107 protein-coding genes, 4 tRNA genes and 1 rRNA gene (1 of these 112 only partly in view) are annotated in these 113,733 nt (G+C 65.2%); 28 read left to right on the top strand and 84 right to left on the bottom strand.

What is annotated here, in order from left to right:
• Positions 1 to 1,653 carry the 3' portion of an insulinase family protein gene (locus I6E04_RS07980; protein WP_235422656.1) on the top strand. It extends 1,416 nt beyond the left edge of the window, so the window shows 1,653 of its 3,069 coding nt (coding positions 1,417-3,069); the start codon falls outside the window, past its left edge; the stop codon is at positions 1,651 to 1,653.
• A gap of 100 nt (positions 1,654 to 1,753) precedes the next feature.
• Positions 1,754 to 2,872 carry a 5-formyltetrahydrofolate cyclo-ligase gene (locus tag I6E04_RS09900; protein ID WP_328225617.1) on the top strand — a complete coding sequence of 373 codons (1,119 nt, stop codon included), beginning with the start codon at positions 1,754 to 1,756 and terminating at the stop codon, positions 2,870 to 2,872.
• A gap of 309 nt (positions 2,873 to 3,181) precedes the next feature.
• On the opposite strand, the gene metA is transcribed toward I6E04_RS09900, so the two are convergent.
• Complete coding sequence (gene metA / locus I6E04_RS07965; protein WP_235422655.1) at positions 3,182 to 4,108, bottom strand: homoserine O-acetyltransferase MetA; 927 nt, start codon at positions 4,106 to 4,108, stop codon at positions 3,182 to 3,184.
• A gap of 127 nt (positions 4,109 to 4,235) precedes the next feature.
• On the opposite strand from metA, the gene I6E04_RS07960 reads away from it, so the two are divergent.
• On the top strand, positions 4,236 to 5,192 hold the full coding sequence (locus I6E04_RS07960) for an L-lactate dehydrogenase (RefSeq protein WP_235422654.1): 957 nt from the start codon (positions 4,236 to 4,238) through the stop codon (positions 5,190 to 5,192).
• A 139-nt stretch (positions 5,193 to 5,331) separates the two neighbouring features.
• Here I6E04_RS07960 and I6E04_RS07955 read toward each other — a convergent pair whose 3' ends face one another.
• Positions 5,332 to 6,669, bottom strand: a complete 1,338-nt coding sequence (locus tag I6E04_RS07955; RefSeq protein WP_235422653.1) for a zinc ribbon domain-containing protein — start codon at positions 6,667 to 6,669, stop codon at positions 5,332 to 5,334.
• A 132-nt stretch (positions 6,670 to 6,801) separates the two neighbouring features.
• Complete coding sequence (locus I6E04_RS07950; RefSeq protein ID WP_235422652.1) at positions 6,802 to 8,838, bottom strand: RecQ family ATP-dependent DNA helicase; 2,037 nt, start codon at positions 8,836 to 8,838, stop codon at positions 6,802 to 6,804.
• 272 nt (positions 8,839 to 9,110) lie between these two features.
• Here I6E04_RS07950 and I6E04_RS09895 point away from each other — a divergent pair, with 272 nt between their 5' ends.
• Positions 9,111 to 10,106 (top strand): YitT family protein, encoded by a 996-nt coding sequence (locus I6E04_RS09895; protein ID WP_235422651.1) that lies wholly within the window; start codon positions 9,111 to 9,113, stop codon positions 10,104 to 10,106.
• 282 nt (positions 10,107 to 10,388) lie between these two features.
• Positions 10,389 to 11,621: a Fic family protein gene (locus I6E04_RS07940; protein ID WP_235422650.1), complete on the top strand. Its 1,233-nt coding sequence runs from the start codon at positions 10,389 to 10,391 to the stop codon at positions 11,619 to 11,621.
• Between the two features lie 22 nt (positions 11,622 to 11,643).
• Here I6E04_RS07940 and I6E04_RS07935 read toward each other — a convergent pair whose 3' ends face one another.
• The 6 genes from I6E04_RS07935 to I6E04_RS07910 form a co-directional block, all read right to left on the bottom strand.
• On the bottom strand, positions 11,644 to 12,726 hold the full coding sequence (locus I6E04_RS07935) for a YitT family protein (protein ID WP_235422649.1): 1,083 nt from the start codon (positions 12,724 to 12,726) through the stop codon (positions 11,644 to 11,646).
• 134 nt (positions 12,727 to 12,860) lie between these two features.
• Positions 12,861 to 16,445, bottom strand: a complete 3,585-nt coding sequence (mfd, locus tag I6E04_RS07930; RefSeq protein WP_235422648.1) for a transcription-repair coupling factor — start codon at positions 16,443 to 16,445, stop codon at positions 12,861 to 12,863.
• Between the two features lie 415 nt (positions 16,446 to 16,860).
• Entirely contained in the window at positions 16,861 to 18,036 is a 1,176-nt protein-coding gene (locus I6E04_RS07925; RefSeq protein WP_235422647.1) for an MFS transporter, read from the bottom strand.
• 198 nt (positions 18,037 to 18,234) lie between these two features.
• Entirely contained in the window at positions 18,235 to 18,834 is a 600-nt protein-coding gene (locus I6E04_RS07920) for a hypothetical protein (protein WP_235422646.1), read from the bottom strand.
• Positions 18,835 to 19,255: 421 nt separating this feature from the next.
• Positions 19,256 to 20,599, bottom strand: a complete 1,344-nt coding sequence (locus I6E04_RS07915) for a 6-phospho-alpha-glucosidase (RefSeq protein ID WP_235422645.1) — start codon at positions 20,597 to 20,599, stop codon at positions 19,256 to 19,258.
• A gap of 153 nt (positions 20,600 to 20,752) precedes the next feature.
• Positions 20,753 to 22,354: an alpha-glucoside-specific PTS transporter subunit IIBC gene (locus I6E04_RS07910; protein WP_235422644.1), complete on the bottom strand. Its 1,602-nt coding sequence runs from the start codon at positions 22,352 to 22,354 to the stop codon at positions 20,753 to 20,755.
• Between the two features lie 337 nt (positions 22,355 to 22,691).
• Here I6E04_RS07910 and I6E04_RS07905 point away from each other — a divergent pair, with 337 nt between their 5' ends.
• Positions 22,692 to 23,030, top strand: a complete 339-nt coding sequence (locus tag I6E04_RS07905; RefSeq protein ID WP_235422685.1) for a GntR family transcriptional regulator — start codon at positions 22,692 to 22,694, stop codon at positions 23,028 to 23,030.
• On the top strand, positions 22,955 to 23,416 hold the full coding sequence (locus tag I6E04_RS07900) for a UTRA domain-containing protein (protein WP_235422684.1): 462 nt from the start codon (positions 22,955 to 22,957) through the stop codon (positions 23,414 to 23,416). The genes I6E04_RS07905 and I6E04_RS07900 overlap by 76 nt, the downstream gene beginning before the upstream one ends.
• A 293-nt stretch (positions 23,417 to 23,709) precedes the next feature.
• On the opposite strand, the gene nth is transcribed toward I6E04_RS07900, so the two are convergent.
• The 15 genes from nth to I6E04_RS07825 form a co-directional block, all read right to left on the bottom strand.
• Positions 23,710 to 24,378 carry an endonuclease III gene (gene nth / locus I6E04_RS07895; protein ID WP_235422683.1) on the bottom strand — a complete coding sequence of 223 codons (669 nt, stop codon included), beginning with the start codon at positions 24,376 to 24,378 and terminating at the stop codon, positions 23,710 to 23,712.
• Positions 24,378 to 25,751 (bottom strand): DNA recombination protein RmuC, encoded by a 1,374-nt coding sequence (locus I6E04_RS07890; protein WP_235422643.1) that lies wholly within the window; start codon positions 25,749 to 25,751, stop codon positions 24,378 to 24,380. The genes nth and I6E04_RS07890 overlap by 1 nt, the downstream gene beginning before the upstream one ends.
• A 141-nt stretch (positions 25,752 to 25,892) precedes the next feature.
• Positions 25,893 to 26,192, bottom strand: coding sequence for a hypothetical protein (locus tag I6E04_RS07885; RefSeq protein WP_235422642.1), 300 nt, complete (start codon positions 26,190 to 26,192; stop codon positions 25,893 to 25,895).
• Positions 26,193 to 26,452: 260 nt separating this feature from the next.
• Positions 26,453 to 27,124 (bottom strand): hydrogenase maturation protease, encoded by a 672-nt coding sequence (locus I6E04_RS07880; RefSeq protein ID WP_235422641.1) that lies wholly within the window; start codon positions 27,122 to 27,124, stop codon positions 26,453 to 26,455.
• A gap of 266 nt (positions 27,125 to 27,390) precedes the next feature.
• Complete coding sequence (rbr, locus tag I6E04_RS07875) at positions 27,391 to 27,930, bottom strand: rubrerythrin (protein ID WP_235422640.1); 540 nt, start codon at positions 27,928 to 27,930, stop codon at positions 27,391 to 27,393.
• A gap of 332 nt (positions 27,931 to 28,262) precedes the next feature.
• Positions 28,263 to 29,186 (bottom strand): adenine glycosylase, encoded by a 924-nt coding sequence (locus tag I6E04_RS07870; RefSeq protein WP_419179994.1) that lies wholly within the window; start codon positions 29,184 to 29,186, stop codon positions 28,263 to 28,265.
• A 29-nt stretch (positions 29,187 to 29,215) separates the two neighbouring features.
• Positions 29,216 to 29,701: an RrF2 family transcriptional regulator gene (locus I6E04_RS07865; protein ID WP_235422638.1), complete on the bottom strand. Its 486-nt coding sequence runs from the start codon at positions 29,699 to 29,701 to the stop codon at positions 29,216 to 29,218.
• Between the two features lie 346 nt (positions 29,702 to 30,047).
• Positions 30,048 to 30,125, bottom strand: a tRNA-Asp gene (locus I6E04_RS07860).
• Positions 30,126 to 30,237: 112 nt separating this feature from the next.
• Entirely contained in the window at positions 30,238 to 30,708 is a 471-nt protein-coding gene (locus I6E04_RS07855) for a metallophosphoesterase family protein (RefSeq protein WP_235422637.1), read from the bottom strand.
• A 24-nt stretch (positions 30,709 to 30,732) separates the two neighbouring features.
• Complete coding sequence (locus tag I6E04_RS07850) at positions 30,733 to 31,449, bottom strand: LytR/AlgR family response regulator transcription factor (protein WP_235422636.1); 717 nt, start codon at positions 31,447 to 31,449, stop codon at positions 30,733 to 30,735.
• 71 nt (positions 31,450 to 31,520) lie between these two features.
• Complete coding sequence (locus I6E04_RS07845) at positions 31,521 to 32,891, bottom strand: histidine kinase (RefSeq protein ID WP_235422635.1); 1,371 nt, start codon at positions 32,889 to 32,891, stop codon at positions 31,521 to 31,523.
• Positions 32,867 to 34,075: a glycosyltransferase gene (locus I6E04_RS07840; RefSeq protein WP_235422634.1), complete on the bottom strand. Its 1,209-nt coding sequence runs from the start codon at positions 34,073 to 34,075 to the stop codon at positions 32,867 to 32,869. Before I6E04_RS07840 ends, I6E04_RS07845 begins: the two co-directional genes overlap by 25 nt.
• Before the next feature lie 69 nt (positions 34,076 to 34,144).
• Positions 34,145 to 34,726 (bottom strand): QueT transporter family protein, encoded by a 582-nt coding sequence (locus tag I6E04_RS07835; RefSeq protein WP_235422633.1) that lies wholly within the window; start codon positions 34,724 to 34,726, stop codon positions 34,145 to 34,147.
• A 115-nt stretch (positions 34,727 to 34,841) separates the two neighbouring features.
• Positions 34,842 to 36,092: an MFS transporter gene (locus I6E04_RS07830; RefSeq protein WP_235422632.1), complete on the bottom strand. Its 1,251-nt coding sequence runs from the start codon at positions 36,090 to 36,092 to the stop codon at positions 34,842 to 34,844.
• A gap of 249 nt (positions 36,093 to 36,341) precedes the next feature.
• Complete coding sequence (locus I6E04_RS07825) at positions 36,342 to 37,286, bottom strand: zinc dependent phospholipase C family protein (protein WP_235422631.1); 945 nt, start codon at positions 37,284 to 37,286, stop codon at positions 36,342 to 36,344.
• A 287-nt stretch (positions 37,287 to 37,573) separates the two neighbouring features.
• Here I6E04_RS07825 and I6E04_RS07820 point away from each other — a divergent pair, with 287 nt between their 5' ends.
• Positions 37,574 to 38,851, top strand: a complete 1,278-nt coding sequence (locus tag I6E04_RS07820; RefSeq protein WP_235422630.1) for a C39 family peptidase — start codon at positions 37,574 to 37,576, stop codon at positions 38,849 to 38,851.
• Between the two features lie 180 nt (positions 38,852 to 39,031).
• On the opposite strand, the gene arcC is transcribed toward I6E04_RS07820, so the two are convergent.
• The 8 genes from arcC to I6E04_RS07780 form a co-directional block, all read right to left on the bottom strand.
• Positions 39,032 to 39,994: a carbamate kinase gene (arcC, locus tag I6E04_RS07815; RefSeq protein ID WP_235422629.1), complete on the bottom strand. Its 963-nt coding sequence runs from the start codon at positions 39,992 to 39,994 to the stop codon at positions 39,032 to 39,034.
• Between the two features lie 530 nt (positions 39,995 to 40,524).
• Positions 40,525 to 41,265 (bottom strand): hypothetical protein, encoded by a 741-nt coding sequence (locus tag I6E04_RS07810; protein ID WP_235422628.1) that lies wholly within the window; start codon positions 41,263 to 41,265, stop codon positions 40,525 to 40,527.
• Positions 41,266 to 42,687: a Mur ligase family protein gene (locus I6E04_RS07805; protein ID WP_235422627.1), complete on the bottom strand. Its 1,422-nt coding sequence runs from the start codon at positions 42,685 to 42,687 to the stop codon at positions 41,266 to 41,268. It abuts the gene before it with no gap.
• A gap of 260 nt (positions 42,688 to 42,947) precedes the next feature.
• Positions 42,948 to 43,979, bottom strand: coding sequence for a CorA family divalent cation transporter (locus I6E04_RS07800; protein WP_235422626.1), 1,032 nt, complete (start codon positions 43,977 to 43,979; stop codon positions 42,948 to 42,950).
• 70 nt (positions 43,980 to 44,049) lie between these two features.
• On the bottom strand, positions 44,050 to 44,817 hold the full coding sequence (locus tag I6E04_RS07795; protein ID WP_235422625.1) for a biosynthetic peptidoglycan transglycosylase: 768 nt from the start codon (positions 44,815 to 44,817) through the stop codon (positions 44,050 to 44,052).
• 103 nt (positions 44,818 to 44,920) lie between these two features.
• On the bottom strand, positions 44,921 to 46,078 hold the full coding sequence (locus tag I6E04_RS07790; RefSeq protein ID WP_235422624.1) for an Mbeg1-like protein: 1,158 nt from the start codon (positions 46,076 to 46,078) through the stop codon (positions 44,921 to 44,923).
• A 676-nt stretch (positions 46,079 to 46,754) separates the two neighbouring features.
• Positions 46,755 to 46,841: transfer RNA gene (locus I6E04_RS07785), tRNA-Leu, on the bottom strand.
• Between the two features lie 89 nt (positions 46,842 to 46,930).
• Entirely contained in the window at positions 46,931 to 47,308 is a 378-nt protein-coding gene (locus I6E04_RS07780) for a VOC family protein (RefSeq protein ID WP_235422623.1), read from the bottom strand.
• Between the two features lie 309 nt (positions 47,309 to 47,617).
• Between I6E04_RS07780 and I6E04_RS07775 the strand changes: the two genes are divergently transcribed.
• Positions 47,618 to 48,241 carry a tetratricopeptide repeat protein gene (locus tag I6E04_RS07775; RefSeq protein WP_235422622.1) on the top strand — a complete coding sequence of 208 codons (624 nt, stop codon included), beginning with the start codon at positions 47,618 to 47,620 and terminating at the stop codon, positions 48,239 to 48,241.
• A gap of 42 nt (positions 48,242 to 48,283) precedes the next feature.
• On the opposite strand, the gene I6E04_RS07770 is transcribed toward I6E04_RS07775, so the two are convergent.
• The 10 genes from I6E04_RS07770 to larB all read right to left on the bottom strand — a co-directional run bounded on the left by I6E04_RS07770 (position 48,284) and on the right by larB (position 57,871).
• Entirely contained in the window at positions 48,284 to 49,474 is a 1,191-nt protein-coding gene (locus tag I6E04_RS07770) for an MFS transporter (RefSeq protein ID WP_235422621.1), read from the bottom strand.
• A 481-nt stretch (positions 49,475 to 49,955) separates the two neighbouring features.
• Positions 49,956 to 50,040 (bottom strand) — tRNA-Leu (locus I6E04_RS07765).
• 50 nt (positions 50,041 to 50,090) lie between these two features.
• On the bottom strand, positions 50,091 to 51,059 hold the full coding sequence (locus I6E04_RS07760; RefSeq protein WP_235422620.1) for a Ppx/GppA phosphatase family protein: 969 nt from the start codon (positions 51,057 to 51,059) through the stop codon (positions 50,091 to 50,093).
• A gap of 10 nt (positions 51,060 to 51,069) precedes the next feature.
• On the bottom strand, positions 51,070 to 51,570 hold the full coding sequence (locus I6E04_RS07755; protein WP_235422619.1) for a hypothetical protein: 501 nt from the start codon (positions 51,568 to 51,570) through the stop codon (positions 51,070 to 51,072).
• Between the two features lie 600 nt (positions 51,571 to 52,170).
• Positions 52,171 to 53,460 (bottom strand): phosphopyruvate hydratase, encoded by a 1,290-nt coding sequence (gene eno, locus I6E04_RS07750; RefSeq protein ID WP_235422618.1) that lies wholly within the window; start codon positions 53,458 to 53,460, stop codon positions 52,171 to 52,173.
• Positions 53,461 to 53,661: 201 nt separating this feature from the next.
• Positions 53,662 to 54,507, bottom strand: a complete 846-nt coding sequence (mazG, locus tag I6E04_RS07745; protein ID WP_235422617.1) for a nucleoside triphosphate pyrophosphohydrolase — start codon at positions 54,505 to 54,507, stop codon at positions 53,662 to 53,664.
• Positions 54,508 to 54,509: 2 nt separating this feature from the next.
• Positions 54,510 to 55,079 carry a phosphodiesterase gene (yfcE, locus tag I6E04_RS07740; protein WP_235422616.1) on the bottom strand — a complete coding sequence of 190 codons (570 nt, stop codon included), beginning with the start codon at positions 55,077 to 55,079 and terminating at the stop codon, positions 54,510 to 54,512.
• 78 nt (positions 55,080 to 55,157) lie between these two features.
• Positions 55,158 to 55,490, bottom strand: a complete 333-nt coding sequence (locus I6E04_RS07735) for a hypothetical protein (protein WP_235422615.1) — start codon at positions 55,488 to 55,490, stop codon at positions 55,158 to 55,160.
• Between the two features lie 164 nt (positions 55,491 to 55,654).
• Positions 55,655 to 57,100, bottom strand: coding sequence for a LarC family nickel insertion protein (locus I6E04_RS07730; RefSeq protein WP_235422614.1), 1,446 nt, complete (start codon positions 57,098 to 57,100; stop codon positions 55,655 to 55,657).
• Positions 57,101 to 57,106: 6 nt separating this feature from the next.
• The gene (gene larB / locus I6E04_RS07725) at positions 57,107 to 57,871 is read right to left on the bottom strand and encodes a nickel pincer cofactor biosynthesis protein LarB (RefSeq protein ID WP_235422613.1); all 765 of its coding nucleotides are present in this window, start codon (positions 57,869 to 57,871) and stop codon (positions 57,107 to 57,109) included.
• A gap of 212 nt (positions 57,872 to 58,083) precedes the next feature.
• Between larB and I6E04_RS07720 the strand changes: the two genes are divergently transcribed.
• Positions 58,084 to 58,512, top strand: coding sequence for a hypothetical protein (locus I6E04_RS07720; RefSeq protein ID WP_235422612.1), 429 nt, complete (start codon positions 58,084 to 58,086; stop codon positions 58,510 to 58,512).
• A 231-nt stretch (positions 58,513 to 58,743) separates the two neighbouring features.
• Here the strand turns inward: I6E04_RS07720 and I6E04_RS07715 are convergent, their stop codons facing one another.
• From I6E04_RS07715 to I6E04_RS07655, 13 genes are all read right to left on the bottom strand, one after another.
• The gene (locus I6E04_RS07715) at positions 58,744 to 59,124 is read right to left on the bottom strand and encodes an arsenate reductase family protein (protein ID WP_235422611.1); all 381 of its coding nucleotides are present in this window, start codon (positions 59,122 to 59,124) and stop codon (positions 58,744 to 58,746) included.
• Positions 59,125 to 59,187: 63 nt separating this feature from the next.
• A complete protein-coding gene (locus I6E04_RS09890) occupies positions 59,188 to 59,622 on the bottom strand; it encodes a helix-turn-helix transcriptional regulator (RefSeq protein ID WP_235422610.1) in 435 nt (144 codons plus the stop codon).
• 154 nt (positions 59,623 to 59,776) lie between these two features.
• Positions 59,777 to 60,094: a phosphoribosyl-ATP diphosphatase gene (gene hisE / locus I6E04_RS07705; RefSeq protein WP_235422609.1), complete on the bottom strand. Its 318-nt coding sequence runs from the start codon at positions 60,092 to 60,094 to the stop codon at positions 59,777 to 59,779.
• 66 nt (positions 60,095 to 60,160) lie between these two features.
• A complete protein-coding gene (gene hisI, locus I6E04_RS07700; RefSeq protein WP_328225607.1) occupies positions 60,161 to 60,484 on the bottom strand; it encodes a phosphoribosyl-AMP cyclohydrolase in 324 nt (107 codons plus the stop codon).
• A gap of 56 nt (positions 60,485 to 60,540) precedes the next feature.
• Positions 60,541 to 61,323: an imidazole glycerol phosphate synthase subunit HisF gene (gene hisF, locus I6E04_RS07695; protein WP_235422608.1), complete on the bottom strand. Its 783-nt coding sequence runs from the start codon at positions 61,321 to 61,323 to the stop codon at positions 60,541 to 60,543.
• Complete coding sequence (locus I6E04_RS07690) at positions 61,317 to 62,069, bottom strand: 1-(5-phosphoribosyl)-5-[(5-phosphoribosylamino)methylideneamino]imidazole-4-carboxamide isomerase (RefSeq protein WP_235422607.1); 753 nt, start codon at positions 62,067 to 62,069, stop codon at positions 61,317 to 61,319. The genes hisF and I6E04_RS07690 overlap by 7 nt, the downstream gene beginning before the upstream one ends.
• Entirely contained in the window at positions 62,066 to 62,809 is a 744-nt protein-coding gene (locus I6E04_RS07685) for a glutamine amidotransferase-related protein (RefSeq protein ID WP_235422606.1), read from the bottom strand. Before I6E04_RS07685 ends, I6E04_RS07690 begins: the two co-directional genes overlap by 4 nt.
• Positions 62,810 to 62,936: 127 nt before the next feature.
• Positions 62,937 to 63,524 carry an imidazoleglycerol-phosphate dehydratase HisB gene (hisB, locus tag I6E04_RS07680; RefSeq protein WP_235422605.1) on the bottom strand — a complete coding sequence of 196 codons (588 nt, stop codon included), beginning with the start codon at positions 63,522 to 63,524 and terminating at the stop codon, positions 62,937 to 62,939.
• A 64-nt stretch (positions 63,525 to 63,588) separates the two neighbouring features.
• Entirely contained in the window at positions 63,589 to 64,671 is a 1,083-nt protein-coding gene (gene hisC, locus I6E04_RS07675; protein WP_235422604.1) for a histidinol-phosphate transaminase, read from the bottom strand.
• Positions 64,672 to 64,673: 2 nt separating this feature from the next.
• Entirely contained in the window at positions 64,674 to 66,095 is a 1,422-nt protein-coding gene (hisD, locus tag I6E04_RS07670) for a histidinol dehydrogenase (RefSeq protein WP_235422603.1), read from the bottom strand.
• 162 nt (positions 66,096 to 66,257) lie between these two features.
• The gene (gene hisG / locus I6E04_RS07665; RefSeq protein ID WP_235422602.1) at positions 66,258 to 67,970 is read right to left on the bottom strand and encodes an ATP phosphoribosyltransferase; all 1,713 of its coding nucleotides are present in this window, start codon (positions 67,968 to 67,970) and stop codon (positions 66,258 to 66,260) included.
• Positions 67,971 to 68,181: 211 nt separating this feature from the next.
• Positions 68,182 to 70,689, bottom strand: a complete 2,508-nt coding sequence (locus I6E04_RS07660; RefSeq protein WP_235422601.1) for a phosphoketolase family protein — start codon at positions 70,687 to 70,689, stop codon at positions 68,182 to 68,184.
• A 519-nt stretch (positions 70,690 to 71,208) separates the two neighbouring features.
• Positions 71,209 to 72,249: a LacI family DNA-binding transcriptional regulator gene (locus I6E04_RS07655; RefSeq protein ID WP_235422600.1), complete on the bottom strand. Its 1,041-nt coding sequence runs from the start codon at positions 72,247 to 72,249 to the stop codon at positions 71,209 to 71,211.
• Positions 72,250 to 72,483: 234 nt separating this feature from the next.
• On the opposite strand from I6E04_RS07655, the gene I6E04_RS07650 reads away from it, so the two are divergent.
• A complete protein-coding gene (locus I6E04_RS07650; protein WP_235422599.1) occupies positions 72,484 to 73,065 on the top strand; it encodes a helix-turn-helix domain-containing protein in 582 nt (193 codons plus the stop codon).
• A 672-nt stretch (positions 73,066 to 73,737) separates the two neighbouring features.
• Here I6E04_RS07650 and I6E04_RS07645 read toward each other — a convergent pair.
• From I6E04_RS07645 to clpB, 4 genes are all read right to left on the bottom strand, one after another.
• Positions 73,738 to 73,813, bottom strand: a tRNA-Arg gene (locus I6E04_RS07645).
• Positions 73,814 to 73,875: 62 nt separating this feature from the next.
• Positions 73,876 to 74,283 carry a tetraspanin family protein gene (locus I6E04_RS07640; RefSeq protein WP_235422598.1) on the bottom strand — a complete coding sequence of 136 codons (408 nt, stop codon included), beginning with the start codon at positions 74,281 to 74,283 and terminating at the stop codon, positions 73,876 to 73,878.
• Between the two features lie 112 nt (positions 74,284 to 74,395).
• On the bottom strand, positions 74,396 to 74,560 hold the full coding sequence (locus I6E04_RS07635) for a hypothetical protein (protein WP_235422597.1): 165 nt from the start codon (positions 74,558 to 74,560) through the stop codon (positions 74,396 to 74,398).
• 96 nt (positions 74,561 to 74,656) lie between these two features.
• On the bottom strand, positions 74,657 to 77,275 hold the full coding sequence (clpB, locus tag I6E04_RS07630; protein ID WP_235422596.1) for an ATP-dependent chaperone ClpB: 2,619 nt from the start codon (positions 77,273 to 77,275) through the stop codon (positions 74,657 to 74,659).
• A 257-nt stretch (positions 77,276 to 77,532) separates the two neighbouring features.
• Here clpB and I6E04_RS07625 point away from each other — a divergent pair, with 257 nt between their 5' ends.
• Positions 77,533 to 77,997 carry a type II toxin-antitoxin system RelB/DinJ family antitoxin gene (locus I6E04_RS07625; RefSeq protein WP_235422595.1) on the top strand — a complete coding sequence of 155 codons (465 nt, stop codon included), beginning with the start codon at positions 77,533 to 77,535 and terminating at the stop codon, positions 77,995 to 77,997.
• Positions 77,987 to 78,331, top strand: a complete 345-nt coding sequence (locus I6E04_RS07620) for a HepT-like ribonuclease domain-containing protein (protein WP_235422594.1) — start codon at positions 77,987 to 77,989, stop codon at positions 78,329 to 78,331. The genes I6E04_RS07625 and I6E04_RS07620 overlap by 11 nt, the downstream gene beginning before the upstream one ends.
• Positions 78,332 to 78,438: 107 nt before the next feature.
• Here I6E04_RS07620 and I6E04_RS07615 read toward each other — a convergent pair whose 3' ends face one another.
• Together I6E04_RS07615 and I6E04_RS07610 are read right to left on the bottom strand one after the other, a co-directional pair.
• Positions 78,439 to 78,786 carry a cyclophilin-like fold protein gene (locus I6E04_RS07615; protein WP_235422593.1) on the bottom strand — a complete coding sequence of 116 codons (348 nt, stop codon included), beginning with the start codon at positions 78,784 to 78,786 and terminating at the stop codon, positions 78,439 to 78,441.
• A 243-nt stretch (positions 78,787 to 79,029) separates the two neighbouring features.
• Entirely contained in the window at positions 79,030 to 80,019 is a 990-nt protein-coding gene (locus I6E04_RS07610; RefSeq protein ID WP_235422592.1) for an alpha/beta hydrolase, read from the bottom strand.
• A 347-nt stretch (positions 80,020 to 80,366) separates the two neighbouring features.
• On the opposite strand from I6E04_RS07610, the gene I6E04_RS07605 reads away from it, so the two are divergent.
• From I6E04_RS07605 to I6E04_RS07595, 3 genes are all read left to right on the top strand, one after another.
• Positions 80,367 to 80,873: a hypothetical protein gene (locus I6E04_RS07605; protein ID WP_235422591.1), complete on the top strand. Its 507-nt coding sequence runs from the start codon at positions 80,367 to 80,369 to the stop codon at positions 80,871 to 80,873.
• A gap of 83 nt (positions 80,874 to 80,956) precedes the next feature.
• The gene (locus tag I6E04_RS07600; RefSeq protein WP_235422590.1) at positions 80,957 to 81,445 is read left to right on the top strand and encodes an RNA polymerase sigma factor; all 489 of its coding nucleotides are present in this window, start codon (positions 80,957 to 80,959) and stop codon (positions 81,443 to 81,445) included.
• On the top strand, positions 81,442 to 82,266 hold the full coding sequence (locus I6E04_RS07595) for an anti-sigma-I factor RsgI family protein (protein ID WP_235422589.1): 825 nt from the start codon (positions 81,442 to 81,444) through the stop codon (positions 82,264 to 82,266). The genes I6E04_RS07600 and I6E04_RS07595 overlap by 4 nt, the downstream gene beginning before the upstream one ends.
• A gap of 81 nt (positions 82,267 to 82,347) precedes the next feature.
• Here the strand turns inward: I6E04_RS07595 and I6E04_RS07590 are convergent, their stop codons facing one another.
• The 4 genes from I6E04_RS07590 to I6E04_RS07575 form a co-directional block, all read right to left on the bottom strand.
• Positions 82,348 to 83,181, bottom strand: coding sequence for a transporter substrate-binding domain-containing protein (locus I6E04_RS07590; protein ID WP_235422588.1), 834 nt, complete (start codon positions 83,179 to 83,181; stop codon positions 82,348 to 82,350).
• A 180-nt stretch (positions 83,182 to 83,361) separates the two neighbouring features.
• Positions 83,362 to 84,123 carry an amino acid ABC transporter ATP-binding protein gene (locus I6E04_RS07585; RefSeq protein WP_328225604.1) on the bottom strand — a complete coding sequence of 254 codons (762 nt, stop codon included), beginning with the start codon at positions 84,121 to 84,123 and terminating at the stop codon, positions 83,362 to 83,364.
• A 3-nt stretch (positions 84,124 to 84,126) separates the two neighbouring features.
• The gene (locus I6E04_RS07580; protein ID WP_235422587.1) at positions 84,127 to 84,801 is read right to left on the bottom strand and encodes an amino acid ABC transporter permease; all 675 of its coding nucleotides are present in this window, start codon (positions 84,799 to 84,801) and stop codon (positions 84,127 to 84,129) included.
• Positions 84,794 to 85,063 carry a hypothetical protein gene (locus I6E04_RS07575; protein ID WP_235422586.1) on the bottom strand — a complete coding sequence of 90 codons (270 nt, stop codon included), beginning with the start codon at positions 85,061 to 85,063 and terminating at the stop codon, positions 84,794 to 84,796. The genes I6E04_RS07580 and I6E04_RS07575 overlap by 8 nt, the downstream gene beginning before the upstream one ends.
• 222 nt (positions 85,064 to 85,285) lie before the next feature.
• On the opposite strand from I6E04_RS07575, the gene I6E04_RS07570 reads away from it, so the two are divergent.
• The gene (locus I6E04_RS07570) at positions 85,286 to 86,359 is read left to right on the top strand and encodes a M42 family metallopeptidase (RefSeq protein ID WP_235422585.1); all 1,074 of its coding nucleotides are present in this window, start codon (positions 85,286 to 85,288) and stop codon (positions 86,357 to 86,359) included.
• 69 nt (positions 86,360 to 86,428) lie between these two features.
• Here I6E04_RS07570 and I6E04_RS07565 read toward each other — a convergent pair whose 3' ends face one another.
• The 5 genes from I6E04_RS07565 to I6E04_RS07545 form a co-directional block, all read right to left on the bottom strand.
• Positions 86,429 to 86,710, bottom strand: a complete 282-nt coding sequence (locus I6E04_RS07565) for a cysteine-rich small domain-containing protein (protein WP_235422584.1) — start codon at positions 86,708 to 86,710, stop codon at positions 86,429 to 86,431.
• A 66-nt stretch (positions 86,711 to 86,776) separates the two neighbouring features.
• Positions 86,777 to 87,193 (bottom strand): cupin domain-containing protein, encoded by a 417-nt coding sequence (locus I6E04_RS07560; protein WP_235422583.1) that lies wholly within the window; start codon positions 87,191 to 87,193, stop codon positions 86,777 to 86,779.
• Between the two features lie 27 nt (positions 87,194 to 87,220).
• On the bottom strand, positions 87,221 to 87,931 hold the full coding sequence (locus I6E04_RS07555; protein WP_235422582.1) for a carboxymuconolactone decarboxylase family protein: 711 nt from the start codon (positions 87,929 to 87,931) through the stop codon (positions 87,221 to 87,223).
• 90 nt (positions 87,932 to 88,021) lie between these two features.
• Positions 88,022 to 89,047 (bottom strand): aldo/keto reductase, encoded by a 1,026-nt coding sequence (locus I6E04_RS07550; protein ID WP_235422581.1) that lies wholly within the window; start codon positions 89,045 to 89,047, stop codon positions 88,022 to 88,024.
• 27 nt (positions 89,048 to 89,074) lie between these two features.
• Positions 89,075 to 89,440 carry a cyclophilin-like fold protein gene (locus tag I6E04_RS07545; RefSeq protein WP_235422580.1) on the bottom strand — a complete coding sequence of 122 codons (366 nt, stop codon included), beginning with the start codon at positions 89,438 to 89,440 and terminating at the stop codon, positions 89,075 to 89,077.
• Positions 89,441 to 89,557: 117 nt separating this feature from the next.
• Here I6E04_RS07545 and I6E04_RS07540 point away from each other — a divergent pair, with 117 nt between their 5' ends.
• Positions 89,558 to 90,439, top strand: a complete 882-nt coding sequence (locus I6E04_RS07540; RefSeq protein WP_235422579.1) for a LysR family transcriptional regulator — start codon at positions 89,558 to 89,560, stop codon at positions 90,437 to 90,439.
• 75 nt (positions 90,440 to 90,514) lie between these two features.
• On the opposite strand, the gene I6E04_RS07535 is transcribed toward I6E04_RS07540, so the two are convergent.
• Positions 90,515 to 91,228, bottom strand: coding sequence for a YczE/YyaS/YitT family protein (locus I6E04_RS07535; protein ID WP_235422578.1), 714 nt, complete (start codon positions 91,226 to 91,228; stop codon positions 90,515 to 90,517).
• A 1-nt stretch (position 91,229) separates the two neighbouring features.
• A complete protein-coding gene (locus tag I6E04_RS07530; protein WP_235422577.1) occupies positions 91,230 to 91,691 on the bottom strand; it encodes a MarR family winged helix-turn-helix transcriptional regulator in 462 nt (153 codons plus the stop codon).
• An 849-nt stretch (positions 91,692 to 92,540) separates the two neighbouring features.
• Here I6E04_RS07530 and I6E04_RS07525 point away from each other — a divergent pair.
• Positions 92,541 to 93,416: a LysR family transcriptional regulator gene (locus I6E04_RS07525; protein WP_235422576.1), complete on the top strand. Its 876-nt coding sequence runs from the start codon at positions 92,541 to 92,543 to the stop codon at positions 93,414 to 93,416.
• A gap of 128 nt (positions 93,417 to 93,544) precedes the next feature.
• Here the strand turns inward: I6E04_RS07525 and I6E04_RS07520 are convergent, their stop codons facing one another.
• From I6E04_RS07520 to dnaK, 4 genes are all read right to left on the bottom strand, one after another.
• Positions 93,545 to 93,958 (bottom strand): heat shock protein transcriptional repressor HspR, encoded by a 414-nt coding sequence (locus tag I6E04_RS07520; RefSeq protein WP_235422575.1) that lies wholly within the window; start codon positions 93,956 to 93,958, stop codon positions 93,545 to 93,547.
• A 232-nt stretch (positions 93,959 to 94,190) separates the two neighbouring features.
• Positions 94,191 to 95,153, bottom strand: coding sequence for a DnaJ C-terminal domain-containing protein (locus I6E04_RS07515; RefSeq protein ID WP_235422574.1), 963 nt, complete (start codon positions 95,151 to 95,153; stop codon positions 94,191 to 94,193).
• Between the two features lie 141 nt (positions 95,154 to 95,294).
• The gene (locus I6E04_RS07510; RefSeq protein ID WP_235422573.1) at positions 95,295 to 96,128 is read right to left on the bottom strand and encodes a nucleotide exchange factor GrpE; all 834 of its coding nucleotides are present in this window, start codon (positions 96,126 to 96,128) and stop codon (positions 95,295 to 95,297) included.
• Between the two features lie 2 nt (positions 96,129 to 96,130).
• Positions 96,131 to 98,029, bottom strand: a complete 1,899-nt coding sequence (gene dnaK / locus I6E04_RS07505) for a molecular chaperone DnaK (RefSeq protein WP_235422572.1) — start codon at positions 98,027 to 98,029, stop codon at positions 96,131 to 96,133.
• A gap of 347 nt (positions 98,030 to 98,376) precedes the next feature.
• On the opposite strand from dnaK, the gene I6E04_RS07500 reads away from it, so the two are divergent.
• A complete protein-coding gene (locus I6E04_RS07500; protein WP_204618010.1) occupies positions 98,377 to 98,559 on the top strand; it encodes a DUF362 domain-containing protein in 183 nt (60 codons plus the stop codon).
• Between the two features lie 163 nt (positions 98,560 to 98,722).
• On the opposite strand, the gene I6E04_RS07495 is transcribed toward I6E04_RS07500, so the two are convergent.
• A complete protein-coding gene (locus I6E04_RS07495; RefSeq protein ID WP_235422571.1) occupies positions 98,723 to 99,307 on the bottom strand; it encodes a hypothetical protein in 585 nt (194 codons plus the stop codon).
• Between the two features lie 235 nt (positions 99,308 to 99,542).
• Between I6E04_RS07495 and trxA the strand changes: the two genes are divergently transcribed.
• The 8 genes from trxA (at position 99,543) to I6E04_RS07455 (ending at position 106,402) form a co-directional block, all read left to right on the top strand.
• Positions 99,543 to 99,863: a thioredoxin gene (gene trxA / locus I6E04_RS07490; RefSeq protein WP_235422570.1), complete on the top strand. Its 321-nt coding sequence runs from the start codon at positions 99,543 to 99,545 to the stop codon at positions 99,861 to 99,863.
• Between the two features lie 143 nt (positions 99,864 to 100,006).
• Positions 100,007 to 100,255 (top strand): hypothetical protein, encoded by a 249-nt coding sequence (locus I6E04_RS07485; RefSeq protein WP_235422569.1) that lies wholly within the window; start codon positions 100,007 to 100,009, stop codon positions 100,253 to 100,255.
• A gap of 1 nt (position 100,256) precedes the next feature.
• A complete protein-coding gene (gene nikR / locus I6E04_RS07480) occupies positions 100,257 to 100,700 on the top strand; it encodes a nickel-responsive transcriptional regulator NikR (RefSeq protein ID WP_235422568.1) in 444 nt (147 codons plus the stop codon).
• Between the two features lie 11 nt (positions 100,701 to 100,711).
• The gene (gene hypF / locus I6E04_RS07475; protein ID WP_235422567.1) at positions 100,712 to 103,162 is read left to right on the top strand and encodes a carbamoyltransferase HypF; all 2,451 of its coding nucleotides are present in this window, start codon (positions 100,712 to 100,714) and stop codon (positions 103,160 to 103,162) included.
• A gap of 112 nt (positions 103,163 to 103,274) precedes the next feature.
• Positions 103,275 to 103,532, top strand: coding sequence for a HypC/HybG/HupF family hydrogenase formation chaperone (locus I6E04_RS07470; protein WP_235422566.1), 258 nt, complete (start codon positions 103,275 to 103,277; stop codon positions 103,530 to 103,532).
• Positions 103,529 to 104,644: a hydrogenase formation protein HypD gene (hypD, locus tag I6E04_RS07465; protein ID WP_235422565.1), complete on the top strand. Its 1,116-nt coding sequence runs from the start codon at positions 103,529 to 103,531 to the stop codon at positions 104,642 to 104,644. Before I6E04_RS07470 ends, hypD begins: the two co-directional genes overlap by 4 nt.
• A gap of 39 nt (positions 104,645 to 104,683) precedes the next feature.
• Complete coding sequence (gene hypE / locus I6E04_RS07460; protein WP_235422564.1) at positions 104,684 to 105,706, top strand: hydrogenase expression/formation protein HypE; 1,023 nt, start codon at positions 104,684 to 104,686, stop codon at positions 105,704 to 105,706.
• 27 nt (positions 105,707 to 105,733) lie between these two features.
• The gene (locus I6E04_RS07455; RefSeq protein WP_235422563.1) at positions 105,734 to 106,402 is read left to right on the top strand and encodes an HAD family hydrolase; all 669 of its coding nucleotides are present in this window, start codon (positions 105,734 to 105,736) and stop codon (positions 106,400 to 106,402) included.
• Positions 106,403 to 106,425: 23 nt separating this feature from the next.
• On the opposite strand, the gene tsaD is transcribed toward I6E04_RS07455, so the two are convergent.
• The 7 genes from tsaD to rrf all read right to left on the bottom strand — a co-directional run.
• Positions 106,426 to 108,861 (bottom strand): tRNA (adenosine(37)-N6)-threonylcarbamoyltransferase complex transferase subunit TsaD, encoded by a 2,436-nt coding sequence (tsaD, locus tag I6E04_RS07450; protein ID WP_235422562.1) that lies wholly within the window; start codon positions 108,859 to 108,861, stop codon positions 106,426 to 106,428.
• A gap of 103 nt (positions 108,862 to 108,964) precedes the next feature.
• A complete protein-coding gene (gene tsaE, locus I6E04_RS07445) occupies positions 108,965 to 109,474 on the bottom strand; it encodes a tRNA (adenosine(37)-N6)-threonylcarbamoyltransferase complex ATPase subunit type 1 TsaE (RefSeq protein WP_235422561.1) in 510 nt (169 codons plus the stop codon).
• Between the two features lie 2 nt (positions 109,475 to 109,476).
• Positions 109,477 to 110,136 (bottom strand): uracil-DNA glycosylase, encoded by a 660-nt coding sequence (locus I6E04_RS07440; protein ID WP_235422560.1) that lies wholly within the window; start codon positions 110,134 to 110,136, stop codon positions 109,477 to 109,479.
• Positions 110,137 to 110,145: 9 nt separating this feature from the next.
• Positions 110,146 to 111,297: an alanine racemase gene (gene alr / locus I6E04_RS07435; protein WP_235422559.1), complete on the bottom strand. Its 1,152-nt coding sequence runs from the start codon at positions 111,295 to 111,297 to the stop codon at positions 110,146 to 110,148.
• Positions 111,298 to 111,299: 2 nt separating this feature from the next.
• A complete protein-coding gene (locus I6E04_RS07430; RefSeq protein WP_235422558.1) occupies positions 111,300 to 112,916 on the bottom strand; it encodes an NAD(P)H-hydrate dehydratase in 1,617 nt (538 codons plus the stop codon).
• Positions 112,894 to 113,457 carry a holo-ACP synthase gene (gene acpS / locus I6E04_RS07425; RefSeq protein WP_235422557.1) on the bottom strand — a complete coding sequence of 188 codons (564 nt, stop codon included), beginning with the start codon at positions 113,455 to 113,457 and terminating at the stop codon, positions 112,894 to 112,896. The genes I6E04_RS07430 and acpS overlap by 23 nt, the downstream gene beginning before the upstream one ends.
• A 174-nt stretch (positions 113,458 to 113,631) precedes the next feature.
• A 5S ribosomal RNA gene (gene rrf / locus I6E04_RS07420) occupies positions 113,632 to 113,733 on the bottom strand; the annotation flags it as partial.

The raw sequence follows: 113,733 nt of genomic DNA, 5'->3' as shown, positions 1-113,733 counted from the left end.
CTGTACGACGACGATGCCGCCACGCTCGCGCTCAAGTACGGCCCGGTCTACGCCGAGCTGCGCGAGGAGCTTGCCGGTTCCTACTTTGAGGACCTGCTGCGCGAGCTCGTGCTCGAAAGCGAGCATTGCGCGCTCGTGGACCTGGCCCCGCGCGAGGCGGCCTCCGATGACGACCCGAGCATCGTGCGGCTGCCGGCCGACGAGCTGCCCTCCCGCGACGAGGTGGCCGCCAACGTAGCCACCCTGCGCACCGTGCAGGAGACCCCCGACACGCCCGAGGCGAAGGCGACGCTGCCGCGCCTGCATGTGTCGGACATCGGCCCGGCACGCCCCGAGCCCGCGCTCACGGTGGATACACTCACCCCGCTGCCGTGCCTGAAGCACGACATCCCCACACACCGGCTCGCCTACCTCATGATGTACTTCGACCTGACGCATGTGAGCTACGCCGAGCTGCCCTACGTGTCGGTGCTCGCCCGCCTGATGAAGCAGCTGGGCACGAGCCGCCGCTCCGCCGCGGAGCTCGACAGCTACATCGGGTCCAACCTGGGTTTCTTGGCCTTCGCCCCCGAGGTGATGGCGCAGCCCAACTGGAAGCTCGCGCGCCCGGTGCTCACCGTGGCGGCCGGCGCCCTGTCCGAGAAGATCGACATGCTGGCGAGCATCCCCGCCGAGGTGTGGGGCGAGACCGTCTTCGACGATACCGACCGCATCCGCGACGTGCTCACCCAGATGCGCATCGGCATGGAGCAGAGCTTCCTGAACGCCGGCCATCAGGCGGCACTCGCCCGCTCCTGGTCGTACGTGTCACCTGCCGGCGTGGTGCAGGAAAAGCTCGGCGGCGTGGACTTCTACCGCTTCTTGCGCGAGCTGCTCGAGCACTTCGACGAGCGCGTGGACGATCTGCGCGACCAGCTGCGCGAGCTGCAGCAGCGGATCTTCACCTCGACCGGCACCGTGGCGAGCTTCACCGGGTCCGACGAGGACTACGAACGCTTTTGGACGGTTGCCGGCACGATGGACCTTGTCGAGCGCACGGCGGCGGCCAAGGAGCTGTACGTTCCCGTGCCCGAACCCAAGCGCGAGGCGTTCATCATCCCGAGCGACATCTGCTTTGTGGCCAAGGCGGCCGATCCGCGCGCGATGGGTATCGCGATGGACGGCACCTGGGGCGTCGCCGCGACGGTGCTGTCCTACGACTATCTGTGGAACGAGATCCGCGTGAAGGGCGGCGCCTACGGCTGCGGGTTCCGCGCCATCGCCGACCGCCAGCTGAGCTTTTACACCTACCGCGATCCGGCGATCGACCCCTCGATCGAGCGGATCGCCGAGGCGGGCAGCTGGCTCGGCAACTTTGAGCCCGATGCGCAGGACTTCGAGGGCTTTATCGTGTCGTGCGTGGCGGGCCACGACGCACCGCTCAAGCCGTATGCGCTCACGCGCCGGCAGAACGCCGAGTTCTTCACCAAGCGTCCCGTGCACTGGCGCGAGGAACTGCGTGCCGATATGCTCGCCGCCACGCCCGAAAAGCTGCGGGCGCTTGGCGACGACATCTCGCGCGTGGCGCAGGAGGCGCCGATCTGCGTCTTCGGCGGCCGCGATGTCATCGAGCGCAGTCGCGCCGGCCTTGTGCCCGTCGACCTGCTGGCGTAGCGACAAGATGGTGCCAGGTACAAACTTGTCGCCCTGACAAGATGGGGCCGGGTTCAAACTTGTCGCCCGGCCCCATCTGCGTTTTCCTGAAAGGTGCCCCATGAGCGAGGTTGTCACCCATACCATCGAGCCGGTGTTCGACGGACGGTCGCGCGTGCTCGTGCTGGGTACGATGCCCTCGCCCGCCTCGCGCGAGGTCGGGTTTTACTACGGGCATCCGCAAAACCGCTTTTGGCGCGTGATGGAGCGGCTGTTCGGACTGGCCGATCACGCGCTGGTGGATAACGACGTGCGCACGGCGTTTTTGCTGGAGCACCGCATTGCCGTGTGGGATGTGCTGGCAGCCTGCTCCATCGAGGGCGCATCGGACGCGAGCATCTCCGACCCCGTACCCAACGACCTGACGCGCATCCTGGATGCAGCACCGATCGAGTGTGTTATCTGCACCGGCGGCACTGCGGCGCGCCTGTGCCGCCGCTTTGACGGTGAGCTGCTACGGGAGCGCGGCATCGAGCTGATCGGCCTGCCATCGACGAGCCCCGCGAACGCGCGCATGCGCCTGGACGACCTGGTCGCCGCCTACGCCCCGGCATTCGCGCTGGTGCGAAAAGTGCAACAGGCTGACGCGAAGCGCGTCATGCGAACGACGGCGCTAGCTGCCCGCGATGCCATCGATGCCGACGAGCGCGCGCAGCGCTCACGGGCAATCTGCGATCGGCTACTTGACGAGCTGGATAGCTTGCCCACGGCAGGACCTGCAACCGTCGCCGTCTATGCCGCCATGCGCTCCGAGGTCGACCTTGACCCTTTTATACGCGCTGCCTATGGACACGGTGCGAGGGTAGCGTTTCCTGCTATGGAGCGCGAGGATGGGGTGCCGCTTATGCGGATGCGAGCGGTAGATGAACGCGACTACGTGGCGCGACCCGCACCCTTTATCGCTCGGCCCGTGGCGGTTTTCGATCCCTGCGAAGGCGCGGATGCCACTTCTTCCTTTCCACTTGTCGCGGCGGATGAAATCGACCTGATCGCCGTGCCGCTCGTCACCTTCGACGTGCGGGGCAACCGGCTTGGATACGGCGGCGGGAACTACGACCGCTACCTGCCACAGCTACGCCAGGATTGTAGGGTTATCGGCGTGGCGTTTGCCGAGCAGCAGGTTGCCGCAGTGCCCACGGACCCGCACGACCGGCCGCTGCCGCGCATCATCAGTGCGTAAGCCCCCCTCTGAAGCTGTCTCGACTAGCGCTCCGCTACCAAGGTGGGCAATTTGTTCAGATATGAAGGTTTGGGAGGCGGAAAATGGGCCGTTAAAGCCTGATGAGCCATCGACAAAGCGACGGGGTCCAGACAGCTGGACGCCTTTATATTGCCAACACAGCACAGAACGCTAAGCAACTTGAAACGACAGCTTTCGTCTGCCACACTCCGGCCGGATTTTGGCCTCTCAAACCTTCATATCTGAACAAATTGCCCACCTGGGGCCGCAGCGGCGAGAAAAACGCACTCGCGGCGCCGTCCGGCGCCGCTACTGCGCGCCTCCGGCCTGGCGGATGTCGTAGGGCGTGGTCTGGTAGACGTAGTAGTTGAGCCAGTTGGTGTAGAGCAACTGCGCGTGGGATCGCCAGACATTGAGCGGCGGCTGGCTGGGATCGTCGTCGGGGAAGTAGTTGACCGGGATCTCGGGATCGATGCCGCGCTTGACGTCGCGCTCGTACTCGAGCCGCAGCGTATCGGCGTCGTACTCGGGATGGCCGAAGATAAAGAACCGCCGACTGTCCGTGGACTTGACGATATACAGCCCGACCTCGTCGGACACCGCGATGACCTCGAGTTCGGGCACGGCCTCCACGTCCTCGCGACGCACACCGGTGTTGCGCGAGTGCACCGCCCAAAAGCGGTCGTCCAGGCCGCGCACGAGCGGGCTCGACGGCTTGACCAGCCGGTGTCCGAATACGCCGGACGCCTTGGCCGGCAGGTCGTACTTGTCGATCCCGTAGTGGTAGTACAGCCCCGCCTGCGCTCCCCAGCAGATGTGCAGCGTGGAGTGCACGTTGGTCGTCGACCATGCCATGATGTCGCAGAGCTCCGGCCAGTAGTCGACCTGCTCGAACGGCATCTGCTCCACCGGCGCACCGGTGATGATGAGGCCGTCGTAGTGGCGGTCGCGTACCTCGTCGAAGGTGCGGTAGAACGTCTCGAGGTGGCTTGCCGCCACGTGCGTCGCCTCGTGGCTCTTGGTGCGCATGAGCTCGACCTCGATCTGCAGCGGCGTGTTGGACAGCTTGCGCATGATCTGGGTCTCGGTGGCGATCTTGGTGGGCATGAGGTTCAAGATCAGCACATGCAGCGGACGGATATCCTGATGGATGGCCCGATACTCGGTCATGACGAAGATGTTCTCGCCTTTGAGCGTCTCGGTGGCGGGCAGCGCGTCGGGAATGCGAATCGGCATGGGACTGATCTCCTTGTGCCCGGCGGGATGGCGCTTGCCGGGCGGGTCGGACGGACGATGCGTTCGGTTCGTCCATTGTACCGCGCTACAATGGGGAGCAGGTAGAGCTCGAAAGAAAGGCGGCACTATGAGCGGCACGCGGACGGTCGGTATCATCGGATTGGGACACGTGGGGGCGCATGTCGCCAACACCTTGCTGCTGCAGGGGCTCGTCGACGAGCTGCGCCTGTGCGACATCGATGCGCAAAAGCTTGCCTCCGAGGTCCAGGACCTGCGCGACTCGTTGGCGTTTTGCCCTTACAACGCCGCGATCGTGAACTGCGGCGACGCCTATGAGGAGCTCGCCGACTGCGGCATCATCGTCAACGCCGCGGGCGACGTCTCGCTGTCGTCCACCAACCGTGACGGCGAGCTGTTCTACACCACCGACGCGTGTCGAACCTTCGCCAACCGTGTGGTCGATGCCGGGTTCGCGGGCATCTGGCTTACCATCGCCAACCCCTGCGACGTCGTGGCGACCGAGATCTGGCACCTGACCGGCTACGATCCCGCGCGCATCATCGGCAGCGGCACGGGTCTTGACTCGGCGCGCCTGCGCTCGCAGATCTCGCTTGCCTGTGGCGGGCTGGACCCCAAGTCGATCGATGCCTACATGATCGGCGAGCACGGGTTCTCGCAAATCGCCGCCTGGAAGTCCGCGAGCATCTCCGGCGTGCCGCTGTCCGAGCTCGAGACCGCCGACCCCGAGCGTTTCGGCTTTGATCTTGCTGAGATCGAGGAGCTCGCACGACGCGGCGGCTACGTGACCATGGCGGGCAAGCACTGCACCGAGTACGCGGTCGCCGGCGCCGCCGTGCGACTCGTCGGGGCGATCTTCCACGACGAGCACGCCGTGCTCGCCGCATCCACGCTGCTCACCGGCCAATACGGCGAGGAGGGGATCTTCTCGTCGCTGCCGTGCATCATCGGGCGCAACGGCGTGGAGCGGGTGCTCGAGCTCGACCTGTCCGACGGCGAGCGCGAGGGCTTCCACGCCAGCTGCGAGCACATTCGCGACAACATCGCGCGCCTGACCTGGTGGTAGGGCGGAACACGCAGCGAGCGGGCGCGGTCCGCGATAGTACGACGAAGCAAGGCGGCCGGCGATAGCACAACGCCGCATACAGCACGCGGCGCGGGCGACTTCATGCGCCCGCGCTGCTTTTCGGTTCGATCCTCGGCAGCTAGTCGATGTCGATGGTCTTGAGCGTCTGCGCGATAAGCTCCATGCTGTTGTAGGCGACGGTCCCGTTGCCGCGCACGGCGATGACCGCGTTGCCGTCGCTTGTCACCCCGAGCTTTTCCATGCCGCCCGCATCGGTGATAGTGCCGGAAACGTCCTCGTCGCCCATCATGACGTCGATCGTCAGGATGGTCTCGCCCTCGAGCTTGATGGAATGACGCGCAAGCACGTCCCCGCCACCGCTGGCGACATTGATCTCCCATGCTGCGGGCAAGTCGATCTCGAAGAAGTCGCCGTCGTAGGTCTTCGTGTTGAGACCCGAGGAGCTCGTGGATGAGGAGGGCGTGCGGTCGTCATCGTCGTCATCGTCGTCGAAATAGCGCTCGTACGCCTTGTCCGCCAGCTCATCGGCCTCGTCGTAGCCGCCGTTCAGCGCGATCTCGCGCGCCCGCTCGATACCGTCTTCCGTGAGGTTGTCGGGATAGGTGAGCTCGATCTGAATCTCATCCGACAGGTCGATCAGGGTCTTTTCCTCGAGGTCGTCATCGACCTCGACCGTGAACGGGTCGACCGTGTAATCGTACATGCGCCCGTATTCCGCAAAGGGCGATGCAGCGACGTCGATCGTGTAGGTTCCCGGCAAAAGCGAGATGCCGTCGCCGGCGCCGTCGACGAATTGGATCTCCTCGTAGGTGTCGCCGGCGTCGGTCATCCCCTCGACATGCACCGGCAGCGGCGCGCTGCCGTCATCGGTATCCCATCCGTTTGCGGAAACACCGATTCTCACATCGTGGGCGATCGAAAGCCGTTCGAGGCGCTCCTCCTGTTCCCGCTCGCGCTCCGCACGCTCCTGCTGGGCGATGCGCTCGGCCTCGGCGCGCTGTTGCACGAACACACCGACACCGATGGCGGCGATGACCACGACCGCCACCGCGATGGCGATGGGTATCCAGCGCTTCGTCGATGCGACGTTGGCATGGGACGCGCTCGGCGCATGCGACGCAGCGGGGGCATCCGAGGTAAAGCCGGCTGGGGGCGCGGCGGCGTCGGCGTGCGCGGCGTCATCGGAGGCGGATGCGGTGTCTGTCGCGGCACCGGCGTTCGCGGCGTCATCGCGACCGACCGCGGCGTCCGTCGCGGCGAGCCCATCGTTCAACGGCTCGGCGACCGACGCGCCATCGTCCGCAGGCTCCCGAGCGTCGGAGGTCGTGCCGTCATCGACGGTCGCCGCGTCGCCCCCGACCTGAGCCGCATCGTCGTCCACCTCGACGTTCTTGCCGCAGTACGTGCAAAAATGCGAGTCGTCCGGCAACTTCTTCCCACAGTGCCTACAGAACATGATGACCCCCGATCAGGACGGCGTGCGTGGGTCGATTATCTCACGGGGTCCGGTTCAATCTCTGATTGAGCAGGTAGGCGGCACGTTTCGACCCGTCGATGCCGCCACCCTTCCCCAGTAGACGGCGAATCCTTACAGCTGTTCGTCCTCGAACTGCTGGATGGCCGACAGGAACGCGTCGCCGAAGTCGTCGGCCTTCTTCTCGCCGATACCGGGGACCTCGAGCAGTTCGACGCGCGTGAGCGGACGGCGACGGCACATACCGCGTAGCGCCTTGTCCGAGCAGATCATATACGGCGCCCACTGGCGCTCGGCGGCAAAATCGCGCCGCAGCTCGCGCAGCCGCTCGAACAACTCGGCGTCGTCGCCCACATGGGGACGCGTGGGCGCGCACGCGGCATCCTGCTCGGCCTCGATCTGGCTGCGGACCCGGTCGACCGCGCGCTGCACGCGCGTCTTGGCTCGCGTGTACGCCGCCCGCCGCTTCATCGTGAACGAGAACGGCTGCTCGGGACTATCGACGAGCACCTCGACGGCGCGCGGGCCCAGGCCGACCACCGGATACTGGCCCTGCGACTGCTCCAGGTATCCGCGTCCGATGAGCTGGCCGAGCACGTCTTTGATGCGGGCGGTTTTCTCGGCGCGAAGCGATCCGTATCCCGACGTGGCGTCCAAACGGTACCCGCGGATCTTCTCGTTGTTGGCACCGTGGAGCGCATCGGCGATGGTCGCGCGGCCGAACCGCCCGTTGACCTCGCGTACGAGCTGGACCGCGGCGCGCGCGATGTCGGTCACGTCCTCGGTCTCGTAGGGCGTGGTGCAGTTTGAACAGGTGCCGCAACCTGCGGAGGTCACCCCCGCTGTGAAGGCCGGTGCTCCGTCGGGCACGGAATCGCCCGCATCGGCACCCGCACCCACGTGCCCGTGCACGCCGAGCGCCCCCTCGTCGCCGAAGTAGCGCAGGATGTACTCGTGCAGACAACCTGTCGTCTGGCAGTAGCCCTCCATGGCGTTGAGCAGGCGGTATCGGTTCTGCCGCGCGAACTCGCGCGCCTCGGTCTCGACCTCGTCGCCCTCATACTCGCGGTCGATCAGGTAGCGGCGCAGGCGGAAGTCGTTGCCGTTCCACAGCAAATAGCAGCTCGCCGGATCGCCGTCGCGACCGGCACGGCCAGCCTCCTGATAGTAGGCCTCGATGCTCTCGGGCACGTTGTTGTGGATCACGTAGCGCACGTTGGGCTTGTCGATACCCATGCCGAAGGCGTTGGTGGCCACGATCACCGGCGCGGTGTCGTTGATGAAGGCGACCTGGCTTTCCGTGCGATCGGCGTTGGACATGCCCGCGTGATAGCGCACCACATGGACGCCCTGCGGCTCGAGCGCGTGGGCGAGCTTGAGATACAGCTCGTCGACGGCCTTGCGGGTCGAGCAGTACACGATGCCGCTCTCGTCGGCGTGGGCGAGCGCGTAATCGCGGATCCACACCGTCTTGGCCTTGTCGCCCATCTCCTCCACGCCGAAGAAGAGGTTCGCGCGATCAAAGCCGGTCACCACGGTCTCAGGGCGGTGCAACCCGAGCATCGAGACGATATCGGCGCGGACGCGCTCGGTCGCCGTCGCGGTAAAGGCCGCCACGACCGGACGTGCGGGCAGCGCGTCGACGAATTGCGCGATCTGCAGGTACGACGGGCGGAAATCCTGGCCCCACTGCGAGATGCAGTGCGCCTCGTCGACCGCCACGAGCGGCACGCCGATGCCATCGGATGCGGCCGCAGCCTGGGCGAACGCGAGGAAGCGCGGCTCGAGCAGGCGCTCGGGCGCCACGTACATGATCTGGTACCAACCCTCGCGGGCGCGCTTGAGCACCGTGTTTTGCTGCGCGGGCGAAAGCGACGAGTTGAGGAAGCTCGGACGGGCGCCGGTGGCCTTGAGGGCGCGAACTTGATCGCCCATGAGCGAGACGAGCGGGCTCACCACGAACGTGATACCGGGCAGCATGAGCGCGGGAACCTGGTAGCAGATGGATTTGCCGGCACCGGTGGGCATGACGCCGAGGGCGTCGCGACCGGCGAGAATCGCCTGGACCAGCCGGTCCTGACCGGGACGGAAGCTCTCGTAGCCGAAGTAGCGCGAAAGCGTCTGCCTCGCCTCGTCCATGATGTCGGTCATACCGCTTGCCACCTCCGCCCTTCTCGCCTCACATGCGCCCGCGCCCGCGGCGCGGCAAAATCCAGCGCTGTGTCCGTGTCAGTGGATTATACGACAGGGACGCTCCACCGGCCGGGGGCGATTGCGCGCCGTGCGCTGCCCGAGCGGCGGAATAAAACCCCAGTATGTGGACGTCGTGGCGGAAGCGTATCGCCTATCGGAAGCCTTGCCTTTTGCGCAGCTACACAGGTAGAATCGGCGCGATATCCAGCTAGATCCATAAGGAGGAACCCGTGGCAGCCGCCGACACCCTTTCCGACCGCGCGCTCGAACTCGCACGTCTCACCGTCGTCCGCCGCATCATCACCGCGGTGGCCGTCACGGCGTCGGCCCTGCTCCAGGCGTTCCTCATCCAGGCGTTCGTGAACCCCGCCGACTTGCTGCCGAGCGGATTCACCGGCATCGCCGTACTGCTCGACCGCATCACCTCGCTTGGCGGCGTGCGCATCGACACCTCGCTCGGCATGCTCGCGCTCAACATCCCCGTGGCCATCATGTGCTGGAAGAGCATCAGCCATCGCTTCGTGCTGTTCTCCATGATGCAGGTTGCGCTGTCCTCCCTGTTTCTGCAGGTGTTCCACTTCGAACCGCTGCTCGATGACAAGATGCTGCTCGTGGTGTTCGGCGGCTTCCTGTCGGGCATCTCCATCGCGCTCGCGCTCAAGGCGGGTGCGTCCACGGGCGGCACCGATTTCATCGCACTGCTCGTGTCCAACCGGACCGGCAAGACCATCTGGGGTTTCGTGTTCGCGGGCAACTGCATCGTGCTCGTGATCTTCGGCGCGCTGTTCGGCTGGGACAACGCTGCGTACGCCATCGTCTTCCAGTTCATCTCGACCAAATCGATCGACAGCTTCTACCACCGCTACGACCGTGTCACCCTGCAGGTGACCACCAAGTACGCCGACGAGATCATGACCGCCTACATCGAGCGCTTCCAGCACGGCATCAGCTGCGCCGAGATCATCGGCGGGTATAGCCGCGAAAAGATGTATCTGCTGCACGCGGTAGTTTCCACCTATGAGTCGGAGGACATCGTCAAGCTCATGCGCGACATCGACCCCGGCGTGGTGATCAACATCCTGCGCACCGACAACTTCATCGGCGGCTGGTGGCACGGTCACGTGGACGAACCGGTGCCGACCGCCGTACCCGACCCCAACAAGCTGCCGCCGCGCTCGTCGACCACCCGCAAGCGCAGCGCCCTGCTGCAGGACGACGGCAGGTAGCGCTGAGCACGAACGGCGCTGCCGACGCGGGCTGTGATCCCAAGCCGGTTGCGCACGACAGGCGATCGGCTCTCCGCGGATCACGGCAACCCCCCTTATCGGAAAGAAACGGCTTCCGGTTGCCGATGGGCTCCCCTATTCCATAGCTATCGGAAAGAATCGTCGGATTTTTTCCGATAGACGCGGGCAATCCAACGCTATCGGAAAGAATTCGCGATTTCTTTCCGATAGCACGGGAATAAGCTAGACTATCGGAAAGAAAGCTTGATTTGAGGAGGGAATATGGCATACGCAACGCTTGAAAAGCTCTTCTATGCTGACAGCTCCTCCGATAGATACAAAAAACATGAGCTCTTACTCAAACAGCGACTCGAGAGCGAATCGACATTCCGCACGGGAATCCATCTGGATACAGGAGAGCTGTTCCTCGCTGTCCCGCGTGAACTGTCATTGATGAACGAGCAGGTGCTCAGGCGGGAACGCAAGGTATCCGCTCTGTGGCGCAGCCTTCCAACCACGGCGCTCGGCGCCTACATTCGGACGCTCATCATGGATGAGGTGGTCTGCAGCAACGAGATCGAAGGCGTGCACAGTACGCGTCGCGATATCGAGCTGGCACTCGAGGAGGCGCAACGCGAATCGGCATTCGGCGGATCACCGGGCCGCCATGCACCGTTCTTCGAGTTCGCGAAACTCTACCTCGGACTCATCGACAACCCTCAGCCCCCGCGCACCCTTCAAGATATCCGCAGCTCGTATGACGCGATTGTGGTGGACGCTCTGGACGAGAAGGATAAGCTGGGCGACAGCCTGTTCCGTACAGGGCAGGTCGTGGTCGAAACCGGAACCGGAAAGGTTGTGCATGTCGGTGTTTCCCCGGAGGCGAAGATCGAGGAGATGCTCACACAATGGCTTGAGCTCTCACGTTCCGAAGCTATTCCGGAGACATACAGCGCGCTGCTCTGTCATTTCCTGTTCGGCTATATCCACCCGTTTTACGACGGGAACGGACGGACGGGCCGCTATCTGCTCGCGCTGCACCTCAGCAAGCCGCTTTCCCAGCCCACCGTTTTATCGCTGTCAAGAACGATCGCCGAACACAAAAGCGTCTACTATCGTGCATTCGACACAGCTGAGCGAAAGCTCAATCGCGCGGAGGGCACGCATTTCGTCATGACGATGCTCGGGCTCGTTTCAGAGGCGCAAGAGCAGCTTATCGCCGAACTCGATGAAAAGCGCCATCTGCTCGACGAGCTCGAGGAACGCATCGCCCACTGCAAACTCGACCTGTCCGAACGCTCGCTCGACGTCCTCTTTTACGCGGCGCAGATGGAGCTGTTCGACGCGTTCCACGAAACACGTATGGCGGATGTCGCCGCGTGGCTGAGCGTGAGCAGGCCAACGGCGCGCAAGTCCTTTGATGAGCTTATCTCGGCGAACCTCATCGTAAGGGTGAGCAAAAGACCGCCGGTTTTCCGCCTGAGCGATACGGGACGGAACATCTTGAGACTGTAAACGTCACCCGAAAGCCAGCGGGCTACTTCTCGATAAGCCGATCTGCGGCGTCGGCGAGGCCCTCGGCGACGCGCTCGGCGCGGGCAGCGGCAGTCTGTTCCAGAGCATCGGTCGATTGCTCCATGCCGCGGCGGATCGTGGAGGCAAGCTCGAGCACAGGGTCGTTTGCCGGCGTTTCGTCGACCTCGGTAGGCAGGGGCTCGTCGGCGGGCGCACGGTGGAAATTGCCCACGAAGTTCTCGGACTTGGTCACGTTGATCACGGCGCGTGGGTCCACATGCCGGACCAGCCGGATCACGTCCTCCGATTCGTAGGAGGACACGACGCTCACGATGAAGGTCACGGGTTTCTTGCTGTAGCCGCCGTACGCCTCGAAGCACGTCGACCCGTGGTGGAACACGTCGTTATAGGCTTCGAGCACCTCGTCGGCGTGATAGGTGGCGATCTGCAGCGTCACGCGGTCGTAGCGGTGGTAGAAGCTGTCGATCGTCTTGGTGGACAGGAACTGGAACACGATGGAGTACGCCGCGTGCTCCCATCCGAAGATCGTGCCGAACACGATCAGGATCACGCAGTTGAACAGGAACACCTGACCCCAGATGGTCTTGCCGGTCTTGTTGGACACCATGAGGGCGATGAAGTCGGTACCCGCCGTCGAGGCGCCGCTTTTGAGCGCGATGGAGATCGCGAGGCCGTTGAGCACGCCGCCGAACAGCACGCACAGGATCGTGTTGTCGAGCAGCGGCTCGAAGGGAACGAACTGCAAGAAGAAGCTCGCCAGGAACACCTGGATCATCGAGAAGATCACGAACCGCTTGCTGATGCTTTTCCAGCACAGGAGGGCGACGGGGATGTTGAGCGCGATCATACCCGCCGACGTGGGAAAGCTCACGCCGAACAGCTGCGTGATGCGGTCGATGAGGATGGCAAGGCCCGTAAAGCCGCCCGACAGCAGGTTGGCGGGCTCGACGAACACGCGGATGACGAAGGCTTGGAGCAAAGCGGCGATACCGACGCAGCACAGCGTGATGAGCCGCCGGATGAGAACATAGCGACCGAGGCGCCTGATCTGGTCGACGCCGCGCCGGTCCTGTTCGTATGCCATGATGCGCAACTCCTTGCGAACGCGGGCACTGTGCCCTCAGTATAGCGCCGACACGACGGCGACAAGATGGGGCCAGGTGCAAACTTGTCGGCAAGCGACAAGTTTGCACCTGGCCCCATCTTGTCGCCTGCCGACTAGTCGTCGTCGCCCGAGGCTCCGAGCTGCACGAGGATCGCCAACGCCGCGGCAACCACGCCGGAGCCGTTCTCGCCGGTGTCCACGCCGCGACCGATACCCGATCCCGCACCCGCACCGGCACGGGCCGGCACCGTGAACTTGCGGCTCTTGGGGTAGTTGATCGCCCCGAGTCTGCCCTTGAGGTCGAACGCCACCGTCTTGGGCACGTCGATCCCCTGATAGACCAAGCGTCCCTGCGTGAGCGAGATGCTCTCGAGCCCCAGGCGCTCCGCCCGGATGCGGATGCGCGCGCGATCGAACAGGTTCGCCGCCGCCAGCGGCAGCTCGCCGAAGCTTGCCTCGGTCTGCTCCTGCACCTCGTCCACGACCGACAGCAAGTCGGCAGCCGCGAGCTTGCGGTAGATGAGCACGCGATGGTCGACCGCCGGCAGGTACTCCTCGGACAGATAGAAGTCGGCCGGCAGGTTGATGGCTACCTGTGCCTGCTCCAGGTCGGTACCGCCCTCGCCGCGTGCCTCGGCCACGGCCTGCCCCAGCATCTGCGTGAACAGGTCGAAACCAACGCTCGACAGGTTGCCGTGCTGCTCGGCGCCCACGAGCGACCCCGCGCCGCGAATCTCCAGGTCGCGCATCGCGATGCGCATGCCGCTGCCCAGATCCTGGTACTCGGACAGCGCCGTCAGGCGCTCGGTTGCCTCCTCGGTGAGCGGCAGCTCGCCGGGGAACATGAAGTAGGCGTACGCCTGCGTGGCACTGCGGCCGACGCGGCCTTTGAGCTGGTAGAGCTGTGCGAGGCCCAAGCGCTGCGAATCCTCGATGATCAGCGTGTTGGTGTGCGGGTTGTCGATGCCGCTCTCGATGATCGTGGTCGCCACCAGCACGTCGATCTCGCCCGTGGCGAACTGCACCATCACGTCCTCGACCTCGCGCGGGCTCATCTTGCCGTGCGCCACGCCCACGCGCGCCTCGGGCACCACGTCGTGCACGCGCTCGACCGCGTCGTCGATGGTCTTCACGCGGTTGGACACGTAGTAGACCTGCCCGCCGCGCCCGAGCTCCAAGCGGATCGCCGCGCTCACCACGTCGGGGTCGTACTCGCCCACGTGCACCACGACCGGCCGGCGGCCGGTGGGCGGCGTGGTGATGAGGCTCATGTCGCGCACGCCCGAAATGGCCATCTGCATGGTGCGCGGAATGGGCGTGGCCGACAGCGTGAGCACGTCGATCTGCTCGCGCAGGTTCTTGAGCTGCTCTTTGTGCTGTACGCCGAAGCGCTGCTCCTCGTCGATGATCACGAGGCCCAGGTTGTGCGGGTTCACGTCGGCCGACAGCAGGCGATGCGTGCCCACGAGCACGTCGACCTTGCCTTCCGCGAACGCCGCGAGCGCACGCTTCTGCTGCGCCGGCGTGCGGAAACGCGACAGGACCTCGACCTCCACGCCGAACGGCGCGAACCGCTCGAAGAACGTCTCGAAATGCTGCTGCGCCAGAATCGTCGTGGGGCACAGGACCATGACCTGCCGCCCACCGTCCACGCACTTGAACGCCGCGCGCAGGGCGACCTCGGTCTTGCCGAAGCCCACGTCGCCGCACAGCAGACGGTCCATGGGTTTGGGGCTCTCCATGTCGCCCTTGATGTCGGCGATGGCCTCGAGCTGGTCGCGTGTGGGCTCGTAGGGGAAGCTCTCCTCCATCTCGATCTGCTCGGGCGTGTCGGGCCCGAAGGCGAAGCCCGTGATGGAGCTGCGGCGCGTGTACAGGTCGACGAGGTCGAAGGCGAGCTTCTTGGCGCTCTTGCGCGCCTTGGTGGTCGCGCGGCTCCAGTCGGCGGTGTTCAGACGGGTGAGGCGCGGGTTGGCGCCGTCGGGGCCCACGTAGCGCGAGATGCGGTCGACCTGCTCGAGCGGCACGTAGAGCTTGTCGCCGCCGGCGTATTCCAGCAAGAAGTAGTCGCGCTCTCGTCCGGCGACCTCCTGGCGCACGATCTCGGAGAACAGGGCGATGCCGTGCGTGGCGTGCACGACGTAGTCGCCCGGCTTGAACGGGAAGGTGACCTCGGTGATGTCCACGTGGCGCCGCGCGCGACCGCGGGCGCGCTTGGCGTCCATGCGCGCGTTGAGGTCGGCGAGGCTGAACACCGCCAGATGCGCGTCGGGCACCACCACGCCCGAGGGGATGGGCACGTCCACGAAGGTCACGCGACCACGCGTGATCGTGGGCACCGTGATGGCGGGCGCATGCGAGAGGTCCGCGGCGTTGAGCTTGTCGGCGTCCCGCTTGAGCAGGGTGACGCTCACCTGCGTACCGCCCGCCACGGCACCGGCGTTTTCCGGCGCGTTTTGGAGCGACTCCTCGAAGGGGATCGACTCGTCGGTAAACGACAGCTCCATCGACTCGCGCGCACCGCGGTCGGGGATGGCGAAGACCGTGGCGTAATGATTGTTGACGACCTCCTGGATGCGGGAGATGAAGCGGTTGTCCGAGCCCGCGAGCGCCGGCTGCTCGATCTTGAGCTCGGCGGTCACCGCGCCGCCCGCCCGGATGAGCGAAACGTAGTTCAAGCGCTGCTGGCGGCCGAAGTCGAGCTGCTGGGGGCGCACGTACAGGCCGTCCAGGTGCGAGATCTTGGCCTCGCCCGCGCGTCGCTCCAGGTCCTCGTAGGCGCGCGAGCAGTCGTCGAACAGACTGCGCGGCTCGGAGAGCACCACGAGCGCGTCGTAGCTCACGTGCGCCAGCGGGCTGGCCGTGCTCTCGTACATGAGCGGCATGAAGCGGTCGAGCTCGGGCGTGACGATGCGCGCTTTGATCATCTCGAGCATCGCCGCGAGCTCGGTGTCGTTTTTTGCGGGCGCGTACAGGGCCGCGGAGATGCGACGGACGGCGTCGTCGGTCAGTGCGAGCTCGCGCACGGGGAAGATCTCGACGGCGTCCTCGTCGCCGATGGTCTGCCCCGTGGAGCTCACCATCCGGCGGATGCGGTCGATCTCGTCGCCGAAAAACTCGATGCGAACCGGAGCGGTCGCCTGAGCGGGGAACACGTCGACCGTATCGCCATGCACGCGGAACAAACCCGGCGCGTCGGCGGCGTCGGCGTTCGTGTAGCCCATGCCCACCAGGCGCGCGGGCACCTCCTCGTAGGGGACCTCCTCGCCCACCGCGAAGGTGGTCGACGCCCAGTAGCGGCTCTCGCGCGGGGGCACGCAACGCAGCAGGGCACGGGCCGAAGTCACCATGATGACGGGCTCGCCGCTCGCCACCCGCCCGAGCGCGGCGCAACGTGCTGCCACGACGGCATCGTCGGCCTTGGCCTTCCACGGGTAGTCGGTCCGCTCGGGAAAGCGCACGACATGCTCGAGGCCCACGTAGGCGGCAAGGGAACGCGCGGCGCGATCGGCGGCGTCCTCGCCCGACACGATGTAGACCGTGGGCCGCGGGGCGCGCGCGAACTGCGCGGCCAGCATGAGCGTGCGCCCGGACTGTGACACGGCGAGCGTGGCGTCTTGACCCTCGGCAAGCGCCGCCTCGATGGTCTGAAGCGCCTCGGCCGTATAGAGCTGCGCCGCGATGCGGTGTATGAGCATGCGTATCTCCCGTCCGCGGGAAAATGGGGACAGGCACCTTTTTCCCACGCGAATCGTTTATCGCCCGCTATCGTACCTCACCGAACTCCGGCGGACATCGGCTCGCCGCGTGAAATCACATCTGACGTCTATTACCATCCACAAGGCCGAGACGCTCGCAGGCTCTTCCCCACGACCGAACTGCTTACGTTCGAGCGGCTTGTCGCCGACAAGACGCTGGCAGCGCGCATCATGTTCGAGCGCATCGAGTCGCATCAGATTCCTAAGTTCTTCTCCGCGCGCCTCGTGGTCACGCGCCCCAGCGCAACGGCATGACCCCAGCACGTGAAAGCGCGCGTGGGAAAATAGTGCCTGTCCCCATTTTCCCGCGTGGGAACATGGGGACAGGCACTATTTTCCCACGCGCGCTTCTGCATCAGGCGCGGCCGGTTGCCTTGAGATGGTAGGAGCGCTCGTAGCGCTTGGCGAACGCGAGCAAAAGCAGCACCGCCACGATGGAGAACGGCACGCCAGCGAGCCCGATCCAATTGTAGGCAGCCCCGGTGTTGAGCACCATCTGGCCAACCTGCGCGCCGATGGCGTTGCCGCCGTTGAAGGCGATCTGCACGCACGCGCCGCCGAGCAGCTCGCCGCCACCCTCGCCGACCTCGACCATGAGGATCTGCTGCGGGCTGGACACGAAGAACAGGCCCACCGATACGAGGAACATGAACAGCGCGCACAGCACCTGCCCACGACCGAACAGGAAGATGAGCACGAGCGCCACGCCCGCCATGGCCTGACCCGCCGCTGCGGCGACACCCGGGCTCTTACGGTCGCCCGCGCGCCCGCCGAGCGTGGAGCCCACGACCATGCCCGCGCCGGCGAGCACGAGCAGCATCGGCACGGCCGTCTCGGCAAAGCCGCCCATATGCTGCAGCCACGGCGACACATAGCTCCACCAGCAGAAGATGCCGGTATTGCCGAGCAGCACCGCGCCCAGGATGAGCCAGGGGCCCGGAGCCTTCAGAAAGGCGAACTGACCGGCCAGACCCGCGTCGGGGATGGCGTCGAGCGTCGGCACGAAACGCATGATCAGCACGGCGGCGAGCACCGCCCACGCGGCGGCGAACACGAACGGTGCATGCCACGAGAACATACTCGCCATGAGCGTGCCGGCGGGCACGCCGATCATGTTGGCGACGGTCTGCCCGAGCACCATCGTCGCCACCGCCTGACCTTCGCGACCCGGGTCGGCGAGCATCTTGGAGGCGAGCGTCGCCGTGCCGAAGAACGCCCCGTGCGGCAGGCCGGCGATAAAGCGACCGACGAGTAGCATCGTGGGGTCGCCCGACGCCGCGGACAGCGCGTTGCCCGCGGCGCAGATCGCCATGAACGCGACGATAAGCGTGCGCGGCGGCACGCAGCGCCCCACCACGAGCATCGTCGCACCCGCGCACACGCCCACGGCGTACGCGGTGATGAAGTTGCCCGCCCACGCGACGCTCACATCCACGCCCTCGGCCACCACGGGCAGGATGCCCATCATGACGAACTCGGCGAAGCCCAGCACGAACGCGCCCATGGCGAGGGCGATCAGACTCTTCTTCACGGGCACTCTGCCCTTTCCTCAGCATACGGGCCGGATGCGCATATGCTTCCGGCCCGGTTCCATCATTTTTGCCACGCGGATAGTACCATCACGGCAGTCGGTTTGGCACGACGTCCCGCATCTTTTCGAAATGTTTGCGCGCCGAAGGCCACTCGCCACCACGACACCCGCGCCCCTTACCCGCGCATAACGCAACGTTTACGCCAGCCCGATCCGCCACGTCGCAAAGGCGCACAGCGCGCCGACCACGCAGACCACGACCGCGCCGGACAGATCGGCCGCCATGCCGCCCAGCCCGCGGTCCTCCTTCCACGCGGCCAGCTCGCCGGGGATTTTCTTCCAGATGCGCCACAGCAGCAACGCGCAACCCAACACGCCCACGGCGTTTTGCAGCATGAGCTCGCCGCAGATGAGGGCGATGAGGTTGCCGGCGGCATATCCGCCGTCGCCCGCCTGGTAGTGATCGCGCACGAACTTGAGCAACCACGCCACGAGCGGCTGGCACATGGCGGAGATGAACGAGACGGTGATCGTCGGGTTCTGCTCCATGGCGTCGCGCAGGCCGTCGACGGAACCGCCGCCAGCCAGCCACACGTAACCGAGCATAGCCACGGGAACCACCACGAGCAGCACCTGCACCACGGTGAAGATCTTGGCGGTGCGCGCCTCGTAGGTGGACTGCGGGCGAGCGTGCAGATTCCGGCTCGGCCCTGCCGCGACGACCGCAGCACCCACCGTGCGATCGGCATCCCGCTTGGTGCCCCGGGCGGCAGCTTGCGCGCGACTCATCTTTGCCATGATGTCCCCTCTCAGGCGGGCGGCATACCACGAAACCGACCCGATTGTACCGACTTCCCACTCCATGTGGGCAATCTGTTCAGATATGAAGGTTTGAACGGTCGAAAAGAGCGATTTGAAGTATGGTAAGGCACCTTAGCAATGACCTGTGCGACGTACGGTCCCAACTTGCTATATCAATCGCAATGTAACATGTTATCCCGCTCGCCGGCGCGCCATTCACGCGTCGCATTTCGATCGAATCGACGGCTCGTAAACCTTCATATCTGAACAAATTGCCCCATTCCGGGTCCCGCAGCGAGATCCGCAGGGGTTTCCGCACCGATTTCGCGGTGCGACGGGCCCCGAACCCCGCGGCGCAACCCCGCGAAGCCCGAAGGAGGGGTGAGCGCACGGCGCCCGCCCCTCCTTCGCACAAGCCTTAGTGCAGCTCGGGCCAGTAGCCCTTGTTGGCCTCGATCAGGTCGTCGAGGATGAGCTTGGCGACCTTGGCGGAAGGCACGGTCGCGGACAGCGACAGCGCCTGCCACAGTTTCTGGTAGCTGTGCTCGACCCAGGCCTGAACGACGAGCTTCTCGACGGAAACCTGCTGCTCGAGCATGCCCTTCTGCCACTGCGGGACCTGGCCCTGGCAGATCTTCTCGTAGCCGTTCTTGCCCACGATGCAGGGCACCTCGACCATGGCGGTAGGATCGAAGTTCGATACCGCGCCGTCGTTCGGCACGATCAGCAGGAAGCGCTCGAGCGTGTTCTCGGCGAGGGCGCACGCGAGGTCCACGATGTAGGTGGCGTGCGCATCGGCCTCGAAGCCGCAGTCCTTGGCGGTCCCCTTCTCGATCACCTCGCGGCATGCGCCGAACACGCGCTTCTCGCGGCCGTCCATGACCTCGTTGGCACGGGTGTACTCGGGATTTGAGGTCTCGACCACGTAATCCGGGAACACGTAGTACTTGAGGTACGTGTTGGGGATGGTCTCGGGGTCGAGCGCGTAGACGTCCTTGGCCTTGCCGAAGGTATGGATCCAGGACTCGTCGATATGCTGCTCCTGGCCGGGCCCGTGGCTGATGCCGTCGAGGTAGCCGTTCTTGGCCATGTGCTTCTTGATCTCGGGCATAAGGTCGTTGCCGTCCTTATCGTAGATCTTGGTGAACCAGCCGTAGTGGTTCAGGCCGTAGTAGCTGTACTGCAGCTCGCGACGGTCCTTGATGCCGCACATCACGGCCATCTTGTCCATCAGGTCGATGGGCATGTCGCAGATGTTGATGATCTTGGAGTCCGGACGCAGCACGCGGCAGGCCTCGGCCACGATGGCGGCCGGATTGGAGTAGTTGAGCATCCACGCGTCGGGGCTCCACTTCTCCATGTAGTCGAGGATCTCGATGACGCCGCCGATGGAGCGCATGCCGTAGGCGATGCCGCCAGGTCCGCAGGTCTCCTGGCCCAGCACGCCGTACTTCAGCGGGATCTTCTCGTCCTTCTCGCGCATGGCGTACTTGCCGACGCGGATGTGGGCGAGCACGAAGTCGATACCGGTGAAGGCGGTCTCGGGATCGGTGGTGTAGTTGAACTCGATCTCGGGCGCGTTCTCGCGGAAGTAGATCTCGCAGGCCTTCGCCACGATCTCCTGGCGTTCGGCGTCGTTGTCGTAGAAGGTGATCTTGTCGACCGGGAAGCGGTCGTGCTCCTCGAGCAGCATCAGAGCGATGCCGGGGGTGAAGGTGGAGCCGCCGCCGGCAATGGTGACTGCATACGACTTCTTGGACATGGTGTCAGTCCTCCTTGGGTTCCGGTCGCTCGAAATGCCGTTGCTCGCCGGTGCGACCGATTCGACGGGCAGGTTGCTTGCGTTGGAAGCGGACGGGACGGTCGGGGTTTCGCAGCTGACCGTCCCGTCCGACGGGAGGGGCACGGGCCTCGGTTACAGGAGCTTCTCGAACTCGTCGCGAACCTTGGGCACCTTGAGGCCGATGATGACCTGGACGGACTTGCCCTTCTTCATGCATCCGCTCGTACCGATGCTCTTGAAGTCGGCGTCCTCGCCCACGCGGGTCTCGTCGATCACGTTGACGCGCAGACGGGTCACGCAGTTGGTCACGTCGACGATGTTGTCGGAGCCGCCCAGCAGCTCCAGGCACGCGGCGGCGGTCACGGCGTAGGGGTTCTCCTCGGCGATTGCGGTGTCGCCGGCTGCCAGCGCCTCGGCGGCGCCACCCTGCTTGGCGGCGCGGTACTCGGCCTTGCTGCGGAACTTGATCTCCTCCTCGTCGTCCTCGCGACCGGGAGTCTTGAAGTCGAACTTGAGGATGAGCGTACGGAACACGATGAACCAGATACCGGTGAAGACCAGGCCGACGACAAGGCCCATGAGGTAGGTCGTCCAGTGGTTGGCCCACAGAGGAATGAGGTTCAGCGAGCTGATCTCGATGAGGCCGCCGGAGAACACGCCCACCACGCCGACCGCGTTCATGGCGGTGGCGAGCGTGGCGGCAAGCACGCAGTGGACGATAAACAGCGCGGGTGCGATGAACAGGAACGTGAACTCGATGGGCTCGGTCACGCCGCAGAAGATAGCGGTGAGCGTGATGGGAATCAGCAGGCCGAGCAGCTCTTGGCGTTTCTCGGGCTTGGCGGTCGCGTAGAAGGCCAGCGCGATTCCCGGACATCCGAACATCTTGGACCACGTGGAGCACGTGAAGGCGGCATACGGAGCAAGCTCGGTAAGCGGCGCGGAGGAAGCGGCGATCTCGGGCAGCTGCTTGGCGAAGGCCGCGTAGATACCGCCGTTCACCACGGCGTTATCGTAGTAGAACGGGCTGTACAGCAGGTGATGCAGGCCGAACGGGATGAGCGCGCGCTCAAGGAACGCGAAGATCCACACGCCGGGAAGACCGACCGTGGCGACGAACCCCTGGAAAGCACGGATGCCATCCTGGACGTGCGGCCACACGAGGCAGGCGAGCAGCGCGGTGGGAAGCATCACGAAGAACGCGATCATGTAGACGAACGTGGATCCCGAAAAGACGCCGAGCCATTCGGGCAACTCGAAATCGAAGAACTTGTTGTGCAGCGCGATGACGATACCGGAGATGGCGAGCGCGCCGATCATGCCCATATCGAGCGTCTTGATGCTCGCGACCATGGCAAGACCGCTGGAGCCGCCGGTCTCGGCGGCGAAGTCGACGCCGAACGTCGGTCCCCACTGCGAGAGCATCGTTGATACGAAATAGTTGAAGGTGAGGTAGGCGACGAGCACTTCCATGCAGCAGCGTGCGTTCTGCTTGTTGGCAAGGCCGATGGGCAGCGACACGGCAAACAACAGCGGCAGCTGGTTGAAGACCGTCCAGCCACCCTGCAAGATCACGTTCCACACGCCGTACCACAGCGTGTCGGGGGCCGCCAGGGAGCCGAAGATGACCTCGGTCGTGAACAACGTGCCCAGACCGATCACCACGCCCGCGAAGGCGAACAGAAGCACCGGCGTGAACATGGCGCCGCCGAACTTCTGGATCTTTTGCATCATGGTAGCCCTCCTCCTTTCTAGCTTGTGCGATCGGATAGGCGAAACCCGATGCATGACTTCGATGATAACCTGCATGTCCCCTGCTCAGATGCGCTGCCGGCCGCACTGCCAAACATGTTCGTACAAGTTATGCCTGTATCATGCGTCGCTTGTTCGTACAAATCAACGGACAAGCGACGCCCTCCGGTAAACGGTCGATAATCCCCCGTGAGCGCGATACTTGTACGAACATGTTTGCGTGACCGGGCGTGCCGCTTGAGGAAGCATTTCGCTCGGTTGACTTTACCTGCGGATTGTCTGAAACTCGATAGTGTTGTACGAACAGGATGGACATATCATGCCAAAAGCGGTTTTTCAGGATATCTATCGGGACCTCAAGTCGCGCATCGAGCGCGGCGCATACGCCTACCAGTCGTTTTTGCCGTCGGAAGCCGAGCTCACCGCCCACTACGGCTGCTCGCGCAGCTCGGTCCGGCGCGCAATCAGGATGCTCGCCGAGGACGGCTACGTCCAGTCGCAACAGGGCAAAGGCGTTCGCGTGATCCGCGACCCGCACATGGAGGAGCCCGCGGCTACGACGGACTCGAGACCTTCGCCGAGATCGCCCGTCGTCGCGGCTTCACCCCTCGCACCGAATGCGCCGTCTGCGAGCAGATCGAGGCGGACGACGAGCTGAGCGACGTGAGTGGATTCCCCGCGGGCAGCCTGCTCACCCATATCCTGCGCGTCCGCTATGCCGACGGTAAGGCCGTGGGAACCGACGAGAGCTACTACCTGGCAGAGCGTGTCCCCGGCCTCACACCCGAGGTCGTCAACCGGTCGGTCTACGCCTATCTGGAAGGCGAGCTGGGCATGCGGATCGTCACGAGCAAGCGGACGATCACCGTGGAAGGCGTCAACGACGCCGACAAGGCGAACCTCGACCTTGCCGGGTACAACGCGCTCGCCGTGGTGCGCGGCAACGCCTTCGACGCCGAGGGCATCATGGTCGAATACACCGAGACGCGCCAGATCCCCGGCTTCTTCTCGCTCTACGAGACCGCAATCCGCCCCACGCGCTGACCGTACCGTAGGACCGGCATCCCGCGAGCCCGTGCGCAGAACGAACGCGTGCTACCCTATGAGATGGGCGGCACCCGCGACCACGGGTTTGGCCGACTCCGGAACTGTTATAGGGTGGAGCGTGGCCGCTTCCGCTTAGGCGGGGGGCGGCTATCTTCTTCGACCTATTTCCAAGCCAAGAGCGATAGCCGTACGTACAAGAACAAACAATGCGTATACATCGGTCGTGCTCATAGGCGTCATCCTTTCTTGCAAGGAATCGGCCCAGTCCACCTCATAGGGCGCACATGCCCTTACTTGACCGCCACGCTCGCACTCGGGCAGATGTCCGCCAGCGGGCACTCGCTGCACAGCGGGCGGCGCGCGTCGCAGATCTCGCGACCGAGCATGATCCACTGGTGGTTCACGTCGTTCCAATACTCGCGCGGTAAGATCTTGAGCAGATCCTGCTCGGTCTTGAGCGGCTCCTTGGCATGGGTCTTGGGCGAGAGCTTCAGCCGATGCGCGATGCGATTGACATGCGTGTCCACGGCGATGCCCTCGACGATGCCGAACCCGACGTTCATCACGATGTTGGCCGTCTTACGTCCCACGCCGGGAAGCTTGACGAGCTCTTTCATGTCGTCCGGCACCTGGCCGCCGTAATCCGCGACGATCATCTGCGCGCACTCCACGCAGTGCTTGGCCTTGGTCTTGTAGAACCCGAGCGACTTGATGACCTCGGCGACCTCGGCGGGCGTGGCGCCGGCCATCGCCTCGGGCGTCGGCCACTTCTCAAACAGCACCGGCGTCACCTTGTTGACCTGGGCATCCGTCGTCTGGGCGGACAGCAGCACCGCGATGACCAGCCGGAACGGGTTCGCGTGGTCCAAAAAGCACTCGACCGGCCCGTAGCGCCTGTTCAGGCGCTCGCAGACCTCGATCGCCCGCGCGCGCTTCGCCGCGTTGGTCTCCCTCGGCATCACGCATCGACCTCCCCATCCTCGATCGCATCCGGCGCCGCGCCGTCACCTAACAGCTCGGTCGCATCTCCTTCTTCCAGCAGCCGCGCGGCGGTGCGCTCGTCATCCATAGCGGTCACGGCGCGCAGCTTGCGCTCGATCGCACGGGTCCTCGTCGTCATGATGGTTTCCACGGTCGACCCCGCACGGTTGATCTGGTCGTAAGCCTTCTGCAGCGCCGCCTGGTAGCGGGGCAGCTCCGCCTTCACGGCGGAGAGCACCTGCTGGATCTCGTCGGCACGCCGTTGGAAGGCGAAGGTCTGGTAACTCATCTGCAAGCTGTTCAAGATCGCCGCCATCGTCGACGGGCCAGCAACACTCACCTGGTAGTCGCGCTGGAGCGACTCGATCAGCCCCGGCATGTCGACCACCTCGGCGTAAAGCCCTTCGAAGGGCAGGAACATGATGGCGACGTTCGTGGTTGCCGGCACCGAGATGTACTTGGTCGAGATGTCTCGCGCCTCGGCGCGGATGCGCTGTTCGAGCTGCTTGCGCGCGGCGGCGATACCCTCGGTGTCGCCCGCCTCCACCGCATCCCGCAGATGCTCGTAGGTGTCGCCGGGAAACTTCGCGTCGATCGGCAGCCAGACCGGTTCGGACCCCTCGACGGGAATCCTAACCGCGAACTCCACACGCTCGAAGCTCCCCGGCTTGATGGCGATGTTTTGCGCATACTGCTCGGGCGACAGGATGTCCGCCAGGATGGCGCCGAGCTGCACCTCGCCGAGCATGCCGCGCGTCTTTACGTTCGACAGCACGCGCTTCAGGTCGCCGACACCGGCGGCGATGCCCTGCATGTCGCCCAAACCCTTGTAGACGGCCTCGAGCTGGTCGCTCACCTGCTTGAACGAACGGGTCAAGCGGTTTTCGAGCGTCGCCTGGAGCTTTTCGTCGACCGTCGCGCGCATACGGTCGAGCTGTTTCTCGTTGTCCTCGCGGATCGCGCCGAGCTGCCGGTCGACCGTCGAGCGCACCTCGTCGAGCTTGACATCCACGGTGTCACGGTTCCGTCCGAGCTGCGTCTGCATCTCGCGCCGCAAGGCATCCATGCGGACGACGGAGCGGTTGAATTCCCGCGCGATAGCGTCGTAGCGCTCCGCGTCGACCGCAGCCGAGCCGGCGGCCTGGTGCGACAGGGCCGCGAGGGCGGTGTTCGCCTGCGCGAGCGAGGCGGAGATCGCTTCGAGCGAGGCCGCGAGCTGCGCCGCATCGCGCGCATCGCCATCCGCCTTCCGCCAGCGCTCGCGTTGCTCCCTGGACAGGCGCATGAGCGCGAAGGTGCCCACGACGGCCAAGATGCAGATGACGACGGTGAGCACCGCGATGATTACCATGAGTTCCGTCTGCACGCATCGTCTCCCGTCTCTTCCCGTCCGCATATCGCACGGACGCGCGCTCCTGCCATTATAGGGGACGGCCCCGCGCGTCGAGCGGCGGCGACCGGGTGCCACCGCACATCGCCCCATCCACATCGATCACCCGACGCCTGCGAGCTGACGGGCGAGATCGAACGCCGCGCCGCGCACGCGCTCCCACAGGCCGCCGAGCAGCTCGACGACCTCGTCGGGCGTTGCACCACCCGCGATGCAGGTCAGCACGTACGAGACGAGGAACGCCGCCACCAGCACCACGGGTATCAGCACCAGCACCGCCAGCGCGCGCAGCACGCCGCGCCTCCGGCGACGACGCGTCCGACGCCTGTCGAAGGCGATCTCGTCGCGATAGAATTCCTGGCTGACCTCGTGCTCCGTATCTTCGACACGATCGTCGGGCACACCTCGGGCCGCGGATCGCCTGCGATCATCCGTCTCGGGAGCAGATGCATCCCGATACGATCGAGCGTCCTCATCCCGGGTCGGCACACGTTCTCGCCCGCGCCGGCGGTCTGGCGCAGGAGGTTGCTGTTGCCGAACGGCATCGATAAACAAGTTCATGGGCACGCCTCCGTTCGGGGCGTGCTTGGAGGAGGGTTCGTCTATTGTGGAGGGCGCACCCCACCGCCGTCAAGTTCTATTCGCCCTACGGATGCACGGCGCTACGCAGCCTGGCGTTCCCCGAAGATGCGATCGATCACCTCGTCGATCTTGTAATCGGGCATGGGCTCCACCCCGAGCTCGGACACCACCGCATCGAGCTGGTCGGACATGCCGCGCACATCCAACACGGCACGGGCATAGGCCGCCGGATCCGCCACGAGTGCCCGCGTATCCGAGGTCATCGCCCAATAGTCGACACATGTGAGCCAGTACGCCTCACCGAGATAGCGGGCGATCGCACGGGCGCAGGGCGCCACCGCGGCCTCGACACGTTCCGACATGCCCGTACCGGTAAGCCCGCGCTCCCGATCGATTTGCGCCCCGAAGCAGCGGATACGCGAGCAATCGATCCCAAGCGCGCGCGTCAGGTTCAAAACGTCGGCGAAATTCATGTCCAGCGTTGAGGTCATGCCCGCGACACGGTCGGGATCATCGGTGCCGAACGCGACCAGCGAACCGACGGGAGCCGCTGCGTCGTCGAACGCGCCCACGACGACCGCGGCCTCGCACGCCATGAGATCGGCCACGAGCGCACGTCCGAAATCCAGGTGCGAGATCACCTCGACGCCTGCAGGCAGCATATACCGTTCGGACAGATACGCCGCGACCGCCGGACCGAACCCGTCGTCGCCATGGAAGTCGTTTCCGACGCAGATAATCGAAACCCTCATGATGTTATCCCCCGCACCGTCACGACCCGGAATCGTGTCGAGGTCGTTTTGTCAGTTAGCTATCAATGTACGCAATCTGGCATATACCAGTCACGCAAAATGGTGTGAGCGGCACCATAGGGACGGTGGGGAACAAGCGTGCTCGGCGTCATGACGTCGGGCTTACACACGAAGACCCGAAGGCCTCCTTGTCCGTATCGCCGATGCCGCATGGCAACGGCGATACGGGGAGGACCTTCGGGCCCGTCGATTCGATCGAGACGATCTTAGTAGTTGACCACATGCTCCTCGAAGTAGCTCTTCGGGTGCGCGCAGACCGGGCACAGCTCGGGAGCGGTGGGACCGACATGCAGGTGACCGCAGTTGCCGCACTTCCACACCTTGACGCCCTCGCGCGTGAAGACCTCGCCCTTCTCGACGCGCTCGGCGAGCTTGAGATAGCGCTCCTCGTGAGCCTTCTCGACGGCGCCGACGCCACGGAACTTGGCGGCGATCTCCTTGAAGCCCTCCTCGTCGGCGGTCTTGGCGAACTCGTCGTACATGGTCGTCCACTCGTAATTCTCGCCCGCAGCGGCATCCTTGAGGTTGGTCAGGGTGTCGGGCACCGCGCCGTCATGCAGGTACTTGAACCAGAGCTTGGCATGCTCGGACTCGTTGAGCGCCGTCTCCATGAAGATGTTGGAGATCTGCACGTAACCGTCCTTCTTGGCCTTGGACGCGTAGTAACGGTACTTGGTATGGGCCTGGGACTCGCCGGCGAAAGCAGTCTCGAGGTTCTTCTTGGTCTGGGAATTCTCGAAGTCCATTGGTAGCTCCTCCTCTGTGTTGCAGGATCCGAAGGCGGTGTGCTTCGGTGCCCTTATTGTAAATGATTCCTAATAAGAAATCATTCCACCCAATGGTCGTATACCCAACTCCACCGACGCTACACACCCCACCGCTCGCAGCCGATTCGGCACCGGCTGCCATGGCCGAGGGTCGGCGGGCGTAAAATCACCGGCTTCCCGGTCGGCGGGCGTAAAAACACCCCAGGGGTTATTTGACATTGGGGCGTGCAATGCACGCCCCAATGTCAAATAACCCCTGGGGTGTTTTTACGCCCGCCGACCGGGTACCTTCGCAGCCCGCCATCCTCGGTCTAGGCGATGATCCATGCTCCGTCGACCGTGCGCGCGAAGCCCTCGCGGACCAGATCGTCCAGAATCGACACGACATCGGACTCCCCCACGCGCTCGCGCCCGGCGCCGAGCTCAAACTCGTCCAGACCCGCACGCACCTCGTCGAGCGACAGCGCCCCCGCCCCCGACGCGCGCGCATCCAGCAGCATCCGCACGATGTGCGCGCGCTTCTGCCGACGCGACCCCTCGAACCGCGACTGCCGCGTATACGTGCTCGACCGTCGCGAGGGATTGGGGATCGTCTTTTTGAGGTAGGCACCGTAATCGAGCAGCGCGTAATACCACGAACGCGGCGTATCCTGCTCATCTTGGGGCTCAGCGTACGAAACGCCCGCATTGAACCCCCCATCGGGCGACGCCGGACACGTCGCCTCCGCAAGCGGGATAAGCTCGCGGTCGGACACACCCGGCACATCGGGGAAGAAGTGGTGCAGCAGCACCGTGCGGACATTCGTCTCGAGGTACACACCCGGCAGGTCGAACGCGAAGGCCCGAATACCCTGGGCGGTCGCAGGACCGATTCCCGGCAACGCGCGAAGCGCGGCGGCGTCGGGGGGAAACACGCCATCATGTTCGCGCGTCACGATCTCGGCAGCCGATTTAAGCGCCAGGGCACGGCGGTTATAGCCCATGCCCTGCCACGCAGCCAGCACGTCAGCCGTATCGGCAGCAGCCAAGGCCTCGACGCTCGGAAAGCGCTCGAGCCATTCCTGCCAACGCGTCAGGACGCGGGGCACCTGGGTCTGTTGAAGCATGACCTCCGACAACCAGATCGCATAGGGATCGCGCGTACGGCGCCACGGAAGGTCGCGATACAGGCGAGACCCCTCCGCTCGGATCGAGGTACGGAACGATTCCACATCGACCACGATGCGCTCCTCCATTCGATCGGACGAAGCGCACCTCGCGACCGTCACATCGACGAGCAGCCCTCGCCACAGGGAACATAGCTGGCAAACGCCGAACGATCGGCGAACTTCGGGTCGACGGCGGGGGCGCGTTTACAGTTCACGACATCATCGAGGGTGATGGAGTCGAGGTAGCTGTACACGAGTGCCTGCGTGCCGGCCCAGATGGGATGATAGCAGCAGTTGGACTTCCGGGGGCATTCCCCTTCGGGCGTGGTGCAATCGTTGATCGTCATGGGCCCTTGGACCGCCTCGACGATCTCACGGATCGTCACCTTGTCGGGATCGACCTTGAGGCGCATGCCGCCGCGAACACCGCGCAGGCTCTCCACGATACCGGCTTGAACCAACCCGTGCTGAATCGAACGAGCGAACGAATACGGCACTCCCACCTGTTCCGCCGCGGCCCTGACGGATAGCAGACCATCTTCATCCTGGACCAACATGGAAAGCATGCGGAGCGCATAGTCTGTCTTCCGGGAGATATCCATGTCTCCTCCTCGTGGGAACGTCTCCGGGCGCACGAGCCCGTACCAAGAATCGTCGCCCTGCCCCGGCGACCCATACCCAGTTGAGTGTTCTTAACTATACACCCATGAACAGCTGGAATATATGCTCTTTGAAAAATGACCCCCGCCGCCACGCACAGGCGCGCGCGAAGAGCGCGGACCCCGCAGGCCCTGTCGACAAGACCCGACAAGATCGGACCGCCCGACCGACAAGATTGAACCTGGCACCATCTTGTCAGACGCGACAAGATTGAACCTGGCACCATCTTGTCGGCATCGTGTCGCGAGATAGCAAAAAGCCCTGCGCAAGGCAGGGCTTTCATTGCAATGGCGGGAAGTACGGGGCTCGAACCCGCGACCTCCGACGTGACAGGCCGGCGCTCTAACCAAACTGAGCTAACTCCCCAGGCAGTTCGCGGTCACCCGCTGCTGCGAGAGCTAGTATACACAGATATGCGCGACCCGCGCAAGAACTTTTTTCAAAAACTTTTTGCGACGGCAAAACCCCAGCTCGAGCATTAACGCATCAGGCTGACAATCTCGGCGGAGAGCACCTGACCGTCCTGCACGTACATGCGCGCCATGCTGGGCCCGTCCATGGTGCGCGGATAGGTCGGCGACCCCGGATTGACCAGCAGCCCGCGCCCCCGTCGCACGATCACCGGGCGATGCGTATGCCCGCACACCGCCACGTCAATGTCGCCCTCGGGCAGGTTCTCGCGATAGTGGGTCATCGCGAAACGAAGTCCCTCGTACGTGAACGTCGCGGTCGAGCGCACGTCGGGGCCGTAATCGTAAAAGTAGTCGTTGTTGCCGAGCACCGCCTTGATGGGGGCGATGGTGGCGAGCTCGAAGTAATCGGACTCGGACGTCAGGTCACCCGCATGCAGGATCAAATCGGCGCCCTCGAGCTCGTCGAGCAGCACGGCCGACAAGCGGCCGTGCGTATCCGAGATGATATCGACGCGCTTCGCCGCACACATGTCCATGAGCCTCGACCTTCCGTGCTCGCGCTACAGGTTGAGCGCCTTTTTGAGCGGCACCACGCGACGGCGGGAGACGGGGATCCGATCGTCGACGCCCGTCACGCCGAGCTGGATGGCGCCGGTCGCGGCCGTCTCGACGTCCTCGACGCACGCCAGGTTGACGATATAGCGACGGTGCACGCGGAAGAATCCGAAATCGCCGAGCTTGGACTCGAACTGCGCCAGCGACGTGGTCGACAGGTAGCGGTCGTCCTCGGTGAAGATGCAGGAGTAGTCGTCCTTGGCCATGATGTAGCGGATCTGGTCGACCGGGATCAGGACCTTGCGTCCGCCCTTCTCGACCGGGATGCGCTCGATGGGCGCCTTGCTCTCGGTCACGGGCTTCACGCGGGAGAGCACCTTGCCGATCGCCTGGTCAAGACGCGCCTCCTCGACCGGCTTGAGCAGGTAGTCGACCGCGTCGACGTCGAACGCCTCGACGGCATGGTCGCTGTAGGCGGTCACGAACACCACCGCGGGGGGATTCTTGAGTTTGTGTAAGGCCTCGGCCAGCTGGATACCCGATGCACCCGGCATGGAGATGTCCAGGAACACGACGTCGACCCGGTTCTCCATCAGCATCTCGATAGCGGTGCGGACGCTGGCCGCCTCGCTGATCGACCCCATCTTTCCAGTCTGCTCCAGCAAGAAACGCAGCTCGGAGCGTGCAGGCGCCTCATCATCGACGATCATTGCACGTAGCATAAGCGTGAAATTCCCTTCCGGTCCGGTCTTGGCAAGCGGCGCGAACCCCTGCGCGCCCGCATACCGTGTTGCTATTCTACCCCTCTCTGGCCGAGAATGCTGTTTTCCAAATCGAGCTTGAACGAAACGGTGGTGCCACGGCCCACCTCGGACTCGACATGCGCACAGGAACGCGGCCCGTAAAAGCGCCGGATGCGCTCGGAGATGTTGTGCATGGCCACGCCGGCGCCCCCGCCTTGCGGCGAGGTGTGGTCGGGGGCCTCCTCGCGCTCGTCGAACAGACGCGCGGCGGTCTGCTCATCCATGCCCGCGCCGTCGTCGGCGACCTCGATGAGCACCGTCCCCTCCTCGGGAACGCTCGCCCGCACCGCGATATGCAGCGCCCCCTCGTCCTTCATGCCGTGTCGCACGGCGTTCTCGACGAGCGGCTGGATGATGAACGCGGGAACCGGGGCACCCTGGGCGGCCGACGTCACGTCGAAGGTGTCCACGATGCGGTCCTCGCCGAAGCGCGCCTTCTCGAACAGTAGGTAGCGCGCGGTCTGCGAGATCTCGCGCGACAGCGGGATGAACGAGCCGGAGTTCTCCAGCGTCGCCCGATAGAACGACGAGAACTCGCGCAGCAGCTCGCGGGCGCGCAGAGGATCGGTCCGCGTGAGCGAGGCGATGGTGTTCAACGTGTTGAACAGGAAGTGCGGGTTGATCTGGGCCTGCAGCGCGCGTAGCTCGGCGCGGGCCGTCAGCTCGTCTTGCAGCTCCAGCTCGTGGATGGCGAGCTGCGTGGACAGAAGCTCGGCGAAGCCCGACGCCAGGGCGTATTGCGTGCGGTTCACGTCATGCGAACGGTGGTAGTAGAACTTGAGGGTACCCACCGCCTTGTCGCGCACCTTGAGCGGCACGATGATGCCCGCAGGGATGGCGCGATGGGGCGTGCGCTCGCTCGGCACGTCGACCATGTGGGTGAACGACTGGGCCACGCCGTGCTCGAGCACGTAGCGCGTGGCGGGCGTGTGAATCGGCGACCCCGGAGGGAAATCGGACTCGAGCTCGCCCACGCAGGCCAGCACGCGCGCGTCGTCGGTGACGGCGATCGCCATGGCGCGCGTCTCGGGCAGCAGGCGCTGGCAGATCTCCTGCGCGCTGCGCTCGTTCAAACCCTCCTTGATGATCTCGAGCATCTCGGACGCCGTGGACAGCGCCTGCTCGGTGTAGAGCGAGCGCAGCGAATCGGGGTTTAGGCACAGGTAGATGAAGGCCACGAGGATCACGCAGAGCAGCGCGCAGGCGATGACGGCCACCACCGGATCGAGCCCGTGCGACAGGGCGTACACGCAATACGACGCCAAGGCGAGCGCGCACACGATGGCAAACGCCCGCAGACGCGGCAGGATGCGCGTCCGCGACGAAATCCGCTCGCTTAGATGCTTGAGCTTGCGTGGCATGTGCATTCCTCCAACATCCGGACCAGGTCCCCATCGTTCCATAGACCGTCCATGATGCTGGGCCAAAAGCTCTGGAATTTCAAGTACTTCGTCTTGTTCTCGGCGGCATAGCGCTCGGCGCGCGCACGGCCATCGCGCCAAATGCGCATATAGCCCTCATGCTCGTTGGTGAACAGCATGCGCGCCGCGGCGGTCTTGCGCACGCGGTCGTCGAGCTCGTTGGAGAACCACGGCCCCGGATAGGGCATGAGCGAGGCGGGCGTCACGGGCGTCAGGTCATGCTGGCCTGCAGCGTAGCTGAGCTTCGCGCGCTCGTAGTACCAACGGTAGACGTCCTGCATGAAGCGCGGCGAGCGCTGCTCGGTCGCCGGCGGCAGGTGCTTGACCGCCCATTCGTTGTCGAACCACACATCCAGCCCGTGCATGCGCATGTTGAACAGGTAGTCCATGTCCTCGCCGCGCGTGATCCACGGGTCGAACGCCACGCGCGTGAAGGCGCGCGCGTGCAGGGCGAGGCATCCGCCGCATACGTAGTTGGACCGCGAGATGCGCGTTCCGGCGAGCGCCCGGCGCATCCAACGGTTGAACTCGATGCGCTTGGTCCACCAGCGATGGTTGATGTCGGCCTTGGAGGTGTCGGCGAGCGGCGAGCCGTTCCGGTCGAAAAAGTACCCGCTCTTGGCGAGGATCGGCAGGCCCTGGCGGGTGAGCTGTCCGAGTCCGTAGAGGGCCTGCTTCACGAAATCGGGTCCCAGGACGAGCTCGTCGTCGTCCAAAAAGATCACCGTGTCGTGTGCCAGGATGCTCGCGACGGCGAGACCCATGTTGCGGATGGCGCCGTATCCGCGCAGCGAGACGGGCTCGCCGGGGGCCTTCGGGGCGATATCGTCCACGCGGTCGCGCACGCGCTTCGCCTCGGTATTGGTGACGATGGTGACGGTGAGCGCGGGGTGCGCGCGGGCGATCTGCTCCACCCGCTCGCGCGCCGCCTCGGTCGTCGCCGGCGGGCACACCACCAGCACGACCACCGGGCACATATCGCGAACCTGCTCCAACGACTTGAGGCAGGCATCGAGCTCGGGGGAGGGGTTGTGCAGGTCCGTACTGTGATCGTAGGCGCCAGGCGCGTGGGCATCGGCGGAGTCCATCGCCCAATAGGTAGGAATCACGATTACGGGGTTCATGAACACCCCTTTCCCGCGCCAGATGCCATACATACGGCAAGCGGGACCGCACGACCCCTTCCCGTCTGCCTACTTGTCTGTTGTACCCAACTCCGCAAGCCCCTGCCGCACGATATGTGTTTTGGACAGCGAGCGGTACAGCGGATACCCCAAAGCATACATCACGACCGCCTCGCCGGCACCCGTGGTCACCAGACCGAACAGGTACATGAGCGGCCAGGAGCCATCGAGCGAGATCGCCGTGAACGGGATGGTGTAAAAACCGGCACCCATGAGCAGGATGGGCAGGTACGCCGGGACGATGAGCGCGTTGGCGAGCACGGGACCGGCGAGCGCCACGAGCGGATGGCGGCGCATCTTCCAGGTGAACAGCGCGCCGGCAAAGGTCGCCAGCGAGCCGAACACCACGTCGAGCAGACCCAGCGCACCGGTACCCGAGATGACGATGTTGGCGATGTTGGCGATGGCGCACCCCAGCGTGAGACCGGGCACGGCCGCCGGCGTCACGAGCGCGAGGGCGCACAGCGCTTCGGAGATGCGGAACTGGATGGGGCCCCAGGCCAGGCTGCCCAAGAAGAGCAGGGCGATGAGCGTGCAGGCCGCGTAGGCGGCGGCGATCACGCCGGCGTGGGCGATGTGGGTCGATTTCATTGTCTTCGGTCACCTTCTATACGATCGGAGGGCTTTACTGATCGCCAGCAAAGCCCTCCGAGTACAAGGTGCGTGGTATGGGCGGCGCCGGTCCCGCGCACGGTGTGCCCGTGCGCTATGCCGCGCCCCTCATGCGGGAGAGCTTTACTAGCATGACAAGGCCCACACCTAAGAGGATCCCGATGGAAAGCACTCCTAAAGAAGGATTCCCCGTGAGCGATGTCACGACCGATACTAGCAGAGTTCCCATGACCGAGGCGTACCGTCCGAAGATATCAAAGAAACCGTAGTATTCGTTGGCGCGCTCCTTGGGGATGAGCTTGCCGAAGTAGCTGCGCGAAAGCGCCTGGATGCCACCTTGGAACAGGCCGACGGCGATCGCGAGGATCCAAAACTCCGCCGCGGTCTTGAGGAAGAAGGCGGCGAACAGCACGATGCACACGTAGGCCGCCACCGCGACCATGATCATGCGCAGCGTACCGAACCGGCCGGCGAGGCGCCCGTAGGCGATCGCCGAGGGGAAGGCCACGAACTGGGTGACGAGCAGCGCCAGGATGAGCTGGGTCGAATCGATGCCGAGCGAGGTGCCGTAGGTGGTGGACATCGAGATGACCGTGTGCACGCCGTCGATATAGAAGAAGAACGCGACCATGTAGATGAGGATGGCGCGGTCGGAGGCGATGCGCTTGAGCGTGGTCACCAGGCCGCGGAACGTGCGGGCGATCTCGGAGGCGACGGTCTCGCCGGGGGCCAGCTCCTTGCCGTAGCGCTGACGATAGGTGCGCAGCAGCGGCAGCGTGAAGGCGAGCCACCAGGCACCCGTGATGACAAACGACAGGCGCGTGGCAAGCATCATGTCGAGCCCGAGCAGGCTGGGTCCGAGCATGATGAGGGCGATGCACACGATGAACGGGACGCAGGAGCCGATGTAGCCCCACGCGTAGCCCGAGCTGGAGACGTTGTCCATGCGTTCGTCGGTCGTGACGTCGGGCAGCATCGCGTCGTAAAACGTCATGGACGAGTTGAGGCCGATCGTGCACAGTACGTAGACGGCGAGGAAGGGCGCCGCACCCATGGGGATGGCCTGCGCCAGGCACAGCACGAGGCCGGTGAGGAAAAAGCCCAGGAAGAACTTGATCTTGTTGCCGGCAAAGTCCGCGAGCGAGCCCAAGATCGGCATGAGCAGCGCCACGACGAGCGACGCGACGGTCTGGGCGTTGGCCCATGCGGTCACGAGCTCCGCCGAACTCGCCCCGGTGTTGATGGCGTCGAAGTAGATGGGCACGACCGAGGTGTTGAGCAGCACGAGGGCGGAATTGCCCACATCGTACATGACCCAGTTGCGCTCGAACTTGGTGTATTGCATGGACGGGACTCCCTTAGCCGCGCGAATGCTAACCCGTCTATGGTACGGCAACGGGCGTTTGCCATGCATCAGGATTCCGTAAGGGCGCCCGGTGTCCCGAAAGGGGCCAGAGTGTCCCAAAAGGGGCCGGGAGAAAATTGGGACATCGGATATCAGGATGGGGTACCACGATACCGATCCCCGATGTCCCAATTTTCTCCCGGCCCCTTTTGGGACACTCTGGTCCCTTTCGGGACACCGGGCGACAGGCTACTCGTCGCCGGCGTACTCCTCGCCATCGTCCAGGACACGGCCGGAATAGTTCATGTGGTGCGTGACGGCCGCCATATCGCCACCCCGGATGAACAGCGCCGCGGTGCGTCCGTAGTCGTCAAGCGCGCGCTCGAACACCTCGGGGAAGCTCTCGCTCGACTCCGTGCGGGTAAAGGGGTCGATCCACCTGCGGTGCGCGAGATTGCCGGCCCCCGCGGGGACCTCGGCGGTCACGCGGTGCGCGAGCGAGGCGAGCAGCGAGAGGGTCGAACTGTAGCCACCGAGCGCCGACAGCACCCGCTCGCCACCAGAACCCGCCGGTTCGATCAGACGATAGGCAAGCTGCATGTCCGACACCGCGCCACCGTACTCCGCACCGCCGACCTCGAGCCCGTAGACGCTGCGGGCGATAAAACTCGTCAGAGCGCCCGCGACCTTGTTGATGCGCTCGCCGGTGGCCAGCTCCTCGGCGGGAGGATAGTCGGCGCACGTCGCGCCGTCGCGCTTCTCCTGCAGCATCAAGACGTCCAGGTCGCCCTCGATGAGCGCATGGACCTGGCTGCCCTTGGTCTCGAGCTCGGCATCGGCCTCCTGGATCCCCCATTGCTGCGCGTACACGAACGGGTGCGCGATGCGATCGAGCGCATAGTGCGACAGCAGGCCGAGCGCGAACGCCCGGCCGATGGCGGCGTCGCGGGCGGGCAGGCGCGACACGCCGTCGCGAAGCGCCTGGAACTGCCGCGTCACGCGCGCGGCATGCATGTGATGGCCGAGCTCCATGCACGAGCGGATGTTCACCGTGCGCACGCGGAAGAAGAACGGATCGGGGCCTTGGTTGCCGATGAGGAACGCCGCGCGCTCCTCCCCCGTGGAAACGGTGCCCGCAGGCAGGCGCTCCATGCTCTCTTCGCCGAACAGGTGATGGGTGATCAATGCAGGCATATCCGGTCCTTTCACGCACGAGCCGCCGCAGGCGACGACTCCTTGCGCTATTATGCCCAACCTTCACGCATCCATATGACCGTTTCCGATTCTCCCGCCTCGATTTTTCCTGAACCGCCGGCGATCGCCTTCGACGATCCGCGCACACCCGTCGCACGTCGTCGCCCGATAGCCGTTTATCGGCGCGTTCCGACCAAGCCGCCAAAAAGGTCTTGCACCTGCAGGGACGATGCGGGCAGGGTAATATAGGGACGTTGGCATCCGTTTATGCCGAGAGGGGGTGTCCTATGGGAGATTACGACCGGGATCGCGACCGCGATCCGTACCGCGAGCCCCGCGGCGGCGGGCAGCGCGTCTCGCAGGGCACCTCGCGCCGCAGCGTCAGACTCGCATCGAGCCGTTCGTCCGCCGAATCCTCCGATTACTCCGCACGCCGGGCCTCCCGCACCGACGACTGTCGCGCCCCGAGCGCGGGGCCGGGCGACGCAAGCCGACGTGCCTCCTCACGCTCCCGCGGCTCCCGCAACTCGACGTATCTCCGTCGGGGCTCCCGCACGTCCGGGCGGCCCAACGTGTTCGTGAGCCTTATCGGCGCCATCGCGGACACGATCGCCTCCGCGATCGGCGGGTCGTGCGGATACGACCTCAGCATACGCCATCACCACGGCTCCTCGAACCAGCTGCACAGCACGTTCCGATCGGGATCGGCCGCCTCGAGCTCCAGCTCGTTCCGAACGCTCGGAAGCACCGGCGGCCTTCAGCGCGGCGGCTACGGCAGCGGTCGGCAGTCCTCGGTCATCGGACGCCCGCTCCGGCGTGGATACGCGTCCTTCTCCCACGGGGGATCTCGCCGTGGGCGGCGAGGCGGCTGGCAGGCACGGCCCGTACGCACGCTGTCCGCCGCATCCATCGCGATTCCGGCGGTGGCGCTCTCGCTCGTCCTGTTCCTCATCACCTCGGTCGCCATCACCACGCCCGCCGGCATCGAGCCCGATACCGAGGCGACGAAGCTCAACGTCGGCGTGCTCTCGCCGTCCGATTTCCCCATGTCGACGCCCGTCGACGAGTGGAAGCAGGGCGAGATGCCCCATCTGTATCAGACGGACGTCCGCTGGTGCAACCTTCCCTACGGCGGCGACACCGTCGCCAAGAACGCCTGCGGCCCCACGGTCATGGCCATGCTGTACGTGTATTTCACCGGCAACACCGATATGGACCCGGGCAGCATGGCGAGCTGGGCCGAGCTCAACAACTACGTGCCCACCGGTGCGACGGAATGGTCGTTTATGACCGACGCGGCGTATGCGTTCGGGTTCTACGCCGAGATGATCAACCCGACGCGAAGCACCGTGGAAAACGCCCTGCGCAACGGCAATCCCGTCGCGTGCTCCGTACGGCCCGGCGACTTCACCAACGTCGGCCACTACATCATCCTGGCCGGCATCGACGAGAACAACATGGTCACGGTCTACGACCCCAACAGCCCCGAGCACAGCGCGCGCAAATGGGATCTCGTGCGCGTGCTCAACCAGACCGCCATCGCCTGGGTCTACTCCGCCGCCTGATCCGGTGTCCCAAAAGGGGCCAGGAGAAAAATGGGACATCGCGGCGGGCTACCCGCCGCGATGTCCCATTTTTCTCCTGGCCCCTTTTGGGACACAAAACCCCGCTGGCCACCGAGAAGGTGGCCAGCGGGGAAAGGAGAGAGGACCCTTGTGGGGGCGGCGCGGCTTTCGCGCGGCCCGCTAGGCGTAGATGCGGGTACCGGAGAGGCCGGCCATGGTCTCGGCGGCCTTCTCGAGCGCGCCGATGATGCAGACGCGACCCTTGCGGCTGCGGGCGAACTTGATGGCGGCGCGGACCTTCGGCTCCATGGAACCCTTGCCGAACTGGCCCTCGTCGGCGTACTTCTCGGCCTCGTCGGCGGAGATCTCCTCGAGGTCGGTCTGATCGGGCTTGCCCCAATTGATCGCCACGTGATCGACGGCGGTCAGCAGGAACAGCACGTCGGCGTCGCAGTCCTCGGCCAGAAGCTCGCCGCCCATGTCCTTGTCGATAACGGCGGCCACGCCCTTGTAGCAGCCCTTATCGGAGTAGTCGCGCACGACGGGGATGCCGCCGCCACCGCACGCGATGACGATGAACTCGTTATCGAGCAGGTTGAGGATGGAGTCGGCCTCGACGATCTTCTTGGGCTCGGGCGAGGCGACGACACGACGCCAACCGCGGCCGGAGTCCTCGACGAAGGTCATCTCGGGATTCTCCGCCATGATCTCCTTGGCCTGCTCCTCGGTGTAGAACGGACCGATGGGCTTGGTGGGGTTGGCGAACGCCGGATCGTCCGGATCGCACTCGATCTGGGTCACGACCGTGGCGGCGTGCCAGCGCTTATAGCGACGGTGCATCTCGCGGCCGATGCCCTGCTGCAGGTGATAGCCGATGTAGCCCTGGCTCATGGCGCCGCACTCGGGCAGGTCCATGGTGGGCGTACCGATGGCGTCGTGCGCGGCGGCGAAGGCGTTTTGGATCATACCGACCTGCGGGCCGTTGCCGTGGGTGATGATGATCTCGTTGCCCTGCTCGATGAGGCCCAGCAGCGCATGGGCGGCGTTGTTGACGCGCTCGATCTGCTCCTTGGGGGTGTCACCGAGGGCGTTGCCACCGAGAGCGACGACGATGCGGTCGGGCTTGCCGAAAGGCTTGGACATGGGGAACCCCTTTCTTGATGGCGCGTGCTGCCCCGCTGGGCGCCCGTGCGCTTCCAGTACGTTATTGAGTATACTCAGCAATCGGATTTTTATTCATTTTCTTATCGCCGACCGGCGAACGGTACCTTTTTGCCGCCCAGCGTATATTTTGATTTCTAATCTGTATTTTCACAGGTAAATACACTCAATTAAACGCTCTATCAACCGGATTGATCCCTTGTCCGTTTCGGATACTTATGGCAGTGCATCTGTATTTTTATGCATATGCGCCGATTCTGATACACAGGTGCACCGGCAAGCTAAAGCGCGCGCTGCGGTTTGCGCCCACCCGCATAAAGCCGCATCCCCTCGACAGGTTCGTTGGGGACGTGTTCGGTTCAACCCATTGCCGGCGATGGGTTGAGACGAACACGTCCCCAACCGACCCAGGAACGCAAAAGCCCGCGCCGCGTGCCGGCGAGCGGCTTGCGGCGCGGGCTCACTGTCGCTCGCATCGATCTGCATGCGAACGCGGCATTGCACGTTATCGGCTAGATGGGCATCTTGATGCCCGGGGTCTTGAACTCCTCGACGCGCTTGCGATAGGCCGCGAGCGCCTCCTCGCGAAACGCCGCGCTCCGACCCTGCTCCCCCGTCACCAGCGTCATCAGGTACTCCGTGAACAGCGGGTTCAGCGGAAGCAGCGGGCCGCACAGCCAGGTCGCGAACAGATTGCCGCGGCGGAAGCCCTCGATGCGACTCCGGCGGTTGAGCCCGAAGCCCACCTTGGCGGTGCAGAAGCCCTCCTCGGCGTTATCGCCCTGCGCCTGGGTGAACTGGATCTTGTAGCCCACGATGTCGATCGGATCGGCCGCGCCCGCAGGCTCGAACGACCCCAGGAATACCTCGGCGATGCGCTCGGAGAGGTCCTGGGTGACGGTGAAGTCGAACAGGCCCAAGCCCTCGATCACGCGTCCGTTCGCGAGCGTGATCGACGTTCCGAGCAGCTCGGCGGCGCTGCCGGTGAACAGCATGACGCACCCCTGCTCGACCAGCTGCTCCAAGCGCGCGCGATACGGCTTGAGCTTGGCGGCGACCTTCTCCTGCTCCGCCTCGGTCATGTACCCCATGTACACGAACGACACGTCGCGCGTGACGAAGGCCGGCTCGTCCGAAAACGAGGTCTCGACGAACTCGGCGTCGGGCAGCGACGCCTTGAGGTACATCATGTTGCCGTTGTCGCCGCCCTGGTTTCCGAACTCGGGAAAGAGGCTCTCGATAACCACTGCCATTTACGCGACCTCCTTGCCCTCGATCAGATGCGCCAGGTGATTGCGGCTCTCCTCGGCGACGTGCTCGTTGTGGATCGCGTGCGAGTAGTACACCGTGTCCACGTGCTCGTAGTCGACCACGTCGGCGGCAGCCTTGCCGTCGGCGGCCTGCGCGATGCGCGCCGGATCGATGCCGGCGAGCAGCAGACGCAGCAGCATGTCCTCGGAGCGCACGCCCGTGACCACGATCTGCTTGATGCTCGGATCGGCCAGATACTCGAAGTCCGTCTCGTAGAACCAGCCGATGAACTCGGTGGACGTGGGATCTTTGGCCATGTAGTAGTCCTCGAGCATGAGCACGACGGCCTTGGTGCCCTCCTCGCGGCGGATGTTGGCGAAACCGCGCGAGCACGCCATGCCGTTCTCACCCTTGGAGGCGATGCGCACCAGGCGCTTGCCGCCCGCGACGACCTCGCTGTAGCGCGACTCGACGATGCCGACGCCGCCGGCGAGCGCATCGGCGATCTGCGTGGCGCTCAGACCGAGCGAGCGCGCGGTGGTGATGGCGGCGAGCAGGTTGTACAGGTCGGTGACCGAACCGGCGCTGAAGTGGTACTCCTGCGAGGGCGTACCGGCTTCGGCATTCTCGCGCACCGTGATGGACGAGCGCCCGTAATCGACCGCGATCGCCTCGAACTGCGACGCGGGATTGGTCAGTCCGCAGGACTCGCAGGTCACGCGGCCGATGTGGCCCAGATGACAGGAGTCGTAGCGCAGATGGCCGCCGCACACCGGACAGGCGTTGAGGTCGTTGACGATGCCCTCGGGCTCGGTCGTGTCGCCGGGCAGATCGCACATCGAGTAGTACACGCGCTGCTCGCACTGCGGCGCCAGACGGCCGCTGATCAGGTCGTCGGCGTTGAGGACCAGGCGCGACCCCGCGGGCAGCGCCTCGTCGACGACGTCGTACACGTAGCCCACGTGGGCGTTGCGCGTGAACGTATCGCGATACAGGTTGGTGACGACGATGAGCTCCGGCGTGATGTGGGGGAACACGAGGCGGGCGCAGCGCTCGTCGAGCTCCATGACCGACACGGAGCTGCGCGCGGAGCCGCCCATCGTCGCGTCCTTGATGAGCGTGCTCGCGATGCCCTCGGTCACGTTGCCGCCCTCACGGTTGATGAGCGGCTGCCGCCCGTTGGCGGCGAGCAGGTCGGCGACCAGGTTGGTCGTGGTGGTCTTGCCGTTTGTGCCGGTGACGAACACCATGTGCTCGGGCGTTCCGATACGGGACAGGAAATCCGGACAGATCTTCATGGCGATGACGCCCGGCAGCTGACCGCCGGCATGGCGCGTGAGGCGCAGCGCGGCCAAGGTGAACTTAGCAGCCCACAAAGCCGCGTAGAAGCGCGGGGTCTTGGGCTTTCGAGAGGTTTTCGGCATCGGTGCCTTCCTGGTCTCGGGTACTGGATTCAGCGTACGCGCTCGCGGGACGGCGCCGGAAATCCGAACACCCCATCGGAACGCCCGCGCATCCGCGTTTCCGCGAACGCGCCAGCGCACCCGTTTGCGCGTGGACCATTATGGATTATCCCAGCATAGGGCACGTGGAGCACATACAAATAGCAGAGCACTTCTGCAAAGTGACCAAACTCCTGCCGGCGCGTCGCCGCCATGCCGGTACAGGACGCCGCCCCGTGCTCCTACCGTCGGCGCGCGTGGTCGCCCCGCTCGCGCCCACCCCGCCTGTGGCCGTCCGTTCCGCGCGCACGGGCGTGCGGTCGCATCTCCCCCGCGAAGTGCAGCCAGCCGCGCCGCCGGAAGAACAGCACCTCCGCCGCAGCGATCGCCAAGCACACCACGACGACGAGCGCGTAACCCCATGGCCGGCTCATCATGGCCATGTTCGGGAAGTTCATCCCGTACCACCCGGTGATGAACGTCAGCGGCATGAAGATCGTCGCGATGACCGTCAGCCACTGCATCACGCTGTTCTGCCGCGTGTCGATCGCTTCCTGGTACAGGCTGTTGAGCTGCAAGCTGTAGTCGCGCAGGGACTCAAGGCGCGTCGTCAGGCGGTCGAGGTGCCGCTCGAGCGCCTTGAAGCGCAACCGGTCGCCGTCCGGCACCGCGCTCCCCGCGCTCTCCGCCAGCTCCGAAGCAACATCCGACAGCCCTTGGTACAGGGTGTCGAGCCCCAACAGGCGACGCGAATCGACCCGCATCTTGTGGCGATCGATGCGTGTCGACCCGTTGAGCAAGCGCTCCTCGATGACCTCGAAGTCGTGGCGCACGCCGGAGAGCTGCGCTGGGTGGTCGCGCACGGCGAGGCGCATCAGCTCGCACAGGGCGCTCGCCGTACTCGGTGTGGCGAACCCCTCATCGGCGATCGTGTCCAGCGCGTTGGAACAGGCATCGACCTCGCCGATCAGGCACAACCGGTCCCGATCGAGCAGGAACACCACGGGATGCCTATCGGCCGTGCCGATATCGTCCGTCGGGGCGACGACGATACCCGCCATACCCGAGGCACGCCGCTCGACAAACGGAATCGTCGCGTGGGGAAGCTGCCGGAACAGCTCCGCGACCACCCGACCGTGGGCCTGCGGATCGAACTCCGCAAGATCCATGAGCTCGACGGTCCCCTGCGGCAAGTGCTCCGCCCGCTTGTCATCGGGTCGGTCCTTCGACACCGTCCGCCCGAGCCTTTCGTCTTCGATATACCATCGCTGCATATGCCGGCCTCCTGCCACGCGTCTGCGTACGTTGTACCCAGACTGCACGCGCCGCGTGCGGATGAGCCGCCTACGCCGGCGCGTTCGCGGGCGCTGCCTCGAATCCCCCGGTGCCGCCTGCGCCGCCCTCGCCTGCGCCGCCCTCGTCTGCGCCGCCCTCGTCTGCGCTGCCCGGGTCGTATCCGTATTTCTCCATCTGCGCGACGACCACGCGGGCGCGCGCCGCGGCGGCGTCGGGGTTGGCAGCGAAGTACTCGGGGGCGTTGGGAAAGCCCGCCATGAGAGCGCACTCGTAATCGCTCATCTCCGACGGCGCGCACCCGAGGTATCCCGGAGCCGCCTGTCCGATTCCCGTGTAGCCGCAACCGTAATACGAGGAATTGACGTACAGCTCCAAGATCTCGCGCTTGTCGAAAGCCGCCTCGAGGTCGTGCGCCATGAACACCTCGGCGACCTTGCGCGAAAAGCGCTTCTCCTGCGTGAAGAACAGGTTCTTGGCAACCTGCTGGGTGATGGTGCTTCCACCCTCATCCAAGCTCATGGTGCGGATATCGTTCACGGCGGCACGGCAGATGCCGATCAGGTCGATGCCGCCGTGGGTGTAGAAGCGATGGTCCTCGATGGCGACGATCGCATCGAGATAGCGCTGCGGCAAGTCGTCGACCGAGGTGTATCCGGGCTGCTCGCGCAGCTGGGCGACCGCCTCGTCGATGCTCAGACGATCCAGCGCGTCGCGGTACATCCCGTAACCGCGCCATACCGTCACCGCGCCCGCAAGACAGATGGCGATGCCGACCACCAGCAGAACCCGTTTGACGATTGTCGCCGCGAATCGCATCGCACACCTCCTCACCCGCCCTTGTTCCCGCAAACCATGCGGCCGTGTCGCGCAAATCGCGTGGCGTGCCTAACGGTTTTGCAAGGTTGGGGTCGCGCCGGACCTACTCGGCCAAGGCGAGCAGCCAAGCCGCCGCATCGCGGCCGAGTCGCTTGGCAGCAAGGTTCGCCACGTCGCGCAACGCCTGACCCAGCACCTCGCTCGAGACCGGATCGAGCTTGCGGGACACCTCGATGAGCCGCTTGACCGACTGATTGCCGCCCCTCAGCACGTCGAGTGCATCGCGGGCTCCGCTCGCCTCGACCGCTTTGCCCACCGCGTCGACGACACGCTCTATGGTCGCATCGTCCATGCTTTCCAGCCATTCGGCGGAGATGTCATGCAGCATGCGGGAGGCGTCGCTCACGGCGTCGAGGTACTGGAAGTCGTCGCCAGCGACCTCCCACGAAAAGACGTTGTGCTGCTCGATGCCCGCCGCCTCGCTGTGCACGACATGCTGCTCTATGGGGCAATCGAGCAGCATGCCCACCACGCCGTCCTGCGGGACCGTCACATGGATGCGCCCGGCCAGCCGTTCGTAATCCTCTTGCGTGAACGCGCCGCGCTTGAAGCCGGGAGCATCGTGGCACCACACGCGCTCGATGCGATAGCGCACCCGTTCCGAGCAGGTCAGCGCCGCGAACAGCGCCAGATTGCCGCCCTTGGAATGGCCGCCGACATGGAGCTTTCCCGGCAAGCGGTCCGCCACCGACTCGAGGTATTCCATGGCGAGCGTCTGGGCGCGAACGACCGGCTTGTACGCCATGTCGAGATTCTCGCGCCATCCCACGAACGGCGCATCCGTCCCCCGAAACGCGACGTAGGAAAACTCATCGCGCCACGTAAACGACATCGCACCGAATTGGGTATGCGTCTTCTCGTCCACCACGCAGCGGTGGACGCGTACCTCGATGTCGCGAAAACGTGGACTGGCGAGCAGCAGGAACAGACAATGCTCGATATCTTGCGGTGCCAGGCCGGTGAACATGTCGTCGAACAGCTCGGCACGGGCGAAGTCGGCGAATCGCGATGATCGGGTGCACGGCGACAGCATCGCCACCGCACGTTCGACCGCGCCCGTCGGCGCCTCGGGGAGCGGAGCGACGACACGCTCGCCGTTCAGCATGACGGCCTGCGTGAAGATCGCCGAATCGACCGGGTTGAGTGGTTTGTCGTCAAACGATGCGAACTCGCTTTTGAGATATTCGAACAACGTAGACATATCCGATGCCTTTCGTGGCGTGCGGACAGGGTTGCTCGACTTGTACCCATCTGCCGGACGAGGGTGTCCGCCGAGGTACCGAAATGGGTATCCGACCCGAGACACGTAACATGTTGCGCGCACTCTGCACGTCAGTTTGCTCAAACGGGAGGTGCCGATCCCCCTGAAAAACCTTCGTTCTCGCTGGCAGTTACAAAAATGCAGAGTTTCTAGTTGAAATCAGTCCGTTACCTGATTCCGTTATGTCCTTCTTGGCTTATTTGTCCGGTTTATGGCGGCAAAACTGAGACCAGATAGAGGCTCGAGCACCCACAGCAGGCCCAAACCGGCTCATGGTCGCTCGAAATAGGTTGCCGAACGCCGCAAAATCCGCCTTGCCAACTAGAAACTGTTCATTTTTGTAACGGGCGGCTGAAACGAATATAAAACCGACCCCCTACAGCAAGCCTCAGAATTTCAAGTGTTGAACACTTGAGCCCACATGAAGTGAACATGTGGCTCAACATGCGTCCACGGTCGGCATCCGCCGCGCAGGCGCTGCGGCGCTTCGCGCCTTGCGCGCTCCGTGGCCAACGGCTCGCGCCGTCGGCTCCACTCCGCGCCTTCGCAGGTTCAAGTCCCTGCAGGGTGCCCGGACAAGAAAAAAGGCACCTTTGCAGGTGCCTTACATCTCAGATGGTGCGGGCGAAAGGACTTGAACCTTCACGGGGTTGCCCCCATATGGACCTGAACCATACGCGTCTGCCAATTCCGCCACGCCCGCGTGCCGTTCAATTCTAGCAAATCGCGCGGCAAGTGCAAGCGGTTTTTTCAACGAATCTCGCACCACCCCGCAAAACGGCGAAAACCTCGTTACTTGTCCGAGGTCAGATGAATCGCGAACCCGCCGATCTCCTGCTTGAAGTACACCAAGCGCGTCGAACCGTCCGGATTGAGCGCGCGGGAGTCCTCGTTGATCTCCAGGCCACGCTCGCTGAACCACTTCTCCGCCGCGGGCATATCGTTGACATGGAATCCGATGTGCCCCTTGGTTCCGCGACCGTTCTGCTTCATCATCTCGACCAGCGTGTCCGAGAACACCGAGACGGGCGTGTCGCGCGCCTCAAGACCCATGAGCGACGAGAACTCGCCCGCGATGCGATCGGCATCCGCCGGGTCGGTCGCATTGATGCCCACGTGGGCGATGTACATGTCGAACAGCTCCACCGGGTTCTGATTCGTATCTGCCATATCGGTTCCTCTCTATCCATACGCCACGGCGTCGGTCGCCTTTTGGCCACGACACCGCAACGCAAACCGCCACCTTTGTACCGCTTACCCACCGCGAGGGCAAACGAATCATGCTCCGCATGATTGCAGAGCATCCCCGCGAGAACAATGGTCGACAGGACAGGGCCAGGGCGCCAACCTGGTGACCACGACGTCTGCCGCCCCGTGCGGGCCCCTCGGCTGCACGGGACGACGATTTGCGAGATAATACCCCAATGCCTATTCGCCGCACCGCGCACCACGCCGATCGGTGCGCAAGCTGGAGGAGCCATGGACCCGATTCAGATTCTGACCATCGTCACCATCGTGATGTTCGTCGTGCTGGCGATCATCTCGATCGTCATCGTCATCAACAAGCGCCGCACGTTCGCCAAGCTGACCATGCTGCTCGAAGAGAAGCATTACGACGAGTTCTTCCGCCTGATCGACACGCCGCTCACCCGCCTGACCTTCCCTGATTACAACCGCACGTACTTCAAGCTCAACGCCTATATGGTCAAGGGCGACGACAAGCAGGCCCTTGCCACCCTCGACGACTTGCTAGCGCGCAAGACGAGCGCCGAGCAGCGCGCCGACCTGGTGATCAAGGCGTTCAACGTCTACATCAGCCTCAACAAGGGCAAAAAGGCCAAGAAGATGCTCGACGAGATCGAACAGCTCGACCCCTCGAAGTACAAGAGCTCCCAGGACGACTGCCGCATGATGTACGACATCGCCGTGCTCAAGAAGTACAACTACATCGACAAGATGGAGCAGGCGCTCGACAGGATGACGGGCCCCGCCCGCGGACAGATCGAGTACCTGCTCGCCCTGCAGTATCAGAACAAGGGCGACATGGCCAAGCGCGACGAGTACCTCAAGAGTTCCGTCGCGCGCATCAGCGAGAATTCGTAGCGGCTGCCGCGCTCACCCCCACCGTGGCGCCGCGGACATCGCCTACCTAGCAGCCAGCCGCTTTCGATAGGCGCGCTGGAACAGCAGGGAGGCGACAAGCACCGCAGGGAATACCATCGCGCACAGGATACCCACCTTCATGTCGCCACCGGCGAGATCCGACACCATGCCGACCAGCGTCGGACCGACCGAGCAGCCCACATCGCCGGCAAGCGCGAGTAGGGCGAACATCGCGGTCCCTCCGCGGCGGAGCGTCGCCGCGGCGCGGCTGATCGTACCCGGCCACATGATGCCGACCGCGAAACCGCACATCGCGCAGCCGATCAGGCTCACCACCGGCGACGGCGCCAAACAGGTGACGAGATAGGCGACGACACCGAGGCATGCGCTCGCCAACATGGCGGCATCGAGGTCCCAATGTCCGCCGAACTTGGCGTACAGGGCGCGCGCCGACCCCATGAGCAGCGCAAACGACATGGGACCGGCCAAGTCGCCCACCGTCTTGCCCACACCGAGCCCCTGCTCGGCAAAGGTCGACGCCCATTGGCTCACCGACAGCTCGCTTGCACCGGCGCAGAGCATCATGAGGGCGAGCAGCCAGAACATCTTACGGGAGCACAGCTCGCGCACGGTCATGCCCGCGTCACCGTCGTCCAGAGGCATCGAGATCGGAGTCCGGCATAGCACGAGCCCGTTGCCGATCGGAACGCATGCCCACAAACACGCCAAGATGTGCCAAGCGACGGTTCCGAACACGGCGAAAAACAGGGTGGACAGCAGCACGACGCCCACGCTTCCCCAGCAGTAAAACGAATGGAGCAGGCTCATCGAGCCCTCTTTGTTCTCGGTGGGGCACGCCTCGACGATAGGGCTCACGAGCACCTCGATGATGCCGCCGCCGACGGCGTAGACGATAACCGCCGCGAGGATGCCCGCGAACGGGTCGACGACCTCGGGCAATACGGCGAGCAGTATGAGTCCCGCCGCAGCCAGCGCATGGGCGCCGACCACGGCCGCGCGATATCCGACCGCGTCGATGAACCGAGCCGACAGCGCATCGACCAACAGCTGCACGATGAAGTTGACGGTGACCAACAAGGTGATCCGGGTGAGCGGAATGCCGTATGCGCTCTGGAACGTCACGAAGAGCAGCGGGGCGAAGTTGTTGACGACCGCCTGCACGATGTATGCGACGAAGCAGGCTCGCAGCGTGGTCTGGTAGGTGAATCTCATCTCGCTCCTTCTTTCGGCTATCCGCTTGGCATGATAGCGGACACCGCGCGAATGGGTTGAAAGGAACACGTCCCCAACTGACCCACTAAACTCCGTGCTGACAGAAGAGACTCCGTACTGACAGTGAAAACTCGGTACTGACACGAGATGACGAAAATCGACTCGTTGTGTCAGTTGTGAGTTCGAGCTGTCAGTAGAGAGTCTTGAATGGGTTGAAAGGAACACGTCCCCAACTGACCCAGAGTCCGGGCGACGGGCCCGAAACGAAAAAGGGCCCCGTCGCCGGGACCCGATTCTACCTGGTAGGGGCGGAGGGACTCCGCGCGCCCGGCGGGCGCGCGCCCCGCTTCGGGCGCCGGGCGCCCTCGCGCGCTGCGCGGCGGCCGCTCACGCGCCCGCACGCTCCGCGCCCTTCCGGGTTCGAGTCCGGGCGACGGGCCCGAAACGAAAAAGGGCCCCGTCGCCGGGACCCGATTCTACCTGGTAGGGGCGGAGGGACTCGAACCCTCAATCCTTACGGCGAGAGATTTTAAGTCTCCTGCGTATGCCAATTCCGCCACGCCCCCGTGGTGGCTAAGTGTAGCACGTCGATGCGACGGCGCGCGAGGAGCTCCGCCTAACGGGAGAGCTCGGGGGTCCAGCCGATCACGGGCATCTGGCCGCGCAGCACCTCGCCGATCGTGTTGGCCATGCCCACGAGCAGGCTGTTCTCGCTCACGGTCAACGCCTCATAACCGCCGGCGCGCATCAGCTCGCGGATGATCACCGCGCCGCCGAGCATGACCGGCGCGCGCTTCGGCTGGATGCCGGGCAGCTCCGCGATCTTGTCGGCGGGAATCGAGCTCATCATGTCGATGCACGCCTGCACGTCGGCAAGCGACAGCTCATGTAGATGCACGAAGGACGAATCGTATACGGCGAGCTTGTGGACCATCGCCACGAGCGTCGTCACCGTACCGCCGACCGCGACGAGCCGGTCGGGACGGCACGCACACGTGCGCCAGTACGTCTCGAACTGGTCGCGCGCCCACGCGGACGCCGCGTCGATCTGCTCGGCCGCCGGCGGATCACCCGCCAAAAACCGGTCGGTCACACGGCGGCAGCCGATGTTCAGCGAGCGAACGCCTTCGAGCTCAAGCGGCATACCCGGCGTGTACGCACCCACCGCGAACTCCGTCGAGCCGCCGCCGGAATCGGCCACGGCGATGCGCTCGCCGGAAAAGTCGTGCGCCACACCGTAAAACGTCAGCCGCGCCTCGATCTCGCCCGGAATCACCTGCGGGCAAAGCCCGAGCGATGCCAGCTTGCCGACCAGGTCCTCGCCGTTTTGTGCATCGCGGGCGGCACTCGTCAGCGTCGTGCAGACGGCATCGGGCCCGAACGCCCGAATCTCGCGGACGAATCCCGCGACCGCCTCGTACACACGTGCGATTGCAGCATCGCTCAAGCGCCCCGTCGCATCGACGCCCTCGCCCAGGTCGGTGATGACCGTGCGCTTGGTGGATTCGACCACGCGCCCATCCTCGATACGCGCCGTCAACAGACGCGACGACACCGTTCCCAAATCGATTGCAGCGACGAGCATGCGTCTTCCCCTACTCTCCCGCGGACTCTCCCGTAGAGGACGTCGTCTGGCCCTCGACCCCATCGAAGAAGAACAGCGTGTCGAGCACGGAGAGGTACCAAGGCGTCTCCTGTGCGACGGCCTGCTCGGCATCGGAGACCTCGCCGGACGTCATGACGTTGCCGCTTCCCACACCGGATGCCTTATCCGCATCGGCGTCGTCCTGACCGGTGACCTCGATGCGCGTCTCGCCGGGAAGCACCATGCCGAGCTTGCGCGCGGACTGCTCGATCCCCTCCTGCGAGAGGTAGCCGTCCACCTCGTCCTGGAGGGCGCTGTTGTACGAATCGCGCACGGCCACCTGGCGCGTGAGGATATCGTTCGTGCGGTACGCGACATAAAAGTCGCGGATCGGCAGGTAGAGCCCGATCGCCACGGCACCGATGACCAGCGCGTAGAACAGCGCCCTCGTGGGTCCCGTGACAAAGGAGTAGATCGCCTGGATGAACTTGCTGTCCGCGGCGTATCTCATGAATCTTGAGGCGCCGCGACCGGACCCGAAGCGGGTGCGATCCGTTTCTCGTCGCTCGGAACGCCCATCTGCCCGCATGCGCCCCCGAGGCGAATCGGGTCGCACGCCGCGTCGATCTTCCGCACGGAATCGGCCCGGAGACGATGGACGGCCGGTCCGTATCGGCGAGTCCCGATCGTACTCGGGGGCACGGCGCTGCGGCGTGAGCGGACGGGGGCCGGCGCCGGCAAGTGCGGCGGTCGCCCCGGCGTATGCGGGTGCCTGGGCGCGTCGCACGACGTCGTCGCGGCGACGTGCCGATGCCAACGGCACGGGATTGTTTCGGTAATCGTTCATGGGCGCCTTGTATGGTTGAGGTTCGTGTGCGCTTATCGTTGCATTCAGTTATACCACGCGGCCGCGGCCGCGACGGCGGCGGTTCGCAAGCACGCGAAAGACGCACGCCTTCGACGCGTCCGTCGCATGCGGCGCGGCGCCGAGGCGATCGTGCCCCGGCGCCGCGCGAAGGAGGGAAAGCGAGTTGGCGGCATGCGTCAGCGCCACGCGGCACATGCCGGACGAGACCTCTGAAGCATCATGCCGAGGTCCCGCGTTCAACGGCTACTTGATGTTGTAGAACGCGTCCTTACCGGCGTACTGCGCGCTCGTGTACAGCTCGTCCTCGATGCGGATGAGCTGGTTGTACTTGGCGATGCGGTCGGAGCGGCACGGAGCGCCCGTCTTGATCTGGCCGGCGTTGGTGGCGACGGCGAGGTCGGCGATCGTGGAATCCTCGGTCTCACCGGAGCGGTGGGACACGATGCAGGCGTACCCGGCCTTCTTGGCCATCTCGATGGCCTCGAGAGACTCGGTGAGCGAGCCGATCTGGTTCACCTTGACCAGGATCGCGTTGGCCGCGCCCATCTCGATGCCCTTCTTGAGGCGCTCGGTGTTGGTGACGAACAGGTCGTCGCCCACGAGCTGGACCTTGTCGCCGATGCGCTGGGTGAGCTTGACCCAGCCGTCCCAATCTTCCTCGGCAAGGCCGTCCTCGATGGAGATGATCGGGTACTTCTCGACGAGCGCCGCCCAATAGTCGATCATCTCGTCGGTCGTGAGCTCGCGGCCCTCGCCGGCGAGGACGTACACGCCGCGCTCCGCGTCGTAGCACTCGGTCGTAGCGGGATCCATGGCGATCATGAAGTCATCGCCGGGCTTGTAGCCGGCCGCTTCGATCGCCTTGACGATGTACTGCAGGGGCTCCTCGTTCGTGGCCAGGTCGGGAGCGAAGCCGCCCTCGTCGCCCACGCCGGTGCTGTGACCGGAATCCTTGAGGACGCTCTTCAGGGTGTGGTACACCTCGGCGCACCAACGCAGGCCCTCGGTGAAGGTGGGGGCACCGACCGGCATGATCATGAACTCCTGGAAGTCCACGTTGTTGTCGGCGTGCACGCCGCCGTTCAGGATGTTCATCATGGGCGTGGGCAGCAGGTGGCCGTTCACGCCGCCCAGGTACTGGTAGAGCTCCAGGCCGGTCGCCTGTGCGGCGGCGCGGGCGACGGCGAGGGACACGCCGAGGATGGCGTTGGCGCCCAGATTGCCCTTGTTGGAGGTACCGTCGGCATCGATAAGGGCGGCGTCGACGGCACGCTGGTCGAAGGCGTCCATGCCGATGACGGCGTCGGCGAGCTCCTTGTTCACGTGGTCGACGGCCTTGGTGACGCCCTTACCCAGGTAGCGGTCCTTGTCGCCGTCGCGCAGCTCGACGGCCTCGAAGGCGCCGGTGGAAGCGCCGGAGGGCACCATGGCGCGGCCGAAGGAGCCGTCGTCGAGCACGACCTCGACCTCGACGGTGGGGTTACCGCGGGAATCGAGCACTTCGCGGCCGTAGACATCCAAAATCTCGCTCATCTTTGAGTCCTCTCTCTAGAGCACACTGCCTTGGCAATAGGTTATCCAAAGCAAACTTTATACAGTATGCCCGCTTTTCAGGACTCTATGCACGTGTGTTGGGGACCGGTTCACAGCGCTCGACAGCGCGCGGGCGCAGGCTTCCCGTGCACGCGCGCATAGGAGGCGGATGTCCCCGGCGGACGACCGCCCCGCATCATGTCAGTGTTTGATGTCGTCCCACAGCTCGTTGAGCTCGGCGGTGGAGAGACTCTCGAGCGCAATACCCCGCTCGAACGCGACGTCCTCCATGGCGGCCCAGCGCGCTCGGAACTTGGCGGTGCTGGCACGCAGGGCGCTCTCGGCGTCGATGCCCTCCTTGCGTGCCACGTTGACCAGCGCGAACAGCAGATCGCCGAACTCCATCTCCCGCGCGTCGCTTCCCGGCTCCTCGCGCTCGAACTCGGCGCGCTCCTCGGCGACCTTGCCCCATACGTCGGCGACCGTATCCCACTCGAACCCGACGGCCGCGGCCTTGCGCGAAACCTTCTGCGCCTGCATGAGCGCGGGCAGCGAACGCGGCACGCCGTCGAGCAGGCCGGCGGGACGCTCCTCGGCGGCAGCCGCATCGGCGTCGCGCGCCTCCTTCTCGGCAAGCTTGACCTGATCCCAGATATCGAGGACCTCGTCGGCATCGCTTGCCGCCGCATGCTCGCCGAACACATGGGGATGGCGCCGGATCAGCTTCTCGTCGATGTCGCGTGCCACGTCGGCCATGGTGAACTCGCCCGCATCGGCCGCGATCTGCGCGTGCAGCACCACCTGCATGAGCACGTCGCCCAGCTCCTCACGCAAATGCGCGATATCGTCGTCCTCGATGCAATCGACGGCCTCGTAGGCCTCCTCGATCATGTTCTTCGCGATGCTCGCATGCGTCTGCTTGCGATCCCACGGGCACCCGTCGGGCTGACGCAGACGCCAGATGGTCTGCACGAGCGATTGCAGCTCCTCGCGGGCATCGACGAGCGTCGACAGGTCGCGTCCCGCGCCTTCGTTCGCGTTCGCCATGGCTACTCCTCCTCGAGCACCACGTGGCGGAACGCCTCCGCCACGGAAAGCCCGCTCTCGTAGATGCCGTAGCTGTGCGTCCCATCCTTGGGGATGGACACGCTGCCCGGGTTGAACGCCCAGATCGACGGCGAGCCCGGCACGGCCTCGTTCACCTTGACGTGCGTGTGGCCGTACACGATCGCCGAGCCCTCGGGCAGCTGCGGTAGATTGTCCACGCTGTTGTGGAACCCCGCGCCGAACACGTGCCCGTGCGTGCAGAACAGCTGGCGGCCGTCGGGATCCATCACGGTCGCGCTGTCCGCCATGCAGGGGAAACCGAGCACCATCTGGTCGACCTCGGCCTCGCAGTTGCCGCGCACGGCGATGAGGCGGCCTGTCGCCGCAAGGTCGTTGAGCAGCGGGATCACGCGCTTGGGCGCGTAGTCGCGCGGCAGGTCGTTGCGCGGGCCGTGATAGAGTAGGTCGCCCAGCAGGATGATGCGGTCGGGCGCCTCGAATTCGACGGCGTCCATGAGGCGGCCGGCCCAGTAGGCCGAACCGTGGATATCGGATGCGATCAGGAATTTCATCGGTCTTCCCTTCGTATGGTTTCCAACATCGGACAGGGCGCGGCCGCGCCGTTCGGCCGCGTGCTGCGCGCGTTCGCGCTAGCGAGACGGCTCGCGACGCACGCGGTAGGCGACGTAGGCGTAGGCCGCCACGATCAGCGCGTTCATGACGACGGAGAAGATGAACTCCCCCTCCAGCACCAGCAACAGGATATCGCATGCGTTCGCCCACAGCGCGAGCACGGTGACCAGGAAGAGCTTGGCAACTCGACGCGGCTCGCCCGCGGTCTTGAGCCCCGCGATCCCTAAGATGAGCGAGAAGGCGACGGACAGCACGATGCTCACGACCTGCAGGGGTTCCATCGAGGTCCCCGAGGTGGAGAGCACGCGCGCGGTGATGCTCAGGTCGACCGCGCCGACGATCGCCAACACGCTCAACGCCTTGAAGGCCCTCTGCAAAACCGACATCTCAGCTCACCCCGCCCTACGTTGACGAACGGCGCCCATGCGGACGCCCGCGGCCATTGTACCCCCGATGGCGGGGCGCGCATGATGGCGGCGAGGACGCAGGCCGGCGGATCGGACGCGCCGTCCGCCTATCGCGACAGAGCCGCCGCGCGGGCGGCATCCATGATCCGCTGCAGCGAGACGCCCGCACGGCGCGCCACGGCGGCGCAGTCCTCGTATTCCGGCGCGATGCGCGAGGTGCCATCCGGCAGCACGACGCGCTTTATCTGCACGGTACCCCACTCCGTCTGAACCTGCTCGAACGAGCGGACGAGCACCGTGCGGTCCCAGGCGCTGCGACGGACACCGATAGTCGAGGTCTCCTGGAAGATGATCGACTCGAGACGATCGACATCCTCGGATGCCGCGATGACCTGCAGCTGATAGGCGGGACGGCCCTTCTTGGTAAAGACGGGCAGCCAGTGGACCTCGCGCGCGCCGGCGTCGCGCAGGCGGTCGGCGGCGTAGGCGAGCACCTCGGGCGTACTGTCGTCGATATCGCACTCGAGCTTGACGACGTGCGCCGGCGTGCCCGGAACCTCGGGTGCGGGACGCGCGGGCGCGGGCAGCTCGTCGATGAGCAGGGCGCGGACGATCGAGGGCCGCTCATAGGAACGCTTGCCGGCGCCGAGGCCAACACGTCGAACCGTGTAGCGGGCGGGCAGCTCGAAGACGGGATCGAGGGCGGCGACCAAAGCCGCTCCCGTGGGCGTCACGAACTCGCCTTCCACATCCGCCTGGGACAGCGGAAGGCCGTGCTGCGTGCAGACGTTGAGCGTCGCGGGCACGGGCACGGGGATGATGCCGTGCTGGCAGCGGATGGTACCGCGCCCGTCGACGAGCACCGGCACGACGGCACGCTCGATGCCCAGACTGTCGATCAGCACGCTCGCCGCGACGATGTCGACGATGGAGTCGACGGCGCCGACCTCGTGGAAGTGCACCTGATCGAGTGGGACGTCATGGGCTTTGGCCTCGGCGGCGGCGAGGATGTCGAGTGTGCGGTGGGCAAGGGCGCGGGCGCCGACGGTCATATCGGCCGCGTCGATGATGCGCGCGATGTCCGCCGGGCCGCGGTGCTCGTGGTGATGATGATGGTGATGGCCGCCGGCATGACGGTGCTCGTGCTCGTGCTCGTGCTCGTGCTCGTGCTCGTGCTCGTGCTCGTGCTCGTGCTCGTGCTCGTGCTCGTGCTCGTGCTCGTGCTCGTGCTCGTGCTCGTGCTCGTGCTCGTGCTCGTGCTCGTGCTCGTGAGCAGCGTACCCGCTTCCGTGCAGGTAGGCCATATCGTGATCGTGGTTTTCGTGCGCCTCGTCCAACAGGACGGCAAAATCGCAGCAGTCGATGCCCGCCTTCTTGACGCGCGACACTGCGATCTCGAACCCACCCACCGGCAGGCTTGCCAACGCCCGGCGCATCGCCGCCTCGTCAGCACCCGCATCGAGCAGGGCCGCGACCAGCATATCGCCGGCGATACCCGCCTGGCAGTCCAAGTACAGCGTCGCACCCGTCCGCGCGCACATATCGTCCTTCATGGGATCCTAGGCCTCCTTGCCCGGAAGATGGTTGATGAGCGACGCCTGGTACGCCGCACCGAACCCGTTGTCGATATTCACCACGGACACGCCGCTCGCGCAGCTGTTGACCATGGCGAGCAGCGCCGTGAGCCCGCCCAGGTTGGCGCCGTACCCCACGCTCGTGGGCACGGCGATGACCGGGCACGCGGCAAGCCCGCCCACGACGGAGGGAAGCGCACCCTCCATGCCGGCGATCGCGATGATCACCTGGGCGCGGGCGATCTGCTCCCCATGACGCAGCAGCCGATGGATTCCCGCCACGCCCGCATCGTTCACGCAGGTCACGCGGTTGCCGAGGAAACGCGCGGTGAGGGCTGCCTCCGCGGCGACCGACGCATCGCTCGTCCCGGCGGTCAGCACGAGGATCTCGCCGTTGCCGTCGGGCTCGGGCAGCTCGCCGACGACACCGGCACAGGCATCCTCGTGATAGGCCATATCGCAGCCCAGCTGCGCCACGGCGACGGCCTTATCGGCATCGAGCCGCGTGATCAGCACGCGCCGCTGCCCGGCGTCTCTCATCGCCGCGACGATGCCCGCGATCTGCTCGGCCGTCTTACCGGCTCCGTAGATGACCTCGGACACGCCCGTGCGCACGCCCCGCGCGGCGTCGACCTGCGCGTAGCCCAAATCGACCACCGACTCCGTATGCACGCGCTCGACAAGCTCATGCGGCGTCAGGTCGCCCGCGGCGACGGCGCGCGCCAGCTCCTCAAGATCGGATGCGTCCATAAGACCTCCTGCCCTGCACATAGTCGTCCGTCTTTGACGATACCCCATATGATGCGCTCCAAGCCATGGCATGCAGAACCGATTCCACACGGGCTGCGCACACGCGGGCGAAAAAGCGAGTATCCTGCTGCAAAAACCGCGCGGACCGCACGGATGCGCGCGACACGGCGGCGACCGCGCCGCCCGACCCACTCGACCCCTGTGGAGGAACCATGGCACGTGACCATAGCGACGATATCGATCTGAACACCGACGGCGACATCGAGGCGGAGGCGACCGCACCCACTGCAAGCGCGCCCGAACCCGATGCGATGCGGGACAGCGCTCCCGGAAACGGCGTCTCCCCTTCCGATGCCGACGAGGGCATCGATGCCGATGAGGCTCTCGGCAACCCCGGCCTCTCGGTCGCCACGGCGATCTTCGGTATCGTCGGCGTCATCCTCGCGCTGTTCGTCAGCTGGATCTTGAGCATCGTGGCAGGCATCGTCGCCATCGTCTTGGGCACCATGGCGAAGCGTCAGCACGCGCCGTACCCGCGCATGATCACCGCCGGCAGGGTTTTGGGCTTCATCTGCGTCGTCGCCAACACGGTCATGGCCGTCGGCTACGTGCTCTACCTGATGAAGCTCGGCATTCTGTAGGCATTCGCGACGCGTTGCTCCGGGTTGAGCCCGATTTTGGACCCCTTTCGCATCACCCGGCGCAAAAGCTCGTTTACGGTTCGGTTTATGGAGCGGGTGCCGAGTACACCTCGACACCCGCCATCCGTTGACCTGCGGTTTTATTTCAAATCGAATCGAGTCTACTCGCGCACCCGCTCCCGAACCGAACCGTAAACGGGAAAACGGGGTCTTGGGCGACGCCGTCGTCGCTCAGTCGCGGCAAAGGCCCTCCTGCAGCAGGGTCTCGGCCCACGCCTCCTCCTTGAAGCCGACGAGCACCGCGTCGTCGGTCACCACAAGGGGGCGCTTCACGAGCATACCGTCGGTCGCAAGCAGATCGAACGCCTCGTCGTCGGACATGCCGGCATCCAGCTTGGCCTTGATGCCGAGCTCACGGTACTTCATGCCGCTCGTGTTGAAGAAACGCCGGACGGGCAAGCCGGAGCGCTGCTGCCATGCGGCGAGCTCGTCGGCGCGCGGATTGTCCTCCACGATATGGCGGTCGATGTACTCGACGCCGTGCTCATCCAACCACTTCTTGGCCTTCTTACAGGTCGAGCACTTAGGGTATTCGATAAACAGGACGGACATGCGCTGGCCTTTCTCGCGCCGCATATAGATCTCGCGGCGATTGTACCACGCACGCGGACGCGCTTATTGCTGCTCGGCGGCGCGGCGCAAGGCTTCAAGTGCCTCATCCTTGGAGGAAACACCGAGCTTTTCGTAGGCGCGCGTGCAGTACGTGCCGATCGTCGAGCGCGACAGGAAGAGCTCCTCGGCGAGCTGCGCCTGCGTCTTGCCCTGATAGATGCCCACCAGGATGTCGCGCTCCCGGTCGGTCAGGTTGTGCTCGGCGAGCAGGCGATCGATGCGCTTTGCAACACCTTGCGATGGAGCAGCCTGCTGCAAGGGCGCCGCAGGCCCCTCATCGGCTGCGCGCGGCGCCGCGGGAGATTCCGGCCCGTCCTTCGGCTTGCGAAGCTTGCGGACCAAGAACACGATGAGCAGCACCGCGATGGCGATCGGCAGGATAACGCGAAAAAGCAGCACGACGCTGACGATGACCCACTCGAATCCTTTGGGGAGCACAGTCGACCTCCTTGTCCGGCGCCTGTCTACATGGGAGATTATTCCCTATCGACGCGATTCGGTCTGTCGTGCAGCTGCTTGATTTTCTCGACGTTTCCGCAGATGGATCATGTCGTGCAACATGTCTACATGCTCGACATGGACGATGTGGCGCCTAACGATGGCGCGCGTCGAGCTCGCCGGCGAGCTCCTCGAGGGTGATGCCGTAGCGCTCGAGCGTCACCATCAGGTGGTAGACGAGGTCCGCCGCCTCGTAGCGGATGTGATCGTGATCGTCGTCCTTGCAGGCCATAATGACCTCACTCGCCTCCTCGGCGAGCTTCTTGAGCAGGCTGTCGGCCTCGCCCTGCAGAAGCTTTGCCGTGTAGGAGGTCTCCGGCGACGCCTCGCGGCGACCGTGTATGACCGCGGCGAGCCCGGTCAGGGTCTCCCCGATGTTGCCGTCGGTTACGTTGGCGGTGCGAACACCCATGATGCGATCCTTTCCTGGAAAAATAGGGACAGTCCCCATTTTCCCGCGGGAAAATGGGGACTGTCCCTATTTTCCCAGGGTGCGGAAGAAGCAGGTGCGGTTGCCGGTGTGGCAGGCGGGGCCGGGCGAGTCCACGAGGGCGAGCAGCGTGTCGGCGTCGCAGTCCACGCGCAGCTCGCGCAGCCGCTGCATGTTGCCGCTCGTCGCGCCCTTGTTCCACAGCTCCTGGCGGCTACGGCTCCAAAACCAAGTAGTGCCCGTCTCGAGCGTGAGGCGCACGGACTCGGCGTTCATCCACGCCACCATGAGCACCTCGCCCGTGTCGTACTGCTGCACGACGCACGGGATGAGCCCCTGCGCGTCGAACGTGAGCTCGTCGATCTCCATCATCATCCCTTCCCTGCGCATGTCCCAATTTTCTCCTGGCCCCTTTTGGGACAGGGATATCAGAAGTCGAGGCGGACGGGGATGCCCTGCGCCGCCATGTACTCCTTGACCTGCCGAATGCTGTACGTGCCGAAGTGGAACACACTGGCGGCGAGCACGGCATCGGCCTCGCCCTCGATGATGCCCTCGGCGAAATGCTCGAGCGTGCCCACGCCACCGCTCGCGATGACAGGTATGGGCACCGCGCGGGCCACGGCACGGGTCAAAGCCAAATCGAAGCCCTCCTTGGTACCGTCGCGGTCCATGCTGGTAAGCAGGATCTCGCCGGCGCCGCGGCGCGCCGCCTCCTCGGCCCACGCGACCGCGTCGATACCCGTCGGCGTGCGACCGCCGGCGAGGTAGACCTCCCACTTGTCAGCACCCGGCGCGCCGGGTTCACCCACGCGCTTGGCATCGATCGCCACGACCACCGCCTGGCTGCCGAACGCGGCGGCGGCCTGCGCGATCAGCTCGGGATTGCGCACGGCGGCGGAGTTGATCGACACCTTGTCGGCCCCGGCCGCGACCATGCGCCGCATACCGGCAAGGTCGCGAAAGCCGCCGCCCACCGTATAGGGAATCGAGAGCTCCTCGGCGGCGTGAGCCGCCATCTCGATCGTGGTCGCACGGTTGTCGCTCGTCGCCGTGATATCCAGGAAGATGACCTCGTCGGCCCCCTCGCGATCGTAGGCGGTCGCGAGCTCGACCGGATCGCCGGCATCGCGCAGCGCCACGAAGTTCACACCCTTCACGACGCGGCCGTCCTTGACGTCCAAACAGGGGATCACGCGTTTCGTCAGCATGCGCCGTCCACCCCCTTCGCGGCGTCGAGCGCCTGCGCCAAGGTGAAATTACCCTCGTACAGCGCGCGCCCGATGATGCACCCCTCGACGACGTCGGAGCCGGCGGCGGCTAGCGAGCGGATATCGTCGAGCGTCGAGACCCCGCCCGAGGCGACGACCGGGAAACCGGCGCAGGAGGCCACATGGCGATAGGCGTCGACGTCGATGCCCGTCTGCATCCCGTCACGCGCGATATCGGTGAACACCAGATGCTTGAACCCGAGCTCGGCCAGCTGCCCGACCACGTCCTCGACGCTGCGCTCGATGCCGTCGCGCCAACCGTTGATCTTGACCTGGCCGTCGCGCGCGGCGACGTCGGCCACGAGCAGGTTGCCGAATCCCCGGGCTGCCACCTCGGCAAAGCCCGGTTCCGTCACGAGCACGGTACCCAAGGCGATCCGCCGGCAGCCGTAGCCGGCGAGCTCGTCGATGCGCGCAAGCGAGCGCACGCCGCCGCCCAGGTCGACGGACAGCCCCTCGACCTGGCAGATCGCCTTGATGGCGGCGGAATTGGCCGCACGGGCCTCATCGTCCTCCTCGAGCGCGGCGGACAGGTCGACCACGTGGATCCAAGTGGCGCCCTGCTCGACGAAGGCACGCGCCTGCGCGACCGGATCGTCCGAATAGACCTTCATGCGCGACCGGTCGCCGCGCTCCAAGCGCACCACCTTGCCGGCGATAAGGTCGATGGCGGGAAACACGATCATGCGCGGACCTCCTTCACGCGCTCGTCGACGATACGGACGAAATTCTCGAGGATCAGGTGGCCGTGGGCCGAGGATTTCTCCGGATGGAACTGGCAACCGTAGATGTTGCCGTGCCACACGACCGAGCCGAAATCGCGCGCATAAAACGTGCGCGCGGCGATATCGGCGGCGTCCACGTCCCCGTCGAGCGCATACGAATGGGTGAAGTACACGTTCGCGCCCTCGTCGAACCCCTCGAGCAGCGGACAGGCGGTGCCCGTCGGCGTGAGATGCACCTGATCCCAGCCGACATGGGGAACCTTCAGGCGCCGCGACGGAAGCAGCGTGCACGAGCCGGGCAGCAATCCGAGCCCACGGACCCACCGCCGACCTTCGGCGGCGAACACCGTACCGGGCGCGAGGTTCGACCCGGCCCGATCGGCCGCGTCAGACAGCGGCGCATCGTCCGGCACACCCTCGTCGCCCCGCTCGAACAGCAGCTGAAGACCCAGGCAGATGCCCAAAAACGGCGTGCCCTCGCCGCCTGCGAGCGCATCGACGACCGCACCGTCCTGACCGGACGCGCGCATGAACGCGATGGCGTCGTAAAACGACCCGACGCCGGGCAGCACCAGCCCGTCGGCGGCGCGGATCCGCTCGGGATCGTCCGAGACGACCGCGTCCGCGCCGGCGCGCGCGAGGCCGCGAGCCACGCTCGACAGATTGCCCTTGTGGTAATCGATGACGACGATCGTCGACATATCGCTCCTCTCAGATGTCCCAATCGGGGCCGGGAGAATATCGGGGCACAGTGTGGGCCGGGCCCGAAGCCTGTCACCGCGGCCGGGCCCGGAGTCCGCCGCTGCGACCGCGCCGCGCCCTTCGGCGCTACAGCGAACCCTTGGTGGACGGCACGCCGCTCACGCGCGGATCGAGCTCGCACGCAAAGCGCATCGCACGACCCACCGCCTTGAACGCCGCCTCGATGATGTGATGGCTGTTCGCGCCGGCAAGCTCGCGCACGTGCAGCGTCACGCGCGCGTCGCGGGCGAAGGCGTAGAAGAACTCGACGGCCAGCTCGGTGTCGAACGCACCCACGCGCTCGGTGGGCAACGGCAGCTCGCAATAGGCCTGGCCGCGACCCGAGATGTCCACGGCTGCCATGACGAGCGTCTCGTCCATCGGAATGGCGACGTCGGCGAAGCGCGTGATGCCCTCTTTACCGCCCAGCGCCTGCGCGAACGCCTGCCCGAGCACGATGCCCGTGTCCTCGATGGTGTGGTGCGCATCGACCTCGACATCGCCGGTCGCCCGCACCATCAGGTCGAACAGCCCGTGCCGCCCGAACGCGTCGAGCATATGGTCGAAAAACGGCACGCCCGTCGCGATGTCGCAGCGCCCCGATCCGTCCAGATCGAGCTTGATGGTGATATCGGTCTCTCCCGTCGTACGGGTCACTTCGGCTATGCGCGCCATAGGTCCTCGCCCCTCCTCATCGTCTCCAAGCATCCGTGCCATCCGGCCGCCGGCCGGGCACCTCTCAGTCTAGCAGCGCCGCGAGCGCCGCCAGCACCTCGTCGTTCTCCTCGGGCGTGCCCACCGTGATGCGCAGGCACCCGTCGAGACCCGGCGCGTAGGAAAAGTCGCGCACGAGGATGGAATACTCGTCGCGCAACCGCTCGCGGATGCGACTCGCCCCCTCCATGCGCACGAGCAGGAAATTGCCGCTGCTCGGCCACACCTGCACGCGGGAGTCGGCGGCAAGTGCGGCGTACATCCGCTCGCGCTCGGAGCGCACCTGCTCCACCACGGGCCCAAACGCCTCGCGCGAGCGCACCATGGCGGTGGCAGCCGCCTGCGTGAGCACGTTGACGGAGTAGATCTGCCGGATCGCGGCGAACACCTCGATGATGTCGGGCGCGGCGATCACGTACCCGCAGCGGAGGCCCGCCGCGCCGAACGCCTTGGACAGCGTGTGCAGGATGACGAGGTTCGGGCAGCTCGACAGCAGGCCCTGCACCGACGCGCCCGCGTCGGCGAACTCGATATAGGCCTCGTCGACCATGACGGGGCCGGGGCACGCCCGGCACAGCTGCGCGATGAACGAATGCGACACCACGTCGCCCGTCGGATTGTTGGGCGAGGTGACGATTGCGAGGTTCGCCTGGGGTGCCGCCGCGAGCAGGGCGCGCTCGTCGAGCGCGAACGTCTTGCGGTCGCGGCGGACGTTGCGCACCCCGGTGCGGGTCAGCGAGGCGAAGAACTCGTACTCCGAGAAGCACGGCGGGCAGTTGAGCATGCGCCGCCCCTCGCCGCCGAACGCGAGCAGGAAGTTGAACAGCAGCTCGTCACCGCCGTTGCCCACGCAGATGTTCTCGCGGGCGACCCCGTGGCGAGCCGCCAGCTCGTCGCGCAGCTCGTTGGACATGGGATCGGGATAGCGATTGAGCGGCGTGGCCGCCAGCGCCTCGTCGACGGCGCCTCGCACGTCGGCGGGTAGCGGATAGGTGTTCTCGTTGGCCGACAGGTTGATGCGCGTCGGCGTGAAGTTGGGGTCGTAGGGCTCGATGCCCGCCAGATACGGCTGGACCATCGCCCGCATGCGCTCGGAAAGCTCCGCCATGGCTACCTCCCCGCCTTCGTCGCGTCGGCGCCGGCGGCCACGGTCTCGGGCGCGTCGCCCGGCCATGCGACGGCGGTCAGGTCGACCGCGGCCAGCGCCTCGGTGCTCACGGCGTCGGTGCCCTCCTCGAGCGCGCGGCGGCGAAGACCGGCCGACAGCGCGTGCGCCCACAGGCCTTCCGCCTCCGCCATGCGCTGCGTCGCCGGCGCGTCGGCCAAAAGGCCGGCGGGCGTGTAGCAGATGACCGACGAGCGCTTGACGAAGTCGTCCACGGACAGCGGGTTGGAGAACGCCGCCGTACCGCCGGTGGGAAGCGTGTGATTGGGCCCGGCGACGTAATCGCCGAGCGGCTCGGAGCTCCATGCGCCCACGAAGATGGCGCCGGCGTTGCGGATGGAGCCGAGCAGCCCCAGCGCATCGGCGCAGTGCAGCTCGAGGTGCTCCGGCGCGATGGTGTTCACCGCCGCGACGGCCGCCTCCATGTCCGGAGCGATGACCACCATGCCCTGGTCGTCCAGCGAGGCGCGCGTGATCTCCTCGCGCGGGCTCGCCGGCAGCAGCACCTCGAGGGCGCGCGTGACGTCCGCGGCGAGCTGCGCGTCGCACGTCACCAGGTAGCAGGCGGCGAGCGGGTCGTGCTCCGCCTGGGCCATCAGGTCGGCGGCGACCACGGCGGGTTCGGCCGTGGCGTCCGCGAGCACGCACACCTCGGAGGGACCGGCGACCATGTCGATGCCGACGTCGCCCGAGACCAAGCGCTTCGCCGCGGCGACGTAGGCGTTGCCCGGTCCGGTGATCTTTTCCACGCGCGGGATAGATTCGGTGCCGTAGGCGAGCGCCGCGATCGCCTGGGCGCCGCCCACGGTGTAGATCTCGTCCACGCCGCCGATCTTGGCCGCCGCCAGCGTATACGGCGAGATGGGACATGCGCCTGGCTCGGACGCACGCTGCGGCGGAGTGACCATGACGACGCGCTCGACGCTCGCCACCTTGGCGGGGATGGCGTTCATGAGCACGGTGGAGGGATACTGCGCGCGGCCGCCCGGCACGTAGATGCCCGCCGCCGCGACCGGGGTCACCTTGACGCCGAGCATGGTCCCGTCGGCGCGCGTGGTGAACCACGACTGCTCGACCTCGCGCTCATGGAAATCGCGGATCTGCGCCGCGGCCTTCTCGAGCGCCGCGATGAACGACGGATCGAGCTGGTCGAGGGCGGCATCGACCTGCTCGGGCGCCATGCGGAAACACGCGACGTCGACGCCGTCGAAGTCGCAGCAGTAGCGGCGAAGGGCCGCGTCGCCCTCGGCGCGCACCGCATCGATGATCTGCTGCGCCGCGGCGGTGATATCCGCCGGCAGCACGCCCTCGCGCGTGAGCATCGAGGCGTCGAGGCGCTCACCGGAAGCCAAGGTGACGGTCTTCATGGGCTTCTCTCCTTAAAGCCACCGGCGGAGCCGGCGGCGAATCAGCTGGAAAGGGCGCACGGCCATGCGACCGTGCGCCCGCGGGTATGCGCTATGACTTTATCACGATAAAGTTCCTCCCACAACGCGGGAGAACGTATGTCATGCGTTGGTTACGAACGACTACGCCTTTCGCAGGGCCGCCAGACGCGCCGCAAGCTCCCTCACGCGGGCATCGATGCGCGCGCGGCCCGGGTTCACAAAGAACCGCGCCGTGCACTCCATGATCTCGCCGGTGATGACCAGGTCGTTTTCGCGCAGGGTGGTGCCCGTCGCCGTGATGTCCACGATGCGGTCGGTCATGCCCACGATCGGACCGAGCTCGATGTTGCCGTGCAGCGACACGATGTCGGCGTTGATGCCGCGGCTCGCGTACCACGCGCCCGCGATGCGCGGATACTTTGTCGCCACGCGCAGGCTGCCGCGCCGCGCGTAGGCGCGCTCGGCGGCACCGGCGGCAGCGGCGGGCTCCGCCTCGATGAAGCGGCAGGCGCCGAAGCCCAGGTCCACGAGCTGCAGCAGGTTCATATCCGCCTCGATGAGCGAGTCGCGCCCGCAGATGCCGCAGTCGGCACCACCGCACGCCACGAACGCCGGGGCGTCGGTGGGTCGCACGATGATGAACTCCACCTCGCCGATCGAGTTCGGCCCTTCGCGCAGGTCGCGGGAACGGAAGATGAGATGCCTGCCCGGGTCGCGAAGCGGGGACACGTCGAGCCCCGCCTCCTCGAGCACGCGCAGCGCGTCGACATTGAGCGAGCCCTTGGGCACGGCGATGCGCAGGGGCGCGGCCATGTCGCGCACGACGGCGCTGTCCCCTCCCGCCGCCGGAACGGCGACGCCATCGTCGCCCTCGCCGTCGATCGGCCTCACGATCTCCAGCCGCTCGAGCGAGAAGGCGAAGCCCGCCGCCGGCACATGGTCCGCCCCGGCGACGGCGCCGTCGAGCACGCGGTCGTAGCGGCCACCCGAACCCACGGAATCGGGCATTCCCGCAGCGTAGATCTTGAACACCAATCCGGTGTAGTAATCGAACGAGCTCATGATCGAGAAGTCGAAGGCGAGGCGCTCGGCGACATCCAGCCCTTCCTGCGCAAGCGAGGCGTACAGCGCGCGCAGCTCGTCGACCGTGCCGGCACCGACGCCCGCCTCGCCCAGCAGGGAGTCCACACGGTCGAGCACCTCGAGGCCGCCGTGCAGCCGCGGCAGCTCGCAGATCGCGCGCTTGACCGCAGGCGCCTCGTCGCTCGCGCGAACCTCGTCGTCCAGATCGACCAGGTTGTTCACGTGGACCAACGCGAGCACGCGCTCGGCCAGCGCACGGTCCGAGCAGCGCGCCAAGAGCTCCTGGAAGGGCCGCACGCTGCCGCAGACGAGACGCCACGACGGCAGACCGAGCGCCAGCGTGGCCTCCACGGCGATCGAGACGATCTCGGTGTCGCCCGCGACGCCGCCCTCGCCGATCAGCTCGTAGCCGAGCTGGGTGAACTGGCGCGACGTACCGGAGTTGCGCGCGGCGCCGCGCACCACGGGCGCCTCGTAGCGCAGGCGGAGCGGCAGGTCGGCCGCGCGCATCCGCGACGACACGAGGCGCACGATCGGCAACGTGTTGTCGGGACGGACCATGAGGAAGCGCCCGTCGTCGTCGAACAGCTTGAACGGCGAATCGGTCAGACGGCCGCCGCCCTCCAGGGCGGCACGGCTCTCGAGCAGCGGGGTCTCGACCGGCAGGTACCCATGGGCCTTGAGGCGGTCCTTCACCGTGAGCGCGATGTCCTCGCGCGCCTGCGCCTCTTCGGGCAGGATGTCCCTGAATCCCCACGGTGTGGTGGTCATGGCAAAGCCCCTTTCGTCGGCCGCTCGCTCGGATATGCGCGGTCGTCCCCGATGTCCCATTTTCTCCTGTCCCTTTTGGGACATCGTGCGTCCCGGGACAGGTATTGCGGTACTTTAGCACACTGGAGTGCAGCCGTATGTCAGCGGCATGCAAAAAGCGCCCCGGATCGCTCCGGAGCGCTTTTCGTCAGCCTGATATGAGACCGAGCGACTACTCGTTGTCGCCGGCGGTCATCTGGGTCGCGGAGAGCTCGGCGTCGGTCGCGGCGGCGGCGTCGGGCCAGACCCAGTTGGTGAAGTCGGGGTGATCGAAGCCCTCGTCCACGGCGAAGTGGAACGCCTCCTCGCGGAAGTCCTCCCACGCATCGATCTGGTCGGCGAACTTGTCGCCGTCGACCAGGCGCAGCGCGTCGGCAGCCAGGGCCCAACGGTCCATGTTGTTGAGGCGCAGCATGTCGAACGGGGTGGTCGTGGAGCCCTTCTCCTCGTAGCCGTGCACGCGGAAGGACTTGACGCCCGGGCGATCCCACAGGACGCGGTGGATGGTGCCCTCGTAAGCGTGGAAGCAGAACAGCACCGGCTTGTCGCCGTCGCCGAAGAACTCGCAGAAGCGCTCGTCGGAGATGGCCTGATCGTTGTCGGCGAGGCTCTGGATCTTGAGCAGGTCGACGACGTTCACGAACCACACCTTGACACCGAGCTTCTTCAGCAGGTCGGTCGCGGCCAGGGCCTCCATGGTGGGCACGTCGCCGCAGGAGGCGATCACCAGGTCGGCATCCTCGAGGCTGTCAGCGGTGCTGGCCCAATCCCAGACGGCCAGACCCTCCTCGAGCTCGGCCTTGGCCTCGTCGACGGTGATGAAGGTCGGGGCGGGCTGCTTGCCGCAGAAGATGGCGTTCACGCAGTTGGTGGACTGGTAGGCGCGCTCGGCCACGGCAAGGGCCATGTTGGCGTCGCACGGATAGTAGGCGTTCACGATGTGCGTGTCGTTTGCCTTGTTGAGCAGCAGGTCGATGAAGCCGGGGTCCTGGTGCGAGAAGCCGTTGTGGTCCTGACGCCACACGTGGCTGGTCAGCAGGATGTTGAGGCCGGCGATCGGCTCGCGCCACGGGATCTCGCGCACGGTGGCCTCGAGCCACTTGCAGTGCTGGTTGACCATGGAGTCGACCACGTGCACGAAGCTCTCGTAGGTGCTCCACACGCCATGGCGGCCGGTGAGCAGGTAGGCCTCGAGGAAGCCCTCGCACTGATGCTCGGAGAGCTGCTCGATGACCTTGCCGGAGGTGGCCAGCAGCTCATCGTTGTCGGCGTCGGCGTGGTAGCCGGCCTCCCACTGCTTCTTGGTCACCTTGTAGGCGTCCTGCAGGCGGTTCGACGCGGTCTCGTCCGGGCCGAAGATGCGGAAGTCGTCGTTGGCGGCCAGCACGTCGGCGGTGTAGGCGCCGAAGACGCGGGCGGCCTCGGTGGAGCCCCAACCGTGACCCTTCTCGGCGACCGGCACCTCATGGGCGTGGATGTCGGGCAGCACGAGGTCGCGACGGATCTTACCGCCGTTGGCGTTGGGGTTGGCGCCGATGCGCAGATCGCCGGCGGGCATGAAGGCGGTCACCTCGGGACGGACCTGACCCTCGGGCGTGAAGAGCTCCTCGGGGTTGTAGGAGCGCAGCCAGGCGCGCAGGACGCGGAAGTGCTCGTGGGTGTCCTTGGCGCTCGCCAGCGGCACCTGGTGGGCACGCCAGGAGTCCTCGGTCTTCTTGCCGTCGATGTGCTTGGGGCACGTCCAGCCCTTGGGCGTGCGGAAGATGATCATCGGGTAGACGGGACGGGTCTCGACGCCGGTCTCGGCCTTGACCTTGATGTCGCAGATCTCGTCGAAGACCTCCTCGAGCAAGTTGGCGAAGCGGGCGTGGATCGACATGTGCGGCTCGTTGTCGAAGCCGGCCATGAAGAAGTGCGGCTTGTAGCCCATGCCCTCGAAGAACTTGGTGAGCTCCTCGTCGGAGATACGGGCGAGGATGGTCGGGTTGGCGATCTTATAGCCGTTGAGGTGCAGGATCGGCAGCACGATACCGTCGGTCTTGGGGTTCACGAGCTTGTTGGACTGCCAAGAGGTGGCAAGCGCCGCGGTCTCGGCCTCGCCGTCGCCCACCACGGCGACCGCGAGCAGGCTCGGGTTGTCCATGACGGCGCCGAAGGCGTGGGACAGGGTGTAGCCGAGCTCGCCGCCCTCGTGGATGGAGCCGGGGGTCTCGGGAGCGAAGTGGCTGGGGATGCCGCCGGGATAGGAGAACTGGCGGAAGAACTTCTGCAGACCGGCCTCGTCATCGGTGATGTCGGGGCGGATCTCACGGTAGGTACCGTCGAGGAGGGACTGCGCGGTGCCGGCCGGGCCGCCGTGACCGGGGCCCATGAGGAACACGGTGTTCTGCTGGTGATCGGCGATGAGGCGGTTCACGTGGCCGAACAGGAAGTTGATGCCCGGGGTGGTGCCCCAGTGGCCGACGAGGCGGTGCTTGACGTCGGGACGACCGAAGTCGCGGGTCTCGCCGGTCTTCTCGTCAACCCAGTCCTTCTTCATGAGCGGGTTGGAACGCAGATAGATCTGGCCGACGGAGAGGTAGTTGGCGCAGCGCCAATACTTCTCGACACCGGCGAGAGACTCGGCACTCACGGGAGTGTTGAGCTTCTTCCACGGAGTTCCGATCACGGGGTTGGACATGTGCTCCTCCTTTTCATCACGCCGAGCGGTATGCCAGGCGATTCAGCACGAAGATCGATGCGGACAGGTGCGAACCGACAGTAGCGAGGCGCAGGCAGGGGTTCCGCGCCTCTTGGTACCGTCCGGGTTTGGGGTGTGGTCGGACCCTCCGGTGCGCACCTGTCACGAGCATCAGCTTACAGTATAAGTGGTAAAACGTTTTAGCATCGTGAAAAAACGTTTTATCTTCGGGAAAAGTTTTGGTTATCGCTCGGTAAGGGACGATCGTGCGGGACGCATACGCCGAGTCGAAGCGGGCCCGCACCCATCCCGGGACCTCCTACACGGTTAATTAACTGGGATTTTACAATTGCCGCGGCCGGCTGTGGCGCGCGGCGGTGATCCAAGGCTCCCGCACGGGGCGTTCAACCGTCCGTTCACCGGATGCACACCTGTTGCCGTTCGCGGCCGAATACCTACCGTTTGCGGCAGACGGACAAAGCGGAAATCGTCGACGATATAGAGCGGCTGCGCGCCGAATCAGCGCGCGCCGGCGCCTTGGCGCTCAGCGAGCGGTGCCACGCTCTCCTTGATGACGAGGTGCGGCTTGAGCACGCGCTCCACCGGATCGCTCGACGGGTTCGCCAGGCGGCGCATCATCAGGCCCACCGCATGGTGGGACAGCTCGCCGACGTTCTGCTCAATCGAGGTCAGCGACGGCTCGAACAGGGCGTCCGCCGCGCTGTTGTCGTAGCTCACGAGCGAGTAGTCGTCCGGCACGTGCTTACCCATCTCGTGCAAGCGCTTGAGCAGGCCGAGCGTGATGTTGTCCGAACTCGCAAACACCGCGGTCGCGTCGGAGGCGACCACCTCGGTCGCCGCCTCGTAGGCGCTCGAGATGTAGTACTCGCTCTCCACGACCAGCGAGAGGTCGGGCTCCATGCCCATCTCGCGCAGCGCGCGCAGGTAGCCACGCAGGCGCTTGCGGCCGGTGACGGTCTTGGCCGCGTTCACCATGCACGAGATGCGACGATGCCCCTGCTGGAGCAGATAGCGCGTGGCCATGTAGCCTCCCAGCTCGTGGTCGAACATGACCTTGTCGCACGACAGCTCGTCCATCACGCGGTCGACCATGACGTAGGGGATGGTGAGGTTCGACAGCTCGTCGAACAGGGCGCGATCGTCGGGCGCCTCGTCGCTGACGACGAGGAAGATGCCGTCGACGCCGCGTGTCACGAGCAGGTTGAGCAGCTCGAGGTCGTTTTCGGCCAAGCCGTCGGAATTGGTGATGAACAGCGCGTAGCCCTCGGCGCGGCAGCGCTGCTCGAGGTTTTTGGCCAGCGACGAGAAGAAGCGGCTCTCGATGTTGGGAACGATCAGGCCAAGCGTCTTGGACTGCTGCGTGACCAGGCTGCGGGCGATCTGGTTGGGGATGTAGTGCTCGCGCGCCGCGACTTCTTTGATGCGGCGGCGGTTCTCCTCGGAGATACGGCAGGGCCGGTTGTTGAGCACGAGCGACACGGACGCGGGCGACAGACCCACCTCCCGCGCGATCTGCTTCAATGTCACCTTGTTGGCCACGACGACGCTCCTTTGTATCGTTCGCTGTGCCGGAGAGCATCTGATTGGAACTTATACCACGATACGCGCTCTTTATAATAGCGAGCGCCCGTTCCTTCACACGGGCGAAACTACGCACCCCGCTTCGTCCATCATGACACAAGGCGGATTTCGGGCCAATGTCAAAGACATTTGATAGACGACGCGAGCGGCGGCCGCCATACTTGGTTCGTGGAACACGAGCTGGGGGCGTCCATGAACAGAAATACGCGTGAATTCGAATACGACAAGGCGACGATCGGAGCCCGCATTCGCGATGTGCGCACGAAACGCGGTGTATCCCAAGAGGCCCTCGCCGAAGCGCTTCACGTGTCACGGCAAACGGTATCAAATTGGGAACGGGGTAAAACCCTGATCGACGTGCAGAGTCTCGCCGAGATGGCCCGCGCGCTCGAGACAACGCTGCCCGAACTGCTGGGAGAACCCGAGATGCGGCGCATGGTCGAGCGCGGCGGCGACACCCGTCGCGAGCTTATGACGATCTACGTAGGGCTTTCCCTATTCGTGCCCGCGGTAATCCTGCTCGAATTCATGCACGGGACAGCAGCGTCCCTTTGGTTCGCGTGCGCTCTGATACCGCCGGCGATTTGGTTTTCGTGGCGAGCCTTTGCGGTGGAGCGCGACCTTGGACTGCGGTGCGCGCGAGAGGTTGCCGAGTATATCGAGCGCGGAACGTTGCCGAAGCACTCCGGGCGCCCACGGTCGTTCGCGGCATATATCGCCCTGGGCATCGGACTATGGCTTTTCCTAGAGTTCATCTTGGGATTGCTTTCGTAATTGCGACATCTCGAAACGAGCGCGCGCCCGCTATTCATTATTTGGCGGAATACACCCGGAATATGCATCGTTAAACCCAACTTAACCGGACGGGAAACTTCGTTTTGGGGCAAGTGGTCATCAACGAACGATTCCTGACAGGATGGAGGCGCTCACCCACGAGCGCCTCATCGGGATCGTCAGTCGATATAATATGAATTGATATCTTATATTGCATTTTGCGAATCGCCGCGCAGCCGGCAGCCGAACCTCGCGAAAGCATATTGCTTGCCGCCAGCTCAACCACCCTGAATATCGCCATCCGTCAGCCTGCGATGACAGTAATCGTCCATGCGTGACCAAAAGCAAACTCTCAAGCAAGGAAAAAGGCACCCCGAGCCAAAATGATGCCTACGAGGAGACTAGCGATGCGAATGTCGGCGACCCGAGTCCGCGGGCAGGCGCACAAACCAGAAACGGCGCCGCAGCAGCGACGCCGTCTTGTTCCCTGGTGCCCCCGGGCGGATTCGCGTCCGGCTGCGCCGTCCGCAGCTTCGGGCGCTCGCGCGCCCTCGCACGCTCGCTGGCAAACGCTCACGCGTTTGCACAGCCTCGCGACCCCAGCGGGTTCGAATCCGCCGCGAGCCGTACAAACGAGAAACGGCGCCGCAGCAGCGACGCCGTCTTGTTCCCTGGTGCCCCCGGGCGGATTCGAACCGTCGACACCCGCTTTAGGAGAGCGGTGCTCTATCCCCTGAGCTACGGAGGCAAGTAGTGAGCATTCTAGCAGAACGCCCATCGGCCCATCGGCCCGATGCGAATCTCCACGCCTTAGAGCAGGCGATCCGCCGCGTCCTTCTTGGCGCGCACCGCACACACCGCGGCGATCAGCGCCACGACCGCGTACGCGATGTTGTACACGGGAGAGCCGGAACCGCCCGTCAGGACCAGCACCACACCGGCGACGTTGACGAGCATGATGATGACGCACAGCACGATGAACGTACCGAGCTTCGCCGGGTTATTCGCACCGAGTGCGCCGGAGATGCCGGCGATCAGGTAGAACACGCCGGTCGCGATCATGATGATGCCGGCGGTCTGTGCCGAGGCGGCACCGCCGTCGGCAGCATCGAGCGATCCGGCGTTCATGAACATCACGGCGCCGAAGATGACGGACAACACGCCCAGCACGAGCATGATGAGCGCGATGACCTTGACGGTCTTGCACAACGAGGACATGGGTCTCCTTCCCTGATGCGACGCGACGACACGCGCGACGCAATCGGATTCGAACGAATCAACTCAATTATAGTAGCCTGCTGCAGCCGCCCATGCGGCGGTAACCCGCCATCTATCCCCACGGATCGCGCTCGAACAGCGGCTCCGGATCGGGACGCCGATCGGAATAGGGGTCGTACCCGTCATCGTCCTCGTTCTCCGCACGGATAAACGGATCGTCCGGCAGCGTTGCGCGACGCTGCGCCGCCGCACGGTCCTTCTCCTCCGGTCGAGCCATGGCGGCCCCCTCTCGTTCAAAGAACATGTCCCAAAAGGGGGCTGGCCCCTTTTGGGACATTGTACTGGGAAAATAGTGCCTGTCCCTATTTTCCCGCTATTCGGGGATCTCGTAGGTCGGGGCCGGGCCCGTGGCGTCGGACGCCACGAAGAACCTGCCGTCGGTGTCGACGTCGACCGTGATCTGGTCGCCCTCGCGCACGCGACCGTCGATGATGGCCTCGGCGATGGTGTCCACGACCTCCGTCTGGATCAGGCGCTTGAGCGGACGCGCGCCGAAGACCGGGTCGAGGCCGCCCACGGCGAGCATCTGCTTGGCGCTCGGCGTGATGTCGAGCGTCATGCGCTCCTTGGCAAGGCGCGCGCGGACGTCGGCGAGCTGGATGTCGACGATCTTGTCGATCTGCGCCATGCCGAGCGGGTGGAACACGACGATGTCGTCGATACGGTTCAGGAACTCGGGCCTGAACGTCTGGCGCATAGCCTCGTCGACCTCGCGCTTCATGGCCTCGTCGTCCTTGCCGGAGAGCTCCGCGATGGCGTTGGAGCCCACATTCGACGTCATGATGATGATCGTGTTCTTGAAGCTCACCACGCGGCCCTGGCCGTCGGTCAGGCGTCCGTCGTCGAGCACCTGCAGCAGGATGTTGAACACGTCGGGGTGCGCCTTCTCCATCTCGTCGAGCAGGATGACGCTGTACGGACGACGGCGCACGGCCTCGGTGAGCTGGCCGCCCTCGTCGTAGCCCACGTATCCCGGAGGCGCGCCGATCAGGCGCTGGACGCTGAACTTCTCCATGTACTCGGACATGTCGATGCGCACGAGCGCGCGCTCATCGTCGAACAAGCACGTCGCGAGCGCCTTGGCGAGTTCGGTTTTGCCCACACCGGTGGGGCCGAGGAAGAAGAAGCTACCGATGGGCTTGTCGGGATCGGCCAGGCCTGCGCGGCTGCGGCGCACGGCCGCGGCGACGGCACGCACCGCCTCGTCCTGGCCGATGACGCGCTTGTGCAGGTCGCCCTCCAGGTCGCGGAGCTTCTCGATCTCGCCCTGCATCATCTTGGACACCGGCACGCCGGTCCACGCGGAGACGACCTCGGCGATCTCGTCGGAGGTCACCTGCTCCTGCAGGCCGCCCTCGGTCTTTTGCGCCTCGATCTCGGCCTCGCCGTCACGCACCTGCTGCTCCAGGCTCGGAATCACCGAGAAGCGCAGCTCCGAGGCGCGGGCGAGGTCACCGTCGCGCGTCGCACGCTCCTCCTCGCTCTTGGCCTGGTCGAGCTGGGCCTTCAGATCCTGCACGCGGTCGATGGCGTTCTTCTGGTTGAGCCAACCGGCCTTCTGGACGTTCAGCTTCTCCTGGACCTCGGCGATCTCCTGGCGCAGGGCCTCCAGACGCTCGGCGGAGGCCTCGTCGGTCTCCTTCATGAGCGCCTGCTCCTCGATCTGCATCTGCGTGAGCTTGCGCTGCGTCTGGTCGATCTCGACCGGCATGGAGTCGAGCTCCATGCGCAGACGGGACGCGGCCTCGTCCACCAGGTCGATGGCCTTGTCAGGCAGGAAGCGGTCGGCGATGTAGCGGTCGGACAGGTCCGCCGCGGCCACAAGAGCACCGTCGGTGATATGCACGCCGTGGTAGATCTCGTACTTCTCCTTCAGGCCACGCAGGATGGAGATGGTGTCCTCAACGGAGGGCTCCCCCACCATGACCGTCTGGAAACGACGGGCGAGCGCGGCGTCCTTCTCGATGTACTTGCGGTACTCGTCGAGCGTGGTCGCGCCGATGGCGTGCAGGTCGCCGCGGGCGAGCGCCGGCTTGAGGATGTTGCCGGCGTCCATGGAGCCCTCGGTGGCACCTGCACCCACGATGGTGTGCAGCTCGTCGATGAACAGGATGACGCGGCCCTCGGACTTCTCGACTTCCTTCAGCACGGCCTTCAGGCGATCCTCGAACTCGCCGCGGTACTTGGCGCCGGCCACAAGGGCGCTCATGTCGAGCTCGATGAGGTCGCGGTCCTTGAGCGTGCTGGGCACGTCGCCGGCCACGATGCGCTGGGCGATGCCCTCGACGATGGCGGTCTTGCCCACGCCGGGCTCGCCGATGAGCACGGGGTTGTTCTTCGTACGGCGCGAGAGCACCTGGATGGTGCGACGGATCTCGTCGGTACGGCCGATGACCGGGTCGAGCTTACCGGCGCGCGCGAGGTCGCAGATGTTGCGGCCGTACTGCTCCAGCGCCTCGAACTGCGTCTTGTCCTCGGCGGTCTTGACGCGGTCGTCACCGCGGAGCTCCTGGTAGACCTCCTCGATGCGCTCGGGCGTGACGCCGGCGGCCTTGAGGACCTGGCCGGCGGCGCCCTTGTCCTCGGCGAGCGCCATGAGCAGGTGCTCGGTCACCACGAAGTTGTCCTGCATCTTGGTGGCGCGCTTCTCGGCGCGTTCGAGCGTACGCACGAGGTCACGCGACAGGCCCATCTCGGCGCCGTCGCCGGAGACCTTCGGGGCGTGCTCGATGGCCTCGGCCGCGGCGTGCGAAAGCTGCGTCGGGTCGGCGCCGATGCGCTCGATGATGACGGAGATGTTGCGCTCACCGCCCGTGAGCAGCGCGGACAGCAGGTGGATGGGCTCCACCGCGCCTGCCTGCGCATCGCTCGCGATGCCGATGGCCGCCTGCAGCGCCTCGCGCGACGTCACGGCCAGTTTCTCGATTCTCATATGCCTCACCTCTCCTGCGGTGGGAAATTAGGGACAGGCACTTTTTTCCCACGCGGTCTGTCTGCCGCCCTGCGGGACGGCATTCGTCTGTTCGAGAGGTATTGTTTCCTATTTTTGCAGCAGCTATACCAAAATCTAAGTCTCCATATATAAGATTTTCTAAGTGCAACAAGTTTGTACCTAGCACCATCTTGTCGCGTCGGCGACTCCTGTTTCAGGTATTATTACATTGTAATAGATTCTATTACGGAGGAACCATGGGCACTTTTATCACCGTCAGCGCTCGTATCGATAGCAACACGAAACAGCAGGCAGATGCCATTCTCCGCACGTTAGGGCTCAGCCCCTCCGCTGCGATTGCCGCCCTCTACGCCCAGATCGTCTTGAATAAAGGCCTCCCCTTTGCCGTTCAGATGCCGCAGACCTCACAGGATACGCTTCCCCTCGGACGCATCAAGCGTGTCGTCTCGGATGCCGCACGCCGTTACGGCGTCGATCGCGCATGGCTATTCGGCTCTTACGCCCGCGGCGTGGCAAAGCCGGACAGCGATGTCGACATCCTCATCGATAAGGGCTCCATGCGGGGACTTGCGCTGGGCGGCTTTCTCGATGAGCTTGAGCACGAGCTCCAAGCGGCAGTCGATGTTGTAACCTTGGATTCCCTTGACGAGGATTTTCGCCAGAACATCCAACAGGATCAGGTGCTGCTCTATGAACGATAAAGAACGAAACGCGCTCAAGCAGATTCTCAGATATTGCCGTAAAACCGAAGACGTCAGGGCGAGATTCTTCCCCACACGCGAGCAGTTCGATGAGGAGGAGCTCTACCGCGACGGATGCGCATTCTACATCCAGCAGATGGGAGAATTCGTCAACGACCTGTCAGACGAGTTTATCGAACAGCACGACGACATCGCCTGGCACGAGATACGCGGGTTCCGGAACATCATCGCGCACGCCTACGCCAGTGTAGACACCGATATCCTCTGGGAGAGCATCACCGAGGGCCTGCCGCCCCTGAAGGAGTTCTGCGAGCGTCAACTCAAGTCAAGCTGACCGACAGGATGGTGCCGGGTGCAACCTTGTCGCCCATGTCATCTCGAGTGACGCGGTCGCGGCGCCCAGACCAAAAGCGACCCACCCTTATTGGCCGCATTCGTTTGCTATGGGAGCGCAAGCGTGAGCTCCACAGCGCCCGACCCGAGCGCCTCCTCCCAGCCCGCGAGGTCGTCCACCCGGGCCAAGCGTGTGTAGCTCCACGTGTTCTCACCGTAGAAACACACGATCTGATCGTCCTGGTACAGGACGATATCGCCGGGAGCAGTCGTGATGCGCTCGTTCTCCACAGGAAGCGAGAACCCCAGGTCGCCAACTTTCTCGAACCCCGCATAGTCGCTCAAGCCAACCGTCAACGGCCCGCCCGAAAGTATCTCGGCGAGTTTTGACGCCGCCGTGTTGTCCGCAAGCGTCGCCACGAAGGGCACACCGTTGACCGTCACCGTGATCTGCACGGCTTCCCCTTTCGTACCTGCATCCGTCTCGATGCCCACCGTGCTCCCGCGCGATGGCGCCCGCCATATCCGACAGGCTTTCCGTCGTCGGCGTCTCCGAATCGCCGCATCCGGTCAGACCGGATGCGGCGAAAGCAAGCGCTACAACAAGGGTCCTGCGGGCGAGCGTCGGCGAACCAATCCGACACGACAAGTTTGCACCTGGCACCATCTTGCCAGTTAGTGCCAGGTACAAACTTGTCGCTAGGCGAGGTATTGCTCGAAGAACGCTTGGAGCTTGTCCCAGGGGATGGCGTTCTTGCCGCCGCCGTCGTAGAGGTCGGTATGGACCGCGCCCGGTACGAGCACGAGTTCCTTGTTGTCACCCTTGAGCTGCGCGAACGCGTCCTTACCCATGTAGCAGGAGTGCGCGGCGTCGCCGTGGAGCACCATGACGGCGGTCTCGATCTCGTCCGCGTAGGCAAGAATCGGCTGGTTGAGGAAGCTCTGGGTGCCGATTGCGTTCCAGCCGTCGTTGGAGTTGAGCGAGCGCGGATGGTAGCCGCGCGGCGTCTTGTAGTAGTCGTAGTAATCCTTGACGAAGAACGGGGCGTCCTCCGGCAGCGGGTCGACGACGCCGCCGGCACGGCCATAGGTGCCTGCGGCGTAGTCATGTGTGCGCTGCTCGGCGAGGGCGCGACGCTGAGCCTGACGTGCCTCGGCGCTGTCGGCCTCGTCGAAATAACCCTTGGCGTTGATACGCGACATGTCGTACATCGTGGAAGCGACCGTCGCGTGGATGCGCGGATCGAGGGCCGCGGCGTTGATGGCCATGCCGCCCCAACCGCAGATGCCGACGATGCCGATACGCTCGGGGTCAACGTCGTCGCGACAGCTCAGGTAGTCGACAGCGGCAAGGAAATCCTCGGTGTTGATATCGGGACTCGCCATGTAGCGCGGCTCTCCACCCGACTCGCCGGTGAACGACGGGTCGAAGGCGATGGCCAGGAAACCCCGCTCGGCCATGGTCTGGGCGTACAGGCCGGCGCACTGCTCCTTCACCGCTCCGAAAGGCCCGCACACGGCGATGGCGGCAAGCTTTGCGTCGACCGGCGCGCGCTTCGGCTTGTAGAGATCGGCCGCCAGCGTGATGCCGTAGCGATTATGGAAGATCGCCTTACTGTGGTCGACGTACTCGGACTGCGGAAACGTCTTGTCCCATTCCTGCGTCAACGTAAGCTCTGCGTTCTGCATCTGCGCCCCTTCCTGCGACGATATCGGCTCATCCCCATTGTCGGAGCGCGAGGCTGGCATTTCAAATGCCTATGTTTAATAGCGTTTCATGCTGAACTTGCATAGCATGCACGAACCAGCCGTCGCGACAAGTTTGCGACAAATTTGTGCCTGGCACTAACTTGTCCACGCGCCCATCGAACATGACAAGTTTGTACCTGGCACCACCTTGTCTGGCACCACCTTGTCGGCACGACCTTGTCACGTCTGGCGTTTTTTCTCATGTTGATGCAAGGATTCGGCGGCTTCGTTCGTTTCTGTTGTGAAGGGAACCTTCGCAAGCACATCGACGGAAAGGACGATCGATCATGAAGAAGAGCACGAAAGTCACCATCGTCACCACCTTGGGAGCCGTCGCGCTAGGCGCGACCATCTTCGGCGCCGTCCCCGCAATGGCCGCCGGCAATGCGGGCGGCCGTGGCGGCAGCCTTCAGGACGGGCTCTGCCAAGCCGCGAGCACCATGTGTTCGACAATCACAGCCGCAGACGATTCGGCCACATGCGTCAGATTCTCAGATACCGACAACGACGGCGTCTGCGACACCTGCGGAACCGACAACCATCCGCACAACGGCTGCGGCAGCCGCTATGTTGACGCCGACGGCGATGGGGTGTGCGACAATTACGGAACCGTCCGCACCGGACATGGATCGTGCTATGTGGATACCGACGGTGACGGCGTCTGCGACAACCGCGGCAACGGGACGGGCAACGGATACGGATCCGGCGCACGCGACGGAGCGGGCAGCCACCACGGTTGCAACGCCAGCAGCAACGGCGGCCACCATGGCTGTGGACGTCACGGCCATTGCTAGCCATCGGAGCGCATCGAGAACGCCGGCTACGACAGGAACGCACCCGTGTAGGATGACATCGCAAGGCAGCTGAAGGAGGGCACGTGCGCGCAAGCACCGATATCGAGCGGGCGATGGCCGCCCATGGCGACGCGGTGTGGCGCGCGTGCCTCCTGTATCTACAGCCCACCGACGCCGAGGACGTCTTCCAGGACGTCTTTCTCAAATTCGCCCTGCACGACGCTCCGTTCAACGGCGATTCGCACGAAAAGGCGTGGCTGCTGCGCGTCGCCATCAACGCCTGCAAGGATGTCCTCAAAAGCGCGCGCACCAAGAACGCCTCGGTCGAGGAGCTCACCGAGGAGGGCCGCGAGGGGGAACTCGGCGCCGAGAGCGATGACGCGGCGCTCGGCCTGCGCGAGATCCTCGACGCCATGGATGCGCTGGGCGACCCGCCGAAAACGCAACTGTACCTCGCCCTCTACGAGGGCTACACCGCACGCGAGATCTCGCAGATGACCGGTATGCCGGAGGGCACCGTGTACTCATGGATCTCGCGCGGCAAAAAGCAGCTGAGGGAGGCCCTGTCATGACCGACAAGCTCGAACAGCGGATGCATGAGGCCTTCGATCAGGTGCATATGCCCGCCGGGCTCGCCGAACGCACGCTCGCACGCATCGAAGCCGAGCGGCAGGCGGAAGCGGCAGGCGAATCCACAGCCGGCCCCTCCCCCGTCGCAACCACGCCGTTTACCGTCATCGACGGCAAGACGGCACGCCGCACCGCGCGCACGCATCGTCGCGTGCCGCTCGTCGCCGCCTTGGCCGCCTGCCTGACGCTCGTGGCCTTGGGTATCGGTGGCGTGGCATGGGCGTGGCAGCCCTACGCCTACGTGGCGATCGACGTGAACCCCTCGATCGAGCTGGGCATCAATCGTTTTGACCGCGTGGCGAGCACGCGCGCCTACAACGATGACGGCGAGCGCGTACTCGCCGCGGCGGATGTGCAGGGCGACACGTACGAACAGGCGATGACCTCCATCGAACAGGCGCTGCAGGACTACCTCGACGATACCTCCGCCATCGAGGTCACCATCATCTGCGACGACCGCCATGCGGCGAGCCAGCTCGAAGACGTCGGCACGCGGTGCCTGGACGCATCGGGCGTGGGCCAGGTCCACTGCTCGCATGCGAGCGAGGAGGAGCACCACGCCGCAACGAGCGCCGGCATCGGCATCGGCAAGTACCGCGTGTGGCAGGAGCTTGTCGATGCGGGCGTGGACATCTCCGCCGACGAGGCGTCCGGCATGACCATGCGCGAGCTGCTCGATCTGGCCGAGACCGAGGGCGTCGACGGCGCACATCACAGCGAGAAGGGCCACCACGGCCAGGGCAGGGGCCATGATGCAAAATAACCCCAGGGGTTTTATTACACGAGGGGCACCGGGTGCCCCTCGTGTAATAAAACCCCTGGGGTTATTTTGCATCGGCGGGATCTAGGCCTCGGTGATATCGACACCGAAGAACTCGTTCGAAAGCTCGGACAGCGTGCCGTCCTCGCGCAGCGCCGCGATGGCATCGTTCATGGCTGCAAGCAGGCTCTCCGTGGCGGCCTCCTTGCGCAGGGGAAACGCGACATGCGTCGGCTCGTCGTTTTCCGCCGCGATCTTGAGATCCGCTTCCGGGTGCTGGTTCATGTAGTCGTAGAACACGACCTCGTCGTTGAGCGTCGCGTCGATACGACCGCTTTCGAGCAACTGGATGGTCTGGTTGAAGTCATCGACGCCCGTGTTGGTGGCGCCGTGGCTCTCGGCGAGGACAGCGTAGCTCGACCCCAGCGTATTGGCCGTCGTCTTGCCCGCAAGATCATCCATGCTCGCGATGTCCGAATCGCCGGTCGTGATCACCACGATGCGGTTGTACGCATACGGCTCGGTGAAGTCGTACTTCTCCTCACGCTCATCGGTGACGGACACGCCGTTGGCCATGGTGTCATACCGGCCCGAATCGAGGCCCGCGAGCAGGCCGTCCCACTCGCCCTCGGCAAACTCGGCCTCGACGCCCAAGCGCTCCGCGATGACGCGGGCGACCTCGATGTCGTACCCGGTCAGATCACCGGCCTCGTTATGGAACGTCCACGGACTCCACGTGCCCTCGGTGGCAAACGTCATGGCACCGCGCTCGGTGATCTGCGCGAGCAGGTCGCCGTCGCTCGACGCGGTTGCAGCGCCCCCCTCTCCCCGGCCGCCACCGCAGCCGGCAAGACCGAGCGTCGCCACACCGGCCGCAGCTGTCAGGAACCCGCGGCGCGAAATATCATGAGCAATCATATCGTTCTCCTCTCAAAGATGGGTCATTTGGGGACGTGTTCGTCCCAACCCTTTTTGGTTCATTTGGGGACGTGTTCGGTCCAACCCTTTTCATCCAACCCCTCTCAAAGACGGGCGGGTGGGTTGGATGGAACACGTCCCCATCCAACCCATTTTCACGTGGGAAAAAGGTGCCTGTCCCTATTTTCCCAAGCCTTCTCCTCCGACGGTGCGCAGGAAGGCGCGCACGCGGTCGTTGGCCGGATGGTCGAAAAACTCGCGGGCAGGCGCCGCAGCCACCACGATGCCGTCCTCCATGAACACCACGCGATCGGCGACGTTCTTCGCGAAGCCCATCTCATGCGTGACCACGAGCATGGTCATGCCGTCCTCGGCAAGCCGGCGCATGGAACCCAGCACCTCGACGGTCAGCTCGGGGTCGAGGGCGCTCGTGGGCTCGTCGAAGTAGATGATCTCCGGATCGGTCGCCATGGCGCGGGCGATGGCCACGCGCTGCTGCTGGCCGCCGGAAAGCTGCGCGGGGTAGGCGTCGGCACGGTCCGCCATACCGACGCGCTCCAAACAGCGGCGAGCGATTTCCTCCGCCTGGGCGCGCGGCATCTTGCGCGCCACGACCAGCCCCTCCATCACGTTGCCCAGCACCGTCCGATTGCGAAACAGGTTGTAGTTCTGGAACACGAAGGCCGTCCGGCGGCGCACCGCCGCCATCTCGCGCTTGGTCGCCCGCGCAAGGTCATAGCACTCGCCGCCGAATTCGAGCACGCCGGCATCGGCGCGCTCCAAAAAGTTCGCGCAGCGCAGCAGCGTGGTCTTACCGGATCCGGACGGACCCAGAATCGCCACGACCTCGCCGCGGCGCACGGTAAGGTCGATGCCGTGCAGAACCTCGGTTCCGTCGAACGTCTTGCGCACACCTTCAAGACGCAGCATATCCTCCGCCATCGTCTACCCCCTCGCCATGCCAAACGACGCGAGCCGCTTCTCGCCGATACCCTGCAACCAAGTGAGCACCGTGGAGAACAGCAGGTAGATGGCCGCAACCTCCAGGTACAGCGGCAGGGCCTCGTAGGTGCGCGACACGATCTGCTGCGTCGCCATGAGCATCTCGAGCACGGTGATGTTCGCGGCGAGCGAGGTATCCTTCACCAGCGCGATGAGCTCGTTGGAAAGCGGCGGGAACGCCGCACGCAACGCCTGCGGCAACAGGATGCGGCGCATGATCTGCATATAGCTCATGCCCACGCAATACCCCGCCTCAAGCTGCCCCGCCGGCACCGATTCCAGCGCGCCGCGGATGGTCTCGGCCGAATAGGCACCCGTATTGATGGAAAACACGATAATCGCCGTCGGGAACGGGTCGAGCACGATGCCGAAATCGGGCAGGCCGTAGAACACCACGTACAGCTGGACGAGCAACGGCGTGCCGCGGATGATCCAGATGTAGAAGCGCGCGAGCTGCGTGAGCACGGGCACCCGTGCGTACTGCACGAGCGCCACCGCGATGGCGATCGCGAGCGCGATGGCAAACGAGATGAGCGCCAACGGAATCGTGGCGGTCAGACCCGGAATGAGGATCTTGGAAAACGAGTCGAGCAGGATCTCTGCGACGCGGTCACTCATGGGAACCCTCCCCACCTTCCGACACGTCCACCGCACACGGCACGCACTCGCAGCTCACACGATGGAGCATATGGTCGATCGCATCGATGCCACGCTGGCTGGCATGCAGCTCGTCGAGCAGGCGCCGGCGCTCATCGAGCAGCATGCGCTTGGTCTCGCGGACGCGCCCCTCCTCGCACGAGCAGCGAGCCTTCGCAGCACGGACTTCGTCGCACGCGCAATCGCACAGGCAGCGCTCAAGGTCTTCGCTCAGTTCACCCATTGATGCCTCCTAACGTGAAACCATGGTACGCCGCACTCTTATCCATGTAAAAGACCTATAAGCTATAGCAAGGTATGCCCAGCAGCTATCGATGCAACATAACCCCAGGGGTTTTATTACGCACCCCCGCATCACCACGCCGTAAAATAACCCCAGGGGTTTTATTACATTTGGTTGTGGAACAATAGGGGGCGATGAACCGTCCTTCGAAAGGAAGCGCCCATGGCCACCACCGATACCGAACTGATCGATCTGCTCGCCCGCCTCTCGAACGCCAAGGCCCCGTCGGGCTTCGAGGACGAGGTCGTCGACATCGTCCGCGAGTTCTGCGACGGCTGGGCGACCGTCGAGGTCAACAGCCTGCTCGACGTCATCATCACGCCGGGCAACGTCTCGTCGGACAAGCCGACGCTCATGTTCGACGCGCACGGCGACGAGGTCGGCGGCATGGTCCAGTCGATCCACGCGGTCGGCACGATGAACTTCGTGGAGCTGGGACGCTTCGCCCCCAACACGCTCGCCGGCCAGGATGTCTGGGTGCGCACGACGCGCGGTGCGTGGACCCGCGGCGTCATCGGCGTCAAGCCGCCGCACTTCTGGGGCGCCGCCGAGCGCGCCGAAGGCACGGCGCCGCTGACGCTCGACGTGGGTGCCACGTCCAAGACGGACGCCATCGAGCGCTTCGGCATCGGTATCGGCGAGCCGATCGTGCCCGCGACCGATTTCACCTATGACGAGGCAACCGGCATCGCCATCGGCAAGGCGTTCGACTGCCGCGTCGGCGTCTGCGCGCTGCTGCTCGCCCTGCGTGAGCTCGCCACTCGCGACGACCTCCCCGTCAACGTCATCGGCTGCATCTCCGCGCAGGAGGAGATGGGCGAGCGCGGCGTGGGCGCGGCGGCGCGGCAGGTCAAGCCCGATGCCGCCTTCCTGTTCGAGGGCTGCCCCGCCGACGACACCTTCACCCCTGCCGACGAGATCCAGACGGCGCTTCGCCGGGGCCCCATGTTCCGCTACTTCGACCGTTGCATGATCACCAACCCGCGCTACCAGCGCTTTGTGCTGGGCGTCGCCGCGGCGTGCGACCTGCCCGCGCAGACCGCCGTGCGCACGGGCGGCGGCACGAACGGCGGCGTGCTCCATCAGCTCGACATCCCGAGCGTCGTGGCGGGCATCCCGTGCCGCTACATCCACGCGGGCACGGCCATCTGCGCGGTGGAGGACATTCGCACGGCGGCGCGCATGGGCATCGCCGTGGCCGAACGCCTCACCCCCGAGGTGCTCGCGTCGTTCTAAGTATCAACGCGTCCATGGAAAGCACGGCGCCCGATTTTGCCGTCTTCCGGCAAGGCGGACGCCGCGTCCTTACGTCGTGCGTCGGCTCGCGATGTCCTTCACACGCTCGAACTGCCGCATGACGTAGTCGTAGTTCTCCCTGCGATGCGGCAGGGTGCAGGCGGAACAGTCCTTGATGTCGCCGTCCTCGCCCACATAGCGGAAGTTGCCGCCGCACTCGGGACCCAAACAGTAGAGCGGGCAGAAGCAGAACAAGCAGTTGAGCTCGTCGGCCGGCATGTCGTGGCAGGGATAGAACTCGCATGCCGAATGGTTGAAGAACTTGTAATGCTCCGTCGCGGGAATGTCCATGGCGCCTCCGATGTCGTCGCGCCCATCGTAGCAGACATGGGATGTAAAATAACCCCTGGGGTATTTTTACATGGGGTATTGGGCGTCGTCGACGGGCTCGAGCCACTCGTTGGAGGTGTCCTCGCCGGGAGCCTCGAAGGCGATGTGGCTGAACCACGAGTCGCGTGCCGCGCCGTGCCAATGCTTGACGCCCGCTGGGATCACCACGACAGTGCCGGGCGTGAGCTCCTGGGGCTCTTTGCCCCACTCCTGGTACCAGCCGCGGCCGTCGGTACAGATAAGGATCTGCCCGCCGCCCTTGCTCGCATGGTGGATATGCCAGTTGTTGCGGCATCCGGGCTCGAAGGTGACGTTGGACATGCCGACGCCCGCCTCGGCCGCATCGGTCAGCGGGTTGAGATACGAGTTGCCGATGAAGTACTGCGCATAGGCGTCGTTGGGGCTGCCCATGCCGAACATGGGGGCGAAGTCGTTGGTTGCCATGGTTCCCTCCTTTGGTTTGGCTGGCGTTTACGCACGCGCCGCAACGGCGTTGTCGATGCAGGTCAGGGCATTCAGGCTGCGCGGGTAACCGATGTAGGGCAACATCTGCGAGACCACGCGGTACATGAAATCGCGGTCACGGCCCAGCTTGAGGTTCGCACCGGCATGTGCCGTGGCCTGCGGCTCGCAGCCGCCCTGGGCAGCGATGTAGCAGAACGTGATCATCTCGCGGTCAAGATCGGACAGGCCGCCGCGGGTGTAGTAGTCGCCAAAGCAGTTGTCGGCAAGCCAGCGGTTGATGTGCGCGCGCTCCGCCGGACCACTTGCCCAGTTCTCGCGCATGTGCTCGCCGAAGTACTCGATCTGCTTCTGGTTGCCGGCGGCCTGGCGCGTCTCGAGCGTGGTCGTCTGCTGCCCGGGCAGGGGCAGCTCGACGCCGTGGGCGGTCAGAACCCCGTTGGCGGCAGTGACGAACGGGCGCACGCGGCCGATACCCAGATACGCCGTGGCCTGGTAGACGACCTCCTTGAGCTCGATGGGCGTCACGCCGGCGTCGAGCGCCTCGCCCGCCATCACGCGAAACTCGTCGACACCCTGGCAGCCCAACAGAGCGGCGAGAATCGCCAGATAGCGCTCGCGCGCCGGCAGCTCGGCCGCCGGGTCGTTCGGCACCTGCTCACACGCGAAGTGCGCAAAGCGCTCCGCATACTCCGGATCGGTCTTCTCAAACTCTTTCATGCTCATTTCCTCCTCTTGGGAAAATAGGGACAGTCCCTAATTTCCCTTGTACCTGGCACCATCTTGTCGCTGGGAAAATGGGGACAGTCCCTATTTTCCCGCCTTGGTGTTGGGGTTGGTGGTGCCTGCGAGGGGCTTTTCGCCCGGCCGGGCAGCGGGACCCACGAGCTCATGGGCGGCGTAGGGCCCCTCCAGGTAGGCGACCTCGTCGGCCGTCAGCTCCACGTCGAGTGCCGCCACGGCATCGTCCACGCGCTCAGGGCGCGAGCACCCCACGATGGGCGACTCAACGCCGCGCGCCCAGTGCCATGCGAGCGCAACCTGCGCCATCGGCACGCCGTGGCGCTCGGCCACCTCGGCCACACGGCCCACGATCTGCATATCGTTATCGCGCGCCGCGTCGTACTTGTTGCGCATGGTGGTGTCGGTCGTGGAGCGGCAGGACTCGGAATCCCAGGTAGGACGGCACAGATGACCGGACGCCATCGGCGAGTACGGCGTGAGCGCCATGCCAAACTGGCGGCACACGGGAATCATCTCGCGTTCGTCCTCGCGATAGAGCAGGTTGTAGTGGCACTGCATGCTCGTGAACGGCGTCCAGCCGTTCTGCTGCGCCACAACCTGCATATTGTGCAGCTGATAGGCGTACATCTCGCTCGCGCCGAGCGCACGGACCTTGCCAGCGCGCACGAGGCCGTCAAGCGCTTCCATGGTCTCCTCAATCGGTGTGTCGTAATCGAAGCGGTGGATGATGTAGAGGTCGAGGTAGTCGGTCCCCAGGCGCTTGAGCGTGCCGTCGATCTCGCGGTTGATGGCCTCGCGCGAGAGCTTGCCCTCGTTGAAGTAGACCTTGCTGGCGAGCACCACCTTGTCGCGGGCGACGCCGAGGTCGCGCAGGGCAGCGCCGATGTACTCCTCGCTCGTGCCGAAGGAGTAGGTGTTCGCCGTATCGATGAAGTTGATGCCGAGGTCGAGCGCGCGCTTGATGACCGCGCGGGTGTCGTCGGGCCCGATGGTCCACTGATGAAAATCGGGCGACGGCTTGCCGAAGCTCATGCCGCCCAAGCAGAGCTTCGAGATCTCGATACCTGAATGGCCAAGCGTCGTGTACTGCATGATGCTCCCTTCGTGGATGGAACCTTGCTATGCGCACGCCTCGATGAGGACGTCGTAGGTACCGGAAAGCGCGCGGAGCGTCGTAAGCGGCCCTGCGATGCAGCCGATGGTGAACTGGTCGCCGTAACGCGGCGAGTTTTCCTCATCGTCGAAGAACACCGCGAGCCAGCCGCCGCCGGGGTTGTAGTTGATGTCGCCGTTCGCCCAGCCGCGGTGGATCGACGCGGAATCGACGGGAAGCTCGAACGAAGCCGCACCGCAAACGCCCACGGCTGACGCGCTCATGCGGACGGTCACGGGCAGCAAGGCGGCAAATGCGCGGGCCGTCGCGGTATCGTTGAGCTGGGCGGAAACGGTCGCGTCCCCGAAGTGCATCGCGATGTCCTGCGCCACGGTTCTCCTCCCCTCCAGTGCTTCTGATACCAGTTTCCACCCCGAGGAAAAGGAATACAATTGCTTATACTGTATATCGTGATATAGGTTTCTGTAATGGTTTAAGGGGACGCCGCTATGGAGATCCGCGCACTTCGCTACTACCTTGCCGTCTGCGAATACGGCACCATGTCGCGCGCCGCCGAAGCGCTGCACATGACCCAGCCGGCGCTGTCGCGTCAGATCGCCGCGCTCGAGCGCGAGCTGGGCTGCGAGCTGTTCGAGCGCCATAGTCGCAGCGTCACGCCCACCGAAAAGGGCCGGTACCTGCGGCGGCGCACACAGGAAATCGTCGGGCTCGCCGACCAGACCGCCGCCGACTTCACGCACGACGAGGGCATCGTCGCCGGCGACATCCACATCGGTGCCGGCGAGAGCGTCGCCATGCGGCAAATCGCGCGACATATCGCGCAGTTCCGTACGCGCTATCCACAGGTGCGCTTCCATCTGCACAGCGCCATCGCGACGGACTCGATCGAGCGCCTCGAGCACGGGCTGGACGACCTCGTCGTCCTCATGTCGCATCCCGACAACGACCGCTACGAGCACCTGCGTCTGCAACCCACCGATGCCTGGGGCATCATCATGCAGGCGGGCGACCCGCTGGCAGAGCAGGAGGTCATCGGGCCCGCAGACCTGGCGGACGCCCCGCTCATCATGCCCGGACGCTCCTGGAGCGGCGACGGTCCGACCGGCCCTCTGGGAGCATGGTTCGGCGAGCATGGACGCGAGCTCGATGTCGTCGCGACGTATAACCTGTCCTTCAACGCGACGATGCTGGTGCGTGAAGGCGTCGGCAGGATGATCTCGTTCGAGGGCCTCACCGAAACGGGCGGCAACACAGACCTCGAGTTCCGCCTGCTCTACCCTCCCGCGGTCTCGATCATCGACGTCGTCTGGAAACGCAATGCCCCGCGCTCACGCGCCGTCCAGCTCTTCCTCGACAGCCTCCAAGCCTGACCGACGGGGTGGGGCCGGGTTCGATCTTGTCACATGTAAAAATACCCCTGGGGTTATTTTACATAGTCGCAAGTCTTACAGGGCGTCCTCAGGCGCGCCGATGCCCGATCGCGTGAGTCCCGCGATGTGCGCCAGCAGCGGCACGTGCCGGTTCAGGACATTCACGATGCGTCCCACGGCAAGCGCCGAGACGACCGTGCCGACACCGACGCCCACGATACCTCCGAGCAGGGCAAAGGAAAGTGCAAGCGCGATTACCACCAATGAGGTGTCGAACGCCGCCTTGCAGGAGCCGAAGGGCTTTTGCGTCACCGCGTTGATCGCGCGCACGATTCCCTCACCCGGCACCAACAGGACGTTCGGCGCAACCTCGACGGCGATGCCGAGAGCGAGCAGGGCACATCCCACAACGAGACCCGCGATCTGAAGCGGCAGGGTATCGAGCGTAAAGCCCGCCATAAGCGCCGTGCTCACGTCGATCAGCGAGCTGAACACGATGTTCACCACAACCTGTAGGAACTGGATGGGCCTGAAGTCGCGCCGGAGCAGCACGATCTGACCCACGATGAACAGCATGTTGACGATGAAGGTGAAGGCCCCGAACGACAGACCGCTCGCCTCGGCGAGAACGTAGGCGACGCACGAGATCGTGCCCACGCCCAGATCGGCCTTGGCGATCAACGCGATGGCGAACGAATTGACGGCGACGCCGATGACGAACCACAGGTAACGCTCAGGCAGACGGCTGCTCGGGTGGCCCATGCGGCGCGAATCCTCCGACGCCGCCACGCTACGCCACCCCCTCATGCTGCTTGAAGTTGCGGATGACGCGCGCGAGCAGGTCGGACAGCTCCGCGCGCTCGGCGGCGTCGAAGCCCCGGAGCGCGATCTCGTCCACCTGCGCGGCATTGGAAGCGGCCACCTGCGCCGCCGCCGCGCCCTCTTCCGTAAGGCACACCGCCGCCTCACGGCGATCGTCCGCACGGGCATCCCGGCGGATGAGGCCCGCCGCCTCCATGCGGCTGAGCAGGCCCGCCACCGTCGACTTATCGAGCGCGCACCCGATGCCGATCTCCTTTTGCGTACACCCGTCGTGCGTGGTGAGGTATTGCAGGACCTTTGGCTGGCCGGTCGTGAGGCCCGCCGCACGGGTGAGCCGGCCTATAGCGCGACCCGAATAGCTATATGCGATGAGGAGCTGCCAATTGATGTCGCGCTCCCAGGGATCGATGGACGCCACGATGTCCTCCATTTAGTTTGCTTAGCAACTGTTTGCATACAAACTAATAGCACGACTTCGGCCCGCCATCAAGCCCGAGCGACAAGCCGGGGCCGCGACAAGTTGGGGCCGGGTTCGATCTTGTCAATCAAACAAAATGGGGCGGATCCCTCTTGGTCGATCCGCCCCCATCCTGCTACAGCGATGCGCCGAGTTCGTATGCCGCACGCGGGCACTCACTCGCCCGCGTCATGCCCGGCGTGCCATGCCCCGCACTACGTCGCGAGCGCAGCACGTGACGAGGGGCTGCCGGGCATCGGCCACGACATCGACGTGAACTTGCAAACACGTGCCCCAACACGCGGCTTCTGTGCACCCACTGGGGAACGGTCGATGCACCGGATTGGTCGACGTTCAACGGCAACCCGCGTGTGCCCGCCGACCATGTGAGGAACCCGGCGCGCGTACTTGCACCGCTGCTGGGCGAAATCGTCGCGCTATAGCGGGAAACCCATCGCCGAAAGGCTTTTATCGCATGAAAGCGAGGGGCGAATCCAGCCGCGCTCCCTCGCTTTGGACAATTTGTTCAGATATGAAGGTTGCCAATCGGCTGAAAGAGAAGAAATTGCTTCAAACGCAATATTTAAGTTTATCTTGCAAGGTAGATGTGCGCGATATCCTGAACAAAATAGCTTTGAAGCGGCCACGACGACAGTTTTTAGGGAATTAATCGTCGCCGAAACCTTCATATCTGAACAAATTGTCCAATGAGGCGGCTGCTGGGCGTCGTAAAGCTGTAAATGGAGAGCCCCGCCTCTATCCAGCTCACGTAAGGTATGATTCCACCTACATCATGCCTTACACGCATAGAAAGGTCGCGCCATGGAGCTTCGCCATCTGCAGTACTTCCTGATGGTTGCCCGCGAGGGCACGATTTCGGGCGCGGCAAACGTGCTGCACATCTCGCAGCCCTCGCTCTCGCGCCAGATGCAGGACTTGGAGCACGAACTGGGCTGCAAACTCTTCGAGCGCGGCAGCCGCCGCATCGAGCTCACCGAGGCGGGCATGCGCCTGCGCAAGCGCGCCGAGGAGATTGTCGACCTTGTGGGGCGCACGGAATCGGAGTTTCTGGTATCGGCCGACACACTCGCCGGCGAAGTGCGTATCGGCGGCGGCGAGACGCAGGCCATGGGGCTTATCGCCGACGTGATCGCCGAGCTGCAAGAGACCTATCCCCTGCTGCGCTTTTCGCTGTTCAGCGGTAACGCCGAGGACGTGGGCGAGCGCCTGGACACCGGACGCATCGACTTCGGCGTGTTTATCGGGCAGACCGACCTCTCGCGCTACGAGACCCTTGAACTGCCTGCGCGTGACACCTGGGGCGTCTTCATGCGCGAGGACGACCCGCTTGCCCAGTGCGATGTCATTCGCGCCGAAGACCTGCTGGACCGGCCGCTCATCTTCTCGCGACAGGCCAGCCAGGAGATGCGCAGGTGGTTCAAGCACGACTTTGCCGAACTGGACATCGTCGCCACATATAACCTGCTGTTCAACGCCGCACTGCTCGCGCGTCGCGGCGTGGGCTACGTCATCAGCCTCGAGGATATCGTTGACACCTCGGCGGGCAGCGGCCTGGCGTTCCGGCCGCTCGATCCGCCCATGCATGCTGACATCACCATCGCGTGGAAGCGCTACCAGGAATTCTCTCCGGCAGCGAACGTCTTTTTGGATAAGATCCGCAATCTGTGGGGCGTCTAGCCCGCGGCCCGCACCGCCCGCAAAATTACCCCAGGGGTTTTGTTACATTCGGCGGGATATTGTCCCGCCGAATGTAACAAAACCCCTGGGGTAATTTTGCGGGCGGTGCACCCGGCAATCGATTGAACCTACAGGTCGCCGCCGCCGAGAAGGCCGCGCAGGACCTGATGGGGGTCGGCCGAGCCGTCGCGCGGGGCGAGGGCGGTGATCTTCTTTTGCATCTTGAACTCGTGGACCCGCTCCTCGAGCTCACGCACGCGGGCACGGAGCTTTTCCATCTCGCGCTCGCGCTCCTCGGCGCGCTCCTTCATGTCGAGGATGCGCACCACGCCGGCAAGGTTGATGCCCTCGTCGGTCAGCTGGTTGATGAGCTCGAGCCGCTCGATATCGGCGCGCGAATACAGGCGCGTGTTGCCGCCCGAACGCTGCGGGTTCACGAGGCCCTTGGACTCGTAGACACGCAGGGTCTGGGGGTGCATGCCCGTGAGCTCCGCCGCGACGGAAATCATGTACAGCGGCTTGTTGCGCGCATCATCAGCCATGTTCAATCCCCAAACTTCTCGTAACGATCCGGGCGTGCTTCATATCAGTAATCTACCACGCAAGCGACAAGAATGAACCCGGCCCCATCTTGTCGGTCACGGAGTCGGCCGGACTGAGGTACCGCAGATTGCCGTGAAAGCCAAGGGCGCACACCTAGCGTGCGGCGCCCGAAGGCTTGAGCGGCAAGGCGCGGCGCCTCAGTCCGGTCGGCCGGGCCGAAGGCACCGGCACCTACACCTTCGCGCGATAGCGGTTAACCTCGGCGCGATAATCGCGACGATCGGCGTCGCGGAGCTTCTCGAGCGCGGTCTTCTCGTCACCCGAAAGACCGGTGGGCACCTGCACGGCCACCTTGACCAGCAGCGCACCCGTGCGCCCGCGATGCTTCACATCGGGCGCACCCATCTCCTTGAACCGGAACGTCTTGCCCGACTGGGTGCCCGCGGGCACCTTGAGGCGAACCGTCGCGCCGCCGGGCGTCGGCACCTCAACCGAGCACCCGAGCGCCGCCTCGTACATCGAGATCGGCAGCTCCATGGTCACGTCGGCGCCCTTGCGCTTGAACAACGGATGCTCGGCGACGTTGGTGGTCACCACCAGATCGCCGCGCTCGCCGCCGTTGACGCCGTACTCGCCGCGCCGCTTGTAGCGCAGCTTGCCGCCGTCGACCGCACCCGCGGGCACCGAGACCGTGATGGTCTGCTGCTCACCGGTGGACGGGATGCGATACGTCACCTTATGCGTGACACCCCGGAACGCGTCCTCGGCGGACACGTCGACCGACAGCGACAGGTCGCTGCCCTTGCGCGGGCGGCTCGCCGCACGGGCACCGCCCGCAGCGCCGCCCATGCCGCCGAACCCGCTCGCCCAGTCGGACCCGAACGCGCCGTCACCGTTGAAGATGCTGCTGAAGATATCGCTCCAGCCGCCGGCTCCGGCGCCGCCGGTATAGGTGTAGCCACCGCCACCGGCGCCCGGGATGCCGCCGAACATCAGCATCTGGTCGTACTCTTTGCGCTTCTTGGGGTCCGAGAGCGTATCGTACGCCTCGGAGATCTCCTTGAACTTGGCCTCGTCGCCGCCCGCGTCGGGATGGTACTTTTGCGCGAGCTTGCGGAAGGCCTTCTTGATCTCTTGGTCGGAGGCGTTCTTCTGGACACCCAATACGTCGTAGAACGTCTTACCCTGCGGCATCTACGCCCCCTCCTTTCCTGATGCACGGCCGGAATCCGATTCCGGCCCATGTGCATATGCAGCCTCTGCGCGAAACGGAAAGCATCCGCCCGCGCATCCTAAAAAGGCTCCGGAGCTTTGCCGGCCCCGGAGCCTTCGCGTTTACTCCTCGGTAGCCTCGGAGGCCGCCTCATCCGGCGCCTCCTCGGGCTCCGGTGCGGGCCTCTTGGCACCGCCGTAGGTCACCGTGACCATGGCGGCGCGAAGAATGTGGTCCGCCATGCGATAGCCCTTCTGGTACACATCGCGCACCGTCTCGTCGTAGACCTCCGGGTCCTCGACGCGGCCGACAGCCTGGTGCTCGAGCGGATCGAACGGCTCGCCCGCGGGGTCGATCGGCTTGACGCCCTCGTGCTCGAAGACGCCCAGCAGCTTGGCGTGGACCGCCTCGACACCGTCGACGAACTGCTTGAAGTCGTCGGACAGCTCCTGGGTGCGAGCATGCGCGATGGCACGCTCGATGTCGTCCACGACGGGAAGCAGGTCGGTCACGAGCTTCTCGGTCGCGCGCTCGCGCTCAGCCAGACGCTCCGCAGCGGTGCGGCGGCGGAAGTTCTCCCAATCCGCCTGCAGGCGCGCGGTGCGGTCGGCGGCCTCGGCCGCCTTGGCCTCGGCGGCCTCGCGAGCCTCGACGGCGGCGTCCAGATCGGCGCGAGCCTGCGCCAGCTCGTCGCTCGCCTGCTCGAACTTGAGCTTGAAGTCGTCGTTGGCGGCCTGCTCACCGGCGCGGATGGCGGCCTCGACCATCTCCTCCTCGGTCATGGCGGGCACCTCCTCGGCGGCGTCGGCGCAAGCGGTCCGGTCCTCGACCGTCTCGGGCTTGGCAGCCTCCGTCGCCTCGTCGGCTGCCTCTACGGGAATCTTCACGTCCTTCTCCTCAGCATCCGCGGAGGCGGCAGCGGCGGCCGCCTCCGTGTGGTCATTGCGGGCGGACATGATTACTTGTCCTCGTCGACGACCTCGTAGTCGGCATCGACGACATCATCGTCGGAGCCGGCTGCGGTACCGGCGGCGCCACCCTCGGTGGCCTGCTGGGCATCGGCGTAGACGATCTGCGCGAGCTCGTAGGCCACGGACTGCAGGTTGTCGCCGGCGGTCTTGATCGCCTCGACATCGGAGCCCTCGAGGGCCTTCTTGGCCTCGTCGATGGCGGACTGGGCCTTGGCCTTGAGGTCGGCGTTGACCTTGTCGCCCAGGTCGGACAGGGTCTGCTCGGTGGAGTAGGCGAGGCTGTCGGTCTGGTTGCGGATCTCGACCTCCTCCTTCTGCTTCTTGTCCTCCTCGGCGTGGGCCTCGGCGTCCTTGACCATGCGATCGACTTCGTCATCGGACAGCGCGGTGGAGCCGGAGATGGTGATCTGTTGCTCCTTGCCGGTGCCCTTGTCCTTGGCGGAGACCTTCACGATGCCGTTGGCGTCGATGTCGAAGGTGACCTCGATCTGCGGCACGCCGCGGCGGGCGGCCGGGATGCCGGTCAGCTGGAACTTGCCCAGGCTCTTGTTGTCGCGAGCCAGCTCGCGCTCGCCCTGCAGGACGTTGATCTCGACGGAGGTCTGGTTGTCTGCCGCCGTGGAGTAGATCTCGGTCTTGGAGGTCGGGATCGTGGTGTTGCGGTCGATCATCTTGGTCATGATACCGCCCATGGTCTCGACACCCAGCGACAGCGGCGTGACGTCGAGCAGCAGGATGTCGGAGGGGCCGTCACCGGAGAGGATGGCGCCCTGGACGGCAGCACCGGCGGCGACGACCTCGTCGGGGTTCACGGACATGTTCGGCTGCTTGCCGGTCATGTTCTTGACGAGATCCTGCACGGCGGGCATACGGGTGGAGCCGCCGACGAGGATGACCTCGGTCAGGTCGGAGAGCTTGAGGTTGGCGTCGCGCAAGGCGTTGGTCACCGGCTGCTTGCAGCGCTCGAGCAGGTCATGCGTGATGCGCTCGAACTCGGCGCGGGTCAGCGTGTAGTCGAGGTGCTTGGGGCCGGTGGCGTCGGCGGTGATGAAGGGCAGGTTGATGGTGGCCTGCTGGGCGGCGGAGAGCTCCTTCTTGGCGTTCTCGGCGGCCTCCTTCAGGCGCTGCAGGGCCATGGGGTCCTGGCGCAGGTCGATGCCGTTGTCGGACTGGAACTTGTCGGCCAGCCAGTCGATGACGCGCTGATCCCAGTCGTCGCCACCCAGGTGGTTGTCACCGGAGGTGGACAAGACCTCGAACACGCCGTCGGCCAGATCGAGGATGGAGACGTCGAACGTGCCACCACCCAGGTCGAAGACGAGGATGCGCTGGTCGGTGCCCTGCTTGTCGAGACCGTAGGCGAGCGCTGCGGCGGTCGGCTCGTTGACGATGCGCTTGACGTTCAGACCGGCGATCTTGCCGGCGTCCTTGGTGGCCTGACGCTGGGCGTCGTTGAAGTAGGCCGGAACGGTGATGACGGCGTCGGTGACGGTCTCGCCGAGGTACTTCTCGGCGTCGGTCTTCATCTTCTGCAGGATCATGGCGCTGACCTGCTCCGGGGTGAAGTCCTGACCGTCGATGGCGGCGACGGCGCGGCCGCCCTGGCCCTCCTTGACCTCATACGGGACGGTCTTGATCTCCGAGGAGACCTCGGAGTACTTGCGGCCCATGAAGCGCTTGATGGAGAACACGGTGTTCTTGGGGTTGGTGACCGCCTGGTTCTTAGCGGCCTTGCCGACCACGCGGTCGCCGTCGGCGCGGAAGCCCACGACGGACGGGGTGGTGCGGTCGCCCTCGGCGTTCACGATGATGGTGGGATCGCCGCCCTCGTAGACCGCCATGGCGGAGTTGGTGGTACCAAGGTCGATACCGAGGATCTTGCTCATGATCTATCCCTCTTCTTTCTTGTACGTGCCGGGTGGCTCGGGGCAACCCGGCGCCACGCGTTTTTTCGTTCGACCATACTATATCCCCTTATAGGCCCGCTTATACAAAATCTAAGTCATTCCATATAAGATTTTCTAAAAATGTGGAGAGAGGGTGCCGAGCTGCCCTGGCTCGCAGCGAAGATGCCAATCTGTCAGCTTTGGCTTACTCGGCGAACGGTATGAAAATGATGCCCTCGAGGCTTGCAATGATGGTCCCTCGTGGTATGTTTAGCCCAGACATGTTCGATGCACGTTCGCCTGTAGCATCGAACGCAACGTGTATCGCACAGAGAGAGGACACTACCATGGCCAAGCCTATCATTGATGCCGACGAGTGCATCGCCTGCGGCGTTTGCGTCGACTCCTGCCCCCAGGGCGTTCTCGAGCTCAACGATGTCGCCACCGTGACCGACGAGGATTCCTGCATCGCCTGCGGCGCTTGCCAGGAGGCCTGCCCGGCCGGCGCCATCACCGAGATCGAGGAGTAACTCGCTCGCGTAACGCGCTTTGAGCAGAAGGCCCGGTTCCACAAGGAGCCGGGCCTTCTTGCGTTCTGGTGCGCCCGGCGGCGTCGAAAAACCCCAGGGGTTATTTTGCATGCAAAATAACCCCTGGGGTTTTTCGACGCCGCCGGGCGGTCTGCAACACGCTTTAATAGGGGGCGCCTGCCGGGGGAAGCTGCTTGATATACGCCCACATGCGCTGCTTCTCCTTCGGATCGCCGAGCGACGCCTCGAATCCATCGAGCGCGAGCACGCGACGACCCAGCACATGGGCGACCAACCCCGGCTTGAGCATCGCGGTATCGAAGTCCTCGATGGCGACGAGGGCATCGGCATACGCCTCGCGCATCACATCGGCCGCCGCGTCATCCAGCAGGATAACCGCCTCGGGGTCGAGCGCTTCGAGCGCCTCGCGAAAAACCCCGGAAGGCAGGGGGCGGTCCGGCTCGGCTGCTCGCTCGGAAACATCCGCCTCACCCGCAACCGACGCCAGCGCACAGAAATCCTCGGGCGCGTACCCGATCGCGCCGAGCGCGGCGCGCAACGCCGTCCCGTCCGCGCCGGAAAGCAGCACCGCCCCGGTGCGCTCCTCGTCATTCAACGAACCCTTGACGAGAACAATCGGGGAAAACGCGTTGCCCGCCATGACGACCCCGCGGGCCCGCAGCGACACGAGCTCCTGCTCCACGGCACCCACCACGGCCTCCTTGGCTTCCGACGACGAAACGCGCATGGCACCCCTCCTCATAGGTCCTCCTGCAGTAGCATCATACCTCGAACACGACCGCACGCCGAAACGCGCCGTGTTCCAAAAAGCCAGGAGCATTCTGGGCGCGCGACGGACCGGCGGACACGCCCGGCCCCTCCCCAAATACCCGAAATCGCGTGCAATGCGGGCGAACGGCTGGGTATAACCCCAAGCGTACGAAACAACCGCGCGCAGGCGCGATAGTCCATAGGAGGACCCGATGGTACATATCACCGAGATCACGCCCCAGAATTTCGACAGCCTGCTCAAGGAAGACCTGCCGGTCCTCATCGACTTCTGGGCACCGTGGTGCGGCCCGTGCCGCACGCTCTCGCCGATCGTCGACGAGCTGGCGGGAGAGCTCGAGGGCAAGCTGATCGTCGCCAAATGCAACGTCGACGAGAACCAGGACATCGCCATGAAGTACGGCGTCATGTCCATCCCCACGCTCGTGATGCTCAAGGCCGGAAACGAGGCCATGCGCACCGTCGGTGCCATGCCCAAGGCGCGCCTTGCAGCCGAGATCGAGAAGGCGCTGTAGCGAACCTTTCCTCCCCCTCCCTTTGACTGACAGCAGCCTTCCCGACGAAGGGCGCGGCTCGCATCGCGGGTCGTGCCCTTCGCATGTACCGGCGATGTCGCACGGAAAGCGATACACTGATACGCGACGCAAGGAGGAACACTATGCATGACGTCGGAATGAACATGAGCCAGCTCGCCATGAGCGTGAAGCAGATCGACGACACCATCGCGCTCGCCCACGACTGGAGCCACGAGCTGCTGCACGCGACGGAGGCCTTCGACATGGAGCGCATCGGTGCCAAGCTTCGCGACACCATGGAGGCGCTCGACGAGGCACGTCAGGCGCTTGCCGGCTACGAGGAGGCAATCGAGGCCGACCACAACAGCGTCGGCACCGTGAAGCTGGTGTGACATGGGCGGCTATGACGGCGCCGGCGAGCTCGCGCGTTTTTCGGTCGCCGTGCCGGCGGAGCTGCTTCGTGAATACGATGCGCTCATAGAGAAGCGCGGGGATGCCCGCAACCGCTCCGAATCGATCCGCGACCTCATGCGCTCCGCGGTGGTGCACGAACACCTGCGCACCCCCGACGAGCAGGTTATCGGCTCCCTCACGATGATCTACGACCACCACACCGGCGATCTTACGCGCAGGCTCGACGAGGTCCAGCACGACTACACGGCAGAGATCGTCTCGACCATGCACGTCCACCTCGACCACCGCAACTGCCTGGAGATCCTCGCGCTCAAAGGGCGCGGAGCGCGCATCTACGAGCTCGCCGACAAGCTCTTGGGCCTACGCGGCGTCAAGCACGGCGAGCTGACCTGCGCCGCGACGGGCACCAGCTTGGACATCTAGGCCGAACGCATATGGAGCGCAGGCACGTTCACATCCACGTCACCGGCATCGTGCAGGGCGTAGGCATGCGCCCGTTCGTCTATCGCGCAGCGCGCGAACACCGCATCGCGGGCTGGGTGCTCAACGCGGGCGACGGCGTCCACATCGAGGCGCATGGCGACCGGGACGATGTCGACGCGTTCGTCCGCGCGCTCCGAAGCGACGCGCCCGCGGCCTCCCGCATCGAGCGCGTCCACGTTTCCGACATCGCTGCGCCCGATGGCGACGATGTCCCCACGGATTTCCGGATCGTCGCCTCCGACGACGCGACGGCGCGCACCACGCTCGTCTCACCCGACATCGCGACCTGCGAGGACTGCCTGCGCGAACTCTTCGACCCGACGGATAGGCGCTACCACTACCCCTTCATCAACTGCACGAACTGCGGCCCGCGCTTCACCATCATCCGCTCGCTGCCCTACGACCGCCCCGCGACCTCCATGGACCGGTTCCCCATGTGCCCCGCCTGCGCAGCGGAGTACACCGACCCCGGCGACCGGCGGTTCCACGCGCAACCCGACGCATGCTTTGCCTGCGGGCCCCATATCACCTGGCGCGAACGCACCGAATCGGACGGACCGTCGGAGCCTGTCGTCGGAGCGACGCGAGCGGAAAGCGATGCGATCATCGCCCGCTGCGCCGACCTCATCGCCGACGGCGGCATCGTCGCCATCAAGGGACTCGGCGGATTCCACCTCGCCTGCGATGCGGAAAACGAGACCGCCGTCTCCGAGCTCCGCCGTCGCAAGCGTCGCAGCAACAAACCCCTCGCCATCATGGTGCGTCGTCAGGACCTCGGCCCGCTGCTTCCGCACGATGCGGCGCCCAGCGACGAGGAGATGGATGTTCTTGCCGGTAGCGTGCGCCCCATCGTGCTGCTACGGTACCCACCGCAGACGGTGAGCCCGCGGCTTGCCCTCTCGCTCACCTGCGGCCTGCCCGACATAGGGGTCATGCTCCCCTACACGCCGCTGCAGCACCTCCTGCTCGCGACATGTGCCCAACGGGGAATCACCGCCTTGGTTATGACCAGCGGAAACCTCAGCGAGGAGCCCATCGAGGTGGATGATCGCGCAGCCTGGGAGCACCTCGTCGCGACCGGCATCGCCGATGCGCTGCTCGGCAACGACCGGCCGATCCTCGCGCGCTACGACGACTCGGTCGTGCGCATCGTGGGTGGCACGACCCTGCCCGTCCGCCGCGCGCGCGGCTACGCGCCGCGGCCGTTGCCGATTCCGAGAACCGATGCGGCGGATATCCCCTGCGTTTTGGCATGCGGCCCCGAGCAGAAGGCGACGGTCGCCCTCACGCGCGAGGACGCGAACGACCCCTACTGCATCGTCTCCCAGCATATCGGCGACATCGAGAACGCCGAGACCCTCGACGCATGGCATGAGGCGCGTACGAGGCTCGAGGAGTTGTTCGACCTTCGCCCGGAGGCCCTCGCCTGCGACCTCCATCCCACTTATCTCTCCAGCGTGTGGGCACGACGCGAGGCGGAGACGCGCGGCATCCCGCTCATCGAGGTCCAGCACCACCATGCGCATATCGCCTCGGTGATCGCCGAAGCGATATGCGCCGGCTCCCTCGGCGCAGACGAGCCGGTCATCGGTTTCGCCTTCGACGGCACGGGCGCCGGACCCGACGGAACCATCTGGGGAGGCGAGGTCCTTATCGCCACGCTCACCGATGCCACGCGCGCCGCCCATCTGCGCACCTGGCGCCTGCCCGGGGGCGCCGCCTCGATACGCGACGCACGCCGATGCGCCCACGGCTTGCTCCACGAACTCGGCCTGCTCGACCATCCCGGCGCGGTGCCCCTGTCCGCCGGCATGGACGAGCGAGAGCGCGCAATCACGGAGACCATGCTCACGCGGGCCATCAACTGCCCGGTGACCAGCAGCACGGGCAGGCTGTTCGACGCGGTCGCCGCGCTTCTGGGTATAGCCGGCACAGCGACCTACGAGGGGGAACCCGCCTGCAGGCTCGAAGCGGCGGCGTGGGCTCAAGCTCCCCGAAACCACGAGCCGGGCATCGACCCGCAGATGCGGTTCGACCTGACGCCGGATGCCAACGGGGCGCTCATCATCGATTCGGAGCCGGTCGTCCGAGCGCTGCTGGACGGCCGTGCGGCGCAGGTCGACGCCGGCGTCCTCGCATGGCGCTTCCACGACGCCGTCGCCTCCATGATGGTGGATGCCGCATCCGCGGTGCGCGAGCAGACCGGCATCGCCGCCGTGGCGCTCTCGGGCGGAGTGTTCTTGAACCGATTGCTGCTCGAGGCCGCGATCGAGCGCCTCTCACGGGCGGGGTTCTCCATCCTCGTCCCGACTGGCGTTCCCGTCAACGACGGCTGCATCGCCTACGGGCAGGCGGTCGTCGCCCGCGCGCGCCTCGCGGCGTCGGCGGGCGCACGCGCGTGATGCTTTAGCAGGGCTCGCCCTCCACCGTTGTCGGCTCGGGGGCGGAGCGCTACCATGTTCCGCGATCACCATGAACGCCATCGGGCACCATGCCCGAAAGGAAGTGAGCAGCATGTGCCTGGCCGTACCGGGAAAGATCGTCTCCATCGGAGAGGATGGCCGCGCTGACGTCGACATGCTCGGCGCACGTCGCCCCGTCTCGCTTCGCCTGACGCCCGAGGCGCGCGCGGGCGACTTCGTCCTCGTCCATGCGGGATTCTCCATCCAGGTCATCGACCCCGACGAGGCCGCCGAGACCATCGCCCTCATGCGCGAGCTCGACGATCTCGTCGAGGAGGAGCTGCCGACCGGTGCCGGGGCATCCGCATGAGCATGTCCACGACCCGCACCGACCAAACCATCGACTTCGCCGCGTTTCGCGACCCCCATGTGGTGCGTGAGCTCATCGCCCGGATCCGCAACCGCGTCGGTGAGCGGCAGATCAACCTCATGGAGGTCTGCGGCACGCACACGATGAGCATCGGTCGCTACGGTTTCCGGTCCGTCCTGCCGCCGGGGCTCAAGCTGCTCTCCGGCCCGGGTTGCCCGGTCTGCGTGACGGCCAATCGGGATATCGACCACGCCATCGCGCTCGCGCGCCTCGACGACGTCATCGTCGCCACCTTCGGCGACATGATGCGCGTACCCGGATCGACGACCTCGCTCGCGGCGGAAAAGGCCGCCGGCCGCGACGTGCGTATCGTCTATTCGCCGCTCGACGTGTTGGATCTCGCCCGCGCGCACCCCGACCGACAGGTCGTCTTCATCAGCGTCGGTTTCGAGACCACGACGCCGGCGATGGCGGCGTGTCTTTTGGAGGCGGCCGATCGCGCCAGCGACAACTTCTCGATGTTTTGCGCCAACAAGATGACGCCGGCCGCCCTGCGCGCGATCGCCGGAGACCCCGAAACCCGCATCGACGGGTTCATCCTGCCCGGACACGTCTCGACCATCACCGGGCTTTCGCCCTACCGCTTTTTGGTAGACGAGTTCGGTCTGCCCGGCGTTGTCACCGGCTTCGAGCCCACCGATATCCTCGAAGGGGTGAGCCTGCTCGTCGATATGGTCGCCGAGGGCAAGCCCGCCATCGTCAACGCATACCGTCGCGGTGTCCGCACCGAGGGAAATCCCGTCGCCCGCGCGCTCGTCGACCAGGTTTTCGAGCCGGTCGACGCCGTATGGCGCGGGCTCGGCACCCTGCCGTCGTCCGGCCTGCGCATCAAACCGGAGCTGTCGCGCTACGACGCGGCGGTGCGCTTCGATGTCGACACCGAGACGACCGTGGAGCCCGCCGGATGTCGCTGCGGGGATGTCCTGCGTGGCCGGATCACGCCCGAGGGTTGCCCCCTGTTCGATCGCATCTGCACACCGGAGCATGCGGTCGGCCCCTGCATGGTCTCGAGCGAGGGCAGCTGCGCCGCCTACTTCCGCTACCGTTCGTAAGGGACGACCGACGCGTCCCCGTCCCGCAAAGGAGTCGACATGACCGATGCCACCGTGCTCATGGGCCATGGATCGGGCGGCCAGATGATGAAGCGCCTGATCGACGAGATCTTCCTCGAGGCGTTCGACGCGCCCGAGCTTCATGCCGGCAACGATGCAGGTGTGGGCGAGCTGCCCGCAACCGGCCGCATCGCCCTGTCGACCGACAGCTTCGTGGTCACCCCGCAGTTCTTCCCCGGTGGCGATATCGGCAGGCTCGCCGTGTGCGGCACCGTCAACGACGTCGCCACCAGCGGCGCGCACGTGCGCTATCTCTCCTGCGGGTTCATCCTCGAGGAGGGCTACCCGCTCGACGATTTGCGCACGATCGCGCGCAGCATGGCCGAGGCGGCACGCGAGGCCGACGTGCGGATCGTCACCGGGGACACCAAGGTCGTCGAGCGCGGATCGGCCGACGGCGTGTATATCAACACCACGGGCGTGGGCGAGGTGCCGGCAGGCATCTGTCTATCCGCCGGCGCCTGTACTCCCGGCGACGTCATACTCGTATCCGGCACGCTCGGCGATCACGGCATCGCCATCATGAGCCAACGCGAGGGCCTCGCATTCGACACCGATATCGTGAGCGACGCCGCGCCCCTCAACCACCTGATCGCCGCCGTCATGCAGGCGGCGCCCCGCACGCGCTGCTTCCGCGACCCGACGCGCGGCGGCCTGGCGAGCACCCTGAACGAGTTCGCCGAGGCGAGCCGCGTCGCCATCGAGATCGATGAGGACGCCGTCCCCGTCCGCCCCGCCGTGCGCGGCGCGTGCGAGATGCTCGGCTACGATCCGCTTCAGGTCGCCAACGAGGGCAAGATGGTCGCCGTCGTGCCCGAACAGGAGGCGACGGCGGCACTCGAAGCCATGCGCAGGACGCGCTACGGCGAGCAGGCCGCGATCATCGGACGCGTGCGCGAGCTCGATCGCGGACGCGAGCCGCACGTCCGCGTCCGCACCGGCTGGGGCGCGACGAGGATCCTCGACATGCTCGTCGGCGAACAGCTCCCCCGCATCTGCTAACCGCATCGAACGCGTTTGGATGACGTCATGTACACACAGGTGATCTTCGACCTCGACGGGACGCTCCTCGACACCTTGGAGGACCTCGCCCGCTCCGCGAACCATGTGTGCCAGGCACACGGTTGGCCGACTTTCCCCACCGAGGCTTACCGCTATAAGGTCGGAAACGGCGTCGAGAAGCTCGTCGAGCGCTTCATGCCGGCCGAATTCGCGGGTAACCCGCTCATTGCCGGGCGCGCCTTGGCGGAATTCCGTGCGTACTACGACGCGCACAAGGAGGACCACACGCACCCCTATGCGGGCGTCGCCGGCCTGCTCGACGCGCTGCGCAAAGCCGGGATCACGCTCGCCGTGCTCACCAATAAAGACCATGCTGCGGCGCGGCCGCTCGTCGAGCGACATTTCGGCCCTGGCTGCTTCTCGGTCGTGCAGGGGCATATCGACGGATACGAACCGAAACCGGCGCCGCCCATCACCCTCCACGTGCTCGAGCAGCTCGATGGGGACCCCGGCAGCACGCTCTATGTAGGCGATTCGAACGTCGACGTCGCCTGCGGTCACAACGCCGGCCTCGATGTGGCAGGCGTCACCTGGGGATTTCGCGGTCGAGAGGAACTCGAGCGGGCGGGTGCCGACTACGTGGTCGACTCGCCAGCCGAGCTCGCGCGTGTCATCGGCCTTCCCGACGGCCTGTAGCTGCCCCGCGGGACGAGGAGCGGCTACAGGGTCATGTTGGGATCGGCGTCGACGTCGAAGGAGGAGAACTCGCCGCGCAGGTACTTCTCGCGTGCGACGACCGCGATCATCGCCGCGTTATCGGTGCAGGCGTTCTGCGGGGGCACCGTCACGCGGATGCCCTGACGCGAAAGCTTCCTGATCATCATCTCGCGCAAGTGCGGATTGGCCGCCACGCCTCCGCCGATGCAGTACTCGCAGGCGCCTGTCTCGCGCAGCGCGCCCTTCGCCTTCTTGTACTGGACATCGAACACGGCCGCCTCGAACGACGCGCACAGATCCGGCAGATGGATCGGTCGTCCCGCCCGCTGTTCCTGTTCGATATAGAGCGTGACCGCCGTCTTGAGACCGGACAGCGAGAAACGGTAGTCGCCACGCCGGTTCAACGCACGCGGAAACTCGATGGCATGGGGGTCGCCGGTCTCCGCGAGGCGCGAGATGACCGGTCCGCCCGGATAGCCCAAGCCGAGGGCCTTGGCAACCTTGTCGAACGCCTCGCCGACCGCATCGTCGAGCGTCTCGCCCAGCACCTCGTAATCACCCCACGCGCGAACGTGGACGAGCATGGTATGCCCGCCCGATACGAGCGTGAAGATGAAGGGCGGCTTGAGGTCGGGGGTCGTCAAAAGGTTCGCATAGAGATGGCCCTCAAGATGATTCACGCAGATGAGCGGCTTGTCCGCGGCATAGGCGAACCCCTTTGCGAACGCGACGCCCACCACGAGCGCGCCGACCAGGCCCGGTCCCTGCGTGACGCCGACGGCGGCGAGCTCGCGCGGCGAGATCGGACCGCCGGCGAAGCCGAGGGAAGCCGCGGCTTCCTCGAGCGCCGCCTCGACGACCCCGACGATGACCTCGACGTGTTTGCGCGAGGCGATCTCGGGCACCACGCCGCCGAAACGCGCATGGAAATCGATCTGCGTCGAGACCTGATTGGCGAGTAGGGTGCCGTCGTCGTCGATGATGGCGACGGCCGTCTCGTCGCAGGAGCTCTCGATCGCCAGCACGAGCTGCCTGCGCTCGAGCTCGGCGCGCTCGTCCGCATCGCGGACGGGCTCGGGCAGGGGCCACGCGCGGCGGGCGGCTGCCGTGGGCTCGGGGGACGCGGGGTCGACCGGCAGATTCAGCGGCAGCGATGCCTGCAGCACGCGAGCGTCGCGGCCCGTCCCATAGTAGTCGCGCCTGCGCCCGACTTCCCGGAAGCCGAGCTGCTCGTAGAGCGCGGCGGCGGCATCGTTGCCCTCCTCGACCTCGAGCGAAGCCGTCGTGCATCCGAGCATCTGCGCGTCATAGCTCACGTGCGCGAGCAGCTTGCGGGCGATACCCTCGCGGCGATGCGCCGCGGCGACCGCGACGTCGAGGATCTCGATGTCGGTATCGACGACCATGCCGCCGGCAAAGCCGAGCAGCTCACCATTATCGTGCGCCACCCACCAGGAACGGGCGGCAGCCGCATTCGGATCGAGCTCGGACAGGAACATGGAGGCGTTCCATGGAGCATGACCCGCGCCCTCGAAGCTCTCTGCCTCGAGGGCGGCCATGGCCTCGGCGTCCGCGGACGCCATGGGGCGCACCTGCAGATGACGTCCGGCGAGCTCGTCGGCGACCCCCGTCGTCACCGTATTGGCGCTCTCGGCGAGTCCGAGGCGCTTGCGCTCGTTTTCCTCGGCGTCGGACAGACGCGTGTAAACGGGTAGCACGAGCGCGGGATCGCATGTATCGGCACGTCCCGTGTGCCGCGCGGCATACGCGGCGGCGTACAGAAGGCCCTTCCCCGTGGGATGCCACAGCGACTCATCGACCCGCTCGACAAGGCCCACCTCCTCGAACAGCCTGCCGTATCGCTTGAGACCGTCGCCGGTGAGCTGCAGGCACGCCGCATCGGGGCGCGCCGCCCACGCCGCGGCGGCATCGGCCGCCTTCAGAACATGCTCGCGCTCGAACAGACGCGTGGCGCCGGCGTCATCCAAGCGATACAGGCCCGGATACACCTCTCCGCGCATCGCGTCCGCCACGACGCCCACCAGCCCGCGCACGCCGGCGTCCCACGCCACCCATGCGCAGGCGTCCAGCGTCGAGGCACCGTACAGTGGGATGTTCGCACCGCAAGCGAGCCCCTTGGCGGTCGAGATGCCGATGCGGACACCCGTGAACGAGCCGGGTCCGCGGCCTACAAGCAGGGCGTCCACGTCGTTCATGGTCTTGCCCGCCTGCGTGAGCGCACGCCCCAGCGTATCGACCAGCTCGACGTTCGCACGGCGGCGGCACAGATGGTCCGCGCTCGCCAGAAGCTCGATGCCCGCAGCCGGGGATGAAACATCCGCCGAGTCGGCAGGATCCCACCACGCCACGGCACATGCCAGCATATCGGTCGAGGTATCCAATACGGCCACCAAGAGCCGCCCGTCACCTGTCCTCATCGCTTTCGCGCCCCTTTCCGGGTCATATTCCTGCGTTTACGCCTTGTTGCACGGGCTGCCGTCGACAGCCCGCGCACGCCAGCCGGCGCCACGGGGCGATGCGCTACATCGCACCTGATCGAACGACGGCTTCATCGATCTGCGCGGCGAGTTCCTCGGCGCGGACTCCATGGGGCGCCAGCACGATACTCCTCGCATCCGGATCGTCCTCGACGCGCGAGAGCGTCACGGAGAGGTACTCGTCGGTCAGGTCGTCTTGGAACTGCTCGCCCCATTCGAGCGCGCAGACCCCTTCGTAGCCGAGCACGTCGTATATGCCCGTATCCTCGAGCTCGTACGCATGTTCCAGGCGGTATAGGTCGAAATGGAACAGCGGGATGCGCCCGCCATCGTGCACGGCCATCAAGGCGAACGTCGGGCTCGTCACCGGATGCCCGTCGCCCAAACCGTGCGCCAGCCCCTTCGTGAAGTGGGTCTTGCCCACGCCGAGTCCGCCGGTCAGCACCAGCACGTCGCCGTCTTGGACGCGCGTCGCGACCAGCTCGCCGAATCGCACCGTGTCCGACACCGCCGAGCTGCCGTAGTGCCCGGCCTCCCGTCGCACCAGCGCCATGGCTACTCCTCCACCCGAGGCAGCGCGTCGGAGTGGGCAGTCGCGGGGATCACCGGCCCGTCCTCCGGGTGGCGCGCCAGATAATCACCGAGCATCCTGAAATCGGCTTCGAGCAGCTCCTGCCATGCAGGGTTGCGCAGCGCCGCGGCGGGATGGAAGGTCGGCATGACCACGAAATGCCCCATCTGGTGAAAACGGCCGCGCAACTTGGTGATGCCGATCTCGGTCTTCAACACGAAATGCGTCGCAGGGTTGCCGAGCGTCACGATGATATCGGGCCAGATGCTCCTGATCTGCTCGCGCAAAAACGGCGAACACGCGAGCACCTCCTCGGGCCGTGGATTGCGATTTCCGGGAGGGCGGCACTTGAGCACGTTCGCGATGTAGATATCCTCGCGCTTCAGACCGGCGAGCGACAGGATCGCGTTCAGGTTCTCGCCCGCGCGCCCGACGAACGGCTCGCCCTGCAGGTCCTCGTTGCGCCCGGGCGCCTCACCGACGAACATCACACGGGCACGCGGGTTCCCGACGCCGAACACGATCTTCGTACGCGTCTCGTAGAGCGGACAAAGCCGGCAATCGCCCATGACGCCGCGGATCTCCTCCAGCGTGACCTCGCGGGGTTTCTGCTTATCATGGCCGGGAATATGCATCACGCCCACGGTTGCTCCCTAGCAATAGATTTTCTCGAGACGCATGCCGAACCCGCATGCCACCTCGTAGCTGATCGTTCCGCGCAGATTCGCCATCTCGTCCATCGTGATCTCGGCGTCGCCGTCACGGCCGATGATGGTCATGACGTCGCCGATCTCGGCCTCGGGCATCTGCTTCATCGAGGTCTGCTGGATGGCGACCATGAACTGGTCCATGCAGATGTTGCCAACCTGGCGGATCCTCGCCCCACGGAACAAAACGTCCATGCGGTTGGAGAGCACGCGGGCCAGTCCGTCCGCATAGCCGACGGGCAGCGTGCAGATCTGAACGCGGGCGCGCGGTACGCGATAGGTGAAGCCGTAGCCGACACCTTCGCCCATCGCCGGATGCATGGTCCTCGTCACGCGGGCGCGCACGCTCATGACCGGCTCGAGCGGGAACACCGGACGCGTCGCCTCGCACGGCTGCAGACCGTACAGACCGATACCGGCGCGGATCATGTCATAGTGGGAGGAGGCGTCCAGAATCGACGCGGCGGTGTTGTCGCAGTGGACGATGCCGCAGTCGTACCCGGCATCGCGCATGGCGGCAACCGCCTCGTCGAACCTCGTACGCTGCAACTGGTAGTCCCAGCCATTCGATTCGTCGGCCGTCGCGAAGTGCGTGAACACGCCGTCGCACTGGATGCCGCGATGGAAATCGACCTCACGGCGGAAATCGAGCACGTCGGCGTAGTGGACGCCGATACGGTTCATGCCGGTCTCGATCGCCATGTGGTACTTTCCGACGGTGCCCAAACTCACCGCCCGCTCGCCGTAGGCGAGCGCGAACTCGGAGGTGTAGACCGAGGGCATGATGCGATGCTCCAGCAGCGTGTCGATAGCCGTGACGGGCGGCTCGGAGAGTACGAGGATCGGCTCCGTGATGCCCCCTTCACGCAGCTCGACACCCTCGTTGACCGTGGCGACCGCGAACAGGTCGCAACCGGTCGCATGCATGATCTTCGCGCACTCGACGGCGCCGTGCCCGTACGCATCGGCCTTCACCACGCAGCACAGGCGCTGTCGCGGCCCGAGCAGGTTCTTGAACGCCCTCGTGTTGCGGCGCAACGCACCACGATCGATCTCGACCCACGCCCAACGCGTCTCGGGCTCCCTACGCATGGCCATCCCTATTCATCTCCCTGTGCGTCCGCGATGCCGAGGTCCTTGCAAGCCTCGTTCTCGACAAGCTGCATCGCCTCGCCGATCAAATCGATCAGATCCGTCGCGATAACGCTGCGCTCGCCGTATTCCGCCGACGCGGCGAATCCCGTGTAGGAATGGACGGCGACCGCATAGGAAGCGAGGACCTCCCAGCGCTCGACCTCACCGTGGGACGTCGCGACGGCTGCAGCCATGATTCCGGCGAGCACGTCACCCGAGCCCGCGGTGGCCAACGACGCCGGGCCAGCCATGGGAATCAGAACCTTCTCGACGCCCACAATCGCCGTCGTCGCACCCTTGGCGACGACGATCATATTGTCGGACCCGACGGCCCAGACGATACGCTGGGCGGCTTCGATCGCGCTGCCCAGGTCATCGACGGGAACATCGCCGACGAGCCTCGAAAGCTCGCGATGGTGCGGGGTGAGGATCAAAGGGGCTTCACGGCGGTAGAGCTCGGGCGTCTTATCGATGCCGTCGATGGCAAGCCGCGCCAGGCAATTCAGGGCATCGGCATCCATGATCAGCGGGATATCGAGCTCGAGCAGGCCGCTTACCACCTGCATGCATCCGGCCGCGGTCGTCATGCCCGGACCGCACAGGACGCAATCGTACTTCGGGGCGATCTCGCAGATGACCGAACGGGCGGCAGCGCCGAACGAACCGCGCGAATCGGAGGGGATCGCGACCACGGGAACGGAGGGCAGCGCCATGCGGATCAGGTTGGCGCACGCGTCGGGAGCCGCAACCGTGACGTAGCCGGCACCGGCGCGGGCAGCCGCCTTCGCCGCCATCATGGCGGCCCCGGGATACCGGGCGGATCCAGCTACGACCAGGACGGAGCCGCGGGAGTACTTGTTGATGTTGGCGGGAAGGGGCTCCATGAACTCGACGAGGTCCGATGCCTGCACGATCTCGGCGGCATGATCGACATCGTCGATCACCTCATCGAGGCGGTCGTAAAGCTCCCCGCAGACGAGCTCGCCGACATAGCTCGGGCCGTCAGCGCTGTACAGGCCGATCTTGGGCGCGATCATCGTCGCGGTCTTATCGGCTTGCACGCAGCAATCCTCGACGACACCCGTCTGGGCGTCAAGACCCGAAGGCACGTCGACGGAGATGACGCGCGTCGCGGCCTCGTTGAGCGTGGGAATCCAAATCGAGAAGGGAGGCCTGACCGTGCCATGGAAACCGGTGCCGAGAATCGCGTCGATGGCAAGGTCGGCTTTGTCGAGCAGCCCCTCGAGCTCATCGCGGGACGGCCCGACGATGACGTCGACATCGCGGCCGGCGGTACGACGGGCGACATGGCGCGCCAACGCGCTCGGGACCTCGTTGGGTTCGACGGGCGTCGCGACGACGACGTGCACGCCACGCTGCTGCAGGATATCCGCGGCAACCCATCCGTCACCACCGTTGTTGCCGAAGCCGGCGAGAACCACGACCTCCTTGGGCTCGTAGCTCATGGCAAGCGTGGCAACGAACTCGCCGGCATGCTCCATGAGCTCGGCTTTCGATGTGCCCTCGCGCTCGATGATATCCTCGAGCTTGACGACTTCCTCAGTGCTTAGAATCGGCTTCATCTAGCTGCTCCTGTCCTGCATCATCCACATGCGCATCGGTTGGGGGAATTGCCTCGATTTGGATTCGCTCTAAATCGTCTAGCACCGAACGTGCCTCTTTGAACGACTGGGCGATCATAGCCTTTTCATCCCGCTTCGATGATTTGGGTTTCGGACGGACATCGGCGGTGATCGCCATGGCATTGGCGATGGCCAAGTCGCTGGTAAACGAAAGGGAGATCGCGACCTCGACCACCCCGAGTTCATCGGCCACCTCGCGAGCACGTCCGGCGAGCACGGCGATGGGACGCCCGCTGGGATCGCGGGAAACCGATACGTCCTTCCTGCCGACACCGTCGCCGAAGCCCGTGCCGATAGCCTTCAGAACGGCCTCGCGCGCGGCGAAACGGCACGCGTAGTGAGCGGCGGGTCGGGCGGACGCGTCGCAATACGCCCGCTCCTCATCGGTGAAGAGGCGAGTCGTAAACGAGGGGGTCCTGGAAAGGATCTCCTCCATACGATGTATTTCCACGATATCGACGCCGATACCGGCTTCGGCCATACCCACCACCAACTTAGCGCACATCTACATTCGTGCTCATCATTGTACTCGTAAGTCGATGGCGATGCGCCCCATACGCACAGAGACCATGAGCCGGGCCCCCTCGGGCCCCGAGAACGAGGAAGGCCCGGAGGGGTCTCCCCCTCCGGGCCTTCCTTCGAAACGCCGTCCACCGGTCAGCGGCGCCCTGCTCTCCCACGGGCTTCCCCCGCAGTACCATCGGCGCTGGCCGGCTTAGCTTCCGGGTTCGGAATGGGACCGGGCGTGCCCCGGCCG

It is taken from the genome of Collinsella tanakaei, assembly GCF_021531055.1.
In the GTDB taxonomy this organism is placed as follows: Bacteria; Actinomycetota; Coriobacteriia; order Coriobacteriales; family Coriobacteriaceae; genus Collinsella; species Collinsella tanakaei_B.
This window is presented reverse-complemented; position numbering and strand designations above follow the sequence as displayed.

Excerpts from the sequence above, each read along its gene's own strand:
- I6E04_RS09900 (WP_328225617.1), top strand. The coding sequence starts at position 1,754 with ATGAGCGAGGTTGTCACCCATACCATCGAGCCGGTGTTCGACGGACGG.
- metA (WP_235422655.1), bottom strand. The coding sequence starts at position 4,108 with ATGCCGATTCGCATTCCCGACGCGCTGCCCGCCACCGAGACGCTCAAA.
- I6E04_RS07960 (WP_235422654.1), top strand. The coding sequence starts at position 4,236 with ATGAGCGGCACGCGGACGGTCGGTATCATCGGATTGGGACACGTGGGG.
- I6E04_RS07955 (WP_235422653.1), bottom strand. The coding sequence starts at position 6,669 with ATGTTCTGTAGGCACTGTGGGAAGAAGTTGCCGGACGACTCGCATTTT.
- I6E04_RS07950 (WP_235422652.1), bottom strand. The coding sequence starts at position 8,838 with ATGACCGACATCATGGACGAGGCGAGGCAGACGCTTTCGCGCTACTTC.
- I6E04_RS07940 (WP_235422650.1), top strand. The coding sequence starts at position 10,389 with ATGGCATACGCAACGCTTGAAAAGCTCTTCTATGCTGACAGCTCCTCC.
- I6E04_RS07935 (WP_235422649.1), bottom strand. The coding sequence starts at position 12,726 with ATGGCATACGAACAGGACCGGCGCGGCGTCGACCAGATCAGGCGCCTC.
- mfd (WP_235422648.1), bottom strand. The coding sequence starts at position 16,445 with ATGCTCATACACCGCATCGCGGCGCAGCTCTATACGGCCGAGGCGCTT.
- I6E04_RS07920 (WP_235422646.1), bottom strand. The coding sequence starts at position 18,834 with ATGGCAAAGATGAGTCGCGCGCAAGCTGCCGCCCGGGGCACCAAGCGG.
- I6E04_RS07915 (WP_235422645.1), bottom strand. The coding sequence starts at position 20,599 with ATGTCCAAGAAGTCGTATGCAGTCACCATTGCCGGCGGCGGCTCCACC.
- I6E04_RS07910 (WP_235422644.1), bottom strand. The coding sequence starts at position 22,354 with ATGATGCAAAAGATCCAGAAGTTCGGCGGCGCCATGTTCACGCCGGTG.
- I6E04_RS07905 (WP_235422685.1), top strand. The coding sequence starts at position 22,692 with ATGCCAAAAGCGGTTTTTCAGGATATCTATCGGGACCTCAAGTCGCGC.
- nth (WP_235422683.1), bottom strand. The coding sequence starts at position 24,378 with ATGCCGAGGGAGACCAACGCGGCGAAGCGCGCGCGGGCGATCGAGGTC.
- I6E04_RS07890 (WP_235422643.1), bottom strand. The coding sequence starts at position 25,751 with ATGGTAATCATCGCGGTGCTCACCGTCGTCATCTGCATCTTGGCCGTC.
- I6E04_RS07880 (WP_235422641.1), bottom strand. The coding sequence starts at position 27,124 with ATGAGGGTTTCGATTATCTGCGTCGGAAACGACTTCCATGGCGACGAC.
- rbr (WP_235422640.1), bottom strand. The coding sequence starts at position 27,930 with ATGGACTTCGAGAATTCCCAGACCAAGAAGAACCTCGAGACTGCTTTC.
- I6E04_RS07870 (WP_419179994.1), bottom strand. The coding sequence starts at position 29,186 with ATGGAGGAGCGCATCGTGGTCGATGTGGAATCGTTCCGTACCTCGATC.
- I6E04_RS07865 (WP_235422638.1), bottom strand. The coding sequence starts at position 29,701 with ATGGATATCTCCCGGAAGACAGACTATGCGCTCCGCATGCTTTCCATG.
- I6E04_RS07855 (WP_235422637.1), bottom strand. The coding sequence starts at position 30,708 with ATGGACATGTGTGCGGCGAAGCGCGTCGATATCATCTCGGATACGCAC.
- I6E04_RS07850 (WP_235422636.1), bottom strand. The coding sequence starts at position 31,449 with ATGCTACGTGCAATGATCGTCGATGATGAGGCGCCTGCACGCTCCGAG.
- I6E04_RS07845 (WP_235422635.1), bottom strand. The coding sequence starts at position 32,891 with ATGCCACGCAAGCTCAAGCATCTAAGCGAGCGGATTTCGTCGCGGACG.
- I6E04_RS07840 (WP_235422634.1), bottom strand. The coding sequence starts at position 34,075 with ATGAACCCCGTAATCGTGATTCCTACCTATTGGGCGATGGACTCCGCC.
- I6E04_RS07835 (WP_235422633.1), bottom strand. The coding sequence starts at position 34,726 with ATGAAATCGACCCACATCGCCCACGCCGGCGTGATCGCCGCCGCCTAC.
- I6E04_RS07830 (WP_235422632.1), bottom strand. The coding sequence starts at position 36,092 with ATGCAATACACCAAGTTCGAGCGCAACTGGGTCATGTACGATGTGGGC.
- I6E04_RS07825 (WP_235422631.1), bottom strand. The coding sequence starts at position 37,286 with ATGCCTGCATTGATCACCCATCACCTGTTCGGCGAAGAGAGCATGGAG.
- I6E04_RS07820 (WP_235422630.1), top strand. The coding sequence starts at position 37,574 with ATGGGAGATTACGACCGGGATCGCGACCGCGATCCGTACCGCGAGCCC.
- arcC (WP_235422629.1), bottom strand. The coding sequence starts at position 39,994 with ATGTCCAAGCCTTTCGGCAAGCCCGACCGCATCGTCGTCGCTCTCGGT.
- I6E04_RS07810 (WP_235422628.1), bottom strand. The coding sequence starts at position 41,265 with ATGGCAGTGGTTATCGAGAGCCTCTTTCCCGAGTTCGGAAACCAGGGC.
- I6E04_RS07805 (WP_235422627.1), bottom strand. The coding sequence starts at position 42,687 with ATGCCGAAAACCTCTCGAAAGCCCAAGACCCCGCGCTTCTACGCGGCT.
- I6E04_RS07800 (WP_235422626.1), bottom strand. The coding sequence starts at position 43,979 with ATGCAGCGATGGTATATCGAAGACGAAAGGCTCGGGCGGACGGTGTCG.
- I6E04_RS07795 (WP_235422625.1), bottom strand. The coding sequence starts at position 44,817 with ATGCGATTCGCGGCGACAATCGTCAAACGGGTTCTGCTGGTGGTCGGC.
- I6E04_RS07790 (WP_235422624.1), bottom strand. The coding sequence starts at position 46,078 with ATGTCTACGTTGTTCGAATATCTCAAAAGCGAGTTCGCATCGTTTGAC.
- I6E04_RS07780 (WP_235422623.1), bottom strand. The coding sequence starts at position 47,308 with ATGGCAGATACGAATCAGAACCCGGTGGAGCTGTTCGACATGTACATC.
- I6E04_RS07775 (WP_235422622.1), top strand. The coding sequence starts at position 47,618 with ATGGACCCGATTCAGATTCTGACCATCGTCACCATCGTGATGTTCGTC.
- I6E04_RS07770 (WP_235422621.1), bottom strand. The coding sequence starts at position 49,474 with ATGAGATTCACCTACCAGACCACGCTGCGAGCCTGCTTCGTCGCATAC.
- I6E04_RS07760 (WP_235422620.1), bottom strand. The coding sequence starts at position 51,059 with ATGCTCGTCGCTGCAATCGATTTGGGAACGGTGTCGTCGCGTCTGTTG.
- I6E04_RS07755 (WP_235422619.1), bottom strand. The coding sequence starts at position 51,570 with ATGAGATACGCCGCGGACAGCAAGTTCATCCAGGCGATCTACTCCTTT.
- eno (WP_235422618.1), bottom strand. The coding sequence starts at position 53,460 with ATGAGCGAGATTTTGGATGTCTACGGCCGCGAAGTGCTCGATTCCCGC.
- mazG (WP_235422617.1), bottom strand. The coding sequence starts at position 54,507 with ATGGCGAACGCGAACGAAGGCGCGGGACGCGACCTGTCGACGCTCGTC.
- yfcE (WP_235422616.1), bottom strand. The coding sequence starts at position 55,079 with ATGAAATTCCTGATCGCATCCGATATCCACGGTTCGGCCTACTGGGCC.
- I6E04_RS07730 (WP_235422614.1), bottom strand. The coding sequence starts at position 57,100 with ATGAAGGACGATATGTGCGCGCGGACGGGTGCGACGCTGTACTTGGAC.
- larB (WP_235422613.1), bottom strand. The coding sequence starts at position 57,871 with ATGGACGCATCCGATCTTGAGGAGCTGGCGCGCGCCGTCGCCGCGGGC.
- I6E04_RS07720 (WP_235422612.1), top strand. The coding sequence starts at position 58,084 with ATGGCACGTGACCATAGCGACGATATCGATCTGAACACCGACGGCGAC.
- I6E04_RS07715 (WP_235422611.1), bottom strand. The coding sequence starts at position 59,124 with ATGTCCGTCCTGTTTATCGAATACCCTAAGTGCTCGACCTGTAAGAAG.
- hisE (WP_235422609.1), bottom strand. The coding sequence starts at position 60,094 with ATGGGTGTTCGCACCGCCAACGTAACCGACGGCAACATCGGGGAGACC.
- hisI (WP_328225607.1), bottom strand. The coding sequence starts at position 60,484 with ATGATGGAGATCGACGAGCTCACGTTCGACGCGCAGGGGCTCATCCCG.
- hisF (WP_235422608.1), bottom strand. The coding sequence starts at position 61,323 with ATGCTGACGAAACGCGTGATCCCCTGTTTGGACGTCAAGGACGGCCGC.
- I6E04_RS07690 (WP_235422607.1), bottom strand. The coding sequence starts at position 62,069 with ATGATCGTGTTTCCCGCCATCGACCTTATCGCCGGCAAGGTGGTGCGC.
- I6E04_RS07685 (WP_235422606.1), bottom strand. The coding sequence starts at position 62,809 with ATGTCGACGATCGTCGTCATCGATTACCACAAGGGCAATCTGTCGAGC.
- hisB (WP_235422605.1), bottom strand. The coding sequence starts at position 63,524 with ATGGCGCGCATAGCCGAAGTGACCCGTACGACGGGAGAGACCGATATC.
- hisC (WP_235422604.1), bottom strand. The coding sequence starts at position 64,671 with ATGGCGGAGCTTTCCGAGCGCATGCGGGCGATGGTCCAGCCGTATCTG.
- hisD (WP_235422603.1), bottom strand. The coding sequence starts at position 66,095 with ATGAAGACCGTCACCTTGGCTTCCGGTGAGCGCCTCGACGCCTCGATG.
- hisG (WP_235422602.1), bottom strand. The coding sequence starts at position 67,970 with ATGACCACCACACCGTGGGGATTCAGGGACATCCTGCCCGAAGAGGCG.
- I6E04_RS07660 (WP_235422601.1), bottom strand. The coding sequence starts at position 70,689 with ATGTCCAACCCCGTGATCGGAACTCCGTGGAAGAAGCTCAACACTCCC.
- I6E04_RS07650 (WP_235422599.1), top strand. The coding sequence starts at position 72,484 with ATGAACAGAAATACGCGTGAATTCGAATACGACAAGGCGACGATCGGA.
- I6E04_RS07640 (WP_235422598.1), bottom strand. The coding sequence starts at position 74,283 with ATGTCCTCGTTGTGCAAGACCGTCAAGGTCATCGCGCTCATCATGCTC.
- I6E04_RS07635 (WP_235422597.1), bottom strand. The coding sequence starts at position 74,560 with ATGGCTCGACCGGAGGAGAAGGACCGTGCGGCGGCGCAGCGTCGCGCA.
- clpB (WP_235422596.1), bottom strand. The coding sequence starts at position 77,275 with ATGAGAATCGAGAAACTGGCCGTGACGTCGCGCGAGGCGCTGCAGGCG.
- I6E04_RS07625 (WP_235422595.1), top strand. The coding sequence starts at position 77,533 with ATGGGCACTTTTATCACCGTCAGCGCTCGTATCGATAGCAACACGAAA.
- I6E04_RS07620 (WP_235422594.1), top strand. The coding sequence starts at position 77,987 with ATGAACGATAAAGAACGAAACGCGCTCAAGCAGATTCTCAGATATTGC.
- I6E04_RS07610 (WP_235422592.1), bottom strand. The coding sequence starts at position 80,019 with ATGCAGAACGCAGAGCTTACGTTGACGCAGGAATGGGACAAGACGTTT.
- I6E04_RS07605 (WP_235422591.1), top strand. The coding sequence starts at position 80,367 with ATGAAGAAGAGCACGAAAGTCACCATCGTCACCACCTTGGGAGCCGTC.
- I6E04_RS07595 (WP_235422589.1), top strand. The coding sequence starts at position 81,442 with ATGACCGACAAGCTCGAACAGCGGATGCATGAGGCCTTCGATCAGGTG.
- I6E04_RS07590 (WP_235422588.1), bottom strand. The coding sequence starts at position 83,181 with ATGATTGCTCATGATATTTCGCGCCGCGGGTTCCTGACAGCTGCGGCC.
- I6E04_RS07585 (WP_328225604.1), bottom strand. The coding sequence starts at position 84,123 with ATGGCGGAGGATATGCTGCGTCTTGAAGGTGTGCGCAAGACGTTCGAC.
- I6E04_RS07580 (WP_235422587.1), bottom strand. The coding sequence starts at position 84,801 with ATGAGTGACCGCGTCGCAGAGATCCTGCTCGACTCGTTTTCCAAGATC.
- I6E04_RS07575 (WP_235422586.1), bottom strand. The coding sequence starts at position 85,063 with ATGGGTGAACTGAGCGAAGACCTTGAGCGCTGCCTGTGCGATTGCGCG.
- I6E04_RS07570 (WP_235422585.1), top strand. The coding sequence starts at position 85,286 with ATGGCCACCACCGATACCGAACTGATCGATCTGCTCGCCCGCCTCTCG.
- I6E04_RS07565 (WP_235422584.1), bottom strand. The coding sequence starts at position 86,710 with ATGGACATTCCCGCGACGGAGCATTACAAGTTCTTCAACCATTCGGCA.
- I6E04_RS07560 (WP_235422583.1), bottom strand. The coding sequence starts at position 87,193 with ATGGCAACCAACGACTTCGCCCCCATGTTCGGCATGGGCAGCCCCAAC.
- I6E04_RS07555 (WP_235422582.1), bottom strand. The coding sequence starts at position 87,931 with ATGAAAGAGTTTGAGAAGACCGATCCGGAGTATGCGGAGCGCTTTGCG.
- I6E04_RS07550 (WP_235422581.1), bottom strand. The coding sequence starts at position 89,047 with ATGCAGTACACGACGCTTGGCCATTCAGGTATCGAGATCTCGAAGCTC.
- I6E04_RS07540 (WP_235422579.1), top strand. The coding sequence starts at position 89,558 with ATGGAGATCCGCGCACTTCGCTACTACCTTGCCGTCTGCGAATACGGC.
- I6E04_RS07530 (WP_235422577.1), bottom strand. The coding sequence starts at position 91,691 with ATGGAGGACATCGTGGCGTCCATCGATCCCTGGGAGCGCGACATCAAT.
- I6E04_RS07525 (WP_235422576.1), top strand. The coding sequence starts at position 92,541 with ATGGAGCTTCGCCATCTGCAGTACTTCCTGATGGTTGCCCGCGAGGGC.
- I6E04_RS07520 (WP_235422575.1), bottom strand. The coding sequence starts at position 93,958 with ATGGCTGATGATGCGCGCAACAAGCCGCTGTACATGATTTCCGTCGCG.
- I6E04_RS07515 (WP_235422574.1), bottom strand. The coding sequence starts at position 95,153 with ATGCCGCAGGGTAAGACGTTCTACGACGTATTGGGTGTCCAGAAGAAC.
- I6E04_RS07510 (WP_235422573.1), bottom strand. The coding sequence starts at position 96,128 with ATGTCCGCCCGCAATGACCACACGGAGGCGGCCGCCGCTGCCGCCTCC.
- dnaK (WP_235422572.1), bottom strand. The coding sequence starts at position 98,029 with ATGAGCAAGATCCTCGGTATCGACCTTGGTACCACCAACTCCGCCATG.
- I6E04_RS07500 (WP_204618010.1), top strand. The coding sequence starts at position 98,377 with ATGGCCAAGCCTATCATTGATGCCGACGAGTGCATCGCCTGCGGCGTT.
- I6E04_RS07495 (WP_235422571.1), bottom strand. The coding sequence starts at position 99,307 with ATGCGCGTTTCGTCGTCGGAAGCCAAGGAGGCCGTGGTGGGTGCCGTG.
- trxA (WP_235422570.1), top strand. The coding sequence starts at position 99,543 with ATGGTACATATCACCGAGATCACGCCCCAGAATTTCGACAGCCTGCTC.
- I6E04_RS07485 (WP_235422569.1), top strand. The coding sequence starts at position 100,007 with ATGCATGACGTCGGAATGAACATGAGCCAGCTCGCCATGAGCGTGAAG.
- nikR (WP_235422568.1), top strand. The coding sequence starts at position 100,257 with ATGGGCGGCTATGACGGCGCCGGCGAGCTCGCGCGTTTTTCGGTCGCC.
- hypF (WP_235422567.1), top strand. The coding sequence starts at position 100,712 with ATGGAGCGCAGGCACGTTCACATCCACGTCACCGGCATCGTGCAGGGC.
- I6E04_RS07470 (WP_235422566.1), top strand. The coding sequence starts at position 103,275 with ATGTGCCTGGCCGTACCGGGAAAGATCGTCTCCATCGGAGAGGATGGC.
- hypD (WP_235422565.1), top strand. The coding sequence starts at position 103,529 with ATGAGCATGTCCACGACCCGCACCGACCAAACCATCGACTTCGCCGCG.
- hypE (WP_235422564.1), top strand. The coding sequence starts at position 104,684 with ATGACCGATGCCACCGTGCTCATGGGCCATGGATCGGGCGGCCAGATG.
- I6E04_RS07455 (WP_235422563.1), top strand. The coding sequence starts at position 105,734 with ATGTACACACAGGTGATCTTCGACCTCGACGGGACGCTCCTCGACACC.
- tsaD (WP_235422562.1), bottom strand. The coding sequence starts at position 108,861 with ATGAGGACAGGTGACGGGCGGCTCTTGGTGGCCGTATTGGATACCTCG.
- tsaE (WP_235422561.1), bottom strand. The coding sequence starts at position 109,474 with ATGGCGCTGGTGCGACGGGAGGCCGGGCACTACGGCAGCTCGGCGGTG.
- alr (WP_235422559.1), bottom strand. The coding sequence starts at position 111,297 with ATGGCCATGCGTAGGGAGCCCGAGACGCGTTGGGCGTGGGTCGAGATC.
- I6E04_RS07430 (WP_235422558.1), bottom strand. The coding sequence starts at position 112,916 with ATGAAGCCGATTCTAAGCACTGAGGAAGTCGTCAAGCTCGAGGATATC.
- acpS (WP_235422557.1), bottom strand. The coding sequence starts at position 113,457 with ATGGCCGAAGCCGGTATCGGCGTCGATATCGTGGAAATACATCGTATG.